The sequence below is a fragment of the Pseudarthrobacter sp. ATCC 49987 genome (assembly GCF_009928425.1).
Classification (GTDB): Bacteria; Actinomycetota; Actinomycetes; order Actinomycetales; family Micrococcaceae; genus Arthrobacter.
Map to the genome: position 1 here is coordinate 394,647 of NZ_JAABNS010000001.1, position 115,343 is coordinate 509,989.

Consider the following 115,343-nt stretch of genomic DNA (forward strand, 5'->3'; position numbering starts at 1 on the left):
CCAGGACGGCTTCCTGGACAGCGTCTTCATCGACAACAACGAAGATGGAGTCTTCGAGTCCGCCATCTGGGATTCGGACGGCGACGGCGTCATGGACAGTTTCCTTGAGACCGTCAGCCAGGACGGGACCGACCCGGGATCATCGGAGGCCGGGCAGGCCACTGACCCGTCACCGACTCTCTTCCAGGCCGGGTTCAGGGGCCCCTAACCCCAATGGACAACCGAGAGGGTGCGCACCATGTGCGCACCCTCTCGCTGTGCCCGGAGCTTTCCGCCGGAGCAGTGCCGCCGCACGCGTGGACAGTGCAGGCACACTCTTGTCAGTTTGATGCTGCCGAGGGCCGGAAAGTTCCCGGAAAATGACGCTCGTTTGCGGGAACTTTAAGCGGTTCCGCGACCTCTAATAGTCATCAGCAAACAGGCAAAGGAAGCCCCCGCTTCCCCTTCAGAAGGAGAACATCATGTCACTCGACGGATTTATATTCATCGATACCAATGGCGACGGCATGGGCGACCTGGGCGCCGGCGACGCCAACGGCGACGGCATCTTCGATACTTATGCCTTCGATATCAACTTCAACGGCGTGATCGATCACTATGCCTCAGACGCCAATCAAGACGGCTTCCTGGAGCTCGTCATCGGTGACAACAACGAAGACGGAACCTTCGGTGCCAGGTTCTGGGATTCCAATGGCGACGGCGTCATCGACAGTTCGGCTCAGACCGTCGAGGACGGCGGCAAGTACGGAGGGCCAACGGTGGTGGGCCCCGCCACAGACCCGGGACCTGAACTGACTCTGATCTACGCCGGTTACAGGGCCTTCTAAGCCAGGCTTCGGGGGATCAGCTTGAGAGGGTGCGCACCATGTGGGCACCCTCTCCTAGTTGCCGCCGTCCGCCAGCAGCCCGAGCAGGTAGGAGCCATAGCCGCTCTTGGCCAGGGGCTCGGCGCGCTCGCGGAGCTCGTCGTCGCTCAGGAACCCGAGACGCCAGCCGATTTCCTCGGGGCAGCCGATGGAGAGTCCCTGGCGTTTCTGAACCGTGCGCACGAATTCGGAGGCCTCGTTAAGGGAATCGAAGGTTCCCGTGTCCAGCCACGCGGATCCACGCGGAAGAATCTCCACCTGAAGCTTCTCGCGTTCCAGATAAACACGGTTCACGTCTGTAATTTCCAGCTCGCCGCGGGCCGACGGCTTAAGGTTCCGGGCGATCTCCACAACGTCGTTGTCGTAGAAATAGAGGCCGGGCACCGCATAGTGGCTCCGGGGATTTGCAGGCTTTTCTTCCAGCGAGATGGCCTTGCCCGCATCGTCGAATTCCACCACGCCATAGGAAGAGGGGTCCGCGACCCAGTAGCCGAAGACGGCGCCGCCATCGATGTTCGCGAAGCGGCGCAGCTGAGTGCCCATGCCGTGGCCGTAGAAGATGTTGTCGCCCAGCACCAGGGCAACAGGCCCGTCACCAATGTGTTCGGCGCCAAGCACGAAGGCCTGGGCCAGCCCGTCCGGGGAGGGCTGCTGCTTGTAGGTGATGCTGACACCGAACCGGCTGCCGTCACCGAGCAAGCGCTCAAACTGGTCACCGTCGTGGGGAGTGGTGATAATAAGGATGTCCCGAATCCCAGCCAGCATCAGAGTGGACAGCGGATAATAGATCATCGGTTTGTCATATACCGGAACCAGCTGCTTGCTGATGCCCAACGTAATCGGATGAAGTCTTGAACCGGTCCCCCCGGCGAGGATAATTCCGCGCATGACGCCCATCTTCCACTGCGGTTTCTTGTTCAACCAAATCTGACTTGCTGTGGAACGATGGAAAGCATGCAGCGACTTCTCGTGACCGGCGGCGCCGGCTTCATCGGTTCCAACTTTGTCCACTATGTACTTGAGAACACCGACGAGCACGTGACCGTCCTGGACAAGCTCACCTACGCCGGCAACCGGGCGTCGCTGGAAGGTCTTCCGGAGAACCGCTTCGCGTTCGTGCAGGGCGACATCTGCGACGCCGCCCTGGTGGACGGACTCGTGGCGGAAGTCGACGTCGTGGTCCATTACGCCGCGGAGTCGCACAATGACAATTCCCTGCAGGATCCCCGCCCATTCCTGGATACCAACATCATCGGCACGTACACGCTGATCGAGGCGGCCCGGAAGCACGGCAAGCGCTTCCATCACATCTCCACGGACGAGGTCTACGGCGACCTGGAGCTCGATGATCCGGAACGGTTCACCGAGAACACCCCGTACAACCCCTCCAGCCCGTATTCCTCCACCAAGGCGGGCTCGGACCTGCTGGTCCGTGCTTGGGTGCGCTCGTTCGGGCTGCAGGCGACCATCAGCAACTGCTCGAACAACTACGGCCCGTACCAGCATGTGGAGAAGTTCATTCCGCGTCAGATCACCAACGTGATCGACGGGATCCGCCCCAAGCTCTACGGCAAGGGTGAGAACGTCCGGGACTGGATCCACGCCAATGACCACTCCTCCGCGGTCCTGGCGATCATCGCCAAGGGCCGGATCGGGGAGACGTACCTGATCGGCGCCGACGGCGAGCAGAGCAACAAGGACGTCGTCGAACTGATCCTGAAGCACATGGGCCAGGCACCTGACGCCTACGACCACGTCGTGGACCGGCCCGGCCATGACCTGCGCTACGCGATCGACTCCACGAAGCTCCGCACCGAGCTCGGCTGGGAACCGCGCTTCTCCAATTTCGACGCCGGCATCGAGGACACCATCGCCTGGTACCGGGACAACGAGGACTGGTGGCGTCCGCAGAAGGCCGCCACGGAAGCCAAGTACACGGAACAGGGCCAGTAGATTATGCCGATCGAGTTCTCGAAACAGCTCACCGCGCACGACACCCCGATTCCCGGCGTCGTCCTCTACGACCTTCCGGTCCACGGCGACAACCGGGGCTGGTTCAAGGAGAACTGGCAGCGGGACAAGATGGTGGCCCTCGGGCTGCCGGACTTCCGGCCGGTGCAGAACAACATCTCCTTCAACGAAAAGGCCGGCACCACCCGCGGCATCCACGCCGAGCCGTGGGACAAGTTCATTTCCGTCGCCACCGGCCGGATTTTCGGGGCGTGGGTTGACCTGCGCGAAGGCCCCACGTTCGGTGCCGTGTTCACCGCCGAGCTCGACGCCAGCCAGGCCATCTTCATCCCCCGCGGGGTGGGCAACGGCTTCCAGACCCTCGAGGACAGCACCGCCTACACCTACCTGGTCAACGACCACTGGTCCGCCGACGCCCAGGGCCAGTACACCTTCCTGAACCTCGCCGACGAGACCGCCGCGATCGCCTGGCCGGTCCCGCTGGAGGAGGCCGAACTCTCGGACAAGGACAAGAACCACCCCCGGCTCGCGGACGTTACCCCGATGCCGCCGAAGAAGACCCTCGTCGTCGGCGCCGACGGCCAGCTCGGCAAGGCACTGCGGAAACTCTACGACGGCGACCCTTCCGTTGAGTTCGCCGGCCGGGCGGAGTTCGACCTCAGCGACGAGGATGCGTTTACCGCCCGGAACTGGACGAACTACGCCACGATCATCAACGCGGCCGCCTACACCGCCGTTGACGCCGCCGAGACCCGTGAAGGCCGCAGGGCTGCCTGGGCGGTCAACGTCACCGCCGTCGCCCGGCTGGCCCGGGCCGCCGTCGACCACGACCTCACGCTGGTGCACGTCTCGTCGGACTACGTCTTCGACGGCACCCGTGAGGTCCACGCCGAGGATGAACCGTTCTCCCCGCTGGGCGTCTACGGCCAGACGAAAGCGGCGGCTGACGCCGTCGTCAGCGTCGTGCCGCGCCATTACATCGTGCGGACCAGCTGGGTGATCGGCGACGGCAGCAACTTTGTCCGCACCATGGCCTCGCTGGCCGAACGCGGCATCGAACCGTCCGTCGTCAACGACCAGATCGGCCGGCTCAGCTTCACCGAAGACATCGCCGCCGGCATCCGGCACCTGCTCCAAACGGGCGCCGAATACGGCACCTACAACCTCAGCAACGACGGCGAACCACAGACCTGGGCAGACATCGCCGCCGACGTCTACGAACTCTCCGGGAGAACACGCACAGCGGTGACAGGCGTCAGCACCGAGGAGTACTTCCGGGGCAAAACGGCGGCTCCACGGCCCCTCAACAGTGTGCTGCCCCTGGACAGGATCCAGGCAACGGAGTTCCAGCCGAGCCACGCGAAACAGGCCCTCGCGGACTACCTCGCTGAGTAGACCTCCCGGCTGGCCAGCGCTGCACCTGGCGCCGCCGCAGGCGCCCGGACAAACTCAGTTGCCGTTCTGCAGCCCGTTGGCGGCGATGTAGTCGGGCAGGGTCCCGGAGGCCAGCGCGGCGGCAACGGCGGCGGTGGCTGCGGGGTTCTGCACGACGATGGACTGGCCGTCCCTGCTGGTCCCGGTGCCGGCGGTGGGAAGTGTGAAGAACACGCCGTTCCCGGGGGCCGTGCTGCGCAGGCTGAACGCGAGCCGTTCCAGCGTTTCCACCGTCAGCCCCGGGTCCACCGTGACGTGGGGGAGGACGGTCGTCACCAGCTGCTTTACGGTGTTGCGGTCCGACAGCCCGCCTTCAGCCGCCATCTTGGCCATCACGGATTTGAGGAAGGTCTGCTGGTTCCGGACCCGCTGGTAGTCACCGTCCGCGAACGCCTTGCGCTCCCGGACAAAGGACAGCGCCTGCGCACCGGTGAGCCGGTTCACCCCCGCTGGAAAATACACGTAGTCGTCGATGGTGCCCTGGAAGGGCTGCTTGATGTCGACGTCGACGCCGCCGAGGGCATCCGTCATGGCGGCGAAACCCTGGAAATCCAGCATGACGGTGTGGTCGATGTGCTGGCCCAGCAGGGATTCCACCGTCTGCGTCATCAGCGGCACCCCGCCGAGCTCAAGCCCGGCGTTGACCTTGGCTGCCCCGTAGCCGGGGATGTCCACCCAGAGGTCGCGCATGATGGAGATGCCGTAGACACTCTGGCGGTCGGCCGGGAGATGGATGAAGACGAGGGCGTCACCGCGCTGGTCGGAGGTTCCGCCGGAGGCCGCGACGGCCCGTTCGTTCACGCGGCTGTCGCTGCCGATCAGCAGGATGTTCAGTGCGGTGGGCGGCGGATCCGGGGTGGGGGTCGGTGTGGGAGTCGGCGTCGGGGCGGGTGATGTCTCCGGCGCCGGGGCGGACGTTTGCACCGGGGCCGCGGTTTCGGTGCGGGGCCGGTTCAGGAGGAACGCCGCAGTGGCCACCGCGAGGACCACCAGCCCTGTAATGACGGCGATGACAATTGTCCGACGGCGGTGCATTCCGCCCGGTGCCGCGGCTGGGCCTGCGGCTGCTTCTGATGGTTCCGGCGTCGTTCCCATGGCCGGACACTACCACCGCCATCAGCCAATCGGGCGTCCGGCGCGATGGCGAAAAACGGTGGCAAAAAAACAGTGGCGGAAAGCGGTCAGCTGTGCTGGCGGGCGAACCGCAGGATGGCAAGGATGGCCGGGGCCAGCTCGTCCTCCATCTGGTTGTACAGTTCCGGCCCGCGCCGGTAGGGGTCCACGACGTCGTTGTCGGCGGACTCCGGGGCCAGCGCCAGGTGCCGCACGGAGGCCGCACGGGCGGGAAGTTCCCGCCAGAACGCTGGAAGGTCGACGGCGGCGGCCGGCGCGTCGCGCTGTTCCAGGACCTGCAGCATCCGGGCAAATTCACGGATGGTGAAGGTCCGCTTCAGCAAGGAGGCGTCCATCTGCATCACGTCGCCGCGGTGTTTGGCGGTCATCGCCAGCACCAGGTCGGACTCCCTGAGGATTCTTGGCGTCAGTAGGCGGGCCGCAAAGCCGTCCGGGGTCCCGCCGTACGTCCTGATGATCTCGGCGGAGGGCGGCTGGATCGGGTCGCCCACCATGGCCCGGGTTCCGGCGCTGCGCACCACAAAGCCGCCGGGCTGCACCTGGTCCAGTCCCGCCTGCAGCAGCCGCTCGGCGACCGGTGAGCGGCAGATGTTGCCCGTGCAGACGGTCAGGATGCGAACAGGGTGCGGCGATTCCACGTGGAGGCTCTTTCGGGAGAGGGGGCGGATCATCGTGACCCGGAGGCTCCAACTTAACACGGGGGCCGCGGCGGGCACCGGCGAACACCCCCAACCGGAGCGCCGTGGTGCTTGACGCATCTCCCGCCTTCCGCATATCCTGAACGAACGGTCGGTAATTATTTATCGGAAATGCATAGGAGCAACCATGGCATCGCAGACCCTGCAGTCAGTGCCCGGAGAGCCGACAGCGGCACGGCACGAACAGAGCCTCGAAGATGTGGCCCGGCGTGACGCTGAAGGCCAGGCATACTTCGACAAAGTCATGGCGGATGACTCGCGGATCGAACCCCGCGACTGGATGCCCCCGGCGTACCGCAAGACCCTGCTGCGCCAGATCTCGCAGCACGCGCACTCGGAGATCATCGGCATGCAGCCGGAAGCCAACTGGATCTCCCGCGCCCCCAGCCTCAAGCGCAAGGCCATCCTGATGGCCAAGGTCCAGGACGAGGCCGGCCACGGCCTGTACCTGTACTCCGCCGCCGAAACCCTCGGCCAGCCGCGCGACCAGATGAACCAGGACCTGATGGACGGCAAGGCCAAGTACTCCTCCATCTTCAACTACCCCGCCCGCACCTGGGCGGACATGGGTGCCATCGGCTGGATGGTCGACGGCGCCGCTATCGCCAACCAGGTGCCGCTGTGCCGCGCCTCCTTCGGCCCGTACGGCCGTGCCATGGTCCGGGTCTGCAAGGAAGAGTCCTTCCACCAGCGCCAGGGCTTCGAGATCCTCCTGGAACTCTCCCACGGCACGCCCGAGCAGAAGCAGATGGCCCAGGACGCTGTGAACCGCTGGTACGCCCCTGCCCTGATGATGTTCGGCCCGCCGGATGACGATTCGCCCAACTCCAAGCAGTCCATGGCCTGGAACATCAAGCGCTTCAGCAACGACGAACTGCGCAACCGCTTCGTCGGCATGATGATGGAGCAGGTCAAGGTCCTGGAGCTCACCCTCCCGGACAAGGACATCCGCTTCAACGAAGAAACCAAAAAATGGGAGCACGGCCCGCTGGACTGGGATGAATTCCACGAGGTCCTCGCCGGCCGCGGCCCCTGCAACGCCCAGCGCCTGGAACGGCGCCGCGAAGCACACAACAACGGCACCTGGGTCCGCGAAGCCGCCGCCGCCTACGCGGAAAAGCAGAGCCGGAAGCAAGCAGAAAAGGAATCCGCAGCATGACCACCCCCGAACCGCACGCAGGAAACGTCTGGCCCATCTGGGAAGTCTTCGTCCGCTCCAGCCGCGGCCTTTCCCACGTCCACGCCGGCTCCCTGCACGCCCCGGACGCCGCCATGGCCCTGCGCAACGCCCGTGACCTCTACACCCGCCGCAACGAAGGCGTGTCCATCTGGGTTGTCCCGGCGGACGCCATCGCCTCCAGCGATCCGGACGCCAAGGGCTCGTTCTTCGAGTCGCCCCAGGGCAAGGACTACCGGCACGCGACGTACTACACCAAGAGCGAGGGCGTGAAGCACCTGTGAGCACCACACCTGAAACGGCCGGCCACGGGGACATCTCCGTCGGGGTCAAGGGAGCCAGCGGCAGCGGCGAGGCCACTGCCAGCGCCACCCGCATCACCCCCGGCAACGCCCTCCGCCCCGAGGACATCGCCCTCGCCGTCAGCCGCGGCACCGCGAAGCCGAGCGAGGACGTCGCCGAGTTCGCCCTGCGCCTGGGCGACGACGCCCTGATCCTCGCGCAGCGGCTCGGCCACTGGATCTCCCGCGCCCCGGAGCTCGAGGAGGACATCGCCCTCGGCAACATCGCCCTGGACCAGCTGGGCCATGCCCGGTCCTTCCTCAGCTACGCCGGCGGCCTTGACGGCCGCAGCGAGGACGACCTCGCGTACTTCCGCCGCGAGCCTGAGTTCCGGTCCGTCGAGATTTTCGAGATCCCGAATGGCGACTTCGCCGTCACCATCGCCCGCCAGTTCGTCGTCAGCTACTACCAGTTCGAGCTCTACCGCCGACTGACGCAGTCCACCGACGCCACCCTGGCCGGCATCGCCGCCAAGGCCGTCAAGGAAGTGGACTACCACCGCGACCACAGCGCCCAGTGGGTGCTGCGCCTGGCCCAGGGCACGGACGAGTCCCGCGAGAAGATGATCCACGGCTTCAAGGTCATCTGGCCCTACGTCGACGAGCTCTTCCGCGACGACGAGCTCACCGCCCGCCTCAGCGAGTCCGGTGCCGCCGTCGAGCCCTCCAGCCTGCGCGCCGACTTCGACCGCCTCACCGGCGAGGTCCTCGCCGCAGCCGAACTCGACGTTCCCAAGGTCCAGCCCGCCCCCGGCGGCGGACGCAAGGGGCTGCACTCCGAACACCTCGGCTACCTCCTCGCCGAAATGCAGGTGCTCGCCCGCGAGTACCCCGGAGCAAGCTGGTAACCATGCCTGAGATGGACACCAAGACGGCCGAGCAGAAGGCCTGGGACATCGCGGCCACGGTCTGCGATCCGGAAATCCCCGTCCTCACGGTTGCGGACCTGGGGATTCTCCGGAACGTCCAGTTGTTCGACGACGGCGGGCAGGTTCCCGCCGTCCAGGTCACCATCACGCCGACCTACTCCGGCTGCCCCGCGATGGACGCTATCCGGGACGACCTGACGGCGGCGTTCCACACTGCCGGATACCCGCACGTCCGCGTCGAACTGGTCCTCTCCCCGGCGTGGACCACCGACTGGATGACCGAGTCCGGCAAGGCCAAGCTGCAGGAATACGGCATCGCCCCGCCGTCGGGCCACACTGCTGTTGATGGGAAACCAGTCCGGCATGCCGGGCCGGTCCGCTTGTCTCTCGCGGTCAAATGCCCGCAGTGTTCATCGCTGAACACCAAGGAACTCACCCGCTTCGGTTCCACCTCCTGCAAGGCGCTGTACGTCTGCCAGGACTGCAAGGAACCGTTCGACTACTTCAAAGTTTTGTAAGGAAGCACTCATGCCTGTTGTCCGCCAGACCGCCGCTGAAACGGCTGCAGCCACCGGCCGCCGTCGCGCGTCCTTCCACCCGCTGACGGTGGATGAGGTCCGCCGGCTCACCGATGACGCGATCGAGGTGACCTTCGGGGTCCCCGCTGAGCTCGCAGGCCAGTTCGACTACCTCCCGGGCCAGTACGTCGCCCTGCGCACCACCCTCCGGGATGAGTCCGGCGAGCCGAAGGAAATCCGGCGCAGCTACTCGATCTGCGCCGAACCGCGGAGCTTCGCGGACGGCAGCAGCGAAATCCGGGTCGCCATCAAGAAGGACCTGGGCGGGCTGTTCTCCACCTGGGCGAACGCCGAGCTCAAGGCCGGCGACGTCCTGGACGTGATGAGCCCGATGGGCGCGTTCGTGTCCAAGCACGGCCGTGACGGCAAAGAGCAGAACCTGATGACCTCGATGAACCATCCGCAGGATATGGAAACTGCGCTCGCGGGGGAGCCCGGCTCCTTCGTCGCGATCGCCGCCGGTTCCGGCATCACCCCGGTCATCGCGATTGCCCGGACGCTGCTCGCGGCGCACCCGGAAACCCGCTTCGACCTGGTCTACGCCAACAAGGCCGCCATGGACGTGATGTTCCTCGAGGAACTTGCCGACCTCAAGGACAAGTACCCCGCCCGGCTCGCCCTGCACCACGTGCTCTCACGCGAACAGCGCATCGCCCCGCTGCTCAGCGGCCGGATCGACGCCGAGAAGCTGCAGGCCCTGCTGGGAACCGCCATCCACGCCGACGACGTCGACGAGTGGTTCCTGTGCGGCCCGTTCGAGCTCGTCCAGCTGTGCCGGGACACCCTGGCCGAGCGCGGCGTCAACCCGGACCACACCCGCTTCGAACTGTTCACCACCGGCAAGCCGGACCGCCCCGAGGGCAACGCCGGCCGCCCCGTGATTGTGGACGAGTCCCAGGCCACGTACAAGATCACGTTCAAGCTGGACGGACTCCAGGGCGAGGTGGCCAGCCCCACGCACGCCCGCGAATCGATCCTCAACGCGGCCCTGCGGGTCCGCCCGGACGTGCCGTTCGCGTGTGCCGGCGGCGTCTGCGGAACCTGCCGCGCCAAAGTGGTCACCGGTGCCGTCACCATGGACGAGAACTACGCGCTGGAGCAGGACGAACTGGACAAGGGCTACGTGCTCACCTGCCAGTCCCACCCCACCACGCCGGAAGTCACCGTCGACTTCGACGTCTAGCAGCCCAGCCCGCTTCCCGCCCCGACCCAGGAGCCCCATGATTTCCCTCTCCATCGCCGACGGCGTCGCCGAGATCGTCCTTGACGCCCCCCACAAGCTCAACTCGCTGGACGAGCAGGCCCTCCGGGATCTGTCACGGGCGTACGACGACGCCGCTGCCGCCGCCTCGCGCGGCGAGGTCCGGGCGCTGCTGCTGCGGGGAGAGGGCCGCGCCTTCTGCGCGGGCCGGGACATCGCCGGCGTCACGCCGGAGACGGACGACGTCCAGGGGTACCTGGGCGGGCTCCTGCGGCCGCTGCTCAAGAAGATGAGCGCTTTCCCGGCCCCCACCTTCGCGGCGGCCCAGGGCGCCTGCCTGGGCGTCGGGCTGGGGCTGTTGCTGGCGACGGATGTGGTCTACGTGGCGGAGAACGCCAAGTTTGGCTCGCCCTTCGCGAACCTGGGTGCCACACTCGATTCCGGCGGCCACTGGTACTTCACCGAACGCCTCGGGATGCACCGGACCCTGGACCTGATTTACACGGCCGAGCTCATGAGCGGGGCGGACGCCGTGGCGCAGGGAATGTTCAGCCGGGCCATGCCCGCAGCGGATCTCCTGGAGAACACCCGCGCCATCGTTGCCAAGGCCGCCGCCGGCGCCACCAGTGCGTTCACGGCCAGCAAGGAACTCGTGGCGCACATCCGGGACCAGCGCCTGGGCCTCTGGGAGTCCATGGAGGAAGAGAATGCCGAGCAGGCACGCCTCTGCCAGACCGCGGACTACGCCGAGGGATTCCAGGCCTTCCAGGAGAAGCGCAAGCCGGTCTTCAAGGGCTAACGGCACCAGAGTACGGGCTACGCGGGACCAAGTTGTCTCGCTACTTGTCTTTCAGGCCAGCCATTCTCATTTCGAAGGTGCCCTTGTAAGGTTCGGTTATGACTTTGGGGAAACCAGTAACTAAAGCTGTCATTCCTGCCGCCGGACTGGGAACACGGTTCCTGCCCGCCACCAAAGCGATGCCCAAGGAAATGCTGCCGGTGGTCGACCAGCCGGCCATCCAGTACGTTGTCGAGGAGGCCGTCCGTGCCGGCCTGACCGACCTGCTGATGATTACCGGCCGGCAGAAGCGTGCGCTCGAGGACCACTTCGACCGTGAGCCCAGCCTGGAACGCGCCCTGGAACTCAAGGGCGATCTTGAGAAACTCGAAGCCGTCCAGCACGCTTCTTCCCTGGGGCCCCTCTACTACGTGCGCCAGGGGGACCCGAAGGGACTGGGCCACGCTGTCCTGTGCGCCCGCCAGCATATCGGTGACGAGCCGTTCGCTGTGCTGCTCGGCGATGACCTGATCGACGAACGCGATGAGCTGCTGAGCACCATGATCGAGGTGCAGGCCCGGACCGGCGGCTCGGTGGTCGCCCTGATTGAGGTGGATCCTGCAGAGATCAGCGCCTATGGCTGCGCCGATGTTTCAGCCGTCGACGGCGAGGGCCACGTGCGCGTCAACCGGCTCGTGGAAAAGCCGTCCATCGCCGATGCCCCCTCGAACCTGGCCGTCATTGGCCGCTACGTGCTCCACCCGGCGGTCTTCGACGTGCTGGAGGAGACAGAGCCCGGCCGCGGCGGGGAAATCCAGCTCACCGATGCCCTGCAGACGCTTGCCACGTCGGACTGCCAAGGCGGGGGTGTGTACGGGGTGGTCTTCAAAGGCCGCCGCTATGACACCGGCGACAAGCTGAGCTACCTCAAGGCGGTCATCTCCATCGCCGCCGAACGGGTCGAATTCGGCGAGGAGCTCAAGGCCTGGATGAAGGCGTTCGTCAGCTGACCACCACGTCATTGCGCCGGTACATAAATGTCCTGGCCAGGAGGAAACCCAACAGCGTTCCGAAGGTGTTTGTGGCGACGTCAATAAGGCTCGGGAAACGGTGCTGGAGGAACAGCAGCTGGCCCAGCTCCATGCATGCTGAGGCCAGTGCGCCCAGAACCACGGTTTGCCGCCAGTTGGAGCCTAAGCCAAGCGTCGCGGCGAGCCCCAAGGGAACAAAAAGAAGCACGTTCGCCGTTGCTTCCACGGTGCCGTAGCTGAACCAACCCGGTACTCCCGCTGAGTGCAAACGTGAGAGTACGTCGGCCAGCACGCCCTGTGCCGGGGCATCCACGGGCGTCGGCCAGAAGCCAATGAGGGCCAGGACTGCCAGATACCCGGCTAAGAGCCATCCCCACAATGCTATGGGCCTAGGAGTCGTCATCCGCGGCTCAGGCTGTTCTGGCCAACGCCAGGACGGCAACGCCAAGGGAAACTACGGCGAGCAATCCCAGTGCAAGGTAGGGGAGTGCGGCCCACGGAAATCCACCGAGGGAGAACCGCGGAAACGGGGGAAGGGACAGCCGAGGCAGGTGCCGTCTGGTCCGCCAATGTCTCCCCATACTTCCCATAGATATCACAGGTCCGCCGCAGCAGTGGGCGCTGCCTTAAAACAAAACGAAGGGTGGCTGTTTCTGCGGGACTTCACAGAAACAGCCACCCTTCGTTGGGGTAATGCTTAGGCTGCTACCGGTGCCTTGGCACGGCGGCGAACCACAACTACCGAGGTGATGCCGGCTGCGAGGGCGCCGCCGCCCACCAAGGACCAGAGGAGCAGGCTGGTGTCTGCGCCGGTGTTGGCCAGTGCGGTTCCGTTGCCCGTGTCTGCAAGGCTGGTGCCGACTGCCGCGCCGGAGACCTTCACCGTGGCGGTCACGGTCTTGCCGGAGGTCTGTCCGGTTGCGGTCAGGGTGTAGGTACCGGCTTCGCTGATGCTGACCGGGAACGCGAAGTTGCCGTTGGCGTCAGCCTTGGTGCTGAAGGTCTGCGTTGCGAGCGGCAGGTTGATCTTGGCGGGGACAGCCATGCTGACACCACCGCCGAAACCGCCGCTCGAGGCCTGCGGAGCACCGGTGAGGGTGACCGTGACGGTGATGGATTCGCCAGCGGTGAAGCCCGAGCCGGAGAAAGTAAAGGTTTCGCCCGGGGCTACGGTTCCGTCGGAGACAGTGCCCTCCGTTACCGGTGCCGGGTAGGTGTTGGCTGCCATGGCCGGAACCGCACCAACCATTGCTATGGATCCGGCAAGCGCGATTGCTGCAAGTGATTTCTTCATGTGTCCCCCTGAGACCGTAAATACGCGTGTTACGTCAATGGTGGAGATTTCGGGTCCACGAATGGTCCCAGGATGAAATCTCATAAGTTAAGTCCTTGCAGACACTAGCATCTGGAACCTGTGTTACCAAAGTTACGCAAGTTACTTTACCAACTGTTTACTCAACGGTTACTTTGACGCACCGCACCCAGCGTTCTCCGGGGGCAGAATGACCTCTTTGAGAGCCTGGACCGTGGGCGTCACAACCACTGTAGGGTCGGTGTGCTGGACGATTTTTCCGAAGGTGAATTCCACTTCACTGCTTTGGCCAGGAGCCAGCGTGACTGTTAGCGTGCCCACCGGCCGATTGGCGTGGTGTTGGGCGGAGAAGTTCGCCTTCTTGCCGTCAACGAGGGCAGTTTCCACATCAGCTTGGGTGGGGCCGTAGGCGATCACATTGGTGCGGACAGAGCCAGCCCGCACTCCAAAGGCACCGCCTCCAGTTACGTACTCGGGAAGGGATGCGGCTGCGTCTGCTGGGGCGGCATTGGTGCTCGTGATGCGCACCTTGACCTGCCGGTAGCCGTCACCCGTGCATTCCTCCACGAGTTGCACAGTCCGTTTGACGTAATAGTCCATTTTGGCGCCGGTGCCGTCGTTGAAGTAGACGCCGAACTGAGCGGGGGAGTTGCTGGGGCCGGCGATTGAGCCGCTGAGGGGATACTTCGCGATGATGTCTTGTTCAGCGCTTGTGCCGGACCAGACGAGGACCCGGCCCTCTGCCGTTCCGCGCGAGAGGCTTTCGATCAGACCCTTGGCTTCGCCCGTTCCGCTCGAAAGGGCGGCGAAGATTTCCTTTGCCACGCCAGCGAAGTACAGGTCCTGGAGTTGGGGCCGTTCGATCTTGGCATAAACGTCCGAAAGGAGAGTCGCGACAACATTCTTGCCGTTCAGCTCAGCCGGGAGGCCGGTCTTGGTCAACGCGAGCAATTCTGGACTGCGGATCTTTACCGGCCCGGTCGCGTCCAGGACGTAACCCAGAGCGACGGGGTCCAAGGAAATCACGCCGTCCACGTGCTGGCCGGTCTTTTTCTCCCACATGGCCTGCGCCGTGCTGGCCGCGGTGGGGAAGTCCGGCGTCAGGTTGACGTCCTGCATGTACATGCCCAAACGCGGGGAGTAGATCTGCTGCTGCTCCGGATCCACCGGGAACGTCGGGGACATGATCCCCACCTCGGCTGCGCTGCTCTGCGCACCCAGCGTCAGCTTGCCCTTGTCCAGCGTGAGAACCGCCAGCGCTCCGGGAATGCCTCCCGAGGCCCGGGACTCAGCGTTGTTCTGGATCATGAGCAGATAGTTCCGTTGCCCGTCGGATCCCAACATGCCGGGCGCGACATCTGCGACGCTCGCCGTGGCATCCAGGGCTCCGGTCACGGCCTGCAGCTGCTCCCGGGCGCGCGTCAGCGGTTCAGCTACTTGCGGCCAGAGACTGTCGGCATCGATGTTGCCCAGCCGTTCGGCAGAGGCCCGGACGGCGTGGGCTGCGGCCGAAACACTGGGGGAGGCGGCGTGGATGGGCCCGAGGTCTGTTCCCCCGCTGCCTGGCAGCAGGCTGTCCCAATTGAGGGATTCGAACACTTTCACCAGCGGGGCAACACCCAGTGTGGAGACATCGTCGGCTGAACGGGCAACTTCAGCGACGGCGCTGAAATTGGCTCCGATCCACGGGGTAGAAGCGGCTAGAGTCCAAAGCGGATCCCCGGCTGCCTGGCGGGCCGCGGCCGTGTGGGCTCGAAGTTTTTCCGAAGTAGCAGCCGCCTCTTGTGGCCTGTCGGCAGCAATATTGTCTTTGAGTTCGGAGATGAGGTGGGTGGTTGCATCCAGTTCATCCTTAATGATGGTGGCCCGCGTGCTCAGCCAAGCCGCTGAAGCCACAGTGAGGACTGCCGTGAGCACCAGCCCCAATGAAGCACTTAGGATGCGGCGGCGCTGCGACTCCCCGCCAGAAGTTGACTCGGTGCGCCTAGGTTGCCCATTGGTTTTGAGTGCGGCCCCGGTGGGCGCATTAAAATTCTCCATTGCCTGAAGCCCTCAATCCAAAGTTACTGATGGTTGGTATGAGCATTTTTTCCTTTTGGAGGACTGTTGGCAGCGCCATTCGCCTTAGTAAGCGCCTGCGCCACGAAATACGGCCCGAAAAGTCTTCAGCAGGATCATTAGATCTCCAGCGAGGGACCAGTTCTCCACGTAGTAGAGGTCGAGCCTGACTGAGTCCTGCCAGGATAGATTCGAGCGCCCGCTAACCTGCCATAGCCCAGTGAGACCGGGCTTGACCAATAGCCGGCGACGAACGTCATGCTCATACGCTGCGACTTCGGATGGTAAAGGCGGGCGCGGTCCGACGAGACTCATGGAGCCAATGAAGACGTTGAACAGTTGGGGAAGCTCGTCCAAGCTGAACCTCCTGATGAACTTCCCCACGCGAGTGACGCGAGGATCGTTCTTCATCTTGAACAGAAGTCCGTCTCCGTCGCTAAGCTCCGCTAGCTCAGTCAGCCGTTGCTCAGCGTCGACAACCATGGACCTGAATTTCAGCATTTCGAAACGCTGCCCCTCCATCCCTACTCGTTGTTGCTTGAAGAGGACCGAACCCCGGCTTTCCATTCTTATGAGCAAAGCCACCGTCAACATGGCAGGCGAAGCGATGACGATGATTAGCGCTGACGCTAGAACGTCGAACAGACGCTTTGCGACACCCTGACCGCCATCCAGGGTCGGCGTTGTAACATGAATCAGGGGTAGCCCCGCAACCTGTTGAGTGTGAATTCGAGGTCCTGCGATGTCAGTTAAAGCTGGCGCCATGATCAATCCGACGTTGCGGGAGGCCAGTTCCCAGCCCAAGTGCCGAAGCGTTTGGGGATGCAGCTGGACTCCAGCGGACACGGCTACGGCATCAGCGCCGCACGCGTCGATTGAAGCGATAATGGTGCGCACATCCGGGGTGCTGCCCAACACTGGTAATCCGGACTCCGGTTCGATTCCGGTGTCCGTGTGTGTACCTGGCGTATAGGCCGCAATCGGTAGATATCCCGCATGCTTGGCTCGGACGAGGGAGGCTGACAGGTGGGCCACGGCGCTGGGACCTCCCAAAATGAGCAGACGTGACATGCTGTGGCCGCTCTGACGGGTGACATTGAGGTGCTGTCGAACAAGCCAGCGGCCGAGCAGTAGCCCCACCACCCCTACCGGAAGCGCAACCCCAACATAGCCTCGTGCGGTATCGATGTGGAGGACGTAGGAAACGATGGCGATAAGCCCAAAAAGCCAGAGTGAGGCTGCCGCGACGCGCTTGTACTCGTCGGGACCAGCCCCAAGAACTCGAGGCTGTCGGCTGTTCCAGGCACCAAGCATGAGCCACCAGACGACAGCCAGCGCCACGGAGAGCCAAGCGTAATTAGGTTCCTGCCCAGCGACCAAGAAGTTCGGTTCAACACCGAATCGAATGGTGAACGCCCCAGCCACAGCCCAAACCACGACAAAAGCGTCCACAATTCGCAAACGGCGTGAGGATCGTGCTCGCCAATCAGTGCCCGCAGGCATCAGATTTCCCCCAATTCCAAGTCATGACTACTCATCGACTTTAGCGTGGAGAACGAGTTCAACAGGCTTACTGAGTAGTCGTGTACAACAATAGCCGGAGCGTGTTCTGCTCGCGTGCACCAGCGGACGGCTCGACTGAGGTTCCAGGCGCTGAGATTCGCAGAATGGTCGCGTGCTGGTCACCTCAGTCTTGCAGGCCGCGAGCAATACCGGCCCTTCGCATGAAGGGCCGCAATACCTTCCCAAGATGCTCACGACGCGAACAGTGATTTCGCATCGCGAATTCTGGGAACTTTCATCGGCTGTTCGCGTTCGGAGCGGGGGAGCCTGTCGATGTGGTTGGTTTTCGGCAGCTGGCATCGGGCATGGGTTGACCACTACTGTCAACTCAACACTCTGGGTGCTAATTCTTCTTGCCAACTATTCAACACAACAGTAAATACCCTCAGTGCTTTCAAGCTAGCGAAGGCCACAGGAAAAACCAAGAAGATAGTGGTGAGGATGCTGCCGCGAAAACCTAGTGTTGAAATTAGCACTACTATTCCCGCAACTATAGAAGTAGCAAGAGCAGGAAAGAAAACCAAGCCGGCGGTCCGCCGGAGACTCCATGCGAAAGCCCTCTGTGAGACAATTAGCGATTGAATCATAAAAGCAGCTAAAGTCACAATGCCGCCACCGATGATGCCAAGAGAGGGAATTAGGAGCAAGGCCGTCACAACAGTAAAGGCAGCGCTGACCATCGTTGACATCATGACGGCGGTTGAACGACCTTCATTTAGTAGACCGGCGATGGCCACAAAGTAAATTGCCCGGGGGAGGGCTGATAGGGCTACAAGTGAAACCAGAACGTAATCGATCGCATAAGACGGAGCCGCGAGGGGCAGAATAATAGGTGCGACACTTACCAGGAGCAGCACCATGCAGGAGGTCAGCCAGAGACTTGGCGAAAGCAATTTTACGAGGACTTCTTTCTTCTCTTTATTTCTTGACCTATGAAAACGAGGAGCCCAAGCGGCCTGCAGTCCCTCGAGAATCATTCCAATCATGCTCCCGGCCATATAAGCTACTTGGTAGCCGCCCACCTGCGTGGCGCCGAGGATTACTCCGATGACAATTCTATCGAAGAGTGCCAGAAGCCACGTGGACAGACCTTGCCCTATGAAGGGAACGGCCAGACGCAACCCCGATCGGACACCGAAGACGTCCCAGTCCGGTTTCGGGTGACGAAACGCAATTAGCATCGCGGTGGCTGCAGTCGACGAGATTACGAGCGCGTAGATGTAGCCCGCGCCTCCAAACGCCTCTGACAGCACTTGAGCTAAAGTCAAGCCTAAAACCAGCTGGAGCAGGGTTGCGGCCAACAGGCGTGAGCTCGCCCCCCGAGCGATGGCGAGACCCTGATAGGTCATTTGTATTGAAGAAATAACGGCCAGAAACAGTGTAGGCGTCACAAGCGCATTGAATTGAGGGCCAAAAATGCGCGGGCCAATTATTAGCGTTCCACAGCCAGTTGCGGCTAGTAGCACGACGGCGAAAGAGATTTGAACAACGACGAGGCTAACCCAAGCCGCACGGTCGGAATTCAGGCGGGGCTGAGCATAGAGCCGGGGCATCGCCGCATTAATACCGAGCGTCATTATGACGCTCAATACGGAGCCTACTGAAATTGCTAGAGATGCCGCACCGTATTCGAATTGTGTCGTCGCGCGCGAAACAATAGGCAACGCCAAGAATGGGAGGCCGCGCTGCGCCGCCAAACTAAAAACGTATGACAGACTCGACACTGCAAAGTGGGGACGTTTCTTACTCGCCACTTGTGTACTCGCTGGCGAGAGATTCTAAAGCATTCGCGGTCACCCGGGCAGAAGAGCCGATATTACATAGATAATCACGAGCGAGCGCCGAAGGCCCGGCTAGGCCGGGAATTTTCATCATAATATCTGCTTTATTCCAGCGCGCAACGGAAATACGCCTATCGGCGAAAAATGGCGTTCTTTGCGCCTGCTTATCAAAAGCATCGTCGGCGCTGAGTGCAAAGAATGTGCGATCGGCCGCCAAAGCTTCCACCAGAACGGTCGAGAATGGCGATGCCACGTGAGATGCCCATTCAATGTCAGCCTCCAATGGGTGAGCGATATGTGCAGTTCGCAGACGCGCGGGGATGGCGGAATCATATACTTCGGCCGGATGAAGTCGAACCCGAACCATACAGCCCTCAATGTCCTGGTCGAGTAGCGATTCGAGGAACGCATACCACTGGGGCGCATATCGTCTTGACCACGCAGGGATGCCGAGCGGTTGGCTGCAGACTAACAATTTTATAGGCTTGGTCTCAGCCGCAGTTATCATCGCATACTTATCCATGCGTGGACAGCCCGTGTGCCGGAACTGAGAACCATCTCCCACGGAAAAGGCAGCATCCCACCCAGGCCCCCAGCTGAGAACTATATGGGGACTGGAACTCCCCATCTTTCCCGCAGACCCTTCCACTAGACCGGAGAGCCTGAGGCCAGCGTCGAGGACTGTCCTGGCAAAGACCCTGGCCCAGGATCCATTCGCATTTGCGCCTCTGGCCGCGACGCCGTCGGGCATCAGAATGACCGTACTGCCGGCTCGCTTCGCCTGTCGGGCCAGGAGCCGCTGGAGTAGGCCGACGTCCTGGGGCAGCACCGTTATGTCCGTCGACGCAATAGGGGACCTTAGCAGTGTGGCGCTTACTCGCCTCAACGAGACGTCGGGGGAGTGGCCGGTAAAACTAACGGGCGAATCGTGGAGGGATCCCGTCCACAGATTCAGATACCTAACCCCAATCGATGAAATATGTCCAGCAACGGCGAGGGCATTCTCCTGCTGAATGCCATTGCCCACGACAAAAATGACTCGGGGCTCGTTCAAGTTCATAGAGCGCCGAGTCTCTTGGACACGATCTTCACGGCCATTGAAATGCTGACGAAGACTCCTTTGCCGTACCGGGACGCGAGGCGGCGAGGATCCTGCGCCAGGCGGCCGATCCATTCAACACCTAAAACGCGCAAAACTGCTGGGGCGCGCCGCTCTTCGCCCGCAAGAAAACCGAACCATCCTCCACATGTCATGACCAGCGCGGGAGGCAGAGCATGTAGGTTGCGATCAGCAAAAACCAACTCGTGGGGTGAGCCTAATCCAAGAAGTACAATATCTGGATTTACACTTCGCAATTCGGCCAGTACTGCCTCCCAATGGTCGTCATCTTTGTAGCCGTCGGTTGCAAAAACGACTTCTCCGTACCCAGTCTCTTCGAGACTCGACCCGGCTGCCTCGGCAAGGCCGGCCTTTCCGCCGACTAAGGCCAACCGAACGGGCCGACCGACCAGACTGCCAATAGCCTCAATAACGGGAACCCCTATGTCCGTGGTGGCTGCACGCTGAATATCCGCGCCGCCGGCCAGCTTGCCTAGCATGACCACTGCTATTCCGTCTGCATAGACCAGCCGGGCACGTTGCAGGGCAGCAATGAACCCATGTGTTGCCAGTGAGTTCAGTCCGCCAACATGAAGGGCTGTGGCGATCTTGGCTATTCCAGTAGCGCGGGCTTCGGTAAACGCTGCAGCAGCGTCCTCAACGATAGAAGACCGATTGGCGTCTGCCACACGCGCAGATTCGGAAATTGCCACGTACCTCAGTCTCACTTCAGGTTGCAGCTCTAGCGACTCCATTTGGTACCTTCTTGACGAGTGAGTGGACTTTGAATGAATCGAGTTTCACGAGGTGGGATCTGATTTGCATGGCCAAGTTTGTGCATTTCATCTCCTATTAGTGAGGGAAGTATTGCGCATGCGGCGCTTGAGAGCATGAAATCTTCGCGTTGCGAATCGGAATGTGGCGTGAAGCGAATCAAGCCGTTGACGTCTAACGACGTGGCTATCCGGTACCGACCCTGGTCGCTCAAAATGAGCGAGAGCTGCCTTATGGTGACGCACACCGAAGCCGCCCCATCGTGTCTCGGACAGCACAGAAGAAGTAGCCATTGCCAGCTTGAAGCCCCCCAAGTAGCCGGTATCGGATCTGAAAGGATTCTACCAAGGCAAGAAGGCTCGGCTGTCATGCGCCGCCGGGCGCGCCAGCTGACTGGTGTCAAATTGGAACACGTCCGTGCTTTTCGTCAATGGGCTGCCCAATAATGGCGCTTGGTTGAATGGCGACGGCAGTGTCATCAGCGAGAAGTATCGGACCGGCGAGAGCCATCGTTTGAGTTTAGGAAAGGATGACCAAGTCTTCTCTCATGAGTTTCGCGTTTGGGCGTCCCGACGATACTAGTTACATTCGAGCTGCAGCCATTCGTGTACTCGGTCGATTACACGCTGCTGGTCAGCCTCCGTGAGCTCCGTCGAACACGGGAGAGACAGACCTCGGGCGAAAAGATCTTCGCCGACGACTCCGCCGACCACGGGTTCGTCCTTGAGCGGCTGCTGCATGTGCAAGGGCCGCCACAGCGACCTAGATTCAATCCCGGCCTCTTCAAGGAAATCCTGAAGCTCGTCGCGGGCAGCCGGTCCGCGGTCGGCCGGAACCTGGATCGAATACAGCCAGTAGGTTGACTCCTGTCCTGGGAGGGTGGGAGGCGTCTGAATGGCCGTTCTGGCGAAAGCAATGTTGTAGCGCTCGGCAACTGCTCGCTTGGCGGCAACGAAATCGTCGAGGCGTTCAAGCTGGGCGACGCCAAGCGCGGCAGCGATGTTGGTCAGCCGGTAGTTGAAGCCGATATCGTCGTGCAGGTACCCACGGTCCGGGAGCCGGGCTTGGGTCGAAAGGTGCTTGGCGCGGCGGGCCAGATCCTCATCGTCGGTGGTGAACATGCCGCCGCCGCCGGTGGTCATGATCTTGTTTCCGTTGAACGAGAAAGCGCCCATATCGCCCACGGTACCCACGTGCCTGCCGGCCAGCGGGCCGGACGTCCACGTTGCCCCTAGCGCCTCGGCGGCGTCCTCGATCACGATGATTCCGTACTCGCGGGCAAGTTCCACCGCCGCCGCGACGTTGGCAGGCTGGCCTAAGATGTGAACAATTTCGATGGCCTTCGGGAGCTTCTCACCCGCAGCCGCTCGGCGCTCCAGTTCTTTGCGGAGCAGATCGACGTCCATGCACCATGACTCTGCCTCAGAGTCGACTAGCAGCAGTTCCGCAAACTGGTAAGATGCGGCGTTCGAGCTCGCCATGAAGGTGAAGTCCGAGACGGCTACCATGTCCCCCGGCTGAATATTGGCCAGCCGCATAGCGATATGCAGCGCGGCCGTACCCGAAGCACAGGCGACGGCATGCCTGGCGCCGACGTATTCGGCGAAGCGGTTTTCGAACTCAATCACGAATTTCCCCACGGAGGAGACGAAGCCAGAGCTGATGGCTTCGTTCATCAGTTCCGCCTCGCGGGCTCCGATGTTGGGAATGGCTAGGGGGACTCGCGTCAAGGTGTGCCTTTCTGGCGGTGTTAGCGGGAGTATGTTGCGGCTGCCGACGCGTCGACGCCCCGGGTCTGGATCCACTCAGCCGTCCTGCGTAGACCGTCCTCAAGACTGATTTGGGGTGTCCATCCGAGTTCCGCGAGTGCTTGGGAGGGGTCCGAAAGCAGGCGCATGACCTCGCTGGCTTCGGGACGCACTCTCTCGTCCTGCGTAATGATTTTGGCCGTTGAGCCGGTGACTTTCGCGGACATTTCTACTAGTTCACCGATGGTGACGTCGTAGCCGGTACCGAGCTGGATAACCTGGCCCTGAAGGGGGATGTCCGCGGTTGCAGCTTTGAAGAAGCCATCAGCGGTGTCGGAGACAAAAGTAAAGTCGCGGCGGGGAGCCAGAGAGCCGAGGTGGATCTTCTCGGCGCCGGCAACCATCTGCTGGAGGACGGTGGGGATGACTGCACGGGCGGACTGGCGGGGTCCGTAGGTATTGAACGGGCGCAGGACCATAACCGGCGTCTCGAAGGAGCTGGCCCAGGCCTCGCAGAGCTTGTCGGCAGCGATCTTCGTTGCGCTGTACGGCGACTGGCCACGGAGTTCGTTGTCGACCGTGATCGGGACGGTTGTAGGGGTCCCGTAAACCTCGGACGTGGAGGTGCTGACCAGCCGTCCGACGTCGTGCCGGCGCACACCTTCGAGAACGTTGAGCGTCCCGACGACGTTCGTCTCTACGTAGGAGCGGGGCGCTTGGTAAGAGTACGGGATGGCGATCAGAGCGGCCAAGTGGAGGACGACGTCGGAGCCCCTGACCAGATCCGAAACGAATTCCGCGTCTCGTATATCGCCCAGCTGCAGGTCCACGGCGTCGCGTTCGGCCGGGCTCAGCTCGTCCAGCCAGCCGTAGGAACCGTTGGAGTTGTACACGCACAGGGCCCGGACATTGGCACCCTCTGCGATGAGTCGCTGGGTGACATGGCTGCCGATGAAGCCATCGGCGCCGGTAACGACCACTGTCTTGCCCTTAATGTCCTGGTAGTTCACGGATATCACTGGCCTTTCGCTGTTGCTAGATCTTTGGGAGTTCCGACATCGATCCAGTCGGACTCAATGGGCCATGCGGCCACGTTCTTAGTGTCGTCTATGCAGGCCTTGACCAATTCCGGCATGGAGAACGGTTCCATGTACGGCACCATGGCCAGAGCCTCGGGCGAAACGGCGTAGATTCCGGTGCTGATTTCGAATTCGACAATCGGCTTCTCCGCCACTGATCTGATCGACCGGCCTTCGCCGATCTCCAGCACGCCGAAAGGCACTTGGTGTGTGTAGGCACGCACCGCGACGGTTACGGCGGCGTGCTTGGAACTGTGGAAAGCCAGGAGGTCCGCCGCGGAGTAGCGGACCATCAGGTCCGCGTTCGTCACGATGATCGGCTCCTTGATATCAGGCATTTCGTGGTGCAGGAGGCTGAGTGCTCCCGCGGTGTTTAGGGGCGTCTCGGGATCCTCGTAAAGGTATCTGATCTTGCAGCCGAGCTGGGAGCCGTCACCGAGGTGGTTCGTGATTTTCGCCGCTAGGTGCGCGACGGAGACGTAGATGTTGGTGATTCCGGACTCGACCAGGCCGAGGATGATCCACTCGATGATAGTGCGGTCGGCCACCTTCATCAGCGGTTTTGGAGTGTCTTTGGTCAAGGAACCAAGCCTGGTCCCCTTGCCCCCGGCCATGATCACAGCGACGTTGCTCAGCAGCTTGCGACCGACGATGTCATTAAGTGTGTGAAGCCCCACGAGTGTTCCGGACGCGTCAACGACCGGCACCTCACTAATGCGCAGGCTACGCATCAGGTCCAGCACCGAGGCACGGGTTGCCTCCGGGCGGACCACATGTGGGTTGCAGTTCGCAAATGGGATCATCGGGGAGTCGAGTTGCGCTCCGCTCAGCAGCCCGCGTCGGACGTCGCCGTCTGTGATGACCCCGCGGAGGCGGCCGTCCTCGTTGGTGACGAGCGCAATCGCTGAAGCACCACGGTCTATTGCTTCCAATGCATGGCGAACGGTGGCTTCAGGTCCCACGCAGACGCTGCTCAGGGGTCCATTAATGGTCATGGATTCAACTCTCCACCGGTAGGTCAACAAAGGTCTTGATCAGTCCCGTGGCATGGCTACCCACAATCACTCGTTCGATTGGCGCAGCCGAGCGGGAACTCCCATACGGGTTGATCACGCTTTGGCACATCATTTGGAACTGCGGACTCAGGGCCTTCTCGATACTGGCGTGCAATGCGTTTGGTTCTTCCCGACAGTGCAACACATTGGCCCCATGCTCGCGGCCCTGCTGTCGGTCGCCGACGTTCACCACAGGCACCTGGAACGACGCCGCCTCGAGGATCCCTGAAGACGAATTCCCGACCAGCGCCCGCACCGTGGCCATGACGCGGGGGTAGAGCGGCCCGAGGCTCTCGCGCACGACTACGCCAGGGAGGTTCCGGCTCTGGATCTCCTCGAGGACTGCAATTATGTCCTCCCGGCCGGCGTCGAAACCTGGGTACGTAAGGATGGCGGTGCCGGCTTGGGCGAGGGTTTCCTCGAAGACCTCGCGGCAACGCTCGCCGGCGTCCGTTCCCGTTTCGGCGGTCGGCGGATGATATGTGGCCATCACCAGTGGCTGCACGAGCGGAACGCCGAATTCAGCGTGGAATTCGTCGTCGCTCAACGGCACAGGGTGGGCGAATCGGTCGAGGCCAGGAGCGCCGGTCTGGTGGATCCGCTCGGCGGATTCGCCCAGCTGGGCAACCCTGCGAGCAGCTTGGGCTGTGCTAACGCAGTGCTGGTCCGCCAGCTTGGTCACTGCGTGGCGGACCCGCTCATCCAGGGAGCCCTCGGTGACCTCGCCACCGTGCAGGTGGATCAGGCGTATGCCGTTGATCACCATGGGCGGCAGCACATACAGCAGTTCCCAGCGGTCGCCTAGTACGACGGCGGCGTCCGGCTGCACTTCGGGCAGCAGCTTCGCCATGGCGGTGGACAGCGCGCCGCCGATCAGCGACTGTCGATGCGCCGACGGATTTTCCAAGTAAAGTCCCAGCTCGTGATGGGTGAACGTGTCAGGTGGCAGCCCAGCCTCTATTAGCCTAGACAGCGCTGTGCCGCTCGGGAACCCGACGGCCGTGGCCACATGTAGCTGGACGCTGGAGTCGGCGGCCAGGGCTGCCAGTACCGGACCCAGCGGAAAGAGATCCGCCCGGGTGCCGGCGAACGCAAGGACTTTCATGTCAGGCGAGGTCCCCTGCAGTGACGGGTGAGCCTGCGACGATGGCGCGTTTGGTCTGTCGTCCGATGACCAGGGCCGAAGGTGAGAGTCCGCCTTCGGGGCGCAGGATGGCGACGTCGTCGGCCGTGATTGTGGCTCCAGCAGGGATCTCCCGTACGGCGTGGAAGGAACGGCGCACCAGAGCCGCGTTGGCTTCCTCACTGGGCATGCGTCGTTTGTTGCCGTCCCCGACCGCGAAGTGCACTTCCCGGACAAGGCGCACGTAGTCCGTAAATTCTGCCCGCTCCAGGGATGCGGAATGATCCGGACCTCTGCGCGTCTTGTCCATGGTGATGTGTTTTTCAAGCAGCGTGGAGCCGAGCGCGGTGGCAGCGATGGCCGTCACTGACCCCGGGGTGTGATCCGACCATCCGACCTCGACGCCAAATTCCTTGCGCAACGCAGGAATGGCACGGAGGTTGGCTTCCGCGAGGGGTGCGGGGTATGCGGAAACACAGTGCAGCAATACCGTAGCCGGCGCGTTGGCCGTCGCCTCGAGTGCCGCGGCGATTTCCTCGCGGGTGCCCATGCCGGTTGACACGATCATCGGGATGCCGAACTCGGCGATCGCCGCCAGGTATGGGGTGTTGGTGAGCTCCCCGGACCCGATCTTTAGCCCGGGCACGCCCAGTTCCGCCAGCATCAGGGCGCTGTCGTAGTCGAACGGTGTGGAAAGGAACGTGATGCCACGTTCCGTACTGTGGTCCCGCAGTTCGGACCAGGCGGACTCGGGCAGGGTGAGCCGGGCCAGCATCTCCGACTGGGATTCCGAAAATCCTGCTGCCTTCTGGTACGGCGTCGTATCGGCGGACCCGGTGACCAGAGCTTCCGGCTTGAAAGTCTGGAACTTGACCGCGTTTGCACCCGTATCAGCTGCCAGGTCGATGAGTTCATGGGCCACGGCCACATCACCGTCGTGGTTAACGCCGGCCTCCGCAATGATGAAGATCTCCTCGGAAGGGCCGATGCGGTGGCTGCCAAAAACCACGGAGGAGGAAATCGGGTCATGAATCAACTGGCTGGACCTTTCGTAGATACAAGTCGCTGTGCGGGCACTCCCACATATGTTGTCATACCGGCCAACGGCCGTGTGGCCACCGCACCTGCCCCGAGCACCGCGAAGTCTCCGACGGAGATGCCGGGCAGGATGCGGGCGCCGGAGCCCAGAAACACTTGGAGTCCTGTGACTGCCGCCCCAAGCAAGACGGCGCCCGGAGCAATGTGAGCACCGGCTCCAACGACCGCATCGTGTTCAACGACAGCGCTGGTGTTTATGACCGCTGCATCGCCGATCCGGGCCAACGCACTCACGTGCGCGTGCTCGCAGACCTGGCTAAGGCCGCCGAGGACTGCGGTGCTGTCTACGGTCGCGCTGCGGGCTACAAGCGGAACGGCCAGTCCGGCGAAGCGAGAGTCCAAAAGGATCGAGTCGGCCACCCTGGATCGGACGGCGTTGTCGCCGATTCCGATGGCAATGGCGAGTGAATGGCGCGCTGCGTAATCCAGGGCCTCTACGTCATTCCCAAAACAGACCGGGAGGATGCCGTCATGGCCCGCAAAGGCGGGGGCCAAGTCCCGATCATCCTCGGGCGCTCCCGTCTTACCAAAGGATCGGTCGCTGACCGCGGCGATTCGTTCGCCGCGGCCACGGATTATGGCGGCCACGCTGCGTCCGTGGCCGGAAGCGCCGATGATTAGCCACGCCGTTTTCTGTTGGATTTGCCCATCCATATAAGTCGCAGCGCCTTTGAGAATAGAGTTGACATGTGACCGTTTCATCATATGGGTAAAGGTCCAAGGCGGGCGCTTGGACCTCCCGAAACACGCTAATGCAACTCGGAAACGTCTGAAGGTGACTTCGTTTGCGCGAACGTCCCAAGAAGGAGGTCATAGCCTCCGATAGTATGCTTGCCACAAAGCTGTCCCCCTGCCAGCGAATAAATAGGACCCTGAGGATCACAAGAACCAATGAGTGACAAAGTTCGCACACCCAAAATTCTCGCGGTCATTCCCGCGCGCGGAGGCTCCAAGGGACTTCCGGGCAAGAATATCAGGCCCCTCATGGGTAAGCCGCTGATTGCCCATACCATCACACTGGCCGCTCAGCTGGGTGCAAACGTTCGTTACATTGTCTCCACCGATGACCCAGAGATAGCTGCTGCTGCCACCCTTGCCGGTGCCGACGTTCCCTTCCTTCGTCCGGCCGCACTGGCCAATGACACGGCCCCCATGACGGTTGTGCTCCGCCACGCGCTGGAGACTATGGAGGACTTGGATAACTGCCAGTACGACATGGTCCTCCTACTGGATCCCACCAGCCCCACCAGGACCGCGGAAAGCGTGCTTGAGGCCATAGCCCAGCTGAACTCTAGTTCCGGGTTGGACGGAGTGATCGCGGTGTCCGAACCAACTTTTAACCCCGTCTGGGTCGGAGTTCGCCATAAGGGGGGGAAGAGCAACGAACTGGAACGGTACTTCCCTGAGGGCACCGGTGTTGTCCGGCGTCAGGACGTGCCCCGCTTTCTTCGAATCAACGGAAGCTTTTACGTCTGGTGGGCACAGTACGTCCGCAGAATGGAATCGAGCTGGTTTGACGAAGGAACTCACGGGTACATTGAAATTTCAGAACTTCGAGCGTTCAGCATCGATGATGAGAGTGAGTTCCGGCTGGTCGAAGCGGCCGTAAAGACCGGTCTCTCGCCATTGCCAGGCTACGACGCAGCATCTGGTCTCCAGGGCTAATTAAGCAGCATCCCTGCACATTGAGGGCTGGTTCCCATGAGATGGATTGGGAATTCAGTTCTTGTTAGCGGTAGCACGTCAGCCACGTAATTTTGTGGCCAGGAACGTTGGCTTAAGCATCGATATTGTTTCGTTTGAGCATCTCCCTTGGACCTCATCCTTCAGGCCCGAACCTGTCCCTCGGACTGTTGGGTTTAACTACAGGAAGGGTCCGACGTGCTGGCGGGGTCCCGTTTTGCGATAGTCCGTGGGCTGCCATGACCGCAAATGGCCCCCAGTGGTAGGGCCACATTTGAAGGTGTGGGCGCAGCTAGAAGGCTGCGGTTGCTTCCGTTGTCCCTTGATCTCTTCGAGGGCGCGGTGTCCGCTGTCCGGGATGCGTCCGAGCTACTTGATGCCCAGATGAACCCAGTACTCGGGGCCAGATCGCTGGCCTTGCCGGGGACCGTCATGATCCGGCCCCGGTTCGGTCAGCCTTGAGGACCATCTGGACGAGTTTCCCCCGGGGCTTCCGTGGCAGGTCGGCGTTGGCTTAGGACATAAGGAAAGAGTGCCTCGCGGACTTTCAAATGAGTATATGTCTCACCGATGCCGCAGGCGATCCTCTTACGTCAGCGGCCGGTTTTCGTCGTGATGTAGACATTCCCTTGAGGTCACCCCAACATTCAGGCTGGTGTCCGTATTGCCACCGCCGCCGGGGGCAGCGACCCCACACACAAAGTCTGTAACCCGTCTTGCCGGTCCGTTAGAGGACATTAGTGCGGTAAGAACTAATCTTGCCCGCCAGAGCCGAACGCTTCTAGGGTGCTTCCGCCGGATGCACCCAGAGCGACTCAGCCTATGCACTGCTCTAGACTCTGATGGTCATCTCCAGGATGAATTACCAGTCACCGATTTCGATCCGGGAAAGGACGTCGGTGGACGTTCCTGATCCTCGAGAATTGTCGCCCTAAAGTCGCCGACTGGCCAGGCATCTGCAGACGCGGCTTCCGATGCCGTCGAGTTTTTTTTCCCTTGACCTCTACCTGCTGTATCAACCGCATTGTCGGTTTGGCCGTAGTAGGCATAAGCATAGGCGTCCGGCCCCTTGGCGGGCACCCGATTGAGAACAATTCCCAGAAGGTTGGCATCAACCATCTGCAGGGCCTTAAACGACTTCTCTAGATCGTGAAGTTTAGTCTTGAGTGCGCCGACGACGACTATCACACCGCCGACGTGCCGGGACAGCACTGCGGCGTCAGTGACCGGCAGCAGAGGAGGCGCATCGATGATCACCATATCGAAGGCTTGATCAAGGCGTTCCACGAGTTGTTTCATTGCGTCGGATCCCAGTAGTTCACTAGGATTCGGCGGAAGTTCGCCTGATGTTAGAACGTAGAGAGTGTCTTCGCCCCACTGCTGAAGCAGGTCATTCACATCCGCGAGTCCAACGAGTGCTGTGGTTAGCCCTGCGTTGCGGTCGAGCCCCAAATAGTCATTGATCATGGGACGTCGCAGATCGGCGTCGACTAAGCAAACTGTCTGACCAGCCTGGGCTAGGGCTATCGCCAGATTCGTGGCGGTCGTGCTCTTGCCCTCTCCAGGGAGCGAGGAAGTTACTACCACCGATGTGGCCCTGCCGGATACATTGGCGAACTGTAAGTTCGTCCGAAGCTGGCGAAATGACTCCGCTCTGGGACTTTGTGCCGGAGCCTGAGTCAGCAGCGGCTTCTTGGTTGCGTCCTGACTAAAAGCAACCACGCCCAGCAGCGGAGCATCGGTCACGCGTCGAAGTTCGATTTCACCGCGAACGCGGGAGTCCAGGGTCGACCGGAGAATAGCCGCAGCAACACCGAGTGAAAGTCCTACAAGTAATCCCAAAATCAGGTTGAGATGAGTGTTCGGGGCGGCCGGACTAGAGGGCGCCACTGCCGGTTTTGTTAGCGATAGGCGTACAGGCGAAGATCCGCCAGTCTTTGGCTTCTCGAGTGAGTCCACTGCTTGGATGAGGCTGTTGGCGACGGCTTGCGCTAGTCCAGCAGCTTGGACTGGAGATCCGTCGTCTACGGCGATGTTGATCAGGACAGTACTGGCATCGGACGAGGCTTTTATGCGCCCCGCCAGCTCGTTTGCTGTTATAGACAGTCCAAGCGTGTCAATAACAGGTTGAAGAACAGCCGGAGACTCGACGATCTTCACATATGACTGCACACGCGCTTGACTGAAAGTATTTCCTTGCTGCAGCTCCTGAATTGAGCCTGAGCCCTGAATGGCTACGAACAACTGGGTGTCCGCTGTGTAGGTTGGCTTGGTCAGGGCAGAAGCGAGACCGCCGACCAACAGCCCAACCAAGGTCGCCGCCGTGATGATTACCCAGTTACGGCGTAGCATGTGCAGATAGTTGTGAAGTTCCAAACCTTGGGTCCCCCCGGGATAATCGCTGGGGGCTGCTTGCAGCGGTCCACCAGTGCGGCAAGATTCTTGCCTCGGTCAACTGTACCGGCCCGCGGGCGGATCGTGCGGAAGTTTGCATCGCGTCGCTCCGGCGCCTACTGATACTTGCTGCGTCATGGTTCGGCGCAGCCGGCAGGAAAGGGGTTCGGCCTGACCAAAAACCCACATTCCCCGGTTGGTTCCGGCTACCGAGTATCCAAATCCTCAAACACCAGGAAAGTCTGGGTGTCCAGCACCCCGGGCATGGACTGCAGCTGGTCGAAGATCACCCGGCGCAGATCGATGTTGTCCACGGCTCGCACCAGCAGGATCACATCGAAATCCCCGCCCACCAGCGCGATGTGGTGCACCTCCGGAATGGCGCGGAGCAGTTCCCGCAGCTCCCGCCAGGAATGCTGCCGGACTTTCAGGGTGACGTAGGCCGAGGACTTGAGGCCTGCCTTGATCGGATCCACCAGTGCCGTGAACTTGGTCAGCACGCCCTCGCCGGTCAGCCGCGCAATCCGCGTGTAGGCGTGGGCGCGCGAGATGTGGACGTTCTCCGCGACCTGCGTAACGGACATCCGGCCGTCCCTGGTCAGTTCGGCAATGATGTTCCGGTCCACCTCATCCAGCGGCACCGCCGTCTGGTCCGCCTCGTCTTCTGCCATTCGTCCACAACCCCCGCCGGTAATCCAGCTCACACTATCGATTCGTCTTCCAGAATAGGGTAAAAGCCTAGACTTCTCCACGATTTTTGCGGGAGCTGGATACGAAACATCGCCCCACCGCATACTTGGAAGGAATAGTGGCTACAGAAGGACGGACCAATGACGATCTCCGCAGACCAAACTGCGCAGCCCCCGGCAGCGCCGAGCAATGCGGCCAGCGAGGCCGTCCGCAAGTTCGGCATCACTGTCGAGGACTACATGCTGCCGGCCCGGCATCAGATCCAGATGGTGGGTCCGGACGGCACCCTGAATCCGCACACTGAACAGGGCACCCAGCCCGGCCACGAATACAACCTCCCCGGCGATGAGGAACTGATGGCCGCCTACGAGCAGCTCGTCATCGGACGCCGCGTCAACGACCAGAACTCCGCCCTGGTCCGGCAGGGCCGGATGGCCGTGTACCCCTCCAGCCACGGCCAGGAGGCCTGCCAGGTCGCCGCCGCCCTGTGTTTGTCAGGGGGCGACTGGATGTTCCCCACCTACCGCGATTCCGTGGCCGTGATGGCCCGCGGTGTGGATCCCGTCCAGACCATGACGCTTTTCCGGGGCGACTGGCACGGCGGATACAACCCGGCCGAGCACAAGGTCGGCATCCAGTGCACGCCGCTGACCACCCAGCTGCTGCACGGCGTCGGCGTGGCCCATGCCGCCAAGCTGCGCGGCGAGGACACGGTTGTCCTGGCCATGTGCGGCGACGGCGCCACGAGTGAGGGCGACTTCCACGAGGCGCTGAACTTCGCCGCGGTGTTCCACCTCCCGGTGGTCTTCTTCGTCCAGAACAACCAGTACGCGATCTCCGTGCCGCTCGCCCACCAGTCCGTCGCGCCGTCGCTCGCCCACAAGGCCGTGGGCTACGGCATGGCCGGCGAACGCGTCGACGGGAACGACATCGTCGCGCTCCTCGCCGTGCTGGACCGCGCCGTCAAGCTGGCCCGCGGCGGTTCGGGCCCCCTGCTGGTGGAGGCCCACACCTACCGCATGCAGGCCCACACCAACGCCGACGACGCCACCCGGTACCGCCAGGACAGCGAAGTCGCCGAATGGGTTGCGAAGGACCCGTTGAGCCGGATGAAGACCTACCTGACGGATCGCGGACTGCTCGACGACGACCGCTCCGCGCGGATCGCCGAGAAGGCCGAAGCCGTGGCCGCCCAGCTCCGGGAAGGCCTGAGCGAGGACGTGCCGGTCGACCCGCAGGACCTCTTCAAATACGTCTTCTCCACCCCCACACCACAGCTCAAGGAACAGTCCGCCATGCTCGCCGACGAGCTCTCCCGGGAAGAGGCCGCGAAATGAGCCCCACCATCACCACGTCCTCCGAGGCGAACGGCAACGTCAGTTCTGCCACGGCCCGTGCGGCCGCCAAGGCGGCAGTTGTGGCTGAACAGGCCGGCCCGCAGACCATCACGCTGGCCAAGGCCCTGAACACCGCCATGGCCGACGCCATGCACGCGGACCCCTCGGTCCTGGTCTTCGGCGAGGACGTCGGCATGCTCGGCGGCGTCTTCCGGATTACCGACGGGCTCACCAAGACTTTCGGGACAAGCCGCTGCTTCGACACCCCGCTGGCCGAGTCCGGCATCGTCGGCATGGCCGTGGGAATGGCGATGAACGGCATGCGGCCGGTCATCGAGATGCAGTTCGACGCCTTCGCCTACCCGGCGTTCGAACAGATCGTCAGCCACGTCGCGAAGATGCACAACCGCACCAAGGGCGCCGTGAAGCTCCCGATGGTCATCCGGGTCCCGTACGCCGGCGGCATCGGGGGAGTGGAGCACCACTGCGACTCTTCCGAGGCCTACTACGCCCACACCGCCGGGCTCAAGGTCTTCACCCCGGCCACCGTCGCCGACGGCTACCGGATGCTCCGTGAGGCCATCGATTCCGATGACCCCGTCATGTTTATGGAGCCGAAGAAGCTCTACTGGTCCAAGGACCAGGTGGACCTGGACGCCCTCCGCACCGAGCACACCGTGAACACCGAACGCGGGACCTCCTCCGAAGGCCGGGCCGCCGTCGCCCGCCCCGGCACCGACGCCACGCTGATCGCCTACGGACCGGCCGTCCCGACGGCCCTCGCCGCCGCTGCTGCGGCGGCCGAGGAGGGCCGCTCGCTGGAAGTGATCGACGTCCGCTCGATCGTGCCGTTCGACGACGAGACGGTCTGCGCCTCGGTCCGCAAGACCGGCCGCGCCGTGGTCATCGCCGAGGCCCACGGGTTTGCCTCCGTCTCCTCCGAGATCGTGGCCCGGGTCCAGGAACGCTGTTTCCACCACCTCGCCGCGCCGATCCGCCGTGTTACGGGCTTCGATGTCCCTTACCCGGCGCCGAAGCTCGAGCACTACTACCTGCCCGGCGTGGACCGCATCCTCGACGCCGTTGACGACCTCCAGTGGGAAGACTGACCATGAGCGAACCGAAAGTATTCCTCCTCCCGGACCTCGGCGAGGGACTCACCGAAGCCGAACTCGTGAGCTGGCTCGTCGCCGTGGGCGACGAGATCCGCGTGGACCAGCCGATCGCCGAGGTCGAGACCGCCAAGTCCATGGTGGAGGTGCCCTCCCCGTATGCCGGTACCGTCGCCGTGCTGCACGGCGAGCCCGGCCAGACCCTCGACGTCGGGAAGCCGCTGATCTCGGTGATGCCGGTTGGTGTCGCCGGTTCCGTTGGTGGGGCCGCCGCGGATGATGCCGCTGTCGACTCTTCCGCCGCTGTTGCCGCTGAGGTTTACCGCGAGGAAGAGAAGGCCGGGTCCGGGAATGTCCTGATTGGGTACGGGACTCCGGGCGGTCATGGGGTTGCGCGGCGGACCCGGCCACGGAAATCTTCGGCCGCGCCCGTGGTGGCAGAGCCGGTGGCGCAGGTGTCTGCTGCCGAGAAGGCTGCCGATGACCTGGTGCTGATGCGGACCCGGGTTCCCGGGAAGCTGGGGGCCGTTATTTCCCCGCTCGTCCGGCGGATGGCGCGGGACCATGGGGTTGATTTGGGGGAACTCCAGGGGTCCGGGGCCAGCGGGCTCATCATGCGGCGTGATGTCGAGGCGGTCATCAAGCCCGCGGTGGCGGGGCGTGCGGCCGTGGCGCCGGCCGAGGCCCCGGCGGCATCTGCGGTCGCGGGGGCCGGGGACACCGATGCCCGCACCGGGCTGGGCATTACCGGCCGGACCGCCGTCCGTGGCGTGCGCAAGGCCGTCGCGGCGAACATGACCCGCAGCCGGTCGGAGATCCCGGAAGCCACGGTGTGGGTGGATGTTGACGCCACCGCCCTCGTGGAACTGCGTGCCGCGCTGAAGAAGGCGGATCCGCACCATACACCGGGCCTGTTGGCGTTCATCGCCCGCTTCGTCACCGCCGGGCTGAAGAAGTTCCCGGAACTGAACTCCCGGATCGTCACCACCGAGGACACCACCGGCGGAGCGTCCCAGGAGATCGTGGCTTTCGACGGCGTGAACCTCGGCTTTGCGGCCCAGACCGACCGCGGCCTGATGGTGCCGTCGGTGCGCAACGCGGACAAACTCAGCGCCCGCGGACTGGACGCCGAAATCCGGCGGCTCACCGGCGTCGTGCGCGATGGCAAGGCGACCCCGGCGGAGCTCGGCAGCGGCACCTTCACGCTGAACAACTACGGCATCTTTGGGGTGGACGGCTCGGCCGCGATCATCAACCACCCCGAGGTGGGAATCCTCGGCGTCGGGCGGATCATCGACAAGCCCTGGGTGGTCAACGGCGAGCTCGCCGTCCGCAAGGTCACTGAACTGACTCTGACCTTCGACCACCGCGTCTGCGACGGTGGAACCGCCGGCGGCTTCCTGCGCTACGTGGCGGACGCGATCGAGAGCCCGGGCTCGGTGTTGGCGGATTGGTGACGAGTTTGAAGACGGCCTCGTTCTGGCTCATCCGCATCAAAATGATAACTACGGTGATACCGTCTGGTCGTCGCACGGTACGTCATGACTTGGGAGTCACTCTAGGCGTCGGGTGCCCGTAGGCAGCTACCGGAGATTTGTCCGGGACGCGTGCCCGGGAGTACCTAGCCGGTCGCTCCTGACCCGTAGAATCAGTGCATGTCTAACTGGGGGTCGGTCGTCTGCCGCGTCGCTATCATGTGTGCCATGCACCAATTGACTGGGTTCGACACGCCTGGCGCCGACGCAGCTCAAGGCCCGCGGCCACATAAGCAAGATGGCGGGGAGTGCTCCTAAATGACGATCCTCGAGAGTCAAGGAACCGCGCAGGCCAAGCACGAACAGGGGAGGCCCCGAGTTGCTGCGGGTTTTATAGGCTTGTGGCTTGCCGGATTGGGCTTTGCGTGGTGGGCCGTCGTTCCCGCACTCATGGCAGCGCGCGGATCGGGAGTTTCGCTGAAGGCGAGCGCCGAGTCGAAGCTGTTGGTCGCTCTCGGGATATGGCTCCTTGCGATTCTCGGCGGTTCCGTATTTGGCGGGGCCGTGGCGATGAACCGCGTGCCCGGCGCGGCGTACGCGGCGATCGTGTGGATCGCCGCCGGCATCATGTTCCACGTCTTGCGTAGACTCACGCCGGAACAGAACTCTTTCTTCATCCGAAGCCTCATCTTTGTGGGCTCCGCGCAAGGATTCCTGGCGTTCGCCGCGGTGATGGCGCACCCTTCGCCCCTGAGCAAGTTCGCGCTTCCATCGAACCCCATTATTGGCGGTTCATCCGGTGTTGGCCTCTGGTCGCAGGCCAACCTCGCTTACGTAGACTACTTTGGCGGCGGAATCGTCCGTAGTGCTGGCCTTATGGGGACGGCGGCATGGTCGGGGGGCTTTGCCTGCCTAATCCTAATCCTTCTGGTCGTGGGCCGGCGAAAGCTCATTGCCTCCGGTATGTCGCGGTTCAAGTGGATCGTCGCGGCGACGCTCAACTTCAGCAGCCTCTATTTTGCGTACTCGCGGGTATCGCTGGCCATACTAATCGTCGTCCTTGTGACCTGTGTCACATACAGGGCATGCTCCATCCTGGCGGCCGGTGGGCTTCTCGCTACGGTGACTGTGTTCACCGGGGCGGTTCTGATATTCGCGCTACTGCCCTGGCAGGACTACGTGCTTCAGCAGGACGCTCTGCGCCCAGGGTCCTCTGATGCCAGGTTCACGTCCTACCTTGAGGGGTTTGACGCAGCATCTCAAAGTGGGCCGCTTGTGCTCATCGCCGGCAACGGCGCGAAACCGTTCCTGGAAGAACTCGGACGCGGCGCTGGCAGTGAAAGTACCTATGTGAGCCTACTCGTGCGCGGCGGGATCATCGCGGTAATGCTATTCGTGATCTTCCTACTCGTCCGCATGCGCGGGGCTATCAAGAGTAAGGACTGGACTGCCGTTCTACTGCTTGTCGCGTTGGTTATCCACGCGGTTGTGGAGGACCTTGACGTTGGAACTCTAACGCTTTTGCTGGTACTCATCGAGCCGGTGCGCACGATCTTGGCGCCCAGAATTCCTGCCTCTGGGATGCGGCAGAGCGTGTCCCCCGCCTAACGCCCCTTCCTTGCGCGGCGGCAGTCGGGAGATGCGGCTTCACGGCAGGGAACGTTCGCTTGGGATGATGATCGTGTTCGATTACGTCGCGCTGACGATGAAGACTTGCCCGCTAGGGTGGATGCAAATGTCCAACGCGTAGCGGACCGCCCCAGGATTCTGCATAAGCGTTCGCCGTGGAGGCGGAACGGAAGCGGATAGGTGGCGTTCAGAAGATGGGACTAGGAGTTAGGGTGTCTGACTTCGCGGCCCCGTCAAGTACCATCATGCCGTCTGGGGTGGGCGCCGCGCTCGGGGGTGCACGGAGACCGCGAAGCGCGATCCAAGCGTTCCGGAGCGTGATGTTCTGCCTTTGAGGGCGATCTTCAACCACCCCGAGGTGGGAATCCTCGGCGTCGGGCGGATCATCGACAAGCCCTGGGTGGTCAGCGGCGAGCTCGCCGTGAGCAAGGTCACCGAACTGACACTTACTTTCGACCACCGCGTCTGCGACGGCGGAACCGCCGGAGGTTTCCTGCGCTACGTGGCCGACGCGATCGAGAACCGGGCTCGGTCCTGGTGGACCTCCGATCTGGCGCTGAACTGGGCGCGGACCGTGAGGGAGGAAAGTCCTCCCACGCGGTGCCGGCTTCCAGCGTCCGGCCAGCTCCGGTGGGTACAATCGAGGGCAGAACATCGCACCAACGACGCCGGAGCACCCCCGGAATACGGAGATTTAATGTCACGATGGCTCGAGGTTGGCCCGGACAACTACGTCCTGGCCACCCAAGGTTTCCTGCTCAACACCGGCCTGGTGGTCGGCTCCGAACGCGCCCTGGTGATCGACACCGGCAGCGGACCCCGGCAGGGACGCGAGATCCTTGACGCCGTGCGGGAAAAGACGCAATTGCCGCTGGTCGTCGTCAACACGCACGCCCACTACGACCACTTCTTCGGTAACGCCGTGTTCGCCGAGGCGGGAGTGACCGAGTTCTGGGCGCACGAGAACTGTGCTGCGGAAATCGAGGAAAACGGCGACAGCCAGCGCCGCGCCGTCGCCACCGATGAGCCGGAAATGGCTGCCGGCGAGGGCCCTAATACCGGGCTCGTGGTGCCGAACGCGATCGTGAAGGACCAGCCGGTCCTCGTGGACCTCGGCGGACAGAGCGTCACCTTCTTCTACCTCGGCCTGGGACACACCGACGGCGACCTCCTCGTGGGAACGGCAACCACCCTCTACGCCGGAGACCTGGTGGAGCAGGGATCGCACCCGTCCTTCGAGGATTCCTACCCCGAGGAATGGGCCGACGTCCTCAGGCACGTCTCGGCACTGCGCCACAGGTACGAATTCCTGATTCCCGGCCACGGCGAACCGTGCAGCGACCAGTTCGTCAAGACCATGGCCAACACCATGACCACGGCGGTCCGGCAGGCCACCCAGGCAACGCGGGAAACCCCGGATGACGCCACCAAGGCCATCCCGATCCTGCCCTACGGGCCGGAGCAGTCGCGCTGGTTCATCAGGCGCCTGCAGGAGACCCGGGCGCACCACTGACGCTGCGGAAATCCTGCGCAAACGCTTCGGCAGCACGTCGCGCAGTAAATGGACAACAACCGTAGCCCTGCGTAACCTCGTGGAGGATCCGAACGCAGGGTCCAATCCCGTTAGCGCTCAGCTCGCCCGGAGGATGGGGATCCCGGCCGCGCATCAATGATGCTGCTGCTCCCAGGAGGTCTCATCCGTGACACTGCCCGGCTATATCCTCGCCCTCTGTATTCTTTTGGGCAGCCTGCTGGTCCTCGCTAGCGTTTTCTATGTCGCAATTTGCGTGAAGCGCAAGCGGCAAGCGTCCGCCCTTCAACGTCAGGTGCCCTGACTTTGCCGTACATCGAAATCAACCCCCACCGCACCAAGCCGAAATGGTGGGCCTACGTGGGCCTGACGATCCTCGCCGTGGTGACTGTCGTCGTCGTGGTTCTGGCGCTGACCCCGCGCTGACCGCTGTGCACCCACGTGGCTCGGCTGAAAACCCGAGTAGCGGGTACGCGTGTGAACTGGCTGTCCGCTCAATACGCTCGGGCTAAGTCCGGAACTGTACGGAATCTCCTGCCGGGTTCGGGGCGTCTGCCACCGAGTTTTGACGGCGTGCGGCCACCTTGAAGTGTTGAGCTCGATTCGAGGCCAGGTCCCGGTTGGCGCTGGTCATGAATCGGGCTGATGCAGATGGTTCCGAACGAGTACGGTCTCCCGGGCAATCGCAGGACGACACACGCGTCCAGGTCCGTGATCGCCGCAAGGTCCTTGGTGATTGCCTCCCTGGCTGTCTTACTGGCGCTTCCACCGGCTGCCGGAGTGACCACAACAGCCGCCAGCACCAGCATTTCGGCTCCGGAGACTTCATCACCGGCAGCGGAGAATGCATCGCCCGAGCCGGCTGAGGTCCAGACTGCAGTTGCAAAGCCTTCAGCGGCAGCTCCTGCGGCAGCTCCTCCGGAGGCCACCAGCGGCGTAGCTTCTGACCCTCCACCGGCGGTACCGCCGGCTCCTCCGGAGGACCCCGCCGCTAGCGTCGATGCCAACCAGTACGTCGTTGCTCGGGGGGACACGGTCGGCGCCATCGCTGCACGCTTCGGCGTCGACGTCTACAGCATGCTGGCAGCCAACGGGCTGGACGTGTCCAGCATCATCCAGCCGGGCCAGACACTGATGCTGACAGGACCCCCAGTTGCCGTTCCCGCGGTGGCTCCTGCAGCCCCGGAACCGGAACCAGCCGCGGCTCCTGCCGCTCCTGCGGCGGCTCCTCCGGCCGCTCCCGCTGCGCGCACCATCTACGTGGCGGGCTCGGGCGGCCAGGCCATGGTGGACAGGTGCATCGGCCCCATCCACTTCACGCCAACGGACGCCTACTCGCTGTTCATCACCGAACACGACTTCTGCGGGGGGTGGGCGCGGTTCTCGGGGATCGGCGTCGGCGAAACCGTGATCATCGCCGGCTACGGGACCTACACCGCAACCGGCCGCGGACAGGTTCCCCAGGGCGGCACAACCAACGCCGTCTCTGCCGTGTTCGGGGGCTTCCCCCGGGCGATCCTGCAGACCTGCATTCCGGGCACGAACCAGATGCTCCTGATCGCGCTGAACTGACCGGATCACTATTTGCGGGCGCCTCCTGTCCGCCTCCCACTGCGTCTGCGCCTAGAATTGCGGTTGGACCAATTCAAACGAGCACCGCAGCGGCCTGCGCTGTGAGTCCCAGGGGGGACCAATATGCCCGATCCGGTGGACAACAACACAGCCCATGCTGCCGCGGAGGCAGAACAACCCGAACTCCGTCGCCGGCGTGACCGCCGCCGCGGCGAGGGCTCCGACGCCCGGACAGGAACCATGCCCATCATCACGCCCAACGACGTCGCCAGTGAAGCACCGCGCACCGTCCGCAGCAGCTCATGGGCAGAGGCCGCAGCTGCGGCCGATGCGCCGCAGGAACCGACCCGTCCTCCGATTGACGCTGTCCCGCAGGCTCCCGCTCCCGTTCGCGCGGACCTGCCTGCCGCCCCCGAGACGGCACCTTCCATCCCGGCGCTGCCGAGCCGGGCCGCCCGCTCGGCCAGCCGGGCCGCCGCCCTGTCCGCCCCTGCACCCGATTTCATCAGCTCGCCGGGCCTCTTTGTCCGTGAGCAGAAGCCCCGGCCGGTCGGCGGCCTCCGCGGCGCCCTCTACGCCCTGACCGGGGGCGGACTGAACCTGGGCCCGAGCGCCCGGCAGCGAGAAGAGGACGAACTGGCGCGGCGCATCTCCCGCCAGCTCCAGGGCAGTTACAACACCGCCGTCCTGAGCCTGAAGGGCGGCATCGGCAAGACCTCCACGACGGTCGGCGTCGGGCTGACCCTGGCCGAGTTCCGCGGTGACCCGCCGTGCGCCATCGACGCGAACCCGGATTCCGGCGACCTCGTCGAGCGCGCCCTCGGCGAGGGCATTTACCAGCAGCAGAGTCCGCGCACCATCACGGACCTGCTGCAGAACATCGACTCCATCGATTCCCTCACCGCCCTGGCGCGGTACATGCACCACGCGGGCCGGCTGCACCTGATTGCCGGTGAACAGGACCCCGAGGTCTCCGACTCCCTGACCGCGGAGGAATACCTGCGGATCCGCAAACTCATCTCCGGCTACTACTCCGTGGCCCTGACCGACTGCGGCACCGGCGTCACCCACAACGCCATGAGCGGCATCCTGCAGTCCGCGGACAACCTGATCATCGCGGCGGGGTATGCGGTCAGCGGCGCCAAGCGCGCCCGCAGCACCCTGCACTGGCTGGCCGGGCACGGCTATGAGGAACTGGCCCGGAACGCCATCGTGGTCATCACGGACAAGGACGAGGTGTCCTCCCGCGTGGACAAGGACGCGATCGAGGACCACCTGTCCGGCATCTGCCGCCAGCTGATCGCCGTCCCGCACGACCGCGGTGTGGCCGACGGCGACCTGGTCACCCTCGACGTGCTCCGCCCCGAAACCCGCCGCGCCTACCGCGAGATTGCTGCCGCGATAGTGGACGGCTACGTCTAACCACCCGGTGCCGGCCGCGCGGACTGAAGTTGTGCCGGGCCGGTGAGCGCCCTACATTTTAGGCATGACCAACAACGCCGGGGATGAAGCCGCCCTGCAACTGCAGGACCTCCTGATGGGAACGGAGAACGTCGAGGACTTCCTCGGCCAACTCGCGGAATTCTCGGCGGCCACGCTCAGCTCCGCCGCCGGCGCTGAAATCGAATGCGGCGTAACGCTGCAGCGCCGGAAGAAGACCATGACCGTGGCGGGGAGCAGCCCCCGGGCCGTCATCCTGGACCGCATCGAGCAAAGCCTCGGCGACGGCCCCTGCATCGAAGCCCTGCGGACACGCTCCGTGGTCCTGCTGGCCGACGTCGACACCGATCCGCGCTGGCCGGACTACCAGGTCCAGCTCGCGGCGCAGGGCGTCCGCAGCACCCTGGGCGTGCCCCTGGAAATCGGCGAGGACGCGGCCGCCGCCCTGAACTTCTTCGGCGCCGGCACCGGGCTGTTCACCGAGGACATCATTGCCGAAGCATCCGGCTTCGCCGACCTCGCCGGCCGCTCCCTCCGCCTGGCCGTCCGGATCGGCACCGCGCAGTCCCGGGCCGAGGACCTGAAGGCCGCCATGGAACACCGCACCTCGATCGACCTGGCCTGCGGCGTCGTCATGGCCCAGAACCGCTGCACCCAGGAGGAGGCCATGGGCATCCTCACCCGGGTCTCCAGCAACCGGAACCAGAAGCTCCGCGACGTCGCGGCCGAGGTCCTCCGGAACCTCACCGCAGGGGAAGTCCGCACGCACTTCGACGCCTGAGGGCCCCGGGCCGGGCCGCCAGCCTAGGATGAAGGGGATGACCACCACAGACACCGCCCCCTTCAGCCTCCGCAGCATCGCCGTCCCCGCGTTCGGCCCGGCCCTGCTGTTCAGCATCGGCGAGGGCGCCATCCTGCCGGTGGTGGCGCTGTCCGCCCGCGACCTCGGCGCCTCGGTGGCCGTCGCCGCCCTGGTGGTCACCCTGATCGGGCTCGGCTCCTGGTTCTTCAACCTGCCCGCCTCGCTCATCACGCTGAAATTCGGCGAACGCTGGGCCATCGTCGGTGCCGCGGCGGCCAGCGCCGTCGCCCTGGCCGCCGCGGCGCTGGCCCCGCTGGTTTCCGAAGGACTCTGGCTGCTCGCGGCGGCGATGCTCGTCGTCGGCATGGCCGCGAGCGTCTTCAGCCTGGCCCGGCAGAAGTACCTGACAGAGGCGGTGCCGGTGGTCCTCCGGGCGCGGGCCCTGTCCACCCTCGGCGGCGTGACCCGGATCGGTATCTTCATCGGACCTTTCGTCGGCGCCGCCGCGATGCAGTCCGCCGGCATCACCGGCGCCTACTGGGTGGGCGTCGTCGCCATGGCCGCGGCAGCCGTGCTGTCCGTGACCATCCCGGACCTCGTGGCCAAACCGGCACCCGACGACGGCGTCCCCGTTCCGCAGGCGACGCTGCGCAGCGTCGCCGTCTCCCACGCCGGGGTCTTCCTGAGCGTTGGGATGGGGGTGCTGCTGCTCAGCGCGCTGCGCGCCTCCCGGCAGGTGGTGATCCCGCTCTGGGCCGAGCACCTCGGGATGGACGCGACCCAGGCCTCGCTGATCTACGGGTTGTCCGGCGCCATCGACATGCTGGTCTTCTATCCGGCCGGCAAGCTGATGGACCGCAAGGGCCGGCAATGGGTGGCGATCCCGTCAACGCTCATCATGGGCACGGCCATGCTGCTGATCCCGCTCAGCACCGGCTTTGTGGGCCTGCTGCTCGCGGCGCTCCTCATCGGCTTCGGCAACGGGATCAGTTCAGGCCTGAACATGACGCTGGGGGCCGACTTCTCACCGGACAACGGCCGCGGACAGTTCCTGGGCATCTGGCGGTTCATGGCCGACGCCGGGGCCACCGGCGGGCCCGTGCTGCTCTCAGGAGTGACCGCCGTCGCCTCGCTCGGGGCCGGAGTGTCCGCCACCGGAGTGCTCGGCTTCGCGGCCGCCGCGGTCTTCGCCGTCACCATCCCCAGGCTGAAGCACCGGCGCAACTACTGAGCGGTCCGGCACCCGCTTTGCTATCTGCCTGACGACGTAGGCCGCGTCCCGGGCGCTGGCGCAGGATGCCGGCTGGTCCGTGCCGGCCTGCCGGGAGTGGATCGCCAAGGCGCTGGGCGCGGCGCTCGCCCAGGGCGCACCTCTTCCTCGCAGATGAGTCCGTCACTACGCTGTGTAAGACGGAACCACGACTGTGAGGAAGCCCCGGCATGGCGCAAGGAACGAAGGAAGATCCCTGGAAGCTTCTGACTGCTCCCGGGACATCCGAGTACAGCATGTACCGCGACGAAGCGGCCGACCCTCAAGCTCTGGTGTGCCAGATCGGATCCACCACGCTGAAGTACCACCTCAGCGCCATCGAGGACCTGCATCACTGGCTCACCGCACAGGGCGGCTGGGTTCCCCTTGGTGCCGCTGACGAAAAGAAACCCGCGGCCGAGGGAACCGTTGAGGCTTGGGGGGAGGGACGCCTCGAACCCGGTCCACGGCTGGTACAGACTCCGCAACGGCTATAGGGGCCGGTTCGGAATGTACCTGCCTCCGCTGCTGGAGGCGCTGGGCTTGGCCGAACTAACCCACGAGAAACGGAACAACAGCATCCGCGCGATCAGCCCGGACGCCGCCGCGACGTAAGGGCGCGAACCGCCGTCGTGCTACCGGCCGGATCGGCATACGCCGGTGCATTTCAGTACTGCTCCACGCCGCCGCCGGCGTGCTGGATTGCCGCGGCAAAGACCGGCAGGGCGCGCTGGATCATCTCCTCCGACGCGGTGAGCGAGATCCGGAAATACCCCGGGGTCTCGAACAGGGTGCCCGGCAGCACAAACACGTCCTGGTCCGCGAGGGCGGCGGTGAACTGCTCGTCGTCGTCGGCTGGGGTGCGGACGAACAGGTAGAACGCCCCTTCCGGCCGCGCCACGTGGTAACCCATGCCGGTCAATGCCTCCACCATCAGATCCCGTTTGCGCTGCAACTGCCCGACGTCGATCGAGAACTGTTCCAGCCGCGGCAGCGCATGCTGCAGCAGGGCGTTGGGGTAGATCCAGCCCATCGCCATCTGCAGGGCGCTGATCGCCTCCCGCAGCGGGCCGCGGTCCGGCATGGTGGGCGGCAGGGCCAGGTAGCCGATCCGCTGACCGGGCGCCAGATGAGTCTTGCCGTACGAGTACGCCAGCAGCGAGTAGGGATAGTATTCGGCCGGGCTGTGGAACCGGGCGCCGTCGTAGACTATCCGGTTGTAGGCCTCGTCCGAGAGCAGATAGACGCGCCGGCCGTTGCTGCGCGAGGCCCCTTCCAGCATGTCGGCCAGGTCCTTCAGCAGCGCGGGCGGGTAGATCCGGCCGGTCGGGTTGTTGGGCGTGTTGACGATCACCACCCGGGTGCGCGGTGTGATGGCCACCCCGAGCGCCGCCAGATCGACGTCGAACGTGTCCGCGTCGCAGCGGATCTTGACCGGGACCAGCCCGGCCTCGAGCACCAGCGGCTCGTAGAAGAACCAAGGCGGCAGCGTGAAGATGACCTCGTCGCCGGGGTCAGCTACGGCCTTGAGCGCCAGCGGAATCGCGGTGAAGCCTCCCGTGGTGAGGTGGATGTCCGCCGGCTCGAAGGGCAAGCCCAGCAGGCGCTGCAGGGACGCCGCCGCTGCGGCCTGCGCCTCCGGCTCGTTGGTCTTGTAGGCAAACCACTGCTCGTTCCGGGGTGTCACGGCGTCCGCGAGGGCCTCGACGTATTCCGAGGACGGCATCTGGTGCGGGTTGCCCAGGGCGAGGTCGCAGATCCCCGGCTCGTGCTGCCGCCGGGCGTAGACGGAGTCGCGGAGGAAGGTGTTGATCCGCTGTTGCGACGGGACGGACGCGAGGGTGGTGGCGCGCCGTGAAACGCTCTGGGAAACCGGAGAATCAGTGCTCATGACAGTCCCTCGAGAGGCGGCAGCGTGACCGTATGGTCGGATGGGGCCAACGCGCTGCTGGGCCAGTGGCTGGGCGGGACTAATTCTGGCCCTCGGCGGGCCGGATGTAAACGGGTTTGGGCCGGCGTGCGCCTCGGTCTGGCTGCGGCGCCGGTCAGCGGCGGGGTGCGCTCCGCCGTCGTGCGGCATGCCCGAACAGCCACACGCCGCCGACCGTGGCGAGGTAGCCGGCGATGACGATCAGCGCGGTCCCGGCCCAGAAGTAGTGCGTGGTGCTGCCCTCCAGACCCGTGCCGGCGGCGACACTGAGCAGCGAAAAGGCGGCCACGGCGGCAGCGGCGAGCCCGGCCAGCGCCGGCAGCGCGAGCCACAGCCGGGAGGAGGCCCAGTGTTCCCCGTAGCCGTCCCAGACGTTCCAGCGCGGACCCTTGCGGATGATCAGCCAGCCCGCCGGGAGCGTAAACACCGCCACGACGAGGAAGGCGGCGACGACGTCGGCGGGCCGGTGCCACTGGTTGATCAGGGTGGACACCCCGGTCGCGACGGCGAAGCTGCCGCCCAGGAACCCGGCGAGCGGGCGCCAGCGCGGGGAGACCATCAGGAACACCGCCGCCGCGGCCGACGCCGCCAGGGTGGTGTGCCCGGAGGGCAGGGAGTTCAGCTCGAGGGTTTCGACCCCGGTGTAGGGCCGGACCGGGACGATGTCCTTCAGGATCTGGGTGGCCACGTTGGCGCCCACACAGGCCGCCACCGCGATCCCCGCGGCGGTCCAGCGCCGCTTCAGCACCGTCACAACAAGGACCACGACGGCGGAGATCAGCAGGGACAACGCCGGCAGCCAGTCGAGGAGCTTGTTGGCGGCCTTGCCGGCGGCGCCGTGGATCTCGACCGCCTCCACGAGGGCGGATTCGTCGATGAACTGGCCCGTGGTGGTGCGGACAAAGAAGTAATAGGTCCCGGCCAGTGCGGCCATGCTGACGAGGGTGGCCAGCAGGAACAGGAATCCGGTGCCGCGGCCGGGGCGGCCAGCAGGTGCGCCGGACGGCGGCTTCGGGTACTCCGAAGCCGGGTGTGTGCTGGTGCGTTCCTGCCGAAAAGTCATCCCTCTCAGGTTCCCATAGAACCCTGCGAATTCTCTGAGGCGGGCAGCCCGCTGCCCGCCGCGCGAGTAGTGTTTTGGCCATGGACACCGCGGCGCAGCATCAGGATCCGGCCTTTCCCCAGTTCCATCCACGCCCGGCGAACGGCTGGATCAACGATCCCAACGGCCTGAGCCACGTCGACGGCCGCTATCACGTGTTTTTCCAGTACAACCCGGACTCGGCCCGGCACGGGGCCATCTGCTGGGGGCACCTGAGTTCCCCGGACCTGGTGCACTGGGACGAGGAACCGGTGGCGCTCCGGCCACAGCCCGGCGGACCGGACGCGCTGGGCTGCTGGTCCGGTGTGGTGACCGACGACGGCGGCGTACCCACCGCCGTGTATTCCGGTGTCGACACCGTGGGCGGCTACTCCCGGGTGGTCCTCGCCCGGGCCGATCGGACCCTGCGCAGCTGGACCCAGGACGGGCACGTCGCGGCCGAGGTTCCCCCGGACCCGCAGGTCACCGCCGTCCGGGACCCGTTCCTCTTCAGCTTCCAGGACCGCCGCTTCGCCTTGCAGGGCGCCGGGCTCGCCTCCGGCCACGCCGCCGTGCTGCTGTACAGCGTGGAGGACCTCCACCACTGGACGTACGAGGGGATCTGGTTCAGCTCGGAGGACCCGCTCGCGGCCCGGCACCTGCCCGCGGAAATCTGGGAGTGCCCGCAGCTGGTCCGGGTCCCGGATTCCTCGGGCGCGGAGACCTGGCTGCTGATGGCCTCGCTCTGGCTCGCCGCGGACCAGCACGACCACCCCAACGGCGTCGGCTACCTGCTCGGCTCGCTGGTTCCGAACGGCAACGGGCTGCCGGTGTTCACCCCGGCGTCGGGCGGGAAAGCCGACCTGGGACGGGAGTTCTACGCCCCGCAGCTCCTCGCGCTGCCGGACCGGGCGCTGCTGTGGGGCTGGTCCGGCGAGGCGGAGGCCTCCGAGGAACGGCCTGGGCGCAGCCAGGCGGAGACAGACGACGCCGGCTGGGCCGGGATCCTGACGTTCCCGCGCCAGCTGTCCGTGCACGGCGAGGTCCTCGCCGTTGAGCCCGCCCCTGAACTCCGCGCCTACCGCGGCGGCCGGCTGCACCACGGCGCCGCGGGCACCCTGTCACTGCCGGGCGGGGCGGAGGTCCGGGTGGCCGGGGGAGAGGGCACGCTCCGGCTGGTCCTCGTCTCGGCGGGGCAGCGGCGGACCGTGTTCGCCGACACCGTGGCCGGCGGCGATGAGCTGCGGATCTTTGTCGATGCCTCGATGGTGGAGGTCTACCGCCACGGCTCCGTGCCCACCACCCTGCGCGCCTACCCCGGTGCCGGCGAGGAATGGCAGCTCGAACTGCCGCATGGCGCCGCGGCGGACGTTTGGGAGCTCCGGCAGCCGGAGCGGGCAGATCACGAAACCGTACGTTGACAGTTCAGAATATATTCTGAATACTGTGGTTATGTCACAGGCAACGATCTCCCGAACTGCTCAGTCGTCGGAGCTGTCCCGAAATTCGGCCAACGTGTTCAAGGCAGCCGAGGAGGGTCCGGTCACGATTACCCGCCGGGACGGCGAGCCGCTCACCCTGCTGACGTCCAGGGAGTTCGAGCGTGAACATGAAGGAATGGAACTGGCCGCGCACCTCGTCACCGCCTCGCTGGGGGACCCGCAGGTTCCCTTCACTGAGAGGCTCCGCGGGCCCTTTCCGTGGATGGCCTTCCTGGGCGACGCAGACCAGGAAGCTTTCGCGCGGGAGATTGTGGCTATCACCCGTGCCTGCGCCTCAGTGGCCCGGTTTGATAAGGCCGTGATTGCTCTCCACGCGTGGCGGTCCACGGCGGAGGCCATCAGTGCCGGCTACACCCCGGATGACCAGCTGGACTGGATTGAACCCACTGTGGTCGCCGACCCGCGCACTGCATGAGCCCGAAACGGTCGGGCGTTCCGCGCCCCCCTCAAAAGGGCTGAGTTCGAGATCCAGTTCGGCACCAGCCAGGCCCAGAAAGGCTGGCAGGATCTGCTGGCCACCAAGCTCAACTCCGTCGCCGACGCGTGGGACTTCCTCACCAAGACGCCGCTGGACGAGTCAGAGAAGAACCACCAGCTCAAGGGTGAGCTGGTGACGGTCACCCACAAGGGCGGCACATTCGACCGCTGGCAACTGGAACTCCCCGGCGGCGCCCGCATGTGGTTCTACGTCAACGGCCAGTCCGTCTGCCTGGTCAATGTTCACACGAACCACCCGAACGCTACGAGGTAGCCCGCCGCGACTCAGCCGTCGAAGAACGCAGAGCCGGTCAGGACAAGTAACCAAAACGTCTCACAGCGGGTGGGGCACCGCCACCAGGGGGACATGCCCCACCCCCGCAGCCAGGAGTGGACATAGTCCCAACATGTCCACTCCCGGGCGCGCGCACTGGGCATGTCCGCCCGTTCGCCTGGTCACGGGAGGGCATGTCCAGCCCTGCGGGGCCCGGGGGGAACGGGCGTGACTGGCGGGGCCCGTCACCGGCTCCGCACCGCTCGTATGGGAGGATGTTCCGGTGACTTCCCCTGCCCCCGCCCCGCTCCGCCGCCCCCGCGGCCGCCGGCACATGGCGCTGGCTGCCCTGGTTCTGCCCGTCGTGATCGGAATGGCAGCGTGTTCGACGCCGGTACCCACGGTTTCCTCCAGCTCCGCCGGTTCGGCCGGCTCGACTGACGGCACTCCGGCCCCGGTCGGGCAGTCAACTCCCGTCGCGTCCCCGTCCGGTTCCGCGGCCCCTTCCGCCGTGTCCAGCGCAGTGGCAGCGGCTCTGCAGGCACTCGTTGCTTCGACGCCGCAGCCGAGCCGGGAGCAAGTCCGGCAGAGCCTGTCCCTAGCGGGGTTCGCCCCGGCCGCGGTGGAGGTGTCGGCGTCGCGCACGCCCACGGGACTGGCGGCCGACGCGGTGGAAGTGGGAGTGCTGGGCGAGGGTGAATGTGTGATGGCGCAGATCCGGTCCGGAACTGTGGAATCGTCAGTCTTGCCGGTTCTTCCGAACGGGCGATGCTTCGTCGGCAGCATCCAGCGGTAGTCAACAGGAGTGGCATGTCGAAGGTACTGAACCGCCGCACCGAGGTTGCGCAGGAAAATCACCGCAACCGCCGGCGTCGTTCCCTGATGGCCGTCCAGGTCGCGGGCGAACTGCTGATCACACTCGGCGTGGTTGCGATTCTGTTCGTCGCCTGGCAATTGTGGTGGACGAACGTCGAAGCGGACGCTGTTCAAGGGGCTGCCGTGAAACAGTTCGTCCAGGAGCACCAGACACCCGTCACGAATGACCCTTCCGCCACGGCGCCGGCGGACCAGGCTGCCGCCGGGACTGTGCCTGTCGGCAGCGCTCCCCGTCACGGGGAGGCAATCGGGGTGGTCTATGTTCCCCGCTTCGGCGCCGACTACAGCAGGCCGATCATCGAGGGCACCAGCCAGGACGTCATCGACACGCTCGGTCTCGGCCGCTACAAGGACACGGCGATGCCGGGGGCCGTGGGGAACTTCGCGATGGCAGGCCACCGCCAGACCCACGGCGCGGTGCTCGACAACATCCACACGCTGGTGCCCGGGGACAAGATTTACGTTCAGACGGCCGACGGTTTCTACACCTACGTTTTCCGGAACCAGGAGATCGTCCTGCCGGACCGGACGGACGTGCTCCTGCCGGTGCCCACCCAGCCCGGCGCGGTGCCGGACCAACGACTATTGACCATGACGAGCTGCAATCCGCGCTTTGGGTCTGAGGAGCGCATCATCGCCTACTCTGTTTTCGATTCATGGCAGCCGCTCAGCGCCGGGGCTCCGGCCGCCATCGCGAAGCAGCTCGCGGCGCTGCAGGGAAAGGGTTAGCCCATGTACGCCTGGCTTTTTCGGCAACTCCCCGGGCCTCTCTGGCTGAGTATCCTGCTGTCGGCGGCGATCCTGGCGGGAATCCTGTTGGTGCTGGTCGACGTCGTCTTTCCCTGGCTGGCTGACCTGACCCACCTGACCGATTCAACGGTCGGCTAGCCGGTGCACATCCCCGAACTGGAGGAACTCCTCGCCGGCGCCCACGTAGTGAGCCTGCCCATGCGGGTGAAGTTCCGCGGCATCCTCCAGCGTGAAGCCCTGCTGCTGGACGGCCCGCTGGGCTGGGGCGAATTCTGCCCCTTCCCGGAGTACGGCGACCCGGAAGCATCCCGCTGGCTCGCCTCCGCCATCGAAGCCGGCTGGCAGGGATTCCCGGAGCCGCTGCGCACCAGCATCCCGGTCAACGCCACCGTCCCCGCCGTCGCCGCGGACCGGGTGCCGGAAATCCTGGCCCGCTTCGGCCGGGTGGACGCCGTCAAGATCAAAGTGGCCGAGCCCGGGCAGACCATCGACGACGACGCCGCCCGGGTCGACGCCGTGCGGGCGGCGCTCCCGGACGCGGCGATCCGGGTGGACGCGAACGGCGGCTGGGACGTCCCGGCCGCCGTCGAGGCACTGACCCGGCTGGCCGGCGTCGGGCTCGAATACGCCGAACAGCCGGTGCCGGACATCGCCGGCCTCGCCGAAGTCCGCCGCCGGCTGCGCGCCGCGGGAGTCCCGGTGCTGATTGCCGCGGATGAAAGCGTGCGTAAGGAGGACGACCCGCTTAAGGTGGCCCGCGCCGGCGCCGCGGACCTGATCGTCGTGAAGGTGGCACCGCTGGGCGGAGTGCGGCGCGCGCTGGACATCGTGGCGCAGGCCGGGCTCCCCGCCGTCGTCAGCTCCGCGCTGGACACCTCCGTGGGAATCCGGGCCGGGCTGGCGCTCGCCGCCGCGCTGCCCGACCTTCCGTATGCCTGCGGGCTGGGAACCGTGTCCCTGCTCGCCGCCGACGTCACCACGGATTCCCTGGTCCCCGACGACGGCGCCATCCGCCTCCGCGACGTCCACACCGATCCGGGCCTGCTGGCGGAATATGCTGCCGCCCCGGAGCGCCGCGAGTGGTGGCTGGACCGCCTGCGTCGGGTCCACACGCTGCTGGCCTCCCCGTCCCGCTGAGACGCTCCCTCACTTGTTGCGGGGCAGAGTGCAACGCTCCCTCACTTCTGGCGGGTCAGCGCGCAACGCTCCCTCATTTCTGGCGGGGAGTTCACCCGGACTTCATGTGAGAGTCGACTTCGCGTAGTCCGGGGCTGGGAGGGTAGGCGGGATCGCACCCCACTCCTTGGAAGGTCTCTTCATGCCTGTTTCCTCCGGACGCAAGTTTTCCCTGCTCCCCATGCTCGGCCACACCAAAGGCAAGCGGAGCCCCGTCACCTGCGCGCTGAAATGCGACAACGCCTGCTCAGGCGAGGTCTGCAACACCAGCTCTAACAGCTACTTCCGCGACATCGCCTCCGCCACCCTGTCCCGCCGTGCGGCGTTGGGCTTCGGTGCCGCCGGGGCGCTCGCCATTGCGTTCGGAGGATCGCTGACCTCAGCCGAGTCCGCAGTGGCCGACGGCGGCCCCGGCCTGTCCGCGGCAGCCAAGAACGGCTACGGCGCCTCCAAGCTCAAGTTCACGGCCATCGCCCCGGTGGATGCCGCCGTCGACGCTTTCACCGTGCCGGAAGGCTTCACCTGGCAGCCCGTGATCCGCTGGGGTGACCCGATCTTCAAGGATTCCCCGGACTTCGACCTCGGCAACCAGACCGCGGCTGCCCAAGCGCGGCAGTTCGGCTACAACAACGACTACACGGACATCCTCGAGATCCCCGGCAGCAAGGGCCGCCGCGCGGTGCTCTTCGCCAACCACGAATACACCAACGAGACCATCATGTTCCCGGCGTCGATGCCGGCCGCCGACGTCCGGGCGGTCGGCGCCGCGGCCCACGGGCTCTCCGTGGTCGAGCTGGAGCGCAAGAACAAGAACAAGCCGTGGTCCTACGTCCAGGGTGCCGGGCTGAACCGCCGCTACCTGAACACGACGCCGTATGAGCTCACCGGTCCGGTGGCCGGCTCCGCCCTGGTCCGCACGGTAGCAGACCCGACCGGCCGCACCATTCTCGGCACGCTGGGCAACTGCGCCGGCGGGACCACCCCGTGGGGCACCATCCTCTCCGGCGAGGAGAACTTCAACGGCTACTTTGTCTCGCCCGGCACCTCGGCCGGCGACAAGCGCTACGGGCTCACCAGCAAGCCCACGGCCCGCCAATGGGAACTCGACGATCCGCGGTTCGACACCCGCAACCCCGGCTACGAAAACGAGGCCAACCGCTTTGGCTGGATCGTGGAAGTCGACCCCTTCGACTCCACCTCGACGCCGAAGAAGCACTCCGCGATGGGCCGTTTCAAGCACGAAGGCGCCAACGTGATTGTGGCAAAGTCCGGGCATGTGGTGGCCTATATGGGCGATGACGAGCGCTTCGACTACCTCTACAAGTTCGTCTCGGCCGAAAAGTACGTTGAGGGCGACCGGAAGCACAACATGACCCTGCTCTCCGCCGGCAACCTGTACGTCGCCCGGTTCGCCGGGAACTCCCCGGCCGCCGAGATCACCGGAACCGGGACCGTCCCGGCCGACGGCGGATTCGACGGCACGGGTGAATGGCTGCCCCTCGTCGTCGGCGGCGTATCCAAGGTGCCCGGGATGTCCGTCGAAGAGGTGCTGGTCTACACGCGCCTGGCCGCCGACAAGGTGGGTCCCACCAAGATGGACCGCTGCGAGGACGTCCAGCCCAGCCTCCTCACCGGCAAGGTCTACGTCGCCTGCACCAACAACTCGGACCGCGGCAAGAGCGGCAAGGAAGGCGCCACCGAGGTCAACCCGCGCAACAACAACCGCGACGGCCACATCGTGGAAATCACCGAAACCGGTGACCAGACCTCCACGGCGTTCACCTGGAACCTGCTCATGGTCTGCGGCGATCCCTCCACCGGGGACGTCACCTACTTCTCCGGCTTCCCGGTGGACCAGGTCTCGCCGATCTCCTGCCCGGACAACCTGGCCTTCGACTCGGTCGGAAACCTCTGGATCTCCACCGACGGCGCCCCCTCCGGCATCGGCAAGGCTGACGGGCTGTTCAAGGTCACCCTCGAGGGCGCCGAACGGGGACGCGTGGAGCAGTTCCTCGCCGTCCCGCGCGAGGCCGAGACGTGCGGGCCCATCATCCACGACGAGGAACGCTCTGTGTTCGTCGCCGTGCAGCACCCGGGCGAGGACGGCACCTTCGCGGACCAGCACTCGTTCTTCCCGGACTACATCCCGGCCGGTTCGACGCCGGCCCGCGGCCAGGTCCGCGCCCCGCGTCCGTCAGTGGTCCAGGTCTTCCGCACCGACGACTAGGGTTCCGGCTCATCCTCCCCTCCCCGACGCTCCCGCACGTTTGGTTGGTATTGAGCAAATGCTCCCTCACTTCCCGCAGATCGACCGCGGGATGTGAGGGAGCGTTTGCCGTTGAGGCGCCGGAACTGAGGGAGCGTCTGCTGGGTGTATGACCGCACAAGTCGGCCGGGCTTGACTAATACCCCCTAGGGGTATAGCTTCAGGGTTACCGGAAAGAGTCGTCACGGCCCCCGATCTGGGCAGGCTCGCACGCATTGAAGGTCTTCCTCCGCGGTTCAGCGGAGCGCCATCTCAAGGGACCTGACGCTTCCGGACTCCACGGAAAACCGCAATCCGTGTTGAGGAGACCAGCGTAATCATGACCGAGCATGCACACCACGACCACAACCACGACCACGGGGCCGTAACGGCCGAGCAGGTCAAGGATCCCGTCTGCGGGATGACCGTCGACCCGCACACCACCGAACACCACGCCGAACACCAGGGACAGCAGTACTACTTCTGTTCGGCCGGATGCCAAGGCAAGTTCGTGGCGGATCCGGCCCGGTACCTGCCCGACGCCGGTGAGTCAGACGCCGTCGCACCCGCCGCCGCCGCGCCGGCGGAGGGCGGGGAGCTCGAGTACACCTGCCCGATGCACCCGGAGATCCGGCAGGCGGGGCCAGGTTCGTGCCCGATCTGCGGGATGGCCCTGGAGCCGGTGGTCGTCACGGCCGACAGCGGACCCAACCCCGAACTGGCCTACATGAGCCGGCGCTTCTGGGTCGGCTTGGCCCTGACCATCCCGGTCTTTATCCTCGAAATGGGCGGACACCTTTTCCCCGGGCTGCACGAAGTGGTGCCGCCGCGGGTCTCCGCCTGGATCCAGTTCTTCCTGGCCACACCGGTGGTCCTGTGGGCCGGCTGGCCCTTCTTCGTCCGCGGCTGGGCCTCGCTCCGGACCATGCAACTGAACATGTTCACGCTGATCGCGATCGGCACAGGCGTCGCCTGGCTCTACAGTGTGGCTGCCATCTTCGTGCCCTCTGCCTTTCCCGAGGCGTTCCGGGGCATGGACGGCAGCGTCGATGTCTACTTCGAGGCCGCCGCGGTCATTGTGGTCCTGGTCCTGCTCGGCCAGGTGCTCGAGCTGCGCGCCCGGGAGCAGACCTCCGGTGCCATCAAGGCACTGCTGGATCTGACGCCCAAGACCGCGCGGCGGATCGGGAGCGACGGCGTCGAGCTGGAAGTCCCGCTCGGCGAGCTGCAGGTGGGCGACCGGGTCCGGGTCCGGCCCGGGGAGAAGGTCCCGGTCGACGGCGAGGTCGTGGACGGGCGCTCCACGCTCGATGAATCCCTCGTCACCGGGGAATCGATGCCCGTGACCAAACAAGCCGGGGACCACGTCGTCGGCGGCACGCTCAACCAGACCGGGGCGCTGGTCATCAGCGCACAGAAACTGGGCAGCGACTCCATGCTGGCCCGCATCGTCGCCATGGTCGCCGCCGCCCAGCGGTCCCGGGCCCCGATCCAGGGCCTGGCCGACACGGTGGCCTCCTGGTTCGTTCCCATCGTCATCGCCATCGCCGTGGCCGCCTTCATCATCTGGGCACTCGTCGGGCCCGAACCCCGGATGGCGCACGGCCTGATCGTGGCCGTTTCCGTGCTGATCATTGCCTGCCCGTGTGCCCTGGGCCTGGCGACACCGATGTCCATCATGGTCGGCGTCGGGCGCGGTGCAGGACTGGGCGTGCTCATCAAGAATGCCGAAGCCCTCGAACGGATGGAAAAGGTCGATACGCTCGTCGTCGACAAGACCGGGACCCTGACCGAGGGACGTCCCTCCGTCACCGGGATCGTCACGGCCGACGGCTTCGCGGAACAGGACGTGCTGCGCCTGGCCGCCGCCGTCGAGCAGGCCTCCGAGCACCCGCTCGGTCTGGCCATCATCGAAGCCGCCCAGGGCGCCGGCATCACGATTCCGCCGGTGGAGGACTTCGACTCGCCGCTGGGCAAGGGTGTCTCCGGAACGGTTGAGGGACGGCGCGTGCTGCTGGGCAGTGCGAAATTCCTGGCCTCCGAGGGCGTGCTGACCGATGCCCTCGCCGCGCGTGCCGAGGAGCTGCGGGCCGACGGCGCGACCGCCATCTTCGCTGGCATCGACGGACTCCCGGCCGCGGTTCTCGCCATCGCGGACCCGATCAAGGAAAGCACACCCGCCGCGCTGGCCGCCCTGCGGCAGGAAGGCATCCGCGTCGTTATGCTCACCGGCGACAACCGCACCACCGCCGAAGCGGTCGCCCGGCGGCTGGGGATCACCGAGATCGAGGCGGAGGTGCTGCCCGATCACAAGAGCGCCGTCGTCGAGCGCCTGCGCGCAGAAGGCCGGATCGTGGCCATGGCCGGCGACGGCGTCAACGACGCCCCCGCCCTGGCCGCGGCCGACGTCGGCATCGCCATGGGTTCCGGGACCGACGTCGCGATCGAAAGTGCCGGCATCACGCTCCTGAAGGGTGACCTGACCGGAATCGTGAAGGCCCGGAAGCTCTCCGAAGCCACCATGGCCAACATCCGGCAAAACCTCGTGTTCGCGTTCATCTACAACGCCGCCGGGATCCCGCTCGCCGCAGGCATTCTCTACCCCGCCTTCGGCCTGCTGCTCTCGCCCATCATCGCGGCCGCCGCGATGGCACTGTCCTCCGTCAGCGTCATCAGCAACGCCCTGCGCCTGCGGGCCACGAAGATCTGACCGCACCGGCCGCGGAGGTCGCTGCCCGACGGCCGGGACGATGTGGGGGAGCGTTTGCTCCTTGGCGGCCAGACTTGAGGGAGCGTCGGCTGATCCGCCCCCGGATGTGCGGGAGGGTCTGCCTTAGGACGGCGGGACGTCCGCGGGCGCCGGGGTGTGGCGGAACTGATAATTTGAACAGTGTGAATAATCCGGCCGAAATGGTTGTCCCCAGAGTCCAGGCAGCAATTGCCAGCGCGTTCGGCGAAGAGTACCGCGGCACGGATCCCGTGGTGCGGCCCTCGCAGTTCGCGGACATCCAGGTCAACGCCGCCATGGCGCTGGCCAAGAAGGTCGGAATGCCGCCGCGGGACGCCGCCGCCAGGATCGTCGACGCCCTCGACCTCGACGGGATCTGCACCGCGGTCGAGATCTCCGGCCCCGGCTTCATCAACCTCACCTTCGACGGGACCTGGATCGAGGAGCTGCTCAACGCCGAGTCTCCCGGCGCCCCGGCCGTGCCGGCGGCGGAAGCCCAGCGCGTCGTCGTCGACTATTCTTCCCCGAACGTCGCGAAGGAAATGCACGTGGGCCACCTGCGCACCACGGTGGTGGGGGACAGCCTCGTGAAGGTCTTCGAGGCGCTGGGTGACACCGTGATCCGGCAGAACCACATCGGCGACTGGGGCACCCCGTTCGGCATGCTGATTGAGCACTGGCTGGAGATCGGCGAGGACTCCCCGGAGGCGGCGCTGCTGGTGGATGACCCCAGCGCCTTCTACCAGGCCGCCCGCGCCAAGTTCGACGCCTCCGCCACCGAGGACGACGGCTTCGCCACCCGCGCGCGGCTCCGGGTGGTGGCGCTGCAGGGCGGCGACCAGGAAACCTTCGCCGTCTGGCAGCGCCTCGTGGCCCAGTCCAAGCGCTACTTCAACGCCATCTACTCGGTGCTGGGCATCAGCCTCACCGACGACCACATCGCGGGCGAAAGCTCCTACGATGCCCATTTGGCACAGCTGTGCCAGGAACTCGAGGACCGCGGCCTCGCCCGGATCAGCGACGGCGCCCTGTGCACCTTCCCGGCCGGCTTCACCGGCCGTGACGGCGAGCCCATGCCGCTGATCATCCGCAAGTCCGACGGCGGCTACGGCTACGGCACCACGGACCTCGCCACCATCCGGTACCGGGTCCGCGAGCTCGAGGCCAACCGCGTCCTCTACGTTGTGGGCGCGCCGCAGAACATGCACCTGCGCATGGTCATGGCCACGGCCCGCGACGCCGGCTGGCTGCCCGACACGGTAGAGGCCGTGCACGTGCAGATCGGCAACGTGCTGGGGGAGGACGGGAAGATCCTGAAGTCCCGCTCCGGCGCCCCGGTCAAGCTGATGGCCCTGCTGGAAGAGGCCGTGGACCGCGCCCGCGCCGTCATCGACGCCAGCCGGCCCGAGCTCACCGAGGCCGAACGCGCCGTGACCGCCCGGCAGGTGGGCATCGGCGCGGTCAAGTACGCGGACCTCTCCGTGGGGCACGACACCGAATACGTCTTCGACTTCGACCGGATGCTGGCCCTGAGCGGCAACACCGGACCCTACGTGCAGTACGCCGCCGCCCGGATCCGTTCGATCCTGCGGAAGGCGGGCGTGCTCGAGCGCTACACGGCACTGGAAGCTGCCGTTGCCGCTGCTCCCGGAACCGACAGCGCCGGTACCGATGGTGCCGCAACCGACAGCGACGGCGGCACCCCGGCGACGCCGATCGCCGTCGTCGAAGCCGCCGAACGCGCGCTGGCCCTGCACCTGCTCGAATACGGCGCCACGCTGCACAAGGTGCGCGAGGTGCTGGAACCGCACCGGCTGTGCACGTACCTGTTCGAACTCGCCCAGCTCTTCACGTCCTTCTATGACCAGTGCCCCGTGCTGAAGTCCGAGGACTCGGTCCGGGAGTCGCGGCTTGCCCTGTGCGCGCTGGTCCTGCGCCGGCTGTCCGAGGGCCTGGACCTGCTCGGCATCGAGACGCCGGAGAACATGTGAGCTCGGAGGAGCTGAGCGCGCTGGATGCCGCGCGGATCGCCGTCGCCGCCCTGCTGCTCGAAGGGGTCCGCTACGTGGTGGTGGCACCGGGTTCGCGTTCCGCGCCGATGGCCTACGCCCTGGCCGAGGCTGACGCCATGGGACGGGTCGAGCTGCTGGTGCGGATCGATGAGCGCGACGCCGGGTTCACCGCCCTGGGCCTGGCCCTCGCCACGGGAGCGCCCGCGGCCGTGCTCACCACCTCCGGGACCGCCGTCGGAAACCTCCTGCCGGCGGTGATGGAGGCCAACCATGCCGCCGTCCCGCTCGTGGTGATCTCGGCCGACCGCCCCGTGGAACTCCGAGGGACCGGCGCCAACCAGACGACAGTGCAGCTGGACTTGTTCGGCGGGCACGTCCGCTTCGCCGCCGACGTGCCCGCCGGCAGCGATCCGCGCCGCGCCGTCGAAACCGCACTCAGCGCCGCCACCGGCGCCTTCGAGGACACCCCGCCCGGGCCGGTGCAGCTCAACCTGGCCTTCCGCGATCCGCTCGTTCCTGCCCCCGGCGACAGGCTGCCGCCCGAGTCCGGCCGCCGGGTGCACCGCGCCCCCCGCGGCCCGCTGGCCCTTGATTTCCCGCCGGCCGCCGGGACCCTGCCGGAACGGCGCACCGTGGTGCTGGCAGGGCACGACGCCGGACCGGTCGCCGAGGCGTTCGCCCGCGCCCACGGCCTGCCGCTGCTGGCCGAGCCGTCCTCCAATGCGCGGTTCGGGCCGAACGCGGTGGGGCCCTACCGGCTTCTGCTGGAAGCCTTCGGTCCGGAGTCTGCGCAGCCGGTCGAGCGCGTGGTGCTCTTTGGCCGCCCCACCCTCTCCCGGCCCGTGAGCGCGCTGCTGGCCCGCGCCGATGTCCCCTCCGCCCTGTACCAGCCGGTTCCCGTGGCCTGGTATCAGCCCGGCCGCCGCACCGAACTCCCGCTCGACAACCTGGCCGACCTCGCCGACTTTGCCGGCCGCGGCTCCGCGGCCTGGCTGGACGCCTGGCTCCTGGCCGGGGCCGCCGCCCAGCACGCCGTCGACCTCGTCCTGGCCGGGGCCGCCGCCACTGGGCCCGCCGCGGCTGGGGCCGCCGCCACTGGGCCCGCCGTCGGGGCCCTGGTCTGGGAGCACTCGCGCGGACAGCTGGTGCTCGGTTCCTCCAACGGCATCCGCGACGTCGACCTCGCCGGCGCACCCGCCCCGGAACCGACCGCCACGGTCTTCGCCAATCGCGGCCTGTCCGGGATCGACGGGACCATCGCCACGGCCACCGGCATCGCACTGGGCGGGCGGCAGGAAACCACGGTGCTGCTGGGCGACGTCACCTTCCTGCACGACGCCGGCGGGCTGCTGCTCGGCGCCGGTGAAGAGGAGCCCGCACTGCGGATCGTGGTCCTTAACGACGCCGGCGGGGCCATCTTCGGGCTGCTGGAACACGGCGCCGTCGAGGCAGCGGGCCGCTACGGAACCGCCGTCGAACGCCTCTTTGGCACGCCGCACAGCGTAAACATCGCCGGACTCGCGGCGGCCTACGGCGTCGCGCACCGCCGGGTCAGTACGACGGCGGAGCTCGCCGGGGCGCTGGCGGAGCCGTGGGAGGGCCGCATCATCATCGAGGTCCGCACGGAGCGGCAGGGGCTGCGGGAGCTGCACTCGCGCATCAGGTCCGCCGTGGGCGCCGCGGTGGCAGGGGTGCTCGCCGCCGAGTAGGCAGGGACGGCCGGGCGGCACGCGACGAGGTGGCGCACCCGCGACCTGGCGACGCGCTTCGAGCTTGGCGACTCGCAAAATACCCTGCGAGACCCGAATACCCGCCGCGTCAGGACTTTCGCGCCGCGCACAGCGGGATGCGCGTCGGGTTGTCCACATGGCTGCACTGGGGAATGGCCTAGCCGCCGAAGGGCTGGGATCTTCGTTCCATGAGCGACCTGCCAAAGTTGATCCTCACCCGCGAGCACATCCAGCAGGGGCTGACCCCGAAGGAGTTGGCCAGTCGCTGCCGATCGGGCGCATTGGTCCGGGTGCGCCAGGGTGTGTACGTCGACGGCGGAGTCTGGCGGGCACTGAATCCATGGGACCAGTACCGGGTCCGGGTCAGCGCAGCCGCGGAGACTTTCGTTGCTCCGACGATCTTTGCCCGGCATTCCGCCGCTTCCGTCTGGCGAATTCCGACCATCGGGCGCCGACACCCTGTGCACGCCCTGACCCTGCAGAATGATGGCGGACGCTCGCGGGCCGGGGTGGTCCGCCACTATGCTCCGCCGGCCGGACTTAAGTGGGTCCAGAGGGACGGTCTCCTCGTGACGGGGAGGGTGCGCACAGTTCTTGATCTCGCTGCCTTCTCACCGTTTGCCGAGGCCGTAGTGCCCCTGGACCACGTACTCAAACCCGACGTTCCACAGCGGCTGCCGGCCCTCACGAAGGAACAGCTCTTGGCCGGAATCGACGGCAACTACACTGCGGCTGCCGCGAGGCGGATTCGGACGGCAGTGGAGTTCGCCAACCCGCTGTCCGGATCTGCTGGCGAGTCCTACAGCCGGGCGCTCACGTGGATTGCTGGGTTCGAAGCGCCAGAACTCCAGCACGAGGTCCGCGACGGCTCAGGACTCGTGGGCTATACGGACTACTACTGGGAGAGGGTGCGGGTGGCGGGGGAATTTGACGGAGTCGAAAAGTACGTCAAACCCGAATACTTGAAGGGCCGGAACACCTCGCAGGTCGTCGTCGACGAAAAGGACAGGGAGAACCGGATCCGGGCTGTGGGAAATGGTGTCGTCCGCTGGGACTGGGCTGACCTGATGGCCGGGCAGCTCGAACGTAAGCTGGCAGCGGCCGGTGTGCCCCGCCGTCGTGCACGTTCTGCGCGGTGACAGCGATACGCGATCCTGCTCATGACGCGCAAAAGCCCCGTCGCTGCCGAATTCGGGTGGCGACGGGACTTTTGCGCATCGCCGGGCGGGAGGAGCCGCGCGGACGGACCAGCACGGGCCGCGTGAGCTGCATGCACGCATCCGGGCCGCAGTGGGTGCCACCGGGCGGCGGCCACCGGGAATTCCCTACGGAAACAGACAGCCGCCACGTGGATTCACGTAGCGACTGTCCGAAATCGGCGCGGGTTCCCGGAACTACAGCACCCGGCTAAGGAACTCCTTGGTGCGGGGATGCTGCGGGTTGGCCAGGACCTCCTGGGGATCCCCGGATTCCACCACCACGCCGCCGTCCATAAAGGTGAGGCGGTCGCCCACTTCGCGGGCGAAGCCGATCTCGTGGGTCACCACAATCATGGTCATGCCGGACTGGGCAAGGTCCTTCATGACGTTCAGGACGTCGCCCACCAGTTCCGGGTCCAGCGCTGAGGTGGGTTCATCGAAGAGCATGAGCTCCGGATCCATGGCCAGGGCGCGGGCAATTGCCACCCGCTGCTGCTGACCGCCGGAAAGCTGCGACGGGTAGTGGCCAGCGTGGTCCGACAGCCCCACACGGTCCAGCAGTTCCATGGACCGCTTCCGTGCAGCATCGCGGGACTGGCCCTTGACCTGGACCGGCGCCTCCATGACGTTGTAGAGGGCCGTCTTGTGCGGGAACAGGTTGAAGCGCTGGAACACCATACCGATCTCGCGGCGCTGGGCGGCGATCTCCTTGGTTTTCAGGTCATGGAGCCGGCCGTTGACTTCGCGGTAGCCGATCAGCTTTCCACCCACGGAGATACGGCCCGCACTGATGGTCTCCAGCAGGTTCACGCACCGCAACATGGTGGACTTGCCCGAACCGGACGGTCCGATCACCACCGACACCTCGCCCCGCTTGACCTCGAGGTCGATGCCGCGCAGCACATGGTGCTGGCCGTAGAACTTGTGGAGGCCCTCGATCCGGACCAGCGGATTCTCAGTGGTAATCGTCATTTTGCCTCATCCTCGGGACGGTCCATCTTCAGCGCCGGCTCCGCTGAGGCGCTCGGCGCCACGGCTGCGGCGGCCTTCGCTGCCGCCGGGTTGATTGCGGCCGGAGCAAGGTTGTCCACTCCCTTGCCGTAGTAGGCCTCGATGAAGTGCTGGCCCACCATCAGCAGGCTGGTGATCACGAGGTACCAGATAGCCGCCACGATCAGCAGGGGTACCGGCAGATAGGTCCGGTTGGCCAGGGTGTTCGTGGCAAACGTCAGGTCCAGGGTGAACGGCACGGCCAGGACGAGGGAGGTGGTTTTCAGCATGCCGATGGTTTCGTTGCCGGTTGGCGGCACGATCACCCGCATGGCCTGCGGCAGGATGATCCGCCACATGATCTTGGTCTTGCCCATGCCCAGGGCCGCGGCGGCTTCCTCCTGGCCGCGGTCCACTGACTTGAGGCCGGCCCGGAAAATTTCCGCCAGGTAGGCAGACTCGTTCAGGCCCAGGCCCAGGATGGCCGCAGCCGTGGTTGTGATGACGGCGCTCGTATCCACGGCGAACCACTCGGGGCCGAACGGGATGCCGGCGGTGATCTTGGGGTACAGGACGGAGATCAGGCCCCAGAAGACCAGCTGCGTGTACACCGGAGTGCCACGGAAGAACCAGACCCAGGCCCAGCTGGACCAACGGAACACCGGGTTCTCCGACTGGCGCATGAACGCCAGGAGGATGGCGAGGACAATGGCCAGGACCATGGCGGCCGCGGTCAGCAGCAGCGTCCAGCCGACGCCCTGCACCACCTTGGTATCGAGGATGTAGGTCCCCACAATGTCCCAGCGGAAGTTGGGGTTGGTGACCAGGCTCTGCAGGAACAGGGCGAGGGCGCCGAGGATGATGATGGCGCTGATCCAGCGGCCCGGATGCCGAACGGGCACCGGATGGTTCAGGACTACCGGTGCCTCGTGCTTGTCCTCATGACTGGCCATGTGCGCACCTGGTGTGTGGCCGGTTGCGGGAAGACTCAAGATCCGACCGCCGGGTTGACCTCAGACTTGGTGATGGCGCCATCGGCGTTGCCCCAGCCTTCCAGGATCTTCTTGTAGGAGCCGTTCTCCATGAGCTTGGCGACGGTCTTCTGGACAACCTCGGCCAGGGCCATGTCCGACTTGGCTACGGCGATCCCCTGCGGTGCGGAATCGTAGACGTCGCCGAGCTTTTCGATCTGGCCGTTGGTCTGGGTGATGGCGTAGCCAGTGATGGGGGAGTCAGCGGCCATCGCATCGACGCTGCCGTTGACCAGGCGGGTGGTGATGTCCGTCTGGTTCTTGAGGGTCACGACGTTGATGGCCGGTTTGCCGTCGGCCACGCACTTCTTGCTGCGGTCCGAGAGGTCCGGGTCTTCCTGGACGGTACCGGTCTGCACGCCGACGGACTTGCCGCAGAGGTCATCCAGGGAAACCTTCTTCGGGTTGCCCTTCTGCACGGCCCAGGCGGTGCCGGCGTTGAAGTAGCTGACCATGTTCACCGCGCCGAGCCGCTCCGGGTTGATCGTGAACGAGGAGATGCCGAGATCGTACTTCGGGCCCAGTGCCGGGAGGATGCCGGTGAATTCGGAGGTCTGGACCTGGACCTTCAGCCCCAGGGTGGCGCCGATCGCCTTGGCGATGTCGACGTCGTAGCCCACGGGGGTCTGGCCGTCGGTGCCAAGGAATTCCGCGGGGGCGTAGGAGGTGTCCGAGCCCACGGTCAAGGTGCCCTTGGACTTGATGGCCTCGGGAACCATGGCCGCCAGGGCATCATCCTTCTGGATGGTGCTCGGGTCAAAGCTGGCCGCGGCGCTCCCGGACACGGACGGCGCCGCGCCGGAGGGTGCCTTTTCGGAGGCATTGGTGCAGGCGGAGAGCGTCAGGACGCCGATGGCCAGCACGGTGGCTGCCTTAAGCGTGGAGGTGCTCAGGAGCGAACGGGAGATCTGCATGTTCTTACCTTTTGTTGCAGGAGGGATGCGTAACCAAGTCGGTTTATAGTGTATCGCCGAAGAAGAGATGTGCGTCACAGAAAACTAAGTTTCACTATTGGATAACTATTTCGGGTTCAAATACAAGACTTCCACACGTTCGAGTGTCTGGAATCCCGGATTCAACGACGAACCGGACGGGTAAGCCCGGACGTCCCAGCCGATCAGCTGCTGATGCCCAGCGACTCCAGCATCGGCCGGAACTTCGCCCAGGTCTCGGCGAGTTCGGCTTCCGGCACGGAGCCTTCGACGACACCGCAGCCGGCGTAGAGCCGCACGGTCTGCGGGGACTCGATGACGGCGCCGCGCAGCGCGATGCCCCACTCCCCGTTGCCGGCGGCGTCGAGCCAGCCGACCGGTCCGGCGTACGGGCCGCGGTCCAGGTGCTCGAGCTTGCGGATCAGGGCGCCCGCCACGGTGGTCGGCGTGCCGCAGACCGCCGCTGTCGGGTGCAGCGCGTTGATCAGGGCGAGGCTGGTGGGCACGTGGCCCTCCACCTCGGCCAGCTCCGCTTTCACATCCGAGGCCAGATGCCAGACGTTCGGCAGTTCCAGGATGAAGGGCTCGCTGTGCGCGTTCATGGCCTCGGAGAAGGGGGCCAGCTGGGTGGTGAGCGACTGGATGGCGATGTCGTGTTCGTGCCGCTGTTTCTCGGATCCGGCCAGCACCCGCTCGGCGAACTCCAGTGGCGAGCCGGCCATCCCGTCGGCGTCGCGGCGGTCCAGGGTGCCTGCCAGGACGCGGGCCTGCGCGGTGCGCCCCTCCACCTGGATCAGCATCTCGGGCGTGGCGCCCACCAGTCCGTCGACGCCGTAGGTCCAGCATTCACGGTAGCGGATGGCGAGCTGGCGGAGGATCTCGGCGGCGTTCACTCCTGCGGGGACGGTGGCGACGATGTCGCGGGCCAGCACCAGCTTCTCCAGCGCCCCGGTGCGGATCTCCGCCACACCGGCGGCCACGGCCGCCATCCAATCCGCCTCGCTCAGCGAACCGGTGGTCAGCGTCGCCTCAACCGGCGCGGGGTCTGTTCCGGTGTCCGTTGACGGCACGACGCCGGGCGTCCCCAGCCAGCGGTCCAGCGCGGCGCGCGCGCCCGCCTCGGTGAGGTCGCCGTCGTCGAACGTCAACTGGGTCAGCCACGCCTTGCCGTCACGCAGTCCCACGACGATTTCGGGCACGATCAGCCGCGACTCATGGGCGGAGGCCTTGGAGAAAGCGAAGGAGCCGAAAGCGACCGGGCCGGTGCCGGGCCATTCCACGGTGTCCTCGATCTCGGCCTCGAGGACCAGGTGCCGCCACCAGATGTCCGCCTCGAGGAAACGGTCGGGTCCGGTGGCGGTGAACCGGGCCACCTCGCCGAAGCCGACGAGGCCGGCTTCGCGGCGGGTCCAGCAGAGGAGGTCGTCGCGGACCAGAAGTGACGGCAGCCCCCCGGGGAATGCATCAGCGTCGAGGGGGACTGTCAGGGTACGGAACGCGCTCGTCATAGTGAGACAACACTACTCCCGCGTCCGCCGGAGGCCCGGCGCAAGGCGTGTCCCGGCACTGCTCAGGGCGTGGTCAGGGCGTGGTTAGGGTGTGTGCTGATCATTTGAGACAATGTCAGGGTGAACCGAGCATCCTTGGATAAGCGTCCGGACGAAGTAGCCACGATGTTTGACGACGTCGCCCCTAAATACGACGTCGTCAACGACGTTCTGTCGATGGGGCAGACACGCCGTTGGCGCAAGATTGTGGTCGAAGCCATGGATGTGAAGTCCGGCCAGCGGGTGCTCGATCTCGCCGCCGGCACGGGTACCTCCAGCGAGCCGTATGCCGACGCTGGCATCGACGTGATCGCCTGCGACTTCTCGCTGGGCATGCTCAAGGTCGGCAAGCGCCGCCGCCCCGACATCGACTTCATCGCCGGTGACGCCACCCGCCTGCCCTTCGCGGACAACACCTTCGATGCCAGCACCATCTCCTTCGGCCTGCGCAACGTCAACGAGCCGAAGAAGGCCCTGGCCGAGATGCTGCGCGTCACCAAGCCCGGCGGCAAGCTGGTCATCGCCGAGTTCTCCCAGCCTGTCGTGCCGCTCTGGCGAACCATGTACACCGAATACCTGATGCGCGCCCTGCCCGCGATCGCCGTCAAGGTCTCCTCAAACCCGGATGCCTACGTCTACCTCGCCGAGTCCATCCGCGCCTGGCCGGACCAGGACCACCTCGCGGCCTGGCTGCAGGAGGCCGGCTGGGACGGCGTCACCTACCGCAACCTCAGCGGCGGCATCGTCGCCGTGCACCGCGCCGTCAAGCCGGGACCGGAGACCGGCGCTGAAACCGGTCCGGCAACCGCCGCGGCAGCCCTGGCCGCCCACACCGGACCGGTGGCGAAGCTGCGCCGCAACACCCGGCCCCGGCGTTAGTTTGTCGCTGCCGTGAAAGTACTGATCGTCGGAGCCGGTCCGGCCGGGTCCACTGCCGCCTACTATCTGGCGCAGGCAGGCATCGACGTCACGGTGCTGGAGAAGACCAGTTTCCCGCGTGAAAAAGTCTGCGGCGACGGGCTCACCCCCCGCGCCGTCCGCGAGATCCAGAAGCTCGGCCTGCCGCACCCCGAGGCCGACGGCTGGCGCCGCAACAAGGGCCTGCGCCTGCTGGCCGGTGGCCGGAGCATCGAACTTCCCTGGCCCGAGGTCTCCGACTTCCCGCAGTACGGGCTGATCCGCACCCGCCTGGGCTTCGACGAGGAACTGGCCCGGCACGCCCAGTCCGCGGGCGCCGTCGTGCTGGAACGCCACAGTGTCACCGAGGCGCTGCGTTCCGACGACGGGCGCGTCACCGGCGTCCGTGCCGCGCTGCTGGACGAGTCCGGCCGCAAGACGGGGGGGACCCGCGACTTCACCGCCGACGTCGTCCTCGCCGCGGACGGAAACTCCAGCCGCACCGCCGTGTCGCTGGGCATCCGGAAGCGCGACGACCGGCCGCTCGGCGTCGCCGTCCGCACTTACTTCACGAGCCCGCGGCACGACGACGACTGGATGGAAGGCTGGCTCGAACTTCCCGGCCGCGACGGCAAGCTGCTCCCGGGCTACGGCTGGGTGTTCGGCGTCGGCGACGGTACCTCCAACGTGGGCCTCGGCATCCTGAACTCGTCCAAGGAGTTCGGCAAGCTGGACTACAAGCAGGTCCTGCGCGAATGGACCGCCGGCATGCCCGCGGACTGGGGATTCACCCCCGAGAACCAGGTCGGCGAGATCCGCGGCGCCGCGCTGCCGATGGGCTTCAACCGCACCCCGCACTATTCGCCCGGGCTGCTGCTGCTGGGCGACGCCGGCGGCATGGTCTCCCCGTTCAACGGCGAGGGCATCTCCTATGCCATGGAGTCCGCACGTTTCGCGGCCGGATTCATCATCGACGGCGCCGCCCGCTCGGCGTCAGCCGGCTGGGGCTCCGGGACGGAAGCTAACAGAGCCGCCGATGCGCACCTTGCACGGTACGCGGACTACGTGCGGGACCAGTGGGGTTCGCACTTCACCCTGGGCCGTGCCTTCGCGGCCCTCATCGGCAAGCCGGCCGTGATGAAACTGGCCCTCCGGACGGGCATGCCCATCCCTGTCCTCATGCGGTTCGTGGTCAGGCTGCTGGCCAACCTGACGGATCCCGCCGCCAAGGGCTTCGAGGACCGCGTCATCCGGGTCCTGGAATCGCTGGTCCCGGCGACGTCCAACCAGGGCCCGTCCAGCTCGCACACCAGCGCCAACTCCGCGGATTCCGCAACAAAAGTTAGGGTTAACCCGTGACCAACTCTGCAGACCAAAGCTGGACGCACGCCGGACACGGCCTGCCGAGCTCTGAGCCCGACCTTAACACCACCGCCATCGCCACCGGATTGCAGCTCCCGGCCGGCTTTGCCGCGATCGCAGGCGACCCCGAACTCGGGCCTGCCATCACCACCAACCTGGCCCGGGTGGAGAAGAAGCTCCGCGAAGCCATTGCCAACTCGGATCCGCTGGCCGACGCGACGTCGCGCCACCTCGTGGAAGCCGGCGGCAAGCGCATCCGCCCGTTGTTGACGCTGCTTTGCGCCCACCTGGGCGACGCCTCCCGGCCCGCCGTGGTGCAGGCCGCCGTCGTCGTTGAACTGACCCACCTCGCGACGCTCTACCACGACGACGTGATGGACTCCGCGCCGTTCCGCCGCGGCGCCCCCACGGCGCACGAGGTCTGGGGCAACTCGGTGGCTGTCCTGACCGGCGACCTGATTTTTGCCCGGGCCTCCATCCTGGTCTCCGAACTCGGGTCCCGCGCCCTCGGCATCCAGGCGCGCACCTTTGAACGCCTGTGCCTGGGCCAGCTGCATGAAACCGTGGGTCCGCGCCCGGACGAAGACCCGGTGGAGCACTACCTCTCCGTCATCGCCGACAAGACCGGCTCGCTCGTGGCGGCCTCCGGCCAGCTCGGCGCGATCTTCTCCGGCGCCGACGAAGCCTACGAGCCGATGCTGGTTGAGTACGGCGAAAAGGTGGGCGTGGCCTTCCAGTTGGCGGACGACGTCATCGACGTGACCGGCGTCAAGGTCAAGTCCGGCAAGTCCCCGGGCACCGACCTGCGTGAAGGGGTGCCAACGCTGCCCGTCCTGCTGCTCCGCAAGAAGGCCGACGGCGGCGACCAGTCCGCCGTCGAACTCCTGAAGCTCATCGACGGCGACCTCAGCTCCGACGAGGCCCTCGCGGCCGCCGTCGCCGGTCTCCGGGAACACCCGGTCACGGCGGAATCCTGGGTGGTGGCACGCGCCTGGGCCGATGAGGCGATTGCTGCGCTCGCGCCGCTGCCCGAGGGGGTCGTGAAGACCTCGCTGACCAACTTTGCGCTGGCCGTGGTGGACCGCGCCAGCTGATTCCGGGTCCGGGCTTCCGGGCTTGCTGCCGCCGGCGGCTGCTTCGGTTTAAACGGAATGGCCCCGGTTCCTCACAACGTTTCGAGTCATCCGTTGTGTCGAACCGGGGCCATTTCTCCGTTCGCATCAGATCCACCGGAGGCATTTGGTGAACCCATGAATGAGCCTATGACAGAAATGTCATGTTGTCTAGGCTTTCTGTAAATCCGCTGTCATAGGCTCCCTTGCGGGTCGCCTGGGCCGTGCGGGGGCACTTTGAAGCCTCAAATGGGGGATCCCAGGGCCGGGCTGCGGCGAGTCCGTGTCGAAGTGCCCCTTGGCCGCAGCACGAGTTGTCCACATGGCACTGCCCCGATGGACTCCTCCGGCCGGGGACAGGGCACATTGGCGGCATGAACATCGCCAATTTCCTGGGTTCGCGGGGCGGACCGGCCAGCACGGCTGACCTCGGGCGGGCCGGCTTCAACCGGTATCGGATTGGCCTGGCTGTGGCCGAGGGCACCATCGTGAGGATCCGCCGCGGATACTATGCGCTGCCCCGGGAAACCTCTGTCTTTCGGACTGCCCGCGAGGCCGGAGGGCTCCTGACCTGTGTCTCCGCCGCTCCGGGCTACGGTTTGTGGACGCTGGTCCCGGCGTCGAAGTTGCACCTCTGCGTCGGCCACCGGACGGTGCCACCCGGCTGGGTGACACATGGCCGCTGCCGGCATCCCCGGCACCCCTGGCTACCTCTGGCGGGACTGGCCGACGTCCTGATTCACGCGCTGCGCTGCCTGCCGGAACTGCAAGCCCTTGTCATGGTCCAGTGTGCTGTGGGCCGTGGGGACATCAGCCTGGCATTCCTCCGCGGCAAACTCGGGGGCAACCGCAACGCCCGCGCCAGGTCGGTGCTGGATCTGGTCATTCCCCGGGCCGACTCTCTGCTCGAAGTTCTCGCCAACACCACGTTCGTGCGGGCCGGGCTCCGGGTACGCCGGCACGTCCAGATCCCCGGTGTGGGGGAGGTGGACTTCCTCGTTGAGGACTGCGTCATTGTGGAGACCGATGGCGAATCGCATCTGGAGCCGCGGCAAGTAAAAAAGGATCGGGGGCGGAACAACGCTAGCCTCGTCGGAGGCTATCTGGTGCTCAGATTCGGCTACGACCTCGTCGTCCACCACCCCGAGCAGATGCTCGCCCAGGTCCTCGAGTTGCTGGAGCAGCGCCGCCGGGGTGCGTTCCAGCCTTAAGCGCTGGCCGCATCGGCCGTCCGGGGCTACTTTGAGGCCTCAAAAGGGTATTCCCGGGCTGGACGCCGGCGTGTCCGTGTCAAAGTGCCCCCGGACCGCCGATGCCCCCCGGACCGCGTGAACCGCAGCCTGGCGGCCGGGGAGGAACGGAACCTGCCTTAGTCCTCGTCTTCGTCGTTGAACGCCCACTCGAACATGTCGAAGACGAATTCGGAGAACGTTCCTTCCTCGCTCTTCCACTGGCCGCGGGCGTTGTTGCGGCGGTACACGATCGGGTCCGGAACGCTGAGGTCGCCGACGCGGAAGCCCCAGGTGAACTGCTCTTCCTCGTCCTCCAGGAACATCAGGAAGCCTTCGTCATCGACTTCGAGCTCTTCGGGGTCCCAGAAGTAGTGGTACGCCTCCATGATGTCTTCGCAGCCGCCGACCGCGAGGTAGAACTCCCGCAGCACCAGCGGGACCTGGAACTGGTGCTCGGTGAGGGCCGCATCCAGCTCCTCGGCCGGGAGGCCATCCTCTTCCTGCCATTCGTCTTCGAGATACTTCGGAACAAGCGCGCGGAACTTCTCGAGGAACATGTCAGTCATGGTTCTTATCCTAGCTAATCCTTACGCCCGCCATCCGCCGTGTCCAAGCCGAGCCGATGCCAGCCGCGGACCGCCAGCGGAACGTGCCACTGGCGCCGCCAGGCCGTGACGCGGAAGGCGAAAACGACGGCCGCCACTACACCCGCGGTGACCGCGTTGAACGTGCCGGTGATGGACAGGGCCATGGTCAGGGCCGCCCCCGCAAACGCCGGCAGCGCGTAGAGATCCTTCGGATCGAAGAGCTGCGGCACCTCATTGGCGGTGATGTCGCGCAGCAGGCCGCCACCCACCGCCGTCGTGACCCCGAGCAGCACCGCCGCAACCGGGTTCATCCCGGCGGACAGCGCTTTGAGGGTTCCGGTGATGCAGAAGAGCGCGAGGCCGCCGGCGTCGAACAGGATGAGCAACGAGGTGTAGCGCTGGACGCTGGAAAACAGGAAGTACACCAGCACCGCGGCGAGAAGCGGGGGCGCCAGATAGGCGGGGTTGGTGAACGCTGCGGGCGGGCCGGCGTTGATGATGATGTCGCGGATGACGCCGCCGCCCAGGCTCACCACCGAGGCCAGCAGGAGGGAGCCGATGATGTCGAACTGCTTCCGGGCCGCGAGCAGTGACCCGGAGACCGCGAAGAAGAAGACGCCGGCCAGGTCCAGCCAGACCAGGACAAGGCTGAAGTAAGAAGTCATGGAGTGTCCCGGTCGAATCTCAAAGGGGGCGGATGGGGCGGCTCCAAGGTTACGCTAACGGCTATGAATAGCCCCATCCTGATTGCCTGCGCCCACGGCACCTCCAGCACCGAGGGTGCCGCCGAAGTCAACGCCCTCCGGGCCGGGATCGCCGCGCTGCGGCCGGGGCTCGACGTCCGCGAAGCCTACGTCGACGTCCAGGACCCCGAGCTGCCGGCTGTTGTCGCGGGCCTGCCGGTGGGGGAGGCCGCCGTCGTTGTCCCCCTGTTGCTCAGCGTCGGCTACCACGTCAAGGTGGACATCGCCCGCGCCGTCAAGAGCCGGCCCGGCACCCGCGCTGCCGCCCCGCTGGGCCCCGATCCGCGGCTCGCGGCGCTGCTGGACGTCCGGCTCCGGGAAGCCGGCGTGACCGACAACGACGCCGTGATCCTCGCCGCTGCCGGGTCCTCCGACCCCACCGCGGCGCAGAACGTCGAGGAACTCGCGGACCAGCTCCGTGCCCTGCGTTCCAACCGGATCGTGGCCGCGTACGGCGCGTCCGCGAAGCCGTCAGTGCCCGACGCCGTCGCCATGCTGCGCGAGGAGGCCGCCGGCGGTGCCGGCGCAGGGGAATCCGCCGGGGCCGTGGACCTGGGCGGCCGGGTGGTGATCGCTGCCTACCTGCTGGCACCTGGCTTCTTCCACGACCAGCTCGCCAAGGCCGGCGCGGACCTCGTCACCGCGGCACTGCTGCCGTCCCCGGTGCTCGCCGAAATCGCGCTGGAACGCTACGACGCGGCCCTCGCGGCCGGCGCCTGAACCGGCGTCGCCGCACCCGTCTGAGCCGCCGTCAACACACCCGGACGATGCACACGAGCCGCGCCACTTCAAGGCTCGCCGACGTTTCGTGACGATTTGTTGCCCTAGGTGACCCCGCGTTTCTGACCCTTTGTGACGGCACTACGGCCACCCCTACAGTCGATCCATGACTGATACAGCTCTAGCCGGAGCGTCTGCGGACCAGGCTGCCCCAGGCCGTACCAAGCGCCCCACCAACCGCCCCGCCGCGAAGCCGCACGGGCAGTGGAAAGTGGACGGCACCGCGCCGCTGAACGCCAACGAAACCTGGAAGCAGGAAGACAACGGCCTTAACGTCCGCGAGCGTATCGAGTCCGTCTACTCCAAGCACGGCTTCGACTCAATCGACGGCACGGATTTGCACGGCCGCTTCCGCTGGTGGGGCCTCTACACCCAGCGCAAGCCCGGGATCGACGGCGGCAAGACCGCCACGCTCGAGCCGCACGAGCTCGAGGACAAGTACTTCATGCTGCGCGTCAGGATCGACGGCGGCGCCCTCACCACCGAGCAGCTCCGGGTCATCGGCCAGATCTCCGTCGACTTCGCCCGTGACTCCGCCGACCTCACCGACCGCCAGAACATCCAGCTGCACTGGATCCGGGTCGAGGACGTGCCGGAAATCTGGCGCCGCCTCGAGTCGGTGGACCTGTCCACCACGGAGGCCTGCGGCGACGTCCCCCGCGTCATCCTCGGCTCGCCCGTCGCCGGCATCGCCAAGGACGAGATTATCGACCCGACCCCGCTGATCCACGAGCTCGCCGAACGCTTCATCGGTGACCCGGAACTGGCCAACCTGCCGCGAAAATTCAAGACCGCCATCACCGGCCACCCCAGCCAGGACGTGGTGCACGAGATCAACGACGTCGCCCTGGTGGGCCTGGTCCACCCCGAACTCGGCATCGGATACGACCTCTGGGTGGGCGGCGCGCTCTCCACCAACCCCATGCTCGGCAAGCGCCTGGGCGCCTTCGTCCGGCCGGACCAGGCCGCCGACGTCTGGCTCGGCGTCACCAGCATCTTCCGCGACTACGGCTACCGCCGCATGCGCACCAAGGCCCGGCTGAAGTTCCTGCTGGCCGACTGGGGCACCGTGAAGTTCCGCCAGGTCCTCGAGGATGAATACCTCGGCTACAAGCTCGACGACGGCCCGGCCGCGCCCAAGCCCTCCACCCCGGGCGACCATATCGGCGTGCACGAGCAGAAGGACGGCAAGTTCTTCATCGGCGCCACCCCGCTGGCCGGCCGCCTCTCCGGCAGCCAGCTCGTGAAGCTCGCGGACACCCTGGAAGCCCGCGGCTCGCAGCGGCTGCGCACCACCCCGCACCAGAAGCTCGTGGTCCTCGACGTGCCCAAGGACCAGGTGGAACCGCTGGTCGCCGAACTCGACGCCCTGGGCCTCTCCGCCCGGCCGTCCGTGTTCCGCCGCGGCACCATCGCCTGCACCGGCATCGAATACTGCAAGCTCGCCATCGTCGAAACCAAGCTCACGGCCGCCACCGCCGTCGCCGAGCTGGAACGCCGCCTCGCCGACCTCGTCGAAACCGAGCAGCTCCCGCAGGCCCTGTCGCTGCACATCAACGGCTGCCCCAACTCCTGCGCCCGGATCCAGACCGCGGACATCGGCCTCAAGGGCATGATGCTTCCCACGCCCGACGGCGACCCCACCCCGGGTTTCCAGGTCCACCTCGGCGGCGGGCTGGCTTCCGACAGCCGCGAGGAAGCAGGCCTGGGACGCACCGTCCGCGGCCTCAAGGTCACGGCCGACGACCTGCCCGACTACGTCGAACGCGTGGTCCGGAAGTTCGTGGCCGACCACACCGAGGGCCAGACCTTCGCCGAATGGGCCTTCGCCGCCGACGAAGGTGATCTGCAGTGAGCACCGTCCGCCGCACCCACGACGAGCTCAAGGTGATCGCCGAGTCCGGCGCCGCCGAGCTCGGCTGGGACGCCCCGGCCCGCGACGTCATCGCCTGGGTGGCCCGGAACTTCGAGCTGCCCGCCGTGGCCGTCGCCTGCTCCATGGCCGACGCCGTCCTCCCCGCTCTCGTCGCGGACCAGCTTCCCGGCGTCGACGTCCTCTTCCTGGAGACCGGATACCACTTCCCGGAAACCTACGCGACGCGCGACGAGGTGGCAGCCAGCCTGCACGTGAACGTCGTGGACGTGCTCCCGGAGAACACCGTGGAGCTGCAGGACCGGCTCCTCGGCAAGGACCTCTTCGCCCGCGACCCCGCCCAGTGTTGCGCGCTGCGCAAGGTGGCCCCGCTGCGCCGCACCCTCGCCGGCTACGAACTCTGGTTCACCGGCGTCCGGCGCGACGAGGCCCCCACCCGCACCAACACCCCGCTGGTCACCTGGGACGAAACCAACGGCCTGGTCAAGGTCAACCCGGTCGCGGCCTGGAGCTTCGACCAGCTGGTCCAGTACTCCGACGACAACCTCCTCCCCGTCAACCCGCTGCTTTCACAGGGCTACCCGTCCATTGGCTGCCAGCCCTGCACCCGCAAGGTAGCGCCCGGCGATGACCCCCGCGCCGGCCGCTGGGCAGGAACCGACAAGACAGAATGCGGACTACACGTATGAGTACCCAAATCACCAACGAGGACCTGGAGCTGTCTGTGCTGGACAACGACGCTGCTGAGACGCCGATTGCCGCCCAGGGAGTGGCATCGGGCCTGTCGGAGCCGCACGCTGGGCTGATCGAAGATCAGCCGCGCGGCGCAGGGGCGGGGGCGGCAATCGGCGTCGCAGCCCCGGCCCGCCTCTCCAGCCTGGACACCCTCGAGTCCGAGGCGATTCACATCATCCGCGAGGTGGTTGCCGAGTTTGAGAAGCCGGCGCTGCTGTTTTCCGGCGGCAAGGACTCCGTGGTCATGCTGCACCTGGCGACCAAGGCGTTCTGGCCCGGCAAGGTGCCCTTCCCGGTCCTGCATGTGGACACCGGGCACAACTTTCCCGAGGTCATCGAGTTCCGCGACCGGACCGTGGAGCGGCTGGGACTCAAGCTCGTCGTCGGCTCCGTGCAGGAGTTTATCGATTCCGGCGAGCTGGCCGAGCGTGCCGACGGCACGCGCAATCCGTTGCAGACCGTCCCGCTGCTGGACGCGATCCAGCGCAACAAGTTCGACGCCGTCTTCGGCGGCGGCCGCCGGGACGAGGACAAGGCCCGGGCGAAGGAGCGCATCCTGAGCCTGCGCGACGAGTTCGGCCAGTGGGATCCGCGCAACCAGCGGCCCGAGCTGTGGAACCTGTACAACGGCCGCCACACGGTGGGCCAGCACGTCCGCGCGTTCCCGATCAGCAACTGGACCGAGCTGGACGTCTGGCGCTACATCGAGCGCGAAAACATCGACCTCCCGGGCCTTTACTACGCCCACGACCGCGAGGTCTTCGCCCGCGAAGGCATGTGGCGCGCGGTCGGCGAGGTCTCCCGGCCCCGCGACAACGAAGAGGTCATCACCAAGACTGTCCGCTACCGGACCGTCGGCGACATGTCCTGCACCGGTGCCGTCGAATCGGCTGCCGCCACCGTGCGCGACGTCGTCATCGAAGTTGCCGCCTCCACCATCACCGAACGTGGCGCCACCCGGGCGGATGACCGCATCTCCGAGGCCGCCATGGAAGACCGCAAGAAGGATGGCTATTTCTAATGAGCACCGACATCGACACCGCCCGCGAGGCCGCCCTGCTTGACGAGGCCCCGCTCGCGCACCGGGCTCTGTCTTCGACCCTCTTCCGCTTCGCGACTGCCGGATCGGTCGACGACGGCAAGTCCACGCTGGTGGGCAGGCTCCTGCACGACTCCAAGGCGATCCTCGCCGACCAGCTCGACTCCGTCGCCCGCACCTCGGCGGACCGCGGGTTCGGCGGTTCGGCTGGCGGGATTGACTTGGCCCTGCTGACCGACGGCCTGCGCGCCGAGCGGGAACAGGGCATCACCATCGACGTCGCCTACCGCTACTTCGCCACGGACCGCCGCAGCTTCATCCTCGCGGACTGCCCCGGCCACGTGCAGTACACCAAGAACACGGTGACCGGCGCGTCCACTGCGGATGCCGTCGTCGTGCTCATTGACGCCCGCAAGGGTGTCCTCGAACAGACCCGCCGGCATCTCTCTGTGCTGCAGCTGCTGCGGGTGGCGCACGTGATTGTCGCCGTGAACAAGATCGACCTGGTGGACTTCAGCGAGGCCGTGTTCCGCGGGATCGAGGCCGACGTGCAGAAGGTCGGCCGGGAGCTCGGGCTAGGCCGTGACGATTCAAATACAGGCGGCATCGCTGATCTTTTCGTCATCCCCGTGTCCGCGCTCGACGGCGACAACGTGGTGGACCGCTCGGAGCGCACGCCCTGGTATGACGGGCCGGCCCTGCTCGAGGTCCTCGAGACACTGCCGGCCGCGGACGAACTCGAAAGCCACCTGGAAAGCTTCCGGTTCCCCGTGCAGCTGGTCATCCGGCCGCAGGGCGCGCTGGCTCCCGACGCCGTCGCCAGCGGACTCGACGTCGAAGGTTACCGCGACTACCGGGCCTACGCCGGGCAGATCACCGAGGGCTCGGTTAAAGTGGGGGACAAGGTCAGCGTCCTCACCCCGGGCCAGGCCCCGCGCACCACCACAGTGAGCGGCATCGACTTCGCCGGACTGGAACTGACCGAGGCCGGGGCCCCGCAATCCGTGGCGCTGCGCCTCGCGGATGAGTTCGACGTCGCCCGCGGGGATACGATCGCGGCGGCGGGCACTATCAGGGAGGCCTCGGCGGACCTGTACGCCGCACTATGCTGGCTCTCGCCCAAGCCGCTCCGCGAGGGCGCCAAGGTGCTGGTCAAGCACGGCACCCGCACGGTCCAGGCCCTGGTCCGGAACGTGACGGGCAAGCTGGACCTGGCCAACTTCCAGCTGGAGCCCACCTCCACCCTGGAGCTCAACGACATTGGACATGCCCAGCTGCGGCTCGCCGCGCCGCTGCCGCTCGAGAACTACCTGCACCACCGCCGCACCGGGGCGTTCCTCGTGATCGACCCGCTGGACGGAAACACCCTCGCCGCGGGCCTCGTCAACGACCACCCGGGAGACCACGAGGACGAGCGCTACTCGATCTGAGCCGCTCCTGAGCCGGGGCGGCCCCAGCTAGAACAGCCCTACCCCGCGTCCCCAGCTATTCCAGCCTGGTGATGCGGGGTGGAGCCGTTTCTGGGCCCATCTCGGGAGCGGGACCTCTACCCGGGGCACTTACGTCGGCCGCCGGTCGCCGCAGACGGGTCCTGCTCCACGCTGCGCAAATGATCCCGCGCTGCGCCAACTATCCTGCGCTGCGCCATGGGTTCCGCGCCCCGCAAAAACGCTGTCGACGCCGGAATACGGGCGCGCCCGCGTCATTGCGCGTCGCGAGGAAATCTGCGCCGCGAAGTCGGCGTTCCGGGCCCTTGCCACCCGGGCACAGGACGTCGATCATCGTCTTGGGAGGCGCCGTGGAAGTCATCAACAGCCGGCTCATCAGCTGGGCTTCGATCCTGGATGACGCGACCCGCGCGCAGGCCCTGGCCACGGCACAGCTGCCCATCATCTATCCGCATCTGGCGCTGATGCCGGACGCCCACCTGGGCCTGGGCGCCACCGTGGGCTCCGTCATCCCCACCCTTGGCGCGGTCATCCCTGCGGCCGTGGGCGTTGACATCGGCTGCGGCATGATCGCCGTCCGCACGCAGTATGCCCTCAAGGACCTGCCCGCGGACCGGAAACGGCTACGCGAGGGCATTGAGCACGCCATTCCGCTGTCCGCCGGCCACTTCAACCACGGGATCAGCGCCACCGCCGCACCCCGCATTGCCCAACTGCGGCGAATGGCAGCCCACGCGCGCTTCGACCCTGCCCAGTACGCCGCGAACTGGACACTCCAGCTGGGATCGCTGGGCTCGGGCAACCACTTCATCGAGGTGTGCGTGGATGAGGGGGACGCCGTCTGGCTTTTCCTGCATTCCGGCTCCCGCGGCGTCGGCAATAAACTCGCGCAGCGGCACATCGGCGAGGCCCGGAGCATGGTCGCACGCCGGAACATCGCCCTGCCTCACCCGGACCTCGCCTACCTCGAGGAAGGCACCGCCGAATTCGACCGTTACATCAGGGAGCTCCGCTGGGCCCAGCACTTCGCCCTGCTGAACCGCGAGGAGATGATGGACCGGGTGGTCCGGCAGTTCGAATTTTGGATCGGCGGCTCCGTCCGCGAGGCCGAACGGATCAACTGCCACCACAACTTCACCGCGAAGGAATGGCACTACGGCAAGTCCGTCTGGGTCTCGCGCAAAGGAGCCATCAGGGCCGAAGCGGGCGACCCCGGGCTGATTCCCGGCTCCATGGGCACCGCGTCCTACGTCGTCGTCGGGCTGGGAAACCGCGCGTCGCTGAACTCATCGCCGCACGGCGCCGGCAGGGAGTACTCGCGGAACGCCGCGAAGAAGACCTTTACCCTGGCCGAGCTGAAGGCCGCCATGCGGGGCATCGAATTCCGTCCCAGCGAGGCCTTCATTGACGAGATCCCGGCGGCCTACAAGCCCATTGACCAGGTAATGCGCGACTCCGCGGACCTCGTCAAGATACGGCACAAGCTCCGGCAGCTCGTCAACGTTAAAGGCGACTAGTCCGCTGAAGAGCCGGATGGCGGCTCCGCATGTGACGCTGCATGAACTCACGTGACCCCGGGTTTCCGGGCCGTTGAACAGGGTTCCTGCCAGTCCCTATGGTGAACCAATGACAACCATGGATCGGCTCTCCCACGGCCCCCGCGGCGAGTTCCGGGGGCGATGTCGCCGGCGCTGACCACCCGCCCGGCCCCGCACCCCCCCACGAACAGGACCTCCCGCATGTCATCCCCGTCGAACAACACCACCCCCGGCCAGACCCCCGGAACCACCCGGATCGTCGCCGGCGAAACCACCAAACCCAGGCGCAAGCGCACCCTGGAGATCAGCCTGGCTGTCGGCCTCGTGCTGCTGATCGGTGCCGGTGCCGCCGTCGCGTCCACGGTGTCCCGCAACACGGAAGCCGCGCCCGCAGCGGCGGCTTCCGACACCCCCGCCGCCGAACTCAAGCTCGGCTACTTCGGCAACATCACGCATGCCCCGGCCCTCGTCGGGGTCAGCCAGGGCCTGATCGCCAAGAGCCTCGGCGAGACCAAGCTCAGCACCCAGGTCTTCAACGCCGGGCCTGCCGCGATCGAGGCCCTCAACGCCGGCGCCATCGATGCCACCTACATCGGTCCCAACCCCGCCATCAACTCCTACGTCAAGAGCAAGGGCGAATCGATCAGCATCCTCGCCGGTGCAGCGTCCGGCGGGGCGCAGCTGGTGGTCAAACCCGAGATCGCCTCGGCCGCGGACCTCAAAGGCAAGAAGCTCGCGACGCCGCAGCTCGGCGGCACGCAGGACGTGGCACTGCGCGCCTGGCTGGGCAAGCAGGGCTACAAGACCAACACAGACGGCAGCGGCGACGTCGCCATCAACCCCACCGAGAACGCCCAGACCCTGAAGCTGTTCCAGGACGGCAAGCTCGACGGCGCGTGGCTGCCGGAGCCCTGGGCCTCCCGCCTGGTCCTCCAGGCCGGCGCGAAAGTCCTCGTCGATGAAAAGGACCTTTGGGACAAAGGCGAATTCATCACCACCGTCCTGATCGTCAACAAGAAATTCGCCGCCGAGCACCCCGCCACGGTCAAGGCGCTGCTGAAGGGCCACGTCGAATCCGTGGACTGGCTCAACGCCGCGCCCGCCGCGGACAGGTCCACGGTCCTCAACGCCGCCCTCAAGGAATCCGCCGGCGCCGCCCTGCCGGCCGACGTGATCGACCGTTCGCTCAAGAACATCGTCTTCACCGTCGACCCGCTCGCCGGAACGTACAAGAAGCTGCTCCAGGACGGGGTCGACGCCGGCACCACCACCCAGGCCGACATCAACGGCATCTTCGACCTCACTGCCCTGAACAGCGTCCTGAGCGGCAGCCCCGCCGGGAAGAAGATCTCCGCGCAGGGACTGGGCAAGGACTAGCCAGTTCCCGCCGCCAGCGCCGCCACCATTAGTTAGGACGTGACCATGCCAGTCGTACTGGAAAACCTGGGCAAGCGCTTCGGCGACGGCGCCCCGGTGCTGGACGACGTCAACGCCAGCATCGGGCAGGGCGAGTTCGTCGCCCTGCTCGGTGCGTCCGGCTGCGGCAAGTCCACCCTGCTGAACATTATGGCGGGACTGGAGGCCCCGACGTCGGGCGCCCTGGAGGTCCCCAGCGACGGCGCCGCGTTTATGTTCCAGGACGCGGCCCTGTTCCCCTGGTTGACTGCGCGGGAAAACATTGAGCTGGCCCTGAAGCTGCGCGGAGTCGGGAAGGCCGAGCGCCGGGTGAAAGCCGACGAGCTCCTGGACCTCGTGCACCTGGGCGGCGCGGGGGACAAGCGCCCGCACGAGCTCTCCGGCGGGATGCGCCAGCGTGTAGCACTGGCCCGGTCGCTCGCTCAGGACCGGCAGCTGCTCCTGATGGACGAGCCGTTCGCCGCCCTCGACGCGATCACCCGCGACCTGCTGCACGATGAGCTGGAGCGGATCTGGAAGGAAACCGGCCGCACCATCGTATTTGTCACGCACAACGTCCGCGAGGCGGTCCGGCTGGGCCAGCGCGTGCTGCTGCTCTCCTCCCGGCCCGGCCGCGTGGTGCGGGAGTGGCACGTCAGCGAAGAACACCGCACCGACGCCGGACTGGCCGGCCAGCTCACCGGCGAAATCACTGCCCGGCTACGCGAGGAGATCCGCCGCCATGCCAAGTAAACAAACGTCGCTGGTAGAGCCCGGCGAGACGCGCCACATCACCGCGGCCCTGACCCGGTCCTCCACGGGCTCGGCCGACCTCCGCGAACTCGAGGCCGGCCTGGACTCGCTCCAGTCCGACGCTGCGCGCAAGGCCCGGATCGACTGGAGCCGGATCCTGCTGCCGGTGGCCGCCATCGCGGTCCTCATCCTTGCCTGGCAGCTTTACGTGTCGATGGGCTTCAAACGGCAGGACCTCGTGCCCGGCCCCCTGGACGTGGTGGCCCAGTTTGGCCACCTCTGGGCAGAGGGGAAACTGCAGGAAGCGGTTTGGACCTCGCTGCAGCGCGGACTCGTGGGATTCCTGATCAGCGTGGCCATCGCCACCCCGATCGGACTCGTGCTGGCCCAGGTGGCCCCGCTCCGCCGCGCCTTCGGCCCGCTGATCTCCGGGCTGCAGGTGCTGCCGTCCGTGGCGTGGGTGCCCGCCGCCATCATCTGGTTCGGCCTCACCGACGCCACCGTGTACTTCGTGGTGTTCATGGGCGCCATCCCCTCGATCATCAACGGCCTGATCTCCGGCGTGGACCAGATCCCGCCGCAGTACCGCAGCGTCGGGAAGGTCCTGGGCGCCTCCCGGGTCCAGCTGGCGCTGCAGATCATCCTCCCGGCGGCGTTGCCCGGCTACCTGGGCGGACTCAAGCAGGGCTGGGCCTTCTCCTGGCGTTCCCTCATGGCCGCGGAAATCATCGCCGTCGGCGGCTCCATCGGCTTTGGCTTGGGATCTATGCTGAACCAGGGCCGCGACCTGTCCGACATGACCATCGTGATGTCCGCGATCCTGTTGATCCTCGCCGTCGGCATCCTGATCGAACTGCTCGTTTTCGCCCCGATCGAAAAGCGGTTGCTCCGCCGTCGTGGCCTCCTCGCCGGCAGCACCCGCTAACCCCCGGCACCCCACCGTCTAACCAGGGCCCGACGGCGACTACCGCCGTCGGGCCCTGCTGTGTCTGCGGTGTCCTCCTCGCGACTCCTTGTCCGGACCCCGGGACAGGCCTAAACTCGCGGCTATAGGCCGGGTTCCGGCCGATCCAGCCCAATTCTGAGGAGACAGCCGTGGCGCCACAATACGGAGTGCTGGCACTGGTCGAAGCCAAGCCGGGGAAGGAACAGGATGTCTGGGACTTCCTCAGCGGGGGCCGCGACATCGTTCTGACGGAGCCCGGCACCCGGACTTGGTATGCCTTCCGGGTCAACGGGAACACCTTCGGCATCTTCGACACGTTCGACACCGAGGAGGACCGGCAAGCCCATCTCAACGGCGCGATCCCCGCGGCCCTCGGCCAGCACGGGCCCGAGCTGCTGGCCAAGGACCCCGACATCAAACTGATCGAGCTCATCGCGGTGAAATAGGTCCATGGCTGCCCGCCCGCCTGCCGAACGGGGGCACATTGACACGGACACGCCGTGATGTGAGCCCGAAGTGGCTGTTCCGGCCGTCAAAGTGCCCCCGGACGGCGACAGGGTGACCCGGACCGCGACCCGGACCGCAGCCTGACCGCGCCAACTGTGTGACGTGGCGTTACCCCGCGTGAACTGGTGTTTCCCTACCGTTGTTCCGCCATATGACGCCGCCCTATCGTCGATGCATGGCAATTCAGGACATTTACCCCACGGCGCTGCGCCTCCTCGGCCGCCCCGTGCTGGTCGTCGGCGGCGGTCCGGTCGCCGCGCGCCGCGCCAAGGGACTGCTCGACGCCGGTGCCCGCGTCACCGTCGTCGCGACCCTTGCCTGCCCCGCCCTGCATGACCTGGCCGACGCCGGCCTCCTCACTTGGGAACCACGCGAGTACCGCAGCCCCGACGTCGACGGCGCCTGGTTCGTCCAGACCGCGACCGGCGACGCCGCCGTGGACGCCCGGGTATCGGCCGACGCCGAGGCGCAGCGCATCTGGTGCGTGAACGCCTCCGACCACGAAGCCTCCGCCGCCTGGACGCCCGCCGTCGCCGTCGTGGATGACGTCAAGATCGCCGTCAACGCCGGGGGAGACCCACGCCGTGCCATGGCCCTGCGCGACGCCGTTGCCACCGCCCTGGAAACCGGGGACCTGCCGCTGCGCCGGCGCCGTGCCGCCACGGGTGCCGGCGCCGTTGCCCTCGTGGGCGGCGGACCCGGCGACTCCGGACTCATCACCGTCCGCGGCAGGCGGCTCCTGGGACAGGCCGACGTCGTCGTCGCGGACCGGCTAGGCCCCCGCGAACTCCTGGCCGAACTGGCCCCCGACGTCCGTGTCATCGAGGTCGGCAAAACCCCCGGCCACCACCCGGTCCCGCAGGCCAAGATCAACCGCATCCTCGTCGACGAAGCCCTGCAGGGCCACCGCGTGGTCCGGCTCAAGGGCGGTGACCCCTACGTCCTGGGCCGCGGCGGCGAGGAAGCCGAGTTCTGCCGGCAGCACGGCGTCGAGGTCGAGGTGGTCTCCGGCGTCACATCCGCCATCTCGGTCCCGGCCGCCGCCGGCATCCCGGTCACGCACCGCGGGCTGGCCAAGGGCTTCAGTGTGGTGACCGGCCACGAGGAGCTGTCCGAAGTCCCGGCGCGCGCGGACCACACCGTGATCCTGCTCATGGGCGTGGGCCAGCTGCGCGATTCCGCGGCCTCACTGGCCCGCGCCGGTTTGCCTCCGGAGACACCTGTTGGCATCGTAGAGAATGGTTACTTGCCGAACCAGCGGGTGACCATCGGAACGCTCGGGACTATCGCGGACCAGGCGGAGGCCGCAGGCGTCGCGAACCCAGCCGTGATCGTGATCGGTGACGTGGTCCGCGTCAGCCCGTTCGCGCCGTCGCACTTCAAGACCGCGGACTTCAGCACCACCACCCCGAACGCACCCCGCACACCCCGCACACCCCGCCCCACCAAGACCCGCGTACTGACCCCCTAAAACCCGTCGATTGCTCCATAAGTGCCGTTATCAAGCCTCAAAAGGGCCGTTATGGAGCAACGGATGCAGAAGAACAAAGGAACCACAGCCGTGTCAACGAACACCCCTGCAGGAACTGCTGCCCGCCCGCTGCGCATCGCCGTCGTCGGCTCCGGACCCGCCGGTGTGTACGCCGCGGACATCCTGACCAAGAGCGAAGCCGTGAAAAGCGGCGAACTCACGGTCAGCATCGACCTCTTCGACCGCTACCCGGCGCCCTACGGACTGATCCGCTACGGTGTCGCTCCGGACCACCCGCGCATCAAGGGCATCGTCAACGCCCTGCACAAGGTCCTGGACCGCGGCGACATCCGCTTCTTCGGCAACGTCGACTACGGCACGGACCTCACCCTCGAGGACCTCCGCACCCACTACGACGCCGTCATCTTCGCCACCGGGGCCATCAAGGACGCGGACCTGAACATCCCCGGCATCGAGCTCGAGGGCTCCTACGGCGGCGCCGACTTCGTTTCCTGGTACGACGGCCACCCGGACGTGTCCCGCGAGTGGCCCCTGGAGGCCAAGGAAGTCGCCGTGATCGGCAACGGCAACGTGGCCCTGGACGTGGCCCGGATGCTCTCCAAGCACGCCGATGACCTGCTGGTCTCCGAAATCCCGGATAACGTGTACCGCGGCCTGAAGGATTCCCCGGTCACGGACGTGCACGTCTTCGGCCGCCGCGGCCCGGCGCAGGTCAAGTTCACCCCGCTGGAGCTGCGCGAGCTCTCCCACTCCAAGGACGTGGACATCATCCTCTACGCCGAGGACTTCGAGTTCGACGACGAATCTGACCGGCAGATCCAGAGCAACAACCAGACCAAGACCATGGTCGGAACGCTCACCAACTGGATCGCGGAGCAGCCCGAGGACCTCTCCGAGCTCACGGCCTCCCGCCGCCTGCACCTGCACTTCCTGCACAGCCCGGTCGAGATCTATGGAACAACAGGCGAAGCCGGTGCGCCCGGCCGCGTCGCCGGCATCAAGTTCGAGCGCACCGAGCTGGACGGCACGGGCAATGCCCGCGGCACCGGCGAGTTCGTCGACTACCCGGTCCAGGCCGTGTACCGCGCCATCGGCTACTTCGGCTCGTCGCTGCCCGAGGTCGAGTTCGACCACAGCAGGGGTGTTGTGCCCAACGACGGCGGCCGCGTCCTGGATGCCTCAGGCACCCACGTGCCGGGCATCTACGCCACGGGCTGGATCAAGCGCGGGCCCGTCGGGCTTATCGGCCACACCAAGGGCGACGCCCTCGAAACCGTCACCTACCTGCTGGAGGATCGCGACAACCTGCCGCTCGCGGCGGCACCGGCTCCGGGCGCGGTCGTCGAACTGCTGGAAAACCGGGGCGTGCAGTACACCAGCTGGGAAGGCTGGCTGGCCCTGGACGCACACGAGCGGTCCCTCGGCGAAAAGGCGAGTGCCGGTGCGGACGGGATCCAGCGCGAGCGCATCAAGGTGGTCCCGCGCGAGGCCATGGTCCAGATCTCCCGCGACGGGGTGGCTGCGGAGGTCTGATCCCCCGAACCAACACACAACGCGGGGTCACTCCGCGCCCGTCCCGGAGGGGATCATGGGCCGGACGTGACCCCGCGTTGTTTGGTGGGTGGGGGAAAATCCAGGTTGTAGTCAGTAGGCTTACCGTCATGGATGAGCAGTGCAGGCAACAGGCCCCGGCACCGGGAATGCGCCGATGAGGCTCCGTCACAGCAACGCGTCCGGGCGAGGCTACCGGCGCGTCGCGGCCGGGACCGGGTTCAGCTACAAGGACCTGGACGGCTCCACCCTGCCGCCCGGGCCGGTGCGCGAGAGGCTCGAGAGCATCGGCATCCCGCCGGCCTGGACGGACGTGTGGATCGCGCCGTACGACAACGGGCACATCCAGGCCACGGGGCTCGACGCCGTCGGCCGGCGCCAGTACATCTACCACCCGGGCTGGCGCGAAAAAAAGGACCGGCTGAAGTTTGACCGTTCGCTCCAGCTCGCGGAAACCCTGCCGGCCGCGCGCCGGCTCGTCACGATGGACCTGCGCTCCGAGGGCCTCACCCGGGAGCGGGTGCTGGCCGCCGCCTTCAGGATGCTGGACAGCGGCTCGCTGCGGGTCGGCTCGGAGCGCTACACGAACGAAAACGGCAGCCACGGCCTCGCCACCCTGCTCTGCGCCCACGTGAAGCTGCGCAAGGACGAACTCCGGCTCAGTTTCCCCGCCAAAAGCGGCAAGAACTGGGAATCGCGGATTCACGACGCCGACCTCGCGGCCGTCGTCCGCCAGCTCAAGCGCCGCGGCGGCAACGCCCGACTGCTCGCGTACAAGGACGGCCGGAGCTGGCACGCGGTGTCCAGCCAGGACATCAACCAGTACGTCAAGGAGCGCACCGGGCAGGACTTCACCGCCAAGGACTTCCGCACCCTGCGCGGGACGGTTGCCGCAGCCGCGAGCCTGGCGCAGAGCGGTCCGCAGCCCAAGGTGTCGGCCCGGAAGCGCGCGGTGAGCCGCGCCATGGTGGACGCGTCCGCCGTTCTGGGGAACACGCCGTCGATCGCCCGGAAGAGCTATGTGGATCCGCGGATCCTGGACCACTTCGCCGCGGGGGAGACCATCGACCCGAAGCGGCCGGACTCCGCCGAATCCGAGGTCCGTGCCCTGCTGTACCGCGAGGGCTGCGTGGTCGAACTGAGTTAGGGGGACCGGCCGTCCGGAACAGCGTTCAGAACACGGCGTTGATGAACCCGATGACGATCGCCGTCCACCAGCAGGCCTGCGAGATGACCAGGCACACGAGCAGATGCGTCCGCTGCCCGATGGTCAGGTCCTTGAACACGGCGTCGTCGGGCAGCCGGGCCAGCCGCCGCATGAGCGGGATGAGCATGATGCCGTTCAGGCTGAGCATCAGGACGGCGGCGAGCTTGACGTCCGTCATCGGGTTATTCAGGTGCGGGTTCAGGAACACCCCGGTGGCCAGCCTGCCGGCGAGGCCGCCCCAGATCAGCGGTGTGGCCGCCCCGTCGAGCCGGATGGTCTCGGCCAGCTTGCGGCGGCCAATGAGCCACAGGAAACCGTGCCAGTCCAACAGGATGATGGCGCCGAAGGCCACCACCATGGACAGGACGTGCAGCACGACGGCGATGTTGTGGACGAAGCTGTCGGGGTGGACGGCGGTGGACAGCGTGACGGACAGCAGCCAGGCCGCGGCGGCCGCAGCGGACAGGACGAAGACGAGGCGCCGGGTGGATCGCTCGGATTCACGGTGCCGCCGGATGGTGCGTCTGCTGACTGGAACGTAACTCATGGTTTGCTAGAGGGCCCGGCCGGGTACGGAGAACGGTCCTGGGGCTAGCTCAAACGATATCCCCAAAGCCCAACTGGCAACAGGGACGTTTTCGGCGGGCGCTACATCCGGCCGAAGCGTGCCCGGAGCAGCGCGAACACCCCGTAGGCGATGAAGCCGGCGCCGATCGCCAGGAGCAGGGCGGGGCCAAATGGACGGTCCTGCAGGGCCTTGAGGCTGCCGTCCAGTCCCGTGGATGAGGCGGGGTCGTTGGTGGCCGCGGCGATGACAAACAGCAGGCCCGTCAGGATCAGCGCCACTCCCTTGGCGATGTGGCCGGCCACGCCCAGGCCGCTGACCAGGCGGCCGCGGTGTGTCCCGTCGAAGTGCCGCAACTCCTCCTTGAACTTCTTCCCCGCGCCCTTGACGATGAAGTACACGCCGATCCCGATGATGGTCAGGCCCAGTCCGATGAGCGCCGGCACCCCGAAGGGGCTGCGCACGAGGGCCGTGCTGAAGTCCCGGGTCGAGTCGCCGGAATCGCCCCGGTTGCCCAGCGCGAAGCCGGCGAAGCTGAGCCCCACACTGCCGTAGGCAATGCTGAGGAAGCCGGAGGAGACGAGCTTGCCGAGCCGTTGCCGCCGCGGGAGGTGCCGGGCCCGCAGGGTGGCCTCGCTCAGCTGCCACACGGCCAGCCCGGCGCACGCGATGAACCCGGCCCACATGACCGCCGGGCCCCACGGGTTGGCCGCGAGCTGCTCGATCGCTCCCGTGGGCTCGGCCTGGCCCGGGGCCCCAAGGACCATGGCCACGGCAATCGCGCCGATCACGATGTGCAGCAACGCCATCACGGCAAAGCCGGAGCGGGCGACGACGTCGAGCGCGGCGCTGTTGGAGGCGGCCTCCGCGGCATCGGCTGCGTCGCCGGCAGCCGCGCCGAAGGCCTCGCCGGGGCTCTCGCCTGCGGGGAAGGGCTGGTCCTTCGGCCCCGGTGGTTCCATGCTGCCGAGTCTACGCAAGGCGGGCTCCGTCCCCTGAACTTTCAACTTTTTCATAAGTGTGCTTACCATAGCCCGGACGTGGCCTTGTGGGGCCACGGCAGTTCCGGATTCGACCTCAGACGATAGGAAGCTCACCATGGCAGGTAATCTTGTTGCCCGATCCATCCACGACTTGACGGCGGGCGCCTGGTTCGGCGGCTCGCTGATGGGTGCCATCGGGCTGAACGGGGCGACGGCGGAAGCCAAGGATCCGGCCGAACGCACCCGGCTGTCGAGCCTGGGCTGGAAGAAGTGGGCCCCGTTCCAGACGGCGGCCTTCGGTGCGCACTTCCTCTCCGGCCTCGCGATCATGTGGGAGAACAAGGGCCGGATGGCCAAGCAGGACGGCGTTGCCCGTCTCACCGTCTACAAGTCGATCGTCACCCTCGCCGGTGCCGCCGTGAGCCTGTACGCCGGGCTCCAGGGCGCCAAGGTGGACAAGCTGGCCAGCGAAGGTGCCGAGGGTGCCACCGAGCCCAAGCCCGGCGCCTCCGAGGAACTCCGCTCCGCGCAGCAGCAGCTGAAGATCCTGCAGTGGGCCATCCCCGTCTTCGCCGGCTGGGTGATCGTCCTGGGCGCCAAGCACGGTGAAATGCAGCGGCCGAAGAACGTGTTCAAGGGCCTCGCGCGCTAAGCGCATCTAAAAGCATGGGCCGTCGCCCGCACAAGAAGAGAGGCCTCCGCGCCGGAACGGGATTCCGGCGCGGAGGCCTTTTGTGTGGGGCGGGGCGGCTACTGCTGGATCCACTCCGCGCAGGAGTTCAGGTTCCGGTGCACGCTGTCGACGGCGGCCGCTTCGTCGTGTGCGGCGATGGCGTCCACGAGCTCGTCGTGACCTTCGTGCGGGAGGCCGTTGAAGCCGCCGCGGCGCTGCTGGCGGAGAAGATCGGCGTGGAAGACTGCGCCGAAGCTGGCGTACAGCTCGTGCAGCAGCGGATTGCCCGACGCCTGGGCCACCAGCACATGGAAGTCCCAGTCCGCCTGGGCCCAGCCGGCGTAGTCCTCGGCAAGCCAGGTGTCACGGCGCGCCTCCAGCAGGCCGCGCATCGCGTCGACGTCGCCGGGAGTGGCGTGGCGGGCGGCGAGCCGGGCCGCCTGCGTATCCAGGCCCACCCGGACCTCCAGGATGTGAACCTGCGAGTGGTCCCGGTACATGCGCTGGGCGGCGCCGGAGATCTCGCTGGTGGCGCGGACGTAGGTGCCGTCCCCGCGCCGGACGTCCAGCATGCCGCTGTGAGCCAGGGCCTTGACCGCCTCGCGCAGGGTGCCTCGGGAGACTCCGAGCATGGCCATGAGCTCGGGTTCGGCCGGGATCCGCTGCTGCAGCGGCCATTCGCCGGAATGGATCAGCTCACGCAGCTTGGCAGTGATCTCCTCCACCAGCGGCGGCCGGTGGGACGTGGTGAGTGTCATGACCGGTCCAGTTCCGTGCGCTGGGAAACCTTGGGCAGGGCGGTCAGCAGATGCCCGACGGCGATCTGGCCCAGGGCCACGGCCAGCAGCAGGATCAATGGCAGCGTCCAGGCCCCGGTGGCGCTGTGCAGCAGCCCCATCCCGAACGGGCCCAGCGTTGCGAGCAGGTAGCCCGCGGACTGCGCGACCGTGGACAGGGCGGTGGTTTCGGCGGTGCTGCGGCCGCTGCGGCTGATCATCACCATCACGAGCGGGAAGATGCCGAGCCCGAAACCGAGCAGCACCGCCGTCAGCGGCGCCCAGGAGACCGGCAGGACCAGCATGGACAGGACGCCCGCAGCCATCGTGACCGTGGCCAGGTAGAAGGCGGTGCGCTGCATCCGCGGGCGTGAGCCGATCGCGACCAGCACCATGCCGGCCGGGACGGAGACGAGCTGCATCAGGCCGAACATCAGCCCGCCCTCGGAAGCCGAGAGGCCCAGCGTGACCAGCATGTAGGGGAACCAGCTGAGCACCGCGTAGGCCAGCAGGGCCTGGACGGTGAAGCCGAGAGTAATCAGCGCGCCGGTGCGGGTCCGCAGCAGCGGCCAGGGGGACACTCGGCCGGCTTTGACGGCGGGCGCGTTGCGGTGGGCGTGCAGGGCGATCGGCAGGAAGCCGAGGCAGGCGCCCAGCGCGAGGAAGCCGATCGCTCCGACCCCGGCGGAGGGCGAGCCGAGCTGCTGCGCCACGGGGACTATCAGCACGGCAACCACGGTGGCGCCGGTCGTCATGGTGACGGTGTAGAGCGCCGTCATCAGCGACGTGCGGTGCGCGAAGTGGACCCGGATGAAGGACGGCATGGCCACGTTGCAGATCGCCAGGCCGGACATCCCGACGACGGTGCCCGCCAGCAGCATGCCGGTGGACGGAATGCCGCGGACCAGTAGCCCGGCGGCGAGCAGCACAAGGGAGAGCAGGATGGCCTTCTCGAGCCCAAGGATCCGGGTCAGCCACGACGTCGCGGCGCCGGCGACGGCGAAGCACAGCGTGGGGATCGAGGGGATGATGGCGGCGATCAGCGGCCCGTAGCCCAGCACTGCCTGAAGGTCATGCAGGAGCGCGGCGGCTCCGGTGATGCCGGCGCGCAGGTTCAGGCCGATCAGCACGATCGCCACGACGCCGGCGATGATCACGCCGCGGGGTGTTCGCACGACGGCGGACGGTGCTGTCTCGGGGAGGGCGGACGTCGCCGTGCTGCTAACCATTCCTAAAGGTTAGACGTTTGACGTTTGGGGATTAACCTTTAGTGGCGAATATCTCGGCAAGTGACACGGACTGCCGTCGCCTTCCATCAGCAACGCGGGATTAGTGGGCGTGCCGGGCCCGCAGGACCACTTTGAAGAGTTCGCCGAGGACCAGCAGCAACACGGCCGGAACCAGGCAGGCCAGCCACTGTTGACCGGTGAGCGGGACAGTGCCGAACAGGTCCTGCAGCACCCGCATCTGGGTGATCAGCATCGATCCTACGAAGGCCCACGCGAAGGCCCAGAGCAGTTTCGGGTTGGACATGGTGGAGGGCCCGAAGGCGCTCTCCGTGGGGTAGCGCAGGTTGAGGGCGACGGCGATGTTCATCAACCCCAAACCCACAATGGCCATGCTCTGGCCGACCTCGAGCGAGTCGTAGGAGGTCTTGCCGAGCTGCACGAGGACCAGCGTCGCGGCCGCCATGAACAGCCCGACGACGAGCAGGCGCACCATCATCGACCGGACGATGATGGGCTGGTTGAAGGGCCGGGGCTTGCGGTCCATGATGCCCGGCGTCGCGAGGTCCAGGCCCATCACCGCGCCAATGGGCGCGACGATCGCCATATGGATCCACAGGACCTGGGCCGGGCCGAGCAGCGCCGTGCCGGCGATCGCGAACGCGGACGATCCGATGAACGCCAGAATGAACATAAACAGGTTGGCGACCTGGATGCGGATGAACTTCTGCAGGTTGTCGTACACCAGCCGGCCCTCTTCAACGGCCGCCACGATCGTGGCGAAGTTGTCGTCGGCCAGGATCATCTTGGCCGCGCCCTTGGCGACGTCAGTACCCGTGATGCCCATGGCGATCCCGATGTCGGCCGCGGCGATCGCCGGCGCATCGTTCACGCCGTCGCCGGTCATGGCCACGACGTGGCCCTTGCGCTTGAGCACCTCGACCAGCCGTACCTTGTGTTCCGGCGCCACGCGGGCGATCACGCCGATCCCGTCCACCTGGCTGTCGGCCTCGGCGTCGGTCATCGCCGCGAACTCGGCGCCGGTGACTGCACGGCCCCTGATGCCCAGTTCCTCGGCGATCGCCGCCGCGGTGACAGCATGGTCCCCGGTGATCATCCGGACCCGGATGCCGGCGTGCTTCGCCGTGGCGATGGCGGCCACCGCCTCCGCGCGCGGCGGGTCGACTTCACCGATCAGCGCCGAAATCTCCAGATCCTGCATGAGCGCCATGAGGTCACCGGCCGGATCGAACGACGCCGGCTCGAACTCGCGCTGTGCCAATGCGAGCACGCGCCGGCCCTGGCTGGCGATGCGATCGTTCGCGGCGAGGACTTTGGCACGCGATTCCTCGGTGAGGGCCTCGGAGCGGCCGCCCGTCATCCGCCCGGACGAGGACCTGCCGAGGACGACGTCGGGCGCGCCCTTCACGTACGCCCGGATCACGGGCCTGCCGTCGGCGCCGGGCATCCGGTGGAAGGTGGCCATGAATTTGTAGTCGGAGTCAAAAGGTACCGATGCCACCCGCGGGTTGTTCCTGCGGAACTCCGTGACGTCCACGCCGCCCTTCTGCGCGAGGACGTACAGCGCCGCCTCGGTGGGGTCTCCGATGACCTCGCCGTCCTGGATGTCGGAGTCGTTGCACAGTGCGCACGGGAACATCACGTAGTCCAGGTCCCGTTCGGCGTCGCCGGTGGTCCGTTTGACCTGCCCCTCGAAGCTGTAGCCCTCACCGCTGACGGTGTAATGGTGCTGCACGGTCACGATCTCCCGCACCGTCATCTGGTTCAAGGTCAGGGTGCCGGTCTTGTCGGAGTTGATGGCCGACGTGGAGCCCAGTGTCTCGACGGCGGGCAGGACCTTCATGATGGCGTTCTTCTTGGCCATGTTGACCGATCCGACGGACAGGATCGTGGTGACGACGGCGGGCAGCGCGTCCGGGATCGAGCCGACCGCCAGCGCCACGCCGATCCCGAAGAGCACCGCGAAGGATTCGCCCTGGGCCAGGCCCATCACCACGATGGCGATGAAAGCGAAGAGGGCCGCGACGATGATGAAGATGGTGAGCCGGTCCACCTGCTTGGTGAGCGGGGTCTTCTCCGCTTTCTGTCCGGACAGCATGTGGGCGATGTGGCCGACCTCCGACCCCATGCCCGTGGTGGTGACGAGGATTTCTCCGTGGCCGCGGGTCACGTTGGTGTTCATGAACGCCATGTTCAAGCGGTCCCCGAGGCCGACGTCGTGCCGGCTGATGGAGGCGGTGTCCTTCTCGACCGCGACGCTCTCGCCGGTCAGGGCGCCCTCCTCGATCTGCAGGGTCGCCGCCAGGATGATCCGGCCGTCGGCGGGGACGCGGTCACCAGCGTCGACCACCACGATATCGCCCGGCACAATTTCCTCTGCGGTGACCTCCGCCATGACACCGTCGCGGCGCACTTTGGCCATCGCCTTCATCATCTTCCCCAGGGAAGCGGCTGCCTCTTCGGCCTTGCCTTCCTGGTGATATCCCAACCACGCGTTGAACAGGGTCAGGACGGCGAGCCCGATGGCGGTCCCGTATTCCGCGATCAACAGGCTGACCAGTGCGGCGACCACGAGCACGATCTGCATGTAGTCGCCGTAGTGCTTGAAGAACCGCTTCCAGACCGGCTCTTGCTTTGCGGCGGCCAGTGCGTTCGGGCCGTACTCCTGCAGCCGTTGCTGCGCCTCGGCCGCGCTCAGGCCGCGGGCCGGGTCCACCCTCAGCTCGGCCGCCACCTCCGCGGGTGCCAGCGCGTACCAGGCGGCGTCCGCCTCGGCCGGGACCACCCCTGCTGCTGCTTCGGACTTGCCGTTCATGACTTACTCCTCATCGCGGCGCTGCTTAGAACGGGGTGGGAATCTGCCGCGGCGTTAGGGTCGGCTCGCTGTAGTCGCCGGCCTTCTGCCGCTTCGGCAATTCGACGTCGAGTCCCGGGAACGGCTCGTAAGGCACCTGGCTCAGCAGGTGGCTGATGATGTTGAGCCGGCCGCGCTTCTTGACGTCGTTGTTCGCGACGAACCAAGGCGCCCATGCTGTGTCGGTGGCCTCGAACATGGCGTCCCTTGCCCGGGAGTAGTCGTACCACCGGCTGTAGGACTTCAAATCCATCGGCGACAACTTCCACGTCTTGCGCGGATCGTCCATGCGGCTCTTGAGCCGCCGGGTCTGCTCGTCCGCGCTGACCTCGAGCCAGAACTTGAGCAGGATGATTCCGGAGTCGACCATCGCCTTCTCCACCTGCGGAGTCATGTTGAGGAACTTCTCGGTCTGCTCCGGGGTGCAGAAGCCCATCACACGCTCCACGCCGGCACGGTTGTACCAGCTGCGGTCGAAGATGACCACCTCGCCGGCCGCCGGAAAATGCGACATGTAGCGCTGGAGGTACATCTGGGATTTTTCCCGGTCCGTCGGTGTGGGGAGTGCCACCACACGGAACACGCGGGGGCTCACCCGCTCGACGATGCGCTTGATCGTGCCGCCCTTGCCGGCCGTGTCACGGCCCTCGAACACGATGCAGATTTTGGCTCCGGTGGACTTCACCCACTCCTGGAGGGCAACCAGCTCGCCCTGCAGGATGGCCATCTCCGCCTCGTACTCCTTGCGGCGCATCTTCGTCCGGGGCTCGCTGTCGGCGCTCTTCTTGTTTTTCTTCTTCTTGCCCATGATCGGCCTCCTAGTCGAGTACTTCCTAGGGCGAATCAGGCAGCCGCGCTGCGGCGTTCAAGGGAACCGGCGCATTCGTCCGTGGAACGGGGGCGAAGAGGGCACAAACCTGCCGTGGGCGCTCTCAAACGGTGTGCTGCCTCTCCCAGTCTTGCCGCGGCTGGAGGCCGCGTCTACGGCACTAAGACCCTATTGAGGCTCGTACCCGCGCGGCGACAGCCGCAGCAGCCAGCGTTGCCAGGGATCGGGTCAGCGCGGGTGCCGGGCGCCGAGCCGCTGCACGGCCAGCGCGAGCCAGAGCTGCACCCGGTCCGAGGTCTGGGCGGGGTCGTAGCCGGTGAGTTCGGTGATCTGCGCGAGCCGGTAGCGGACCGTGTTGCGGTGCAGGGTGAGCTCTTCGGCGACGGCCGCCACGGAGCCGTTGTTGTTCAGGTAGCTCTCCAGGGTGGCCAGCAGCTCGGCGCCGTGGGTGGCATCGAAGGTCCGCAGCGGATTGAGCGACTCGTTCGCCATGTCTGCCAGGGGAACGTCCTCGCTGGCCAGCAGCAGCGAGGTCAGGCTCAGCCGCTCGGGTTCGTTGACGGGCAGGCCGTGGCTTGCCGCGTCCCGGGCCTCGAAATAGCTCCAGCGCAGCCCGTTCGGCTTCGTGTAGGCGCCGCCGATCCCGATCGTGGCGTGGATCCCGGCCTCGGCCAGGTGGTCGCTGAGGCTCCGGGCCAGCGCGCTGGCGCCGCTGCCGTCGTCGGCGATCACGGCCACCAGGTCCTTGCCGACGACGGCGCTCACCGACTTTTCGAGCGGCTGCGGCAAGGAGGAAGTCCCCAGCTGCTTGAAGTGGGCGGCGGACTCGGCCAGCAGGACGACGTTCCGGCGGGTGCTGTTGACGCCGATGCCGGCGAGCCGCCGGGTCGCCTCAACGGGATCCAGGGTCCCGTGGATCACGTCCTCCAGGACCTGCCCCGCCAGGGCCCGCTGGGACTGGCGCTGCTTGACCATGTTGTTCAGTTCGACGCTGATCAGGTTCTGCGCGTAGCCCACAATCCCCGAGTCCTCGAAGGGCTGCCTCACCCATAGGGTGCACGCGTCGCGGCGTCCGGTGGGAATCGGGAAGGACGCCCAGCCCTCGGCGCTCGGCGCCGGATGGCCGGGCATGCTGTTGTACAGCTGGGCGGTGAACTGGGTCAGCACGATCTCGGTCCGCAGCATGGATCCGAGGTGCTTGAGGAGTTCGGCCAGCCCGCCGCCGGTGAGGAGCGCGCGGGCCAGGATCTGGTGCCCCGCGATGAGCCGTTCCAGCTTGGTGAAGTGGTCCGCAGACTGGGCATCGGCGACGAGCTTGCCGATCGCGATGAACGGGGTCTCATACGGCACCTCCACCACCGGCAGTCCCCAGCGGTTGGCCTCGGCAACCAGGGCGGGCGGAACGGCGTCGTGGGTCAGCCCGATCCCAAAACCGATTCCCACCGCCCCCGCGCGCTGGACCTGGCGGACGAAGCGGCGCTGTTCCGGCGCGCTCTTGAGCCGCATGCCGGTGGTGAGGACCAGTTCGCCGCCGTTCAGGAACCGCTGCGGGTCCTCCTGCTCGGTGACGGCCACCCAGACAATGTCCTGGTGCCAGGTGGTTTCGGCGAGGCCGGCCTTGGCGAGTTTGAGGGACGGAACCCCCAGCAGGGCAGCGAGTGAAATGGCCATGGATTCAGGATAACCGGGGGCTGGTCAAGCGCACTAAACCATGGCGTAAACGGTGTGCAGGTGACTATTCCCCGGGGTTGACCGGCTGGCATAGGCTCGGAGCAGTCTCATTGGGTCCTTTTCAGCGCGAAAGAGGTTGTACACCGTGGTTCAAACCTTGCAAAACTTCATCAACGGCGAGTTTGTCACTCCAGCCGGAACCGGGGTCCTGGACATCGTCAACCCCACCAACGGCGACGTCGTGGCGAAGTCGCCGGTCTCGGTGCAGGCCGACGTCGACGCCGCGATGACCGCCGCGAAAGAGGCGTTCAAGAGCTGGAAGCACACGACGCCGGGGCAGCGCCAGCTCATGCTGCTCAAGCTCGCCGACGCCGTCGAGGCCAACAGCGGCGAACTCGTCGAAGCCCAGCACCGGAACACCGGCCAGGTCCGGTCCCTGATCGCGTCCGAGGAAGTTGCCGCCGGGGCAGACCAGCTGCGTTTCTTCGCTGGTGCCGCGCGGATCATGGAGGGCAAGTCCGCCGGAGAATACTTCGAGGGACACACCTCCTACGTCCGGCGCGAACCGATCGGCGTCGTCGCCCAGGTCGCACCCTGGAACTACCCGTTCCTGATGGCCATCTGGAAGATCGGTCCCGCCCTGGCCGCGGGCAACACCGTGGTCCTCAAGCCCTCGGACACCACCCCGGAATCCACCCTCGTCCTGGCCCGCCTCGCCGGGGAGATCTTCCCGGCCGGCGTGCTCAACGTGGTCCTGGGCACCGGCGAGACCGGCGCCCTGATGGTGGAGCACAAGGTCCCGGGCCTGGTCTCCATCACCGGCTCCGTCCGGGCCGGCATCGCCGTCGCCTCCGGTGCCGCAAAGGGACTCAAGCGCGCCCACCTGGAGCTCGGCGGCAAGGCCCCCGCGGTCGTGTTCGCCGACGCCGACATCAAGAAGAGCGCCGCGGCCATCGCCGAGTTCGCCTTCTTCAACGCCGGCCAGGACTGCACCGCGATCGCCCGCGTGCTGGTCCAGGACACCGCCTACGACGATCTCGTGGCGGCCCTCGTGGAGCACACCAAGACCCTGCGCACCGGCTCGCAGAACGACGAGGACAACTACTTCGGCCCGCTGAACAACGTCAACCACTTCAACACGGTCAAGGCCCTGGTCGAGTCCCTGCCGGAGAACTGCAGGATCGAGACCGGCGGGCACCAGGCCGGGGAGAAGGGCTTCTTCTTCGAGCCCACCATCGTTACGGGCGCCAAGCAGAGCGACGACATCGTGCAGAAGGAAGCCTTCGGCCCGGTCATCACGGTGCAGAAGTTCAGCACCGAGGAGGAAGCCGTCGAGCTGGCGAACGACGTCGACTACGCCCTGGCCTCCAGCGTCTGGACCTCGAACCACGGCACCGCGATGCGCCTGAGCCGGGACCTCGACTTCGGCGCCGTCTGGATCAACACGCACATCCTCCTCACCGCCGAAATGCCGCACGGAGGCTTCAAGCAGTCCGGCTACGGCAAGGACCTGTCCATGTACGGCGTGGAGGACTACACGCGCATCAAGCACGTCATGAGCGCGCTCGATGCTTAACGCTGTCGCATAACGCTGTCGCATAACGCCGCCGCACAGACTCAACCTGACGCATAACCCGCGCGCATCAACCGCTCGCTTAGAAAGGCTTTTCCATGACCACCACCGCCCATGACATCACCTACCGTCTCGAGCAGAAGCGCCGCGTCCAGGCCGATTTCCCGGGGCCGAAGTCCGTTGCCCTGACCCAGCGCCGCAAGGCCGTGGTCGCCGCCGGCGTCGCGTCCAGCGTTCCCGTGTTCGTCGCCGACGCCGACGGCGGCATCATCCACGACGTTGACGGCAACTCCTTCATCGACCTTGGCTCCGGCATTGCCGTGACGAGCGTCGGCGCCTCCGACCCCGCCGTCGTCGGTGCGGTCAAGGAAGCCGTGGAGCACTTCACCCACACCTGCTTTATGGTCACGCCCTACGAAGGATATGTCGCCGTTGCCGAGCAGCTGAACCGCCTCACCCCGGGCGACCACGAGAAGCGCACCGTGCTGTTCAACTCCGGCGCCGAGGCTGTCGAAAACGCCGTCAAGGTGGCCCGCCTCGCGACCGGCCGTGACGCCGTCGTCGCCTTCGACCACGCCTACCACGGACGCACCAACCTGACCATGGCGCTGACCGCGAAGGCCATGCCGTACAAGACCAACTTCGGCCCGTTCGCGCCCGAGGTCTACCGCATGCCGATGAGCTACCCGTTCCGCGAGGAAAACCCGGAGATCACCGGAGCCGAGGCCGCCCAGCGGGCCATCACCATGATCGAAAAGCAGATCGGCGGCGAGCAGGTTGCTGCGATAATCATCGAGCCCATCCAGGGCGAGGGCGGCTTCATCGTCCCCGCGGCCGGATTCCTGCCGGCACTGGCTGCCTGGGCCAAGGACAAGGGCATCGTGTTCATCGCCGACGAGGTCCAGTCCGGCTTCTGCCGCACCGGCGAATGGTTCGCAGTGAACCACGAGGGCGTTATCCCGGACATCATCACGATGGCCAAGGGCATCGCCGGCGGCATGCCGCTCTCCGCCATCACCGGCCGCGCCGAGCTGCTCGACGCCGTCCACCCGGGCGGCCTCGGCGGCACCTACGGCGGCAACCCGGTGGCCTGCGCCGCGGCCCTCGCGTCCATCGGTTCGATGGAGCAGTACGACCTCAACGCCCGTGCCCGCCACATCGAGGAGATCGCCCTCGGCAAGCTGCGCGAACTCGCCGCGGAACAGGCCGTGATCGGTGACGTCCGCGGACGCGGCGCCATGCTCGCGATCGAACTCGTCCAGGCCGGCACCAAGGAGCCGAACCCGGAGCTGACCAAGGCCGTTGCCGCGGCCTGCCTCAAGGAAGGCGTTATCATCCTCACCTGCGGCACCTACGGCAACGTCATCCGCCTGCTGCCGCCGCTGGTCATCAGCGACGAGCTCCTGCTGGACGGGCTCCAGGTCCTGGCCGCGGCCATCAAGGCGAACGCATAGCGAGCCCGGAAGTAGGACACCCGAAAGCAGGAGGAGAGCCGCGGACGAATGGTCCGCGGCTCTCCTGTGTTAATTAGCGTGCAATTTCTCGGCGCGTCCTCGGGCGGCTACTGCCAGAAAGTGGCGTCAAGCTGGACCGCCACGACGAACAGGTGCTGGCCGCGCTCGATCTTCTCGACCTCGTAGACGCGTACCTTCGTCTCCGGAACCGCTGCCATCGGCCGGCCGACGCCGATCCCGTAGCTCACCACCCCTTCAAAGTCCCCGGCCGGGGCGTAGCTGGCAAGGGCCGGGTATCCGATGGCCGGGGCGGGCGCGCTGGTGATGGTGCTTGCCGTTCCGTCCGCCGTGTGTGCCTGGGCCCCGCGGAACACCACCTTGAGGATGGCGCCGGTGCCGGGCATCGGCACGGGCAGGCCGCTGCCGTCGGCGATCAGTTCGGGCACAAACTCGAGGTCGTAGGCGGGGAACCCGCCCTGGAACCGGAAGCTCAACTGGTCATAGGGCGGAGTGTCCCCGGGGTGCCGCCCGGCTCCGATGGCATACAGCGCGGGCAGGGGAGGCGCCGGCGGCGGAGCAACCGGTACCGGGTTCTCATGCGTGGCTTTGAACGGCCGGCCCGGGCCGGGCCAGGTCCAGTCGAGGGCGACCGTGGAGGAGATCACTTTGTCGCCCGATTGCGGCGGGGCCGTCTCGTCCGAGTCCGCCGGGACGGTGGCGGACGCTGAAGGAGCCGCCGTCGTGGTGGCAGGGGAGGCCGAAGGAGCGGTGGACGAGGCAGCGGGCTGGCTGGTTCCGCCGGGTTGTGGTGCGGACGGCGTACAGGCGGTGAGGGCCAGCAGCAATGCCAGCATCCCCGCCCCGCCGTTCCGTGCATTGACGTGGATCTTCCCGGTCTTGATCGCACCCATGGTGAGCTCCCCTCGACCCTGCCAGCCTAGGGACGGATGATTGCCCTGCTCAGGGCCGAAAGTCACGACCCATCGCGGCCAATTCCGGGTCCCGCTGGGCTAGAGTCGTTCCTACCACTGCAGGAACGCAGACCGGCCGACGTCGCCCGGAACCCCCGGAGCAAAGCTGGCTTCTGCCACAGACCCATAAGGGGTTCATACATGCGATACGTAGTTGGCTACACCCCCAGCGAACGCGGCGCCGACGCCGTCGCCCTGGCCTCCGCGATGGCCCGCGCCCAGGGCGCGCACCTTGACCTGGTCTACGTTGTGGACCGGCGTACCCCCTACGTCGCGATGAACCCGGAGGGAAGCCGTGTCAGCGCCGCAGAGCAGGAAGTACTCAGCGCGGAACGGGAGGGCCTGTCGCTCGTCCCCAAGGACATCGAGGCCCGGTTCCATGTCCGCCAGGCCGAGTCGCACGCCGCCGGCCTCATTGATGCGGCCGTGGAATACAAAGCTGGACTGATCGTTGTCGGTGCCGCCAGCGCCGGGCTGTTCAAGCGGTACACCATTGGCAGCGCGGCCAACGCCCTGCTTCATGCCTCGCCCGTTCCAGTGGCGCTCGCCCCCCGGGGTTACCGCCGCACGGAGCCGATCACGAGGCTGACCCTCGCGGTGGGCCAGCGCACCGGCGCGGAGGCGGCGATCGACGTCGCCATCGAGTCCGCCGAACGCCGCGGCGTCCCGCTGCGGCTGGTCTCCCTCGTGGAACTCGACGCCGAAGGGGACAGCGGCGAGAACATCAACGCGGCGCACGTCCACGCCAATACCGTCCTCACTGCAGCCGCCCACCGGCTCCCGGCGGGGCACCATGTCAGTGTTGAAGTTGCCCACGGGCGCACGATCGAAGAAGCGATCGATGATCTCGAATGGGACGAGGGCGAGATCCTGATCGTGGGTTCGTCCCGCCTGGCGGAGAAGAACAAACTGTTCATCGGCAGCACCGCCCACAAGGTGCTCCTTGCGCTGCCGGTACCCATGGTGGTGGTCCCGCGCAATTACCAGCGGATTAACACCAGCCCCGAGGACTGACAGCGCGGGCGTGCACCGGCCGCCTGGGCCAGTCTCAGGCGGCCGCGCGGGCCAGTTTCCGGTTCACGGAATTCTTTCGTGTGGCCAGCAGCATGTCCATGGTGAGCACCAGCAGCGCCAGCCAGACGACGCCGAACCCGATCCAGCGGTCGGTCGTCATGGGTTCGTGGAACACGGCGAGCGCCACGATGAACTGCAGCACGGGGGCAAAGTACTGCAGCAGGCCGATCGTGGTCATCGGCAGGCGCCGGGCGGAGGCGCCGAAGAACAGCAACGGCACGGCGGTGATGATGCCCGACGCCGCCAGGAGCCAGAAGTGCCCGGCGCCGTGGGCTGCCAGCGTTGCGGCGCCGGTGAGCGCCAGGACCGTCATCGCAGCCGCGGCCACCGGCGCCAGCACGATCGTCTCGACCGTGAGGCTGGTGATCGCATCAGCGCGCGGGCCGACGCGCTTCTTGACGAAGCCATAGAGGCCGAAGCTCAGCGCCAGGGTCAAGGCAATCCACGGCGGTTTGCCATAGGAAACCGTCAGGACGCCCACGGCGATGAAGCCGATTCCGACGGCGGCCCACTGCAGCGGCCGCAGTTTCTCCTTCAGCACCACCACGCCCAGCAGAACGGACACGAGCGGGTTGATGAAGTAGCCCAGTGAGGCTTCGACAGCCTGTCCGGTGGTTACGCCGTACACATAGGTCAGCCAGTTCACCGCGATCAGGACAGCGGCGATGATCAGCGGGAAGATCAACCTGCGGTTCCGGAACGCTGCCCCCAGGACACGCCAGGAACGGGTGACGGTGATCAGCAGGGCGCAGAAGAGCAGGGACCACAGCACCCGGTTGGCCACAATCTCGACCGCTCCGGCCGGTTGCAGCACCAAGAAGTAGAGGGGCATCAGCCCCCACAGGCCGTAGGCGCCGATCCCGAAGATGATTCCCGCCGTCGTGTCCGTGTCCACTGCCTTGAGGGCGGAGTGCGGACGCTTCGACGGTCCGGCGGGGGCAGCGCCGCCCGGACTGCTCAGCGTGGCGGGGGCGGGGGATCGGTCGGGGGTAGGCACAAGATCAATAACACCACCTCCGGGACCCCTATTCCTGCCTTTCGGCTCCGATGCACCCGGCGCCGGGACCGGGATCCCGGCGCTGCGGTCACCGGGGCGCCCGTTCCCTGCCGCGAACATTTAGAATGGGGGATTGTGCGCTGCATGAGCTGGCGCCGTCGCTAAGACTCAGAAGGGCTTCCGGTGTCCAACTCGGCCGAAACATCGTCCAAAAGCACGTCTAGAAGCACGTCGAAACGTCCGCTCCGCGTTGCGATTGTCGGCGCCGGACCGGCCGGCGTCTACGCCGCGGACATCCTGACCAAGTCCAATGAGGTCAAGGGCGGAGACTTCGAGGTCAGCATCGATCTCTTCGAGGCGTACCCGGCCCCGTACGGCCTGATCCGCTACGGTGTCGCTCCGGACCATCCCCGGATCAAGGGGATCGTCAACGCGCTGCACAAGGTCCTGGACCGCGGCGACATCCGCTTTCTCGGCAACGTCACCTACGGCCGCGACCTGACCCTGCACGATTTCCGTGCCTTCTACGACGCGGTGATCTTCTCCACCGGGGCCATCAAGGATGCGGAGCTGGACATCCCCGGCATTGACCTCGAAGGGTCCTTCGGCGGGGCCGATTTCGTCTCCTGGTACGACGGGCACCCCGACGTGCCGCGGGACTGGCCGCTGGAGGCCAAGGAGATCGCGGTGATCGGCAACGGCAACGTGGCCCTCGACGTGGCCCGGATGCTGGTCAAGCACGCCGACGACCTGCTCGTGACGGAAATCCCGGACAACGTCTACCGGGCGCTCAAGAACTCCCCGGTCACGGACGTGCACGTGTTCGGCCGCCGCGGACCGGCCCAGGTCAAATTCACGCCGCTGGAACTGCGTGAACTTTCCCACGCCCGGGACGTCGACATCGTCCTGTATCCCGAGGACTTCGAGTTCGACGAGGCCTCGGACGAGGCGATCCGCAGCAATAACCAGATCCGCACCATGGTCAACACCCTGACCAACTGGCTCGTCGAGGAACACGCCGAGGCCGAGGAGCCGTCCTCCCGCCGCCTGCACCTGCACTTCCTGCACAGCCCGGTCGAGGTCCTGGGAACAACAGGCGATGCCGACCACCCCGGCAAGGTCACCGGCATCAAGTTCGAGCGCATGCAGCTGGACGGCACCGGCAACGTCAAGGGCACGGGGGAGTACCTCGAGTACCCGGTCCAGGCCGTCTACCGCGCGATCGGCTACCACGGCTCGCCGCTGGACGAACTGGAATACGACGCCCGCCGCGGCGTCATACCCAACGAAGGCGGCCGTGTGCTCGACGCCGGGGGCAATCCCGTTCCGGGCATCTACGCGACAGGCTGGATCAAGCGCGGCCCCGTGGGCCTGATCGGGCACACCAAGGGCGACGCGCTGGAGACCATCGGTTTCCTGCTCGAGGACCGGCTGAACCTCCCGCCAGCGCAGAACCCGGACCCGCAGGCGATCATCGACCTGCTGGAAGAGCGCGGGATCGAATACACCACCTGGGAAGGTTGGAACAGGCTCGACGCCCACGAACTGGCCCTCGGCGCGGAGTGGTCCGCTTCCGGCGAGTCTCACGGCGTCGTCCGGGAGCGCGTCAAGGTGGTTCCCCGCGAGGACATGGTGCAGATCTCCCGCGGCTAGGCGCCGCCGCTCCGCGGCGCAGAAGTTCTCACGACGCGCGAATCCGCCCTCGCGCACGGTATTCCGGCGTCGGCAGCGCTTTTGCGCAGCACGGGACAGATTCCGCAGCGCGGGACCGATTGCGCGGCGTGGAACGGCGGCCGGCGCAAGCTCTGGCGGCCACCCGGCAGGCGCACTACACTGGGACGGACGTGGCTGCCTCTGGCATCGTCGCGCCTGTCCGGTGGGAGTTCAATGACGAAAGTGATCCATCCGGCAGCGCTGTTCCCGCCAGCAGGTGGGATCCCCGCAGCGCTGCGCCAGCAGTACGCCAGCGCCGGCCATGAGCAGCTGGACGCCCAGGGACTCGGGTTCCCGGGGGACCTGCAGCTGCCGGGTCTCAGCAGCCTGATCCAGGAGTCCTGGCGCCGCTCTGCCGAGCTGCAGGCCAACCCGGACAACCCCGAGGCCCCGCTGGCCATGGACCGCGAAGAACTCGAGGAGTACCGGCGGCAGCATCCGCTGGCGGCGATCATGCCCGTGATCCACAAGCTCCTGGTCCTGCCCAGCCACGACAGCGGAATGCTGGTGGCCGTAGGCGATGAGGTCGGCCGGTTGCTCTGGGTCGAAGGCGATGCCGCCATGCAGCGCCGGGCCGAGCGGATGATGTTCGTCCCGGGCGCCGACTGGTCCGAGGCAACCGTGGGCACCAGTGCGCCGGGAACCGCACTGGCCCTGGGCCGCGGCATCCAGATCTCCGGCGCCGAACACTACAAACGCTCCGTCCACCCGTGGAGCTGCACCGCCGTACCGTTCCATGACCCGGATTCCGGGGCCCTCCTGGGCGTCGTGGATATCACCGGGACGGAATCCGCCGTCGCCCCGCACACACTCTCGCTCGTCGAAGCGACCGTGGCTGCCGCCCAGGCGCACCTCCGTGTGGAACGCCTGCAGCTCGCCGCTGAGCGCCAGTCCTCGCCGGCCCGACGCCGGGGTCCCGGCTTTGCCGCGGCAGGCCGGGACGGTGCCGGCGCGGCGGGCAGCCTGTACCGCAACAGCCTCCAGCTCCTCGGCCGGGACCAGGCGCTCCTCAGCATCGACGGCCGCACCGTGCCGTTGTCCGCCCGGCACAGCGAAATCCTGGCCTTGCTCAGCACCCACCCGGAGGGGCTGAACGCCGAGGAACTGTGCGCCCTCCTGTACCCGGGAAACGCCTCCACCATGACGCTGAGGGCCGAGATGGTCCGCCTGCGCAAGGTCCTCCAGCAGCTCAATCCGGATGCTGTTCCGGAGTCACGCCCCTACCGGCTGCCGCTGGACCTGGTGCCTGACTCCGGGCAGGTCCTGAACTGCCTGCAGCGCGGCGCGCACCGGATCGCCCTGGAAATCTACCGCGGCGCTGTCCTGCCCCGCTCCGAGGCCCCCGGCATCGCCGAACTGCGGAACCGGGTCTCCTCCCTGCTCCGCGAAGCCGTGCTGACGGACGGCAGCGCCGAGTCGCTCCTGAGGTATGCCGAGCTTCCCGAGGCGAAGGACGACGTCGAGGTCCGGATCGCGGCACTGAAACTGCTGCCGCCGCGGTCGCCCAAGCGGGCCGCCATCGTTGCCGATCTGGAACGGCTCGAGGCCGAGCTCAGCGCCTGACCCGCCATGGGCCGCGGGAGTGACCCGGGTCACTTCGGTTGCAACCTGACTGCAACCTCCCGACTCCTAGGCTGAACGCAACGGTGGCGCCGACATCTGGCCGCCATCAATCTTGCACAGCAAAGGAGCTAGCAATGACTGTTTACGCACAGCCCGGTACCGAGGGCTCGAAGGTCACTTTCAAGGACCGCTACGAGAACTGGATCGGCGGCGAGTGGGTTGCCCCGGTCAAGGGCCAGTACTTCGAGAACATCACCCCCGTCACCGGCAAGGTGTTCTGTGAGGTCGCCCGTGGCACCGCCGAGGACATCGAACTCGCGCTCGACGCCGCCCACAAGATTGCGCCCTCCTGGGGCAAGACGTCCGTGGCCGAACGCGCCGCCATCCTGAACAAGATCGCAGACCGCATCGACGAGAACCTCGAGATGCTCGCTGTCGCCGAGTCCTGGGACAACGGCAAGCCGATCCGCGAAACCCTCAACGCGGACATCCCGCTCGCCGCCGACCACTTCCGCTACTTTGCCTCCGCCGTCCGCGCCCAGGAAGGTCGGCTGTCCCAGCTCGACGAGGACACCACCGCCTACCACTACCACGAGCCGCTCGGCGTCGTCGGCCAGATCATCCCCTGGAACTTCCCGATCCTGATGGCCGTCTGGAAGCTTGCCCCGGCCCTCGCCGCCGGCAACGCCGTCGTCCTGAAGCCGGCCGAGCAGACCCCGTCCTCAATCCTGGTCCTGATGGAACTCATCGGCGACCTGCTGCCGGCCGGCGTCCTGAATGTTGTCAACGGTTTCGGCGTCGAGGCCGGCAAGCCGCTGGCCTCCAGCCCCCGGATCCGCAAGATCGCCTTTACCGGCGAAACCTCCACCGGCCGGCTGATCAGCCAGTACGCCAGCCAGAACCTGATCCCGGTCACGCTGGAACTCGGCGGCAAGAGCCCCAACATCTTCTTCAACGACGTTGCCGACACCAACGACGCGTTCTACGACAAGGCCCAGGAAGGGTTCACGCTCTTCGCCTTCAACCAGGGTGAAGTCTGCACCTGCCCCTCCCGCGCCCTGGTCCAGGAGGACATCTACGATTCCTTCATGGCCGACGCCGTGGCCCGGGTCGAGAAGATCATCCAGGGCAACCCGCTGGACACCGAAACGCAGCTCGGGGCCCAGGCCTCGAACGACCAGCTGGAGAAGATCCTCTCCTACATCGACATCGGAAAGCAGGAGGGCGCCAAGATCCTCACAGGCGGCGCCCGGGCCGAAATGCCCGGCGACCTGGCCGGCGGCTACTACGTCCAGCCGACCATCTTCGAAGGCCACAACAAGATGCGGATCTTCCAGGAGGAAATCTTTGGCCCGGTGGTCTCCGTGACCCGCTTCAGCGACTACAACGACGCCATGGGCATCGCAAACGACACCCTCTACGGCCTCGGCGCCGGCGTCTGGTCCCGCAACGGCAACGTCGCCTACCGTGCCGGCCGTGAAATCCAGGCCGGCCGGGTGTGGGTCAACAACTACCACGCCTACCCGGCAGGGGCTGCGTTCGGCGGCTACAAGTCCTCCGGCATCGGACGCGAAAACCACGCGATGATGCTGGACCACTACCAGCAGACCAAGAACCTCCTGGTCAGCTACAACGAGAACAAGCTCGGCTTCTTCTGAGCCGCACCAAACCCGGGCGGGGCGGATCAGGATTGATCCGCCCCGCCCGTACCACTTGTGCACCTACGCGGAAGGACGCCGGCACGCTGCACACGCCCTCTAGCTGCACCCAAGTTTGATGACGCAAGGATTTCGCTATGACGACGACAACGACGACGACGACAATGCAGGCCGCAGTAGTAACCGAATTCGGCAAGGACCTGCAGATCCAGACCCTCCCCGTTCCAGTGCCGGGCCGGGGCGAGGCGCTCGTGAAGGTACTCACCACCGGCGTCTGCCACACAGACCTCCACGCCGCGGAAGGCGACTGGCCGGTCAAGCCGACCCCGCCGTTCATCCCGGGCCATGAAGGCGTCGGGGAGGTCGTTGCCCTCGGCGAAGGCGTCACGGACCTGGCCGTCGGAGACCTCGTCGGCAATGCCTGGCTCTGGTCCGCCTGCGGCGATTGCCAGTACTGCCGCACCGGCTGGGAAACCCTCTGTGAAGCGCAGCAGAACGCCGGCTACAGCGTTGACGGCTCCTTTGGCGAGTACATGCTGGTGGACACGCGTTTCGCGGCCAGGATCCCGGCGGGCTCGGACCCCGTCGAGGTGGCCCCGGTACTTTGCGCCGGAGTGACCGTCTACAAGGGGCTCAAGATGACCGAGGCCCGGCCCGGCCAGTGGGTCACGATCTCGGGCATCGGCGGGCTCGGCCACATCGCCGTCCAGTACGCGGTTGCCATGGGCCTGCGTGTTGCCGCGGTGGACATTGCTGACGACAAGCTGGCCCTGGCCAAGAAGCACGGTGCCGAGCTGACCGTTAATGCTCTGCATGAAGATCCCGCCGAAGTCATCCAGCGCGAAACCGGAGGTTGCCATGGAGTCCTGGTCACGGCAGTGCACCCGTCAGCATTCGGCCCGGCGATCGGGATGGCCCGCCGCGGCGGAACGATTGTGTTCAACGGCCTGCCGCCGGGTGACTTCCCGGCACCGATCTTTGAGATTGTGCTCAAGGGCCTGACCGTCCGCGGTTCCATCGTGGGAACGCGGCAGGACCTGGAGGAGGCCCTGGACTTCTTCGCCCAGGGCAAGATCCACCCCACCGTCTCCACCCGGGAGCTCTCCGACGTGAATGCCGTGCTCGACGAAATGAAGCACGCCAAGATCGACGGCCGCGTTGTCATCAAGTACTGATAAAGAAAGGACTCTGATGCCCCAGACCAAGCTCGACGCCGCCGTGACCGTTCCCGGGGAGGACTTCTCACGGGTGGCGCTCACCCCGGAGTCGGTGGAGCTGCTGCGCAAGATGTGGCTGCAGCACGGTCCGCTGATGTTCCATCAGTCCGGCGGCTGCTGCGACGGATCCTCGCCGATGTGCTACCCCGCCGGGGAGTTCATCACCGGGGACTCGGACGTGCAGCTGGGCCTATTCGACATTTCCGACGGGGTGCAGCCGCAGCCCATTGAGTTCTGGATGTCGAAGGAGCAGTTCAACTACTGGAGCCACACCCACCTGACCGTGGATGTTGTTCCCGGCCGGGGGAGCGGGTTCTCGGTGGAAGCGCCGGAAGGCAAGCGCTTCCTGATCCGGTCCAAGCTGATGGACTGGCCGGTCTAGCGGGTCTGGCCGAGTCTGGAGGGTTCAGAAGCGGGCAAATGGTTCACGAGCGGGCCGTGCAGGGCAACCTGCGCGGCCCGCTTTTCGCGTCTCACTATGTGGGACAAAAATAGCCGTCCAGTGGATGGACACTACTATGGATAGGTCTGTTTCCACAAAGCTACCGAGATTATGGACTTTGCTATGAACTTATTCCGGACCAAATCGATCGAGCAGTCCATGTCGGACGCCGAAGAACCCGGACGTAAGCTGAAGCGCTCGCTCAGCTCCTGGGACCTGATGATCATGGGCGTCGCCGTTGCTGTCGGCGCCGGCATCTTCTCGGTGGGCGCCAAGGCGGCAGCAAACTTCGCCGGCCCGGCCGTGACCCTTTCCTTCGCCATTGCCGCCGTCACGTGTGCCCTGGCCATCATGTGCTACGCGGAGTTCGCCACGGCCATTCCCGTTGCCGGCTCCGCCTACGTCTTCACCTACGCCACCATGGGCGAGTTGCTGGCCTGGATCATCGGCTGGAACCTCATCCTCGAGCTGTTCACCGCCGGCGCGGTGATCGCCAAGTACTGGGGCATCTACCTCAGCAAGGTGTTCGCGCTGATGGGTGTGGACATCCCGCCGTCGATCGCCCTGGGCGGTGTGGACCTGTACTGGGGTGCGTTCCTTATCGTCGCCGTGTTCACCGTGCTGCTGGTGCTGGGGACAAAGCTGTCCGCCCGCGTCGGCAACGTTTTCACGCTGATCAAGATCGCCGTCGTGCTCTTTGTGATCGTGGTGGGCTTCAGTTACGTGAAGTTCGAGAACTACGCCCCGTTCGTGCCCACCTCCGAGCCGACCGGCGGCACGGGCGCGGCCGACGTTATGAAGCAGTCCTTCTTCGGCTTCCTCACGGGCGCTGCCCCGGCGCAGTACGGCACGCTCGGCATCTTCGCCGGCGCCGCGCTGGTCTTCTTTGCCTTCATCGGCTTTGACGTTGTGGCCACCTCGGCCGAGGAGGTCAAGAACCCGCAGAAGACGTTGCCGCGCGGCATCTTCGGCGGCCTGGCCGTCGTCACGGTGCTCTACATCCTGGTGTCCCTCGCGCTGACCGGCATGGTCTCCTACACGAAGCTGGCCGAGGCCAAAAACCCCACGCTCACCACGGCATTCGAGGCGGTGGGCAACAATGATGCCGCCAAGGTCATTGCTTTCGGCTCGCTTGTCGGCCTGACCACCGTGATCATGGTGCTGCTGATGGGCCTCTCGCGCGTCGTGCTGGCCATGAGCCGCGACGGCCTGCTGCCCCGCTCGCTGTCCAAAACCAGCACCATCCGTGCGACGCCGGTCCGGCTGCAGATCATCTGCGGTGCCGCAGTGGCGGTTGTCGCCGGCCTCACCAACGTGGACCTGCTCGAAGAAATGATCAACATCGGCACGCTGTCCGCGTTCGTGACGGTGAGCATCGGAGTCCTGGTGCTGCGCAAGAAGCGCCCCGACCTGAAGCCCGCGTTCCGGGTGCCGCTCGGCAAGGTGCTCCCGATCATCTCGGCCGTCCTGTGCCTCTACCTCATGACCAACCTGGCCGTGGAGACCTGGATCTTCTTCGCCGTGTGGCTCGTGATCGGTGTGGTCATCTACTTCTCCTACGGCCAGCGGCACTCCCGGCTGAACGAGAAATTCGCCGAGGCCAAGGCTTCCGTCAACGGGCACGGCGACAAGCACGCCGCTGAAGCGGGGTCCGAGGCCGTCACGGTCGAGAACCGCTCCTAACTGGCGGCCGACCGGCCCCGAGAAATCGAAGTCGTTTGGCCGTTGTGAGCCCGCCGCGCTCCCTATGATGGAATCATGGCCCGCCCAGCACGACCTGAACGCAAGGCAGAGCTGCTGGCCGCCATTCTGGACTACCTGATGGACAAGACCCTCGCGGACCTCACCTTCCGGAGCCTGGCCGAGGGGCTGGGGGTCAGCAGCTACGTGCTCGTGTACCATTTTGGCCACCGCGAGGAGCTGGTGAACGAGATCATCCGCACCATCGAATCCCGGCTGGACAGCATCCGGGCCACGGATGTGAAAGACATCGACAGGGAAGCGTGGCGGGCATTCCTGCTGGAGTCGTGGCGTTGGACCATGGCGCAGCGCAACCGGCACTTGGCCAGGCTGGAGTTCGAGGCCACGGCGCAGGACATCGTGGCCGCGCCACCCCGGGGAACGGCGCAGGAACATTACAGGATGCTGCACGAGAAGGCCCGCGACTGGCTTATGCTCCAGGGCATCCGGCGGGAATTCGCCAACACCGATGCCCGCCTCTTCACTGCTGCCTTCTACGGGCTGCAGTTCGACTTCGTGGTGAACAACCAGCCGGAGGAAGCGAGCGAGGCCTTCGACTTGATGCTGCTGGTTTTCTTCAACAACCTGCACCGGCGCCTGGCCGCCGACGGCCAGCACATCTGACTCGGAACAACTGCCGCACAGCACACCTGACAGGCAGAACCGGGCCGCCCCCGGTCAAGGGGCGGCGTGGCGGTCGATCCAGTCGACCCTAGGCCGCAGCTCCTCCCAGCGCCGGGACACTTCAGCCGCAGCGCCGGGGGTCGCGAGCCAACCGGGTTGGCCCACGTTGACACCTGCGGTCAGGGACTTGTGCTTGAGGAGCTCCGCCCGCGGATGGTCCTTGTCGAAGCCGCGGGGGACAGTTTTGAGGCTGTCGCCCTCCACAGCGAAGCCGGCAGCCTCGATGTCGTCAACGATCGCCTGCAGGGCCTCGCCGCTGGCCGGCGCATCGACCGCACTGCGAAAACGCGTCAGCTGGGCAGGCGTATGGGTGTGGCAGCCGCCTCCAATGAGGAGGCCGTCGGCGCTGAGCTGGATGTAGAACCCCACACCTTCGGAGGTTGAGGCAAACGCGCCCTGGGCGGTCTTGTAGGGAGACTTGTCCAGCGAGAACCGGATGTCCCTGTTGGGCCGGAAAAGCTTGGCCGCACCAAAGGACGGTTCCAGCTCGGCAAGCAGCAGGGTCAGCGGCACTTTCACCGCGGCGTCGTAGGTTGCCTTGTGTTCCAGCCACCAGTCGCGGTTGTTGTTGTATTCGAGCTCTCCGTAGAACTGGAAGGCGGCATCCGGGATGCCTGCGAATGTGTCCATGTATGGATCGTAGGGACACCGCGGGTGTCCTGGCGAGCAGGTGTGGCCGCCACGTGGAAAAGCGCAAAAAACTCCCCGCCACGAGGATCCGTGGCGGGGAGTTTTTAGCATGCGGGCAAGCCGGGCCGGAGCGGGCCGATCAGACCTTGTTGGCGGCCTCGGCGTCAGACTCGACCTGACCGGCACCCAGATTGGCGCGCAGCTTGGCGCCGAACTCGGCGTCGACGTTGGTCCAGTACTGGATGGCGCGTTCCTTGATCGCGGCGTTCTTGACGCCGCTGACGGCACCGGTGACGGTGTCCAGCAGGCGGGCCTTGGCGCCGTCGTCGAACACTTCGCGGTACAGCGTGCCGGCCTGGCCGAAGTCGCCGTCCTCGGCGTGCAGGGAGTGCGCGGAGAGCGTGAGCTCACCGTCGTTCTCCCAGCCGCCGGCCGGGTTCAGCGGCTCCACGGCAGCGGGGCCGCCGAGGGAGTTCGGTGCGTAGACCGGAACGGACGGGGCGTTGAAGAGGTACCGGCCCTGGCCGTCCTGGCTGTAGTTGTTGACCTGGTTCTTGGGCAGGTTGACCGGCAGCTGGGCGTGGTTGGTGCCCACGCGGTAGCGGTGCGCGTCGGCGTAGGAGAAGATGCGGGCCTGCAGCATCTTGTCCGGCGACGCGGCGATGCCCGGCACGAAGTTCGACGGCGCGAAGGCGGCCTGCTCGATCTGCGCGAAGTAGTTCTCCGGGTTCCGGTTCAGTTCCATGGTGCCGACCTTGATCAGCGGGTAGTCCCCGTGCGGCCACACCTTGGTGACGTCGAACGGGTTGAAGCGGTAGGTCTTGGCATCCTCGTACGGCATGACCTGGACGTGCAGGTCCCAGGAGGGGAAGTTGCCGGCGGCAATGTTCTCCTGCAGGTCGCGGATGTAGAAGTCGCCGTCGGCGCCGGCCAGGGCCTCGGCCGCGTCTCCGGTCATGGAGTTGACGCCCTGGTTGGAGCGGAAGTGGTACTTGACCCAGAAGCGCTCGCCCTCGGCGTTGATCCACTGGTAGGTGTGCGAGCCGTAGCCCTGCATTTCACGCCAGGAGGCCGGGAGGCCGCGGTCGCCCATCAGCCAGGTGACCTGGTGCGCAGACTCGGGGGAGAGGGTCCAGAAGTCCCACTGCATGTCGGCGTCGCGCAGGTGGGTGCCCGGGAGGCGCTTCTGCGAGTGGATGAAGTCCGGGAACTTGATGCCGTCGCGGACGAAGAACACGGGGGTGTTGTTGCCGACGAGGTCGTAGTTGCCCTCGGTGGTGTAGAACTTCACGGCGAAACCGCGGGGGTCGCGCCAAGTGTCGGGGGAGCCTGCCTCGCCGGCGACGGAGGAGAAGCGAATGAGCATCTCGGTCTCGGTGCCCGGCTGGAACAGTGCGGCCTTGGTGTACTTCGAGACGTCCTCGGTGGTGGTGAAGGTACCGAACGCGCCGCCGCCCTTGGCGTGCACGACGCGCTCCGGCACACGCTCGCGGTTGAACTGCGCGAGCTTCTCGATCAGGTAGTGATCGGTGAGGATGATCGCGCCGTCAGCGCCGACGGATTTCGAGTGGGCATCGGATGTGACCGGGGCACCGGTCTGGGTTGTGGACACGGCGGGCGCAGAGATGTTCTGAGTCATCGTTCTCCTATTTTCTTGGTTGTACTTACTTACGTTCGGAGGGAAGTTGTTGGGTGCGCTGGCAGTCCTGGCAGATGCCCTGGTACAGCACATCGGCGATCTGGATGGTCATCGGCTGGGCGTTCTCGTCCCAACTCGGCGTCAGGCACGGCGCATGCCCGACGGCGCATTCGACGTCCTCCACCCGGCCGCAGCTGATGCAGACGGCATGGTGGTGGTTGTCGCCCACCCGCGTCTCGTACAGGGCGGGGGAGTGCGGGGGCTCGAAGCGGCGCAGCATCTGCAGGTCGGTCAAATCGCCCAGGACCACGTAGACGGACTGTGCGGTCAGCTCGGGGAGATCCTGGCGGGCGGCGGCGAGGATGTGCTCGGCGGGGGAGTGCGGGTGGTGTTCGACGGCGGTGAGCACGGCGAGCCGCTGCTTGGTCACCCGGCGGCCGTGGGCGCGCAGGGCGGCAGCCCATGCCTCGTGGGTGCCCGCCGGATCCGTCATGCCCCCATTCAAGCACTTATTATGAGTCGATCATAATAAGGCTCGGCTTATTACGCCGATTCTTTCGGGCGCCTCCCCGGCGGGTGCGTCCCGGCGGGCGCGGCGCGCACCCGGGTCACCGGCCGGCCGATCCGGCCCCACTAGAGTATCCGGGTGGGGAAATATCTGGCGGACATCACGCCTTTGCGCGAGAGTCCGGCGTTCCGCCGCCTGTGGCTGGGATCCGCCGTAGCGGCCGTGGGCAGCCAGTTGACTCTGGTGGCCGTGAGCCTGGAGGTCTACCGGCTCACCCAGGACAGCCTCTACGTCGGGCTGCTGAGCATTTTTGCCCTCGTGCCGCTGGTCTTCGGCGGCCTGCTGGGCGGCTCGATCGCGGATGCCCACGACCGCCGCAAGGTGGCCCTGCTGGCCTCCTCGGTGCTGTGGCTGACCACCGCCTGCCTCGCACTGCAGGCCTGGCTGCATGTGGGGAACGTCTGGCTGCTGTATGTCCTGATCGCGGTGCAGAGTGGCGCGCAGGCCATCAACCAGCCAGCCC

The 115,343-nt window shown here is 66.2% G+C and carries 103 protein-coding genes and 2 pseudogenes (2 of these 105 cut by a window edge); 66 read left to right on the plus strand and 39 right to left on the minus strand.

Annotated elements, in window-relative coordinates; translation table 11 throughout:
- Positions 1 to 208: the 3' portion of a hypothetical protein gene (locus GXK59_RS01875; RefSeq protein WP_160663919.1), read on the plus strand. It extends 152 nt beyond the left edge of the window; 208 of the gene's 360 nt are visible here — the last part of the coding sequence; its start codon lies off the left edge, out of view; it ends in the stop codon at positions 206 to 208.
- A 253-nt stretch (positions 209 to 461) separates the two neighbouring features.
- A complete protein-coding gene (locus GXK59_RS01880) occupies positions 462 to 827 on the plus strand; it encodes a hypothetical protein (RefSeq protein WP_160663921.1) in 366 nt (121 codons plus the stop codon).
- Between the two features lie 54 nt (positions 828 to 881).
- Here GXK59_RS01880 and rfbA read toward each other — a convergent pair whose 3' ends face one another.
- Complete coding sequence (gene rfbA, locus GXK59_RS01885; protein ID WP_160668934.1) at positions 882 to 1,754, minus strand: glucose-1-phosphate thymidylyltransferase RfbA; 873 nt, start codon at positions 1,752 to 1,754, stop codon at positions 882 to 884.
- A gap of 66 nt (positions 1,755 to 1,820) precedes the next feature.
- Here rfbA and rfbB point away from each other — a divergent pair, with 66 nt between their 5' ends.
- Positions 1,821 to 2,819: a dTDP-glucose 4,6-dehydratase gene (rfbB, locus tag GXK59_RS01890; protein ID WP_160663923.1), complete on the plus strand. Its 999-nt coding sequence runs from the start codon at positions 1,821 to 1,823 to the stop codon at positions 2,817 to 2,819.
- A gap of 3 nt (positions 2,820 to 2,822) precedes the next feature.
- On the plus strand, positions 2,823 to 4,232 hold the full coding sequence (locus tag GXK59_RS01895; protein ID WP_160663925.1) for a sugar nucleotide-binding protein: 1,410 nt from the start codon (positions 2,823 to 2,825) through the stop codon (positions 4,230 to 4,232).
- 54 nt (positions 4,233 to 4,286) lie between these two features.
- Here the strand turns inward: GXK59_RS01895 and GXK59_RS01900 are convergent, their stop codons facing one another.
- Positions 4,287 to 5,366 carry an LCP family protein gene (locus GXK59_RS01900; RefSeq protein ID WP_237393746.1) on the minus strand — a complete coding sequence of 360 codons (1,080 nt, stop codon included), beginning with the start codon at positions 5,364 to 5,366 and terminating at the stop codon, positions 4,287 to 4,289.
- 86 nt (positions 5,367 to 5,452) lie between these two features.
- On the minus strand, positions 5,453 to 6,043 hold the full coding sequence (locus tag GXK59_RS01905; protein ID WP_160663927.1) for an arsenate reductase/protein-tyrosine-phosphatase family protein: 591 nt from the start codon (positions 6,041 to 6,043) through the stop codon (positions 5,453 to 5,455).
- A gap of 187 nt (positions 6,044 to 6,230) precedes the next feature.
- On the opposite strand from GXK59_RS01905, the gene paaA reads away from it, so the two are divergent.
- The 7 genes from paaA (at position 6,231) to galU (ending at position 12,057) form a co-directional block, all read left to right on the plus strand.
- Positions 6,231 to 7,262 carry a 1,2-phenylacetyl-CoA epoxidase subunit PaaA gene (gene paaA, locus GXK59_RS01910; RefSeq protein WP_160663929.1) on the plus strand — a complete coding sequence of 344 codons (1,032 nt, stop codon included), beginning with the start codon at positions 6,231 to 6,233 and terminating at the stop codon, positions 7,260 to 7,262.
- Positions 7,259 to 7,564 carry a 1,2-phenylacetyl-CoA epoxidase subunit PaaB gene (paaB, locus tag GXK59_RS01915; RefSeq protein ID WP_024367847.1) on the plus strand — a complete coding sequence of 102 codons (306 nt, stop codon included), beginning with the start codon at positions 7,259 to 7,261 and terminating at the stop codon, positions 7,562 to 7,564. The genes paaA and paaB overlap by 4 nt, the downstream gene beginning before the upstream one ends.
- A complete protein-coding gene (gene paaC, locus GXK59_RS01920; protein ID WP_160663931.1) occupies positions 7,561 to 8,469 on the plus strand; it encodes a 1,2-phenylacetyl-CoA epoxidase subunit PaaC in 909 nt (302 codons plus the stop codon). Before paaB ends, paaC begins: the two co-directional genes overlap by 4 nt.
- Positions 8,470 to 8,471: 2 nt before the next feature.
- Positions 8,472 to 9,008, plus strand: coding sequence for a 1,2-phenylacetyl-CoA epoxidase subunit PaaD (gene paaD / locus GXK59_RS01925; protein ID WP_160663933.1), 537 nt, complete (start codon positions 8,472 to 8,474; stop codon positions 9,006 to 9,008).
- A gap of 10 nt (positions 9,009 to 9,018) precedes the next feature.
- Positions 9,019 to 10,251, plus strand: a complete 1,233-nt coding sequence (gene paaE / locus GXK59_RS01930) for a 1,2-phenylacetyl-CoA epoxidase subunit PaaE (RefSeq protein WP_160663935.1) — start codon at positions 9,019 to 9,021, stop codon at positions 10,249 to 10,251.
- A gap of 37 nt (positions 10,252 to 10,288) precedes the next feature.
- Positions 10,289 to 11,068 (plus strand): enoyl-CoA hydratase/isomerase family protein, encoded by a 780-nt coding sequence (locus GXK59_RS01935; protein WP_160663937.1) that lies wholly within the window; start codon positions 10,289 to 10,291, stop codon positions 11,066 to 11,068.
- Positions 11,069 to 11,166: 98 nt separating this feature from the next.
- Complete coding sequence (gene galU / locus GXK59_RS01940) at positions 11,167 to 12,057, plus strand: UTP--glucose-1-phosphate uridylyltransferase GalU (RefSeq protein WP_160663939.1); 891 nt, start codon at positions 11,167 to 11,169, stop codon at positions 12,055 to 12,057.
- Here galU and GXK59_RS01945 read toward each other — a convergent pair.
- The 13 genes from GXK59_RS01945 to GXK59_RS20965 all read right to left on the minus strand — a co-directional run bounded on the left by GXK59_RS01945 (position 12,050) and on the right by GXK59_RS20965 (position 27,002).
- Positions 12,050 to 12,481, minus strand: a complete 432-nt coding sequence (locus GXK59_RS01945; RefSeq protein WP_160663941.1) for a VanZ family protein — start codon at positions 12,479 to 12,481, stop codon at positions 12,050 to 12,052. The genes galU and GXK59_RS01945 overlap by 8 nt on opposite strands.
- 294 nt (positions 12,482 to 12,775) lie before the next feature.
- Complete coding sequence (locus tag GXK59_RS01950) at positions 12,776 to 13,372, minus strand: LPXTG cell wall anchor domain-containing protein (RefSeq protein ID WP_160663943.1); 597 nt, start codon at positions 13,370 to 13,372, stop codon at positions 12,776 to 12,778.
- Between the two features lie 168 nt (positions 13,373 to 13,540).
- Entirely contained in the window at positions 13,541 to 15,307 is a 1,767-nt protein-coding gene (locus tag GXK59_RS01955; protein ID WP_237393748.1) for a DUF4012 domain-containing protein, read from the minus strand.
- Positions 15,308 to 15,514: 207 nt separating this feature from the next.
- Positions 15,515 to 16,951 carry a sugar transferase gene (locus GXK59_RS01960; protein ID WP_160663947.1) on the minus strand — a complete coding sequence of 479 codons (1,437 nt, stop codon included), beginning with the start codon at positions 16,949 to 16,951 and terminating at the stop codon, positions 15,515 to 15,517.
- A gap of 383 nt (positions 16,952 to 17,334) precedes the next feature.
- A complete protein-coding gene (locus GXK59_RS01965; protein WP_337248052.1) occupies positions 17,335 to 18,765 on the minus strand; it encodes a lipopolysaccharide biosynthesis protein in 1,431 nt (476 codons plus the stop codon).
- Positions 18,755 to 19,315, minus strand: coding sequence for a hypothetical protein (locus GXK59_RS01970; RefSeq protein WP_160663951.1), 561 nt, complete (start codon positions 19,313 to 19,315; stop codon positions 18,755 to 18,757). Before GXK59_RS01970 ends, GXK59_RS01965 begins: the two co-directional genes overlap by 11 nt.
- 533 nt (positions 19,316 to 19,848) lie before the next feature.
- Complete coding sequence (locus tag GXK59_RS01975; RefSeq protein ID WP_160663953.1) at positions 19,849 to 20,604, minus strand: WecB/TagA/CpsF family glycosyltransferase; 756 nt, start codon at positions 20,602 to 20,604, stop codon at positions 19,849 to 19,851.
- Between the two features lie 639 nt (positions 20,605 to 21,243).
- Complete coding sequence (locus GXK59_RS01980) at positions 21,244 to 22,470, minus strand: aminotransferase class I/II-fold pyridoxal phosphate-dependent enzyme (protein WP_272927700.1); 1,227 nt, start codon at positions 22,468 to 22,470, stop codon at positions 21,244 to 21,246.
- A complete protein-coding gene (locus tag GXK59_RS01985) occupies positions 22,416 to 23,423 on the minus strand; it encodes an SDR family NAD(P)-dependent oxidoreductase (RefSeq protein ID WP_237393749.1) in 1,008 nt (335 codons plus the stop codon). The genes GXK59_RS01980 and GXK59_RS01985 overlap by 55 nt, the downstream gene beginning before the upstream one ends.
- Before the next feature lie 5 nt (positions 23,424 to 23,428).
- Positions 23,429 to 24,487: a sugar phosphate nucleotidyltransferase gene (locus tag GXK59_RS01990; RefSeq protein ID WP_160663959.1), complete on the minus strand. Its 1,059-nt coding sequence runs from the start codon at positions 24,485 to 24,487 to the stop codon at positions 23,429 to 23,431.
- A 4-nt stretch (positions 24,488 to 24,491) separates the two neighbouring features.
- Positions 24,492 to 25,652 (minus strand): UDP-N-acetylglucosamine 2-epimerase, encoded by a 1,161-nt coding sequence (gene neuC / locus GXK59_RS01995; RefSeq protein WP_160663961.1) that lies wholly within the window; start codon positions 25,650 to 25,652, stop codon positions 24,492 to 24,494.
- Between the two features lies 1 nt (position 25,653).
- Complete coding sequence (locus GXK59_RS02000; RefSeq protein ID WP_237393750.1) at positions 25,654 to 26,706, minus strand: N-acetylneuraminate synthase family protein; 1,053 nt, start codon at positions 26,704 to 26,706, stop codon at positions 25,654 to 25,656.
- Positions 26,703 to 27,002: a hypothetical protein gene (locus GXK59_RS20965; protein WP_443094301.1), complete on the minus strand. Its 300-nt coding sequence runs from the start codon at positions 27,000 to 27,002 to the stop codon at positions 26,703 to 26,705. The genes GXK59_RS02000 and GXK59_RS20965 overlap by 4 nt, the downstream gene beginning before the upstream one ends.
- On the opposite strand from GXK59_RS20965, the gene GXK59_RS20560 reads away from it, so the two are divergent.
- On the plus strand, positions 26,913 to 27,176 hold the full coding sequence (locus GXK59_RS20560; RefSeq protein ID WP_237393751.1) for a hypothetical protein: 264 nt from the start codon (positions 26,913 to 26,915) through the stop codon (positions 27,174 to 27,176). The two genes, GXK59_RS20965 and GXK59_RS20560, sit on opposite strands and share 90 nt — an antisense overlap.
- Here GXK59_RS20560 and GXK59_RS20970 read toward each other — a convergent pair.
- A pseudogene (locus tag GXK59_RS20970) lies at positions 27,177 to 27,473 on the minus strand (PglD-related sugar-binding protein); the annotation flags it as partial. It lies immediately after the preceding gene.
- 186 nt (positions 27,474 to 27,659) lie between these two features.
- Here GXK59_RS20970 and GXK59_RS02010 point away from each other — a divergent pair.
- Positions 27,660 to 28,433 carry an acylneuraminate cytidylyltransferase family protein gene (locus GXK59_RS02010; protein ID WP_160663965.1) on the plus strand — a complete coding sequence of 258 codons (774 nt, stop codon included), beginning with the start codon at positions 27,660 to 27,662 and terminating at the stop codon, positions 28,431 to 28,433.
- A gap of 864 nt (positions 28,434 to 29,297) precedes the next feature.
- Here the strand turns inward: GXK59_RS02010 and GXK59_RS02015 are convergent.
- Complete coding sequence (locus GXK59_RS02015) at positions 29,298 to 30,827, minus strand: polysaccharide biosynthesis tyrosine autokinase (RefSeq protein ID WP_160663967.1); 1,530 nt, start codon at positions 30,825 to 30,827, stop codon at positions 29,298 to 29,300.
- 224 nt (positions 30,828 to 31,051) lie between these two features.
- Positions 31,052 to 31,516 (minus strand): Lrp/AsnC family transcriptional regulator, encoded by a 465-nt coding sequence (locus GXK59_RS02020; protein WP_160663969.1) that lies wholly within the window; start codon positions 31,514 to 31,516, stop codon positions 31,052 to 31,054.
- Positions 31,517 to 31,675: 159 nt separating this feature from the next.
- On the opposite strand from GXK59_RS02020, the gene pdhA reads away from it, so the two are divergent.
- The 12 genes and pseudogenes from pdhA (at position 31,676) to GXK59_RS20925 (ending at position 44,297) form a co-directional block, all read left to right on the plus strand.
- Entirely contained in the window at positions 31,676 to 32,872 is a 1,197-nt protein-coding gene (gene pdhA, locus GXK59_RS02025) for a pyruvate dehydrogenase (acetyl-transferring) E1 component subunit alpha (protein ID WP_160663971.1), read from the plus strand.
- The gene (locus GXK59_RS02030; protein ID WP_160663973.1) at positions 32,869 to 33,981 is read left to right on the plus strand and encodes an alpha-ketoacid dehydrogenase subunit beta; all 1,113 of its coding nucleotides are present in this window, start codon (positions 32,869 to 32,871) and stop codon (positions 33,979 to 33,981) included. The genes pdhA and GXK59_RS02030 overlap by 4 nt, the downstream gene beginning before the upstream one ends.
- Positions 33,982 to 33,983: 2 nt before the next feature.
- Positions 33,984 to 35,441, plus strand: coding sequence for a dihydrolipoamide acetyltransferase family protein (locus GXK59_RS02035; RefSeq protein ID WP_160663975.1), 1,458 nt, complete (start codon positions 33,984 to 33,986; stop codon positions 35,439 to 35,441).
- A gap of 336 nt (positions 35,442 to 35,777) precedes the next feature.
- Positions 35,778 to 37,067 (plus strand): hypothetical protein, encoded by a 1,290-nt coding sequence (locus GXK59_RS02040; RefSeq protein WP_160663977.1) that lies wholly within the window; start codon positions 35,778 to 35,780, stop codon positions 37,065 to 37,067.
- 379 nt (positions 37,068 to 37,446) lie between these two features.
- Positions 37,447 to 37,554: pseudogene (locus GXK59_RS20975) on the plus strand (2-oxo acid dehydrogenase subunit E2); the annotation flags it as partial.
- Positions 37,555 to 37,785: 231 nt separating this feature from the next.
- The gene (locus GXK59_RS02045; protein ID WP_202129171.1) at positions 37,786 to 38,601 is read left to right on the plus strand and encodes an MBL fold metallo-hydrolase; all 816 of its coding nucleotides are present in this window, start codon (positions 37,786 to 37,788) and stop codon (positions 38,599 to 38,601) included.
- A gap of 798 nt (positions 38,602 to 39,399) precedes the next feature.
- Positions 39,400 to 40,191, plus strand: coding sequence for a LysM peptidoglycan-binding domain-containing protein (locus tag GXK59_RS02050; protein ID WP_443094253.1), 792 nt, complete (start codon positions 39,400 to 39,402; stop codon positions 40,189 to 40,191).
- A 123-nt stretch (positions 40,192 to 40,314) separates the two neighbouring features.
- Entirely contained in the window at positions 40,315 to 41,613 is a 1,299-nt protein-coding gene (locus GXK59_RS02055) for a MinD/ParA family ATP-binding protein (RefSeq protein WP_160663983.1), read from the plus strand.
- 64 nt (positions 41,614 to 41,677) lie between these two features.
- Entirely contained in the window at positions 41,678 to 42,412 is a 735-nt protein-coding gene (locus GXK59_RS02060; RefSeq protein ID WP_160663985.1) for a GAF and ANTAR domain-containing protein, read from the plus strand.
- 37 nt (positions 42,413 to 42,449) lie between these two features.
- Positions 42,450 to 43,664 carry an MFS transporter gene (locus tag GXK59_RS02065; protein WP_160663987.1) on the plus strand — a complete coding sequence of 405 codons (1,215 nt, stop codon included), beginning with the start codon at positions 42,450 to 42,452 and terminating at the stop codon, positions 43,662 to 43,664.
- 209 nt (positions 43,665 to 43,873) lie between these two features.
- Positions 43,874 to 44,179, plus strand: a complete 306-nt coding sequence (locus tag GXK59_RS02070; protein WP_337248053.1) for a DUF6855 family protein — start codon at positions 43,874 to 43,876, stop codon at positions 44,177 to 44,179.
- Positions 44,073 to 44,297 (plus strand): DUF6855 family protein, encoded by a 225-nt coding sequence (locus GXK59_RS20925; RefSeq protein ID WP_337248054.1) that lies wholly within the window; start codon positions 44,073 to 44,075, stop codon positions 44,295 to 44,297. Before GXK59_RS02070 ends, GXK59_RS20925 begins: the two co-directional genes overlap by 107 nt.
- 52 nt (positions 44,298 to 44,349) lie before the next feature.
- Here the strand turns inward: GXK59_RS20925 and GXK59_RS02075 are convergent, their stop codons facing one another.
- Positions 44,350 to 45,573 carry an aminotransferase class I/II-fold pyridoxal phosphate-dependent enzyme gene (locus tag GXK59_RS02075; RefSeq protein WP_160663989.1) on the minus strand — a complete coding sequence of 408 codons (1,224 nt, stop codon included), beginning with the start codon at positions 45,571 to 45,573 and terminating at the stop codon, positions 44,350 to 44,352.
- A 154-nt stretch (positions 45,574 to 45,727) separates the two neighbouring features.
- Positions 45,728 to 46,675: a phosphatase PAP2 family protein gene (locus GXK59_RS02080; RefSeq protein WP_160663991.1), complete on the minus strand. Its 948-nt coding sequence runs from the start codon at positions 46,673 to 46,675 to the stop codon at positions 45,728 to 45,730.
- 80 nt (positions 46,676 to 46,755) lie between these two features.
- Between GXK59_RS02080 and GXK59_RS02085 the strand changes: the two genes are divergently transcribed.
- The 12 genes from GXK59_RS02085 (at position 46,756) to GXK59_RS02135 (ending at position 61,602) form a co-directional block, all read left to right on the plus strand.
- The gene (locus tag GXK59_RS02085; protein ID WP_160663993.1) at positions 46,756 to 48,114 is read left to right on the plus strand and encodes a glycoside hydrolase family 32 protein; all 1,359 of its coding nucleotides are present in this window, start codon (positions 46,756 to 46,758) and stop codon (positions 48,112 to 48,114) included.
- A gap of 31 nt (positions 48,115 to 48,145) precedes the next feature.
- The gene (locus tag GXK59_RS02090; protein ID WP_160663995.1) at positions 48,146 to 48,610 is read left to right on the plus strand and encodes a type II toxin-antitoxin system Phd/YefM family antitoxin; all 465 of its coding nucleotides are present in this window, start codon (positions 48,146 to 48,148) and stop codon (positions 48,608 to 48,610) included.
- A 195-nt stretch (positions 48,611 to 48,805) separates the two neighbouring features.
- Complete coding sequence (locus GXK59_RS20570) at positions 48,806 to 48,946, plus strand: hypothetical protein (protein ID WP_237393753.1); 141 nt, start codon at positions 48,806 to 48,808, stop codon at positions 48,944 to 48,946.
- A 283-nt stretch (positions 48,947 to 49,229) separates the two neighbouring features.
- Positions 49,230 to 49,742 (plus strand): DUF6993 domain-containing protein, encoded by a 513-nt coding sequence (locus tag GXK59_RS20575; RefSeq protein WP_237393754.1) that lies wholly within the window; start codon positions 49,230 to 49,232, stop codon positions 49,740 to 49,742.
- Between the two features lie 86 nt (positions 49,743 to 49,828).
- On the plus strand, positions 49,829 to 50,551 hold the full coding sequence (locus tag GXK59_RS02105) for a class E sortase (RefSeq protein ID WP_237393957.1): 723 nt from the start codon (positions 49,829 to 49,831) through the stop codon (positions 50,549 to 50,551).
- A gap of 3 nt (positions 50,552 to 50,554) precedes the next feature.
- Positions 50,555 to 50,710: a hypothetical protein gene (locus tag GXK59_RS20395; protein ID WP_202129045.1), complete on the plus strand. Its 156-nt coding sequence runs from the start codon at positions 50,555 to 50,557 to the stop codon at positions 50,708 to 50,710.
- A 3-nt stretch (positions 50,711 to 50,713) separates the two neighbouring features.
- Complete coding sequence (locus tag GXK59_RS02110) at positions 50,714 to 51,709, plus strand: o-succinylbenzoate synthase (RefSeq protein WP_160663999.1); 996 nt, start codon at positions 50,714 to 50,716, stop codon at positions 51,707 to 51,709.
- Between the two features lie 181 nt (positions 51,710 to 51,890).
- On the plus strand, positions 51,891 to 53,975 hold the full coding sequence (locus tag GXK59_RS02115) for a PhoX family protein (protein WP_160664001.1): 2,085 nt from the start codon (positions 51,891 to 51,893) through the stop codon (positions 53,973 to 53,975).
- Between the two features lie 358 nt (positions 53,976 to 54,333).
- On the plus strand, positions 54,334 to 56,703 hold the full coding sequence (locus GXK59_RS02120) for a heavy metal translocating P-type ATPase (RefSeq protein WP_160664003.1): 2,370 nt from the start codon (positions 54,334 to 54,336) through the stop codon (positions 56,701 to 56,703).
- 200 nt (positions 56,704 to 56,903) lie between these two features.
- On the plus strand, positions 56,904 to 58,712 hold the full coding sequence (gene argS, locus GXK59_RS02125) for an arginine--tRNA ligase (protein WP_202129046.1): 1,809 nt from the start codon (positions 56,904 to 56,906) through the stop codon (positions 58,710 to 58,712).
- Complete coding sequence (gene menD, locus GXK59_RS02130; RefSeq protein ID WP_160664007.1) at positions 58,709 to 60,442, plus strand: 2-succinyl-5-enolpyruvyl-6-hydroxy-3-cyclohexene-1-carboxylic-acid synthase; 1,734 nt, start codon at positions 58,709 to 58,711, stop codon at positions 60,440 to 60,442. Before argS ends, menD begins: the two co-directional genes overlap by 4 nt.
- A 209-nt stretch (positions 60,443 to 60,651) precedes the next feature.
- Positions 60,652 to 61,602 carry a hypothetical protein gene (locus GXK59_RS02135; RefSeq protein ID WP_160664009.1) on the plus strand — a complete coding sequence of 317 codons (951 nt, stop codon included), beginning with the start codon at positions 60,652 to 60,654 and terminating at the stop codon, positions 61,600 to 61,602.
- Positions 61,603 to 61,857: 255 nt separating this feature from the next.
- On the opposite strand, the gene GXK59_RS02140 is transcribed toward GXK59_RS02135, so the two are convergent.
- The 4 genes from GXK59_RS02140 to GXK59_RS02155 all read right to left on the minus strand — a co-directional run bounded on the left by GXK59_RS02140 (position 61,858) and on the right by GXK59_RS02155 (position 66,123).
- Entirely contained in the window at positions 61,858 to 62,634 is a 777-nt protein-coding gene (locus GXK59_RS02140) for an amino acid ABC transporter ATP-binding protein (RefSeq protein WP_160664011.1), read from the minus strand.
- Positions 62,631 to 63,605: an amino acid ABC transporter permease gene (locus tag GXK59_RS02145; RefSeq protein WP_160664013.1), complete on the minus strand. Its 975-nt coding sequence runs from the start codon at positions 63,603 to 63,605 to the stop codon at positions 62,631 to 62,633. Before GXK59_RS02145 ends, GXK59_RS02140 begins: the two co-directional genes overlap by 4 nt.
- 35 nt (positions 63,606 to 63,640) lie before the next feature.
- Positions 63,641 to 64,597: an ABC transporter substrate-binding protein gene (locus tag GXK59_RS02150; protein WP_029704730.1), complete on the minus strand. Its 957-nt coding sequence runs from the start codon at positions 64,595 to 64,597 to the stop codon at positions 63,641 to 63,643.
- Between the two features lie 203 nt (positions 64,598 to 64,800).
- A complete protein-coding gene (locus GXK59_RS02155) occupies positions 64,801 to 66,123 on the minus strand; it encodes an isochorismate synthase (RefSeq protein ID WP_160664015.1) in 1,323 nt (440 codons plus the stop codon).
- A gap of 120 nt (positions 66,124 to 66,243) precedes the next feature.
- On the opposite strand from GXK59_RS02155, the gene GXK59_RS02160 reads away from it, so the two are divergent.
- From GXK59_RS02160 to GXK59_RS02175, 4 genes are all read left to right on the plus strand, one after another.
- On the plus strand, positions 66,244 to 67,041 hold the full coding sequence (locus GXK59_RS02160; protein ID WP_160664017.1) for a demethylmenaquinone methyltransferase: 798 nt from the start codon (positions 66,244 to 66,246) through the stop codon (positions 67,039 to 67,041).
- Positions 67,042 to 67,053: 12 nt separating this feature from the next.
- Positions 67,054 to 68,418, plus strand: coding sequence for a geranylgeranyl reductase family protein (locus GXK59_RS02165; RefSeq protein ID WP_160664019.1), 1,365 nt, complete (start codon positions 67,054 to 67,056; stop codon positions 68,416 to 68,418).
- Positions 68,415 to 69,515 (plus strand): polyprenyl synthetase family protein, encoded by a 1,101-nt coding sequence (locus GXK59_RS02170; protein WP_160664021.1) that lies wholly within the window; start codon positions 68,415 to 68,417, stop codon positions 69,513 to 69,515. Before GXK59_RS02165 ends, GXK59_RS02170 begins: the two co-directional genes overlap by 4 nt.
- 392 nt (positions 69,516 to 69,907) lie before the next feature.
- Positions 69,908 to 70,744: a DUF559 domain-containing protein gene (locus GXK59_RS02175; RefSeq protein ID WP_160664023.1), complete on the plus strand. Its 837-nt coding sequence runs from the start codon at positions 69,908 to 69,910 to the stop codon at positions 70,742 to 70,744.
- A 158-nt stretch (positions 70,745 to 70,902) separates the two neighbouring features.
- Here the strand turns inward: GXK59_RS02175 and GXK59_RS02180 are convergent, their stop codons facing one another.
- Entirely contained in the window at positions 70,903 to 71,331 is a 429-nt protein-coding gene (locus GXK59_RS02180; protein WP_160664025.1) for a hypothetical protein, read from the minus strand.
- Positions 71,332 to 71,345: 14 nt separating this feature from the next.
- Complete coding sequence (locus GXK59_RS02185) at positions 71,346 to 72,017, minus strand: trimeric intracellular cation channel family protein (protein ID WP_160664026.1); 672 nt, start codon at positions 72,015 to 72,017, stop codon at positions 71,346 to 71,348.
- A 63-nt stretch (positions 72,018 to 72,080) separates the two neighbouring features.
- Here GXK59_RS02185 and GXK59_RS02190 point away from each other — a divergent pair, with 63 nt between their 5' ends.
- The 13 genes from GXK59_RS02190 (at position 72,081) to GXK59_RS02250 (ending at position 87,299) form a co-directional block, all read left to right on the plus strand.
- A complete protein-coding gene (locus GXK59_RS02190; protein WP_160664027.1) occupies positions 72,081 to 72,815 on the plus strand; it encodes a sirohydrochlorin chelatase in 735 nt (244 codons plus the stop codon).
- A 166-nt stretch (positions 72,816 to 72,981) separates the two neighbouring features.
- The gene (locus tag GXK59_RS02195) at positions 72,982 to 74,730 is read left to right on the plus strand and encodes a nitrite/sulfite reductase (protein WP_160664029.1); all 1,749 of its coding nucleotides are present in this window, start codon (positions 72,982 to 72,984) and stop codon (positions 74,728 to 74,730) included.
- Positions 74,727 to 75,437, plus strand: coding sequence for a phosphoadenylyl-sulfate reductase (locus GXK59_RS02200; protein ID WP_160664031.1), 711 nt, complete (start codon positions 74,727 to 74,729; stop codon positions 75,435 to 75,437). Before GXK59_RS02195 ends, GXK59_RS02200 begins: the two co-directional genes overlap by 4 nt.
- On the plus strand, positions 75,434 to 76,504 hold the full coding sequence (gene cysD / locus GXK59_RS02205; protein WP_237393755.1) for a sulfate adenylyltransferase subunit CysD: 1,071 nt from the start codon (positions 75,434 to 75,436) through the stop codon (positions 76,502 to 76,504). The genes GXK59_RS02200 and cysD overlap by 4 nt, the downstream gene beginning before the upstream one ends.
- Positions 76,504 to 77,952, plus strand: a complete 1,449-nt coding sequence (locus GXK59_RS02210) for a sulfate adenylyltransferase subunit 1 (protein WP_237393756.1) — start codon at positions 76,504 to 76,506, stop codon at positions 77,950 to 77,952. Before cysD ends, GXK59_RS02210 begins: the two co-directional genes overlap by 1 nt.
- A gap of 368 nt (positions 77,953 to 78,320) precedes the next feature.
- Complete coding sequence (locus GXK59_RS02215; protein ID WP_160664033.1) at positions 78,321 to 79,487, plus strand: RtcB family protein; 1,167 nt, start codon at positions 78,321 to 78,323, stop codon at positions 79,485 to 79,487.
- Between the two features lie 222 nt (positions 79,488 to 79,709).
- Entirely contained in the window at positions 79,710 to 80,885 is a 1,176-nt protein-coding gene (locus tag GXK59_RS02220) for an ABC transporter substrate-binding protein (RefSeq protein WP_160664034.1), read from the plus strand.
- Between the two features lie 45 nt (positions 80,886 to 80,930).
- Positions 80,931 to 81,656, plus strand: a complete 726-nt coding sequence (locus GXK59_RS02225; RefSeq protein WP_160664035.1) for an ABC transporter ATP-binding protein — start codon at positions 80,931 to 80,933, stop codon at positions 81,654 to 81,656.
- On the plus strand, positions 81,646 to 82,581 hold the full coding sequence (locus tag GXK59_RS02230) for an ABC transporter permease (protein WP_160664037.1): 936 nt from the start codon (positions 81,646 to 81,648) through the stop codon (positions 82,579 to 82,581). The genes GXK59_RS02225 and GXK59_RS02230 overlap by 11 nt, the downstream gene beginning before the upstream one ends.
- Positions 82,582 to 82,751: 170 nt before the next feature.
- A complete protein-coding gene (locus tag GXK59_RS02235; protein WP_160664039.1) occupies positions 82,752 to 83,048 on the plus strand; it encodes a putative quinol monooxygenase in 297 nt (98 codons plus the stop codon).
- Between the two features lie 236 nt (positions 83,049 to 83,284).
- Entirely contained in the window at positions 83,285 to 84,580 is a 1,296-nt protein-coding gene (cobA, locus tag GXK59_RS02240) for a uroporphyrinogen-III C-methyltransferase (protein ID WP_160664041.1), read from the plus strand.
- A 63-nt stretch (positions 84,581 to 84,643) separates the two neighbouring features.
- Complete coding sequence (locus GXK59_RS02245) at positions 84,644 to 86,134, plus strand: FAD-dependent oxidoreductase (protein ID WP_443094254.1); 1,491 nt, start codon at positions 84,644 to 84,646, stop codon at positions 86,132 to 86,134.
- A gap of 175 nt (positions 86,135 to 86,309) precedes the next feature.
- Positions 86,310 to 87,299 carry a DNA topoisomerase IB gene (locus GXK59_RS02250; RefSeq protein WP_160664043.1) on the plus strand — a complete coding sequence of 330 codons (990 nt, stop codon included), beginning with the start codon at positions 86,310 to 86,312 and terminating at the stop codon, positions 87,297 to 87,299.
- Between the two features lie 25 nt (positions 87,300 to 87,324).
- On the opposite strand, the gene GXK59_RS02255 is transcribed toward GXK59_RS02250, so the two are convergent.
- On the minus strand, positions 87,325 to 87,906 hold the full coding sequence (locus GXK59_RS02255) for a hypothetical protein (RefSeq protein ID WP_160664045.1): 582 nt from the start codon (positions 87,904 to 87,906) through the stop codon (positions 87,325 to 87,327).
- A gap of 101 nt (positions 87,907 to 88,007) precedes the next feature.
- Positions 88,008 to 88,886, minus strand: a complete 879-nt coding sequence (locus GXK59_RS02260; RefSeq protein WP_160664047.1) for a DUF1206 domain-containing protein — start codon at positions 88,884 to 88,886, stop codon at positions 88,008 to 88,010.
- A 136-nt stretch (positions 88,887 to 89,022) separates the two neighbouring features.
- On the opposite strand from GXK59_RS02260, the gene GXK59_RS02265 reads away from it, so the two are divergent.
- On the plus strand, positions 89,023 to 89,559 hold the full coding sequence (locus tag GXK59_RS02265) for a hypothetical protein (protein ID WP_160664049.1): 537 nt from the start codon (positions 89,023 to 89,025) through the stop codon (positions 89,557 to 89,559).
- A gap of 98 nt (positions 89,560 to 89,657) precedes the next feature.
- Here GXK59_RS02265 and GXK59_RS02270 read toward each other — a convergent pair whose 3' ends face one another.
- From GXK59_RS02270 to GXK59_RS02290, 5 genes are all read right to left on the minus strand, one after another.
- Entirely contained in the window at positions 89,658 to 90,338 is a 681-nt protein-coding gene (locus GXK59_RS02270; RefSeq protein WP_160664050.1) for a FadR/GntR family transcriptional regulator, read from the minus strand.
- Positions 90,335 to 91,585: an MFS transporter gene (locus GXK59_RS02275; RefSeq protein ID WP_237393757.1), complete on the minus strand. Its 1,251-nt coding sequence runs from the start codon at positions 91,583 to 91,585 to the stop codon at positions 90,335 to 90,337. The genes GXK59_RS02270 and GXK59_RS02275 overlap by 4 nt, the downstream gene beginning before the upstream one ends.
- 100 nt (positions 91,586 to 91,685) lie before the next feature.
- Complete coding sequence (locus tag GXK59_RS02280; RefSeq protein WP_237393758.1) at positions 91,686 to 94,418, minus strand: cation-translocating P-type ATPase; 2,733 nt, start codon at positions 94,416 to 94,418, stop codon at positions 91,686 to 91,688.
- 25 nt (positions 94,419 to 94,443) lie between these two features.
- Positions 94,444 to 95,265, minus strand: a complete 822-nt coding sequence (ppk2, locus tag GXK59_RS02285) for a polyphosphate kinase 2 (RefSeq protein ID WP_160664052.1) — start codon at positions 95,263 to 95,265, stop codon at positions 94,444 to 94,446.
- Positions 95,266 to 95,514: 249 nt separating this feature from the next.
- A complete protein-coding gene (locus GXK59_RS02290; protein WP_160664054.1) occupies positions 95,515 to 96,957 on the minus strand; it encodes a PucR family transcriptional regulator in 1,443 nt (480 codons plus the stop codon).
- 145 nt (positions 96,958 to 97,102) lie between these two features.
- Between GXK59_RS02290 and GXK59_RS02295 the strand changes: the two genes are divergently transcribed.
- Together GXK59_RS02295 and gabT are read left to right on the plus strand one after the other, a co-directional pair.
- Complete coding sequence (locus GXK59_RS02295; protein WP_160664056.1) at positions 97,103 to 98,533, plus strand: gamma-aminobutyraldehyde dehydrogenase; 1,431 nt, start codon at positions 97,103 to 97,105, stop codon at positions 98,531 to 98,533.
- A gap of 95 nt (positions 98,534 to 98,628) precedes the next feature.
- A complete protein-coding gene (gene gabT, locus GXK59_RS02300) occupies positions 98,629 to 99,984 on the plus strand; it encodes a 4-aminobutyrate--2-oxoglutarate transaminase (RefSeq protein WP_160664058.1) in 1,356 nt (451 codons plus the stop codon).
- Between the two features lie 107 nt (positions 99,985 to 100,091).
- Here the strand turns inward: gabT and GXK59_RS02305 are convergent, their stop codons facing one another.
- Positions 100,092 to 100,895 carry an AMIN-like domain-containing (lipo)protein gene (locus tag GXK59_RS02305; protein ID WP_160664060.1) on the minus strand — a complete coding sequence of 268 codons (804 nt, stop codon included), beginning with the start codon at positions 100,893 to 100,895 and terminating at the stop codon, positions 100,092 to 100,094.
- Positions 100,896 to 101,096: 201 nt separating this feature from the next.
- On the opposite strand from GXK59_RS02305, the gene GXK59_RS02310 reads away from it, so the two are divergent.
- A complete protein-coding gene (locus GXK59_RS02310; protein ID WP_160664062.1) occupies positions 101,097 to 101,969 on the plus strand; it encodes a universal stress protein in 873 nt (290 codons plus the stop codon).
- A gap of 34 nt (positions 101,970 to 102,003) precedes the next feature.
- On the opposite strand, the gene rarD is transcribed toward GXK59_RS02310, so the two are convergent.
- Positions 102,004 to 103,026: an EamA family transporter RarD gene (gene rarD / locus GXK59_RS02315; RefSeq protein ID WP_202129047.1), complete on the minus strand. Its 1,023-nt coding sequence runs from the start codon at positions 103,024 to 103,026 to the stop codon at positions 102,004 to 102,006.
- Between the two features lie 183 nt (positions 103,027 to 103,209).
- On the opposite strand from rarD, the gene GXK59_RS02320 reads away from it, so the two are divergent.
- The 7 genes from GXK59_RS02320 to GXK59_RS02350 all read left to right on the plus strand — a co-directional run bounded on the left by GXK59_RS02320 (position 103,210) and on the right by GXK59_RS02350 (position 111,983).
- Entirely contained in the window at positions 103,210 to 104,679 is a 1,470-nt protein-coding gene (locus tag GXK59_RS02320) for an FAD-dependent oxidoreductase (protein WP_160664066.1), read from the plus strand.
- Between the two features lie 234 nt (positions 104,680 to 104,913).
- A complete protein-coding gene (locus GXK59_RS02325; RefSeq protein ID WP_160664068.1) occupies positions 104,914 to 106,302 on the plus strand; it encodes a GAF domain-containing protein in 1,389 nt (462 codons plus the stop codon).
- A 134-nt stretch (positions 106,303 to 106,436) separates the two neighbouring features.
- Complete coding sequence (gene exaC / locus GXK59_RS02330) at positions 106,437 to 107,960, plus strand: acetaldehyde dehydrogenase ExaC (RefSeq protein WP_160664070.1); 1,524 nt, start codon at positions 106,437 to 106,439, stop codon at positions 107,958 to 107,960.
- A 164-nt stretch (positions 107,961 to 108,124) separates the two neighbouring features.
- A complete protein-coding gene (gene adhP, locus GXK59_RS02335; RefSeq protein WP_160668944.1) occupies positions 108,125 to 109,135 on the plus strand; it encodes an alcohol dehydrogenase AdhP in 1,011 nt (336 codons plus the stop codon).
- Positions 109,136 to 109,151: 16 nt separating this feature from the next.
- On the plus strand, positions 109,152 to 109,559 hold the full coding sequence (locus GXK59_RS02340; RefSeq protein WP_160664072.1) for a DUF779 domain-containing protein: 408 nt from the start codon (positions 109,152 to 109,154) through the stop codon (positions 109,557 to 109,559).
- A 183-nt stretch (positions 109,560 to 109,742) separates the two neighbouring features.
- On the plus strand, positions 109,743 to 111,302 hold the full coding sequence (locus GXK59_RS02345; protein ID WP_237393759.1) for an APC family permease: 1,560 nt from the start codon (positions 109,743 to 109,745) through the stop codon (positions 111,300 to 111,302).
- 75 nt (positions 111,303 to 111,377) lie between these two features.
- Complete coding sequence (locus tag GXK59_RS02350) at positions 111,378 to 111,983, plus strand: TetR/AcrR family transcriptional regulator (protein ID WP_160664074.1); 606 nt, start codon at positions 111,378 to 111,380, stop codon at positions 111,981 to 111,983.
- 54 nt (positions 111,984 to 112,037) lie between these two features.
- Here GXK59_RS02350 and GXK59_RS02355 read toward each other — a convergent pair whose 3' ends face one another.
- The 3 genes from GXK59_RS02355 to GXK59_RS02365 form a co-directional block, all read right to left on the minus strand.
- Positions 112,038 to 112,673 carry a DUF2461 domain-containing protein gene (locus GXK59_RS02355; RefSeq protein WP_160664075.1) on the minus strand — a complete coding sequence of 212 codons (636 nt, stop codon included), beginning with the start codon at positions 112,671 to 112,673 and terminating at the stop codon, positions 112,038 to 112,040.
- A 139-nt stretch (positions 112,674 to 112,812) separates the two neighbouring features.
- Complete coding sequence (locus GXK59_RS02360; RefSeq protein WP_160664077.1) at positions 112,813 to 114,312, minus strand: catalase; 1,500 nt, start codon at positions 114,310 to 114,312, stop codon at positions 112,813 to 112,815.
- Positions 114,313 to 114,337: 25 nt separating this feature from the next.
- A complete protein-coding gene (locus GXK59_RS02365) occupies positions 114,338 to 114,805 on the minus strand; it encodes a Fur family transcriptional regulator (protein ID WP_160664079.1) in 468 nt (155 codons plus the stop codon).
- 153 nt (positions 114,806 to 114,958) lie between these two features.
- Here GXK59_RS02365 and GXK59_RS02370 point away from each other — a divergent pair, with 153 nt between their 5' ends.
- A protein-coding gene (locus tag GXK59_RS02370) for an MFS transporter (protein ID WP_160664081.1) crosses the window boundary here: on the plus strand, positions 114,959 to 115,343 show its 5' portion. 887 nt of this gene lie beyond the right edge of the window; 385 of the gene's 1,272 nt are visible here — the first part of the coding sequence; it begins with the start codon at positions 114,959 to 114,961; its stop codon lies off the right edge, out of view.

Excerpts from the sequence above, each read along its gene's own strand:
- GXK59_RS01900 (WP_237393746.1), bottom strand. The coding sequence starts at position 5,366 with ATGGGAACGACGCCGGAACCATCAGAAGCAGCCGCAGGCCCAGCCGCG.
- pdhA (WP_160663971.1), top strand. The coding sequence starts at position 31,676 with ATGACGATCTCCGCAGACCAAACTGCGCAGCCCCCGGCAGCGCCGAGC.
- paaE (WP_160663935.1), top strand. The coding sequence starts at position 9,019 with ATGCCTGTTGTCCGCCAGACCGCCGCTGAAACGGCTGCAGCCACCGGC.
- GXK59_RS01880 (WP_160663921.1), top strand. The coding sequence starts at position 462 with ATGTCACTCGACGGATTTATATTCATCGATACCAATGGCGACGGCATG.
- paaA (WP_160663929.1), top strand. The coding sequence starts at position 6,231 with ATGGCATCGCAGACCCTGCAGTCAGTGCCCGGAGAGCCGACAGCGGCA.
- GXK59_RS01960 (WP_160663947.1), bottom strand. The coding sequence starts at position 16,951 with ATGCCTGCGGGCACTGATTGGCGAGCACGATCCTCACGCCGTTTGCGA.
- GXK59_RS02045 (WP_202129171.1), top strand. The coding sequence starts at position 37,786 with ATGTCACGATGGCTCGAGGTTGGCCCGGACAACTACGTCCTGGCCACC.
- GXK59_RS02355 (WP_160664075.1), bottom strand. The coding sequence starts at position 112,673 with ATGGACACATTCGCAGGCATCCCGGATGCCGCCTTCCAGTTCTACGGA.
- rfbA (WP_160668934.1), bottom strand. The coding sequence starts at position 1,754 with ATGCGCGGAATTATCCTCGCCGGGGGGACCGGTTCAAGACTTCATCCG.
- GXK59_RS02340 (WP_160664072.1), top strand. The coding sequence starts at position 109,152 with ATGCCCCAGACCAAGCTCGACGCCGCCGTGACCGTTCCCGGGGAGGAC.
- GXK59_RS02080 (WP_160663991.1), bottom strand. The coding sequence starts at position 46,675 with ATGACTTTTCGGCAGGAACGCACCAGCACACACCCGGCTTCGGAGTAC.
- GXK59_RS02350 (WP_160664074.1), top strand. The coding sequence starts at position 111,378 with ATGGCCCGCCCAGCACGACCTGAACGCAAGGCAGAGCTGCTGGCCGCC.
- adhP (WP_160668944.1), top strand. The coding sequence starts at position 108,125 with ATGCAGGCCGCAGTAGTAACCGAATTCGGCAAGGACCTGCAGATCCAG.
- GXK59_RS02185 (WP_160664026.1), bottom strand. The coding sequence starts at position 72,017 with ATGACTTCTTACTTCAGCCTTGTCCTGGTCTGGCTGGACCTGGCCGGC.
- cobA (WP_160664041.1), top strand. The coding sequence starts at position 83,285 with ATGGCAATTCAGGACATTTACCCCACGGCGCTGCGCCTCCTCGGCCGC.
- GXK59_RS02020 (WP_160663969.1), bottom strand. The coding sequence starts at position 31,516 with ATGGCAGAAGACGAGGCGGACCAGACGGCGGTGCCGCTGGATGAGGTG.
- GXK59_RS02070 (WP_337248053.1), top strand. The coding sequence starts at position 43,874 with ATGGCGCAAGGAACGAAGGAAGATCCCTGGAAGCTTCTGACTGCTCCC.
- cysD (WP_237393755.1), top strand. The coding sequence starts at position 75,434 with ATGAGTACCCAAATCACCAACGAGGACCTGGAGCTGTCTGTGCTGGAC.
- GXK59_RS02135 (WP_160664009.1), top strand. The coding sequence starts at position 60,652 with ATGAGCGACCTGCCAAAGTTGATCCTCACCCGCGAGCACATCCAGCAG.
- ppk2 (WP_160664052.1), bottom strand. The coding sequence starts at position 95,265 with ATGGGCAAGAAGAAGAAAAACAAGAAGAGCGCCGACAGCGAGCCCCGG.
- GXK59_RS02140 (WP_160664011.1), bottom strand. The coding sequence starts at position 62,634 with ATGACGATTACCACTGAGAATCCGCTGGTCCGGATCGAGGGCCTCCAC.
- GXK59_RS02090 (WP_160663995.1), top strand. The coding sequence starts at position 48,146 with ATGTCACAGGCAACGATCTCCCGAACTGCTCAGTCGTCGGAGCTGTCC.
- GXK59_RS02210 (WP_237393756.1), top strand. The coding sequence starts at position 76,504 with ATGAGCACCGACATCGACACCGCCCGCGAGGCCGCCCTGCTTGACGAG.
- GXK59_RS02250 (WP_160664043.1), top strand. The coding sequence starts at position 86,310 with ATGAGGCTCCGTCACAGCAACGCGTCCGGGCGAGGCTACCGGCGCGTC.
- GXK59_RS01970 (WP_160663951.1), bottom strand. The coding sequence starts at position 19,315 with ATGGATAAGTATGCGATGATAACTGCGGCTGAGACCAAGCCTATAAAA.
- GXK59_RS02175 (WP_160664023.1), top strand. The coding sequence starts at position 69,908 with ATGAACATCGCCAATTTCCTGGGTTCGCGGGGCGGACCGGCCAGCACG.
- GXK59_RS02290 (WP_160664054.1), bottom strand. The coding sequence starts at position 96,957 with ATGGCCATTTCACTCGCTGCCCTGCTGGGGGTTCCGTCCCTCAAACTC.
- GXK59_RS01895 (WP_160663925.1), top strand. The coding sequence starts at position 2,823 with ATGCCGATCGAGTTCTCGAAACAGCTCACCGCGCACGACACCCCGATT.
- GXK59_RS02085 (WP_160663993.1), top strand. The coding sequence starts at position 46,756 with ATGGACACCGCGGCGCAGCATCAGGATCCGGCCTTTCCCCAGTTCCAT.
- GXK59_RS02310 (WP_160664062.1), top strand. The coding sequence starts at position 101,097 with ATGCGATACGTAGTTGGCTACACCCCCAGCGAACGCGGCGCCGACGCC.
- GXK59_RS02275 (WP_237393757.1), bottom strand. The coding sequence starts at position 91,585 with ATGGTTAGCAGCACGGCGACGTCCGCCCTCCCCGAGACAGCACCGTCC.
- GXK59_RS02195 (WP_160664029.1), top strand. The coding sequence starts at position 72,982 with ATGACTGATACAGCTCTAGCCGGAGCGTCTGCGGACCAGGCTGCCCCA.
- GXK59_RS02345 (WP_237393759.1), top strand. The coding sequence starts at position 109,743 with ATGAACTTATTCCGGACCAAATCGATCGAGCAGTCCATGTCGGACGCC.
- GXK59_RS02155 (WP_160664015.1), bottom strand. The coding sequence starts at position 66,123 with ATGACGAGCGCGTTCCGTACCCTGACAGTCCCCCTCGACGCTGATGCA.
- galU (WP_160663939.1), top strand. The coding sequence starts at position 11,167 with ATGACTTTGGGGAAACCAGTAACTAAAGCTGTCATTCCTGCCGCCGGA.
- GXK59_RS02325 (WP_160664068.1), top strand. The coding sequence starts at position 104,914 with ATGACGAAAGTGATCCATCCGGCAGCGCTGTTCCCGCCAGCAGGTGGG.
- GXK59_RS01990 (WP_160663959.1), bottom strand. The coding sequence starts at position 24,487 with ATGACCATTAATGGACCCCTGAGCAGCGTCTGCGTGGGACCTGAAGCC.
- GXK59_RS02035 (WP_160663975.1), top strand. The coding sequence starts at position 33,984 with ATGAGCGAACCGAAAGTATTCCTCCTCCCGGACCTCGGCGAGGGACTC.
- GXK59_RS02365 (WP_160664079.1), bottom strand. The coding sequence starts at position 114,805 with ATGACGGATCCGGCGGGCACCCACGAGGCATGGGCTGCCGCCCTGCGC.
- GXK59_RS02255 (WP_160664045.1), bottom strand. The coding sequence starts at position 87,906 with ATGAGTTACGTTCCAGTCAGCAGACGCACCATCCGGCGGCACCGTGAA.
- GXK59_RS02190 (WP_160664027.1), top strand. The coding sequence starts at position 72,081 with ATGAATAGCCCCATCCTGATTGCCTGCGCCCACGGCACCTCCAGCACC.
- GXK59_RS02220 (WP_160664034.1), top strand. The coding sequence starts at position 79,710 with ATGTCATCCCCGTCGAACAACACCACCCCCGGCCAGACCCCCGGAACC.
- gabT (WP_160664058.1), top strand. The coding sequence starts at position 98,629 with ATGACCACCACCGCCCATGACATCACCTACCGTCTCGAGCAGAAGCGC.
- GXK59_RS02030 (WP_160663973.1), top strand. The coding sequence starts at position 32,869 with ATGAGCCCCACCATCACCACGTCCTCCGAGGCGAACGGCAACGTCAGT.
- GXK59_RS02260 (WP_160664047.1), bottom strand. The coding sequence starts at position 88,886 with ATGGAACCACCGGGGCCGAAGGACCAGCCCTTCCCCGCAGGCGAGAGC.
- GXK59_RS02180 (WP_160664025.1), bottom strand. The coding sequence starts at position 71,331 with ATGACTGACATGTTCCTCGAGAAGTTCCGCGCGCTTGTTCCGAAGTAT.
- GXK59_RS02150 (WP_029704730.1), bottom strand. The coding sequence starts at position 64,597 with ATGCAGATCTCCCGTTCGCTCCTGAGCACCTCCACGCTTAAGGCAGCC.
- GXK59_RS02360 (WP_160664077.1), bottom strand. The coding sequence starts at position 114,312 with ATGACTCAGAACATCTCTGCGCCCGCCGTGTCCACAACCCAGACCGGT.
- GXK59_RS02040 (WP_160663977.1), top strand. The coding sequence starts at position 35,778 with ATGACGATCCTCGAGAGTCAAGGAACCGCGCAGGCCAAGCACGAACAG.
- paaD (WP_160663933.1), top strand. The coding sequence starts at position 8,472 with ATGCCTGAGATGGACACCAAGACGGCCGAGCAGAAGGCCTGGGACATC.
- GXK59_RS02120 (WP_160664003.1), top strand. The coding sequence starts at position 54,334 with ATGACCGAGCATGCACACCACGACCACAACCACGACCACGGGGCCGTA.
- GXK59_RS02065 (WP_160663987.1), top strand. The coding sequence starts at position 42,450 with ATGACCACCACAGACACCGCCCCCTTCAGCCTCCGCAGCATCGCCGTC.
- GXK59_RS02010 (WP_160663965.1), top strand. The coding sequence starts at position 27,660 with ATGAGTGACAAAGTTCGCACACCCAAAATTCTCGCGGTCATTCCCGCG.
- GXK59_RS01950 (WP_160663943.1), bottom strand. The coding sequence starts at position 13,372 with ATGAAGAAATCACTTGCAGCAATCGCGCTTGCCGGATCCATAGCAATG.
- GXK59_RS02265 (WP_160664049.1), top strand. The coding sequence starts at position 89,023 with ATGGCAGGTAATCTTGTTGCCCGATCCATCCACGACTTGACGGCGGGC.
- GXK59_RS02105 (WP_237393957.1), top strand. The coding sequence starts at position 49,829 with ATGGCCGTCCAGGTCGCGGGCGAACTGCTGATCACACTCGGCGTGGTT.
- GXK59_RS02055 (WP_160663983.1), top strand. The coding sequence starts at position 40,315 with ATGCCCGATCCGGTGGACAACAACACAGCCCATGCTGCCGCGGAGGCA.
- GXK59_RS02280 (WP_237393758.1), bottom strand. The coding sequence starts at position 94,418 with ATGAACGGCAAGTCCGAAGCAGCAGCAGGGGTGGTCCCGGCCGAGGCG.
- GXK59_RS01945 (WP_160663941.1), bottom strand. The coding sequence starts at position 12,481 with ATGACGACTCCTAGGCCCATAGCATTGTGGGGATGGCTCTTAGCCGGG.
- GXK59_RS02060 (WP_160663985.1), top strand. The coding sequence starts at position 41,678 with ATGACCAACAACGCCGGGGATGAAGCCGCCCTGCAACTGCAGGACCTC.
- GXK59_RS02225 (WP_160664035.1), top strand. The coding sequence starts at position 80,931 with ATGCCAGTCGTACTGGAAAACCTGGGCAAGCGCTTCGGCGACGGCGCC.
- GXK59_RS02245 (WP_443094254.1), top strand. The coding sequence starts at position 84,644 with ATGCAGAAGAACAAAGGAACCACAGCCGTGTCAACGAACACCCCTGCA.
- neuC (WP_160663961.1), bottom strand. The coding sequence starts at position 25,652 with ATGAAAGTCCTTGCGTTCGCCGGCACCCGGGCGGATCTCTTTCCGCTG.
- GXK59_RS02075 (WP_160663989.1), bottom strand. The coding sequence starts at position 45,573 with ATGAGCACTGATTCTCCGGTTTCCCAGAGCGTTTCACGGCGCGCCACC.
- GXK59_RS02115 (WP_160664001.1), top strand. The coding sequence starts at position 51,891 with ATGCCTGTTTCCTCCGGACGCAAGTTTTCCCTGCTCCCCATGCTCGGC.
- paaB (WP_024367847.1), top strand. The coding sequence starts at position 7,259 with ATGACCACCCCCGAACCGCACGCAGGAAACGTCTGGCCCATCTGGGAA.
- GXK59_RS02305 (WP_160664060.1), bottom strand. The coding sequence starts at position 100,895 with ATGGGTGCGATCAAGACCGGGAAGATCCACGTCAATGCACGGAACGGC.
- GXK59_RS02230 (WP_160664037.1), top strand. The coding sequence starts at position 81,646 with ATGCCAAGTAAACAAACGTCGCTGGTAGAGCCCGGCGAGACGCGCCAC.
- GXK59_RS02270 (WP_160664050.1), bottom strand. The coding sequence starts at position 90,338 with ATGACACTCACCACGTCCCACCGGCCGCCGCTGGTGGAGGAGATCACT.
- GXK59_RS01935 (WP_160663937.1), top strand. The coding sequence starts at position 10,289 with ATGATTTCCCTCTCCATCGCCGACGGCGTCGCCGAGATCGTCCTTGAC.
- GXK59_RS02145 (WP_160664013.1), bottom strand. The coding sequence starts at position 63,605 with ATGGCCAGTCATGAGGACAAGCACGAGGCACCGGTAGTCCTGAACCAT.
- GXK59_RS20395 (WP_202129045.1), top strand. The coding sequence starts at position 50,555 with ATGTACGCCTGGCTTTTTCGGCAACTCCCCGGGCCTCTCTGGCTGAGT.
- exaC (WP_160664070.1), top strand. The coding sequence starts at position 106,437 with ATGACTGTTTACGCACAGCCCGGTACCGAGGGCTCGAAGGTCACTTTC.
- rfbB (WP_160663923.1), top strand. The coding sequence starts at position 1,821 with ATGCAGCGACTTCTCGTGACCGGCGGCGCCGGCTTCATCGGTTCCAAC.
- argS (WP_202129046.1), top strand. The coding sequence starts at position 56,904 with ATGGTTGTCCCCAGAGTCCAGGCAGCAATTGCCAGCGCGTTCGGCGAA.